Raw genomic sequence first — 97,682 nt, forward strand, 5'->3', positions numbered from 1 at the left:
ATACCAAGCGATAGCGCGGTAGGGTAGGCGTACAAAATTAGGGTGCCGGAGATATTGATCTATAAAGGTTGTCGAGAAAATCTTGACACATACGAAGCCTTTTTTTACATTGAGTTGCTTGCGGATTTGTGATAACATATATTTAGACTGACGGGGTGGTGCAGTATTCTAGTCGGTCGTTCATTTCCGAGGGCGGGCCTAAAAATCCGCTAAAGGGCACATCGATGAAGTTCTTGGTTTCGGCTCGGGGCGCCCAGCCCTGGGTTGATTCCGGGAGTAAAGAATGTAGGGCGATCCACAATGGCATGTGGGCGATGACCCTGCATTCGCGGAGACTCTTTCGCTTTTTGAAAGCGAAAGTGGAAAACCTGTTCACGAGTTATCGTATGGGATAACCACGGACAGCGTAGCCTGCCTTGAGCGGGTCTTGAGGGGATTATGGCTAAAAGATGAAAGCCTATCGGCCAATAGGCTTTGATCCCGGCCGTATGAAATCAAGTCCGCAAAAGAGGCTAGGAAATGGTAGACGACTGTTTGAGGAAAACTCCTAGACTGTTCACTACGACATTTGCTGGGGATTATAGTGCGGACTAAGTGGCGATCTAGTTCAACGCTCGGTGACGACGTTGGCAGAGCTTTAAATGGAAACGGCCCAAACGGCGACGTTCGGGTAGCTTTGCGGGAAAACCTACTGGACCTAAGCCGCAGCGTTTACTCAGCAAATGACCACCTCTTATACATATGGATAAGGGATACGATAATCGAATGAAAGATATCATGAAGTCGCTAAAATGGAGTGTAAGTATTGCCGTTATCACGCTCGTGTTAGCGGCTCTTTTTTCAGTGACGTCCAATACTTTGTTAAGTGGCCTTGGCTGGGCATTAGGGATGCTGATTGTCCTAGCCATTGTGATTTTGGGCGTCATTTTTGATATTATTGGAGTAGCTTCGACAGCGACGGATGAAAAACCTTTTCATGCGATGGCCTCAAAGAAACTAAAAGGGGCAAAACATGCGATGATGATTGCGCGGAATGCTGACCGCGTCTCAAATTTTTGCAACGATGTGATCGGCGATATATCTGGAATCGTCAGTGGAACCGCTTGCGCCGTTGTTGTTTTGGAATTAACAGCAACGCTCGGCAAAGGCGAAGGCACACCGCTTCATACGATCATTTCCGTTGTTTTTACAAGTTTTGTGGCAGCGATTACGGTTGGCGGAAAAGCTATGGGAAAAACCTTCGCTATTAATAATGCCACCAAAATCATTTTTCAAGTCGGTCGTTTATTATATTTTCTTGAGGAAAAACTGCATATAAAGGTGATTTCTGTCAACAAGAAACGGCCGAACCTGAAACGGCAATAAGGTGAGTGATAAATATGGAGTTAACTTCCATTAAGGATCCGGCTTTTTTAAAACAATTGTCGACTGAAGAGTTGACGCTTCTTGCATCTGAAATTCGCCGTTTTTTAATTGAAAAGCTATCGAAGACTGGTGGCCATTTGGCGCCTAATCTTGGCGTAGTCGAATTGACGCTAGTGCTTCATAAACTGTTTGACAGCCCGAAAGACAAATTGATTTGGGATGTAGGTCATCAATCTTATGTCCATAAAATTTTGACTGGGCGGGCTGGGCAATTTGACCAACTTCGTCAGACAGGCGGCTTGTCCGGGTTTCCGAAAAGAAGTGAAAGCGAACATGACGTATGGGAAACCGGTCATAGTTCAACATCGCTTTCTGCAGCAATGGGCATGGCAATTGCCCGCGATTTAAAAGGTGAAGAAGGCGACATCGTGGCCATTATCGGTGATGGGGCGCTGACTGGTGGCATGGCCCTTGAAGCGCTCAACCATATCGGGCATGAGCAAAGAGATATCATCATCATTTTGAATGATAACAAAATGTCGATCGCCCCGAACGTCGGTGCGCTTCACAATATGCTCGGACGTTTGCGAACAGCGGGAAAATACCAACGTGTCAAAGAAGACATCGAATATTTGATGAAAAAAATTCCAGCTTTTGGTGGCCGCATCGCCGCAACGGCAGAGCGGCTCAAAGATGCGTTTAAATATTTACTGATTTCGGGCATTTTCTTTGAAGAACTCGGCATTAAATATCTTGGGCCGGTTGACGGTCATAATATTGACGATTTAACGATGGCGATTGCCAACGCTAAAAAATTAAAGCGGCCCGTCGTTGTCCATGTTTTGACTCAAAAAGGAAAAGGGTATCATCCAGCCGAAGCCGATCAAGTTGGCACATGGCACGGGCCAGGACCATATAAAATCGAATCGGGGGCTTTTATTAAACCGGTGAACGCCCCACCTGCCTACAGTAAAGTTGTCGGCGATACACTAACGAAACTTGCTGAAAAAGATGAACGCATTGTCGTTATTACTCCGGCGATGGTCGTCGGTTCAAAATTGGATGGTTTTCAAAAAGCTTTTCCAGAACGTCTTTTTGATGTCGGCATTGCCGAACAACATGCCGCCACGCTTGCTGCTGGGTTAGCGACACAGGGTATGAAACCGGTGCTCTCGATCTATTCCACATTCCTGCAACGCGCCTATGATCAAGTCATCCACGATATTTGCCGGATGAATCTCAATGTGGTGTTGACGATTGACCGGGCTGGGCTCGTCGGGGGTGATGGTGAAACCCATCACGGCGTGTTTGATATTTCCTTCTTACGTGCGGTGCCAAACATCGTCATTATGATGGGTAAAGATGAAAACGAGCTGCAACATATGGTGTATACGGCGCTTCGTTACAATGATGGGCCGATTGCGGTACGCTTGCCGCGCGGCAATGGCCTTGGCGTGGCGATGGATGAGACGCTTAAAGAAATTCCGATCGGTAAGTGGGAAGTCTTGCGCGAGGGTAGTGATGTGGCGCTATTATCCTTTGGGCCAATGCTGAAAACCGTTAAAGAGGCATCAGACCAACTGAAAAAAGAAGGAATTTCCGCCCACATCATCAATGCCCGTTTTATTAAACCTATGGATGAGTCCATGCTTCTTGACCTTGCTGAACGGCAAATTCCTATTTTAACAGTGGAAGAAGGGGCGCTTACTGGCGGTTTTGGGAGCGGCGTTTTGGAATTTTACCATGGACAAGGCTTAACCGATTTTCCGATCGACTGCATGGGCTTGCCGGATCGTTTCATAGAGCAAGGGAGTGTCAGCGAGTTGCTTTCGGAAGTTCATTTGACCGCAGCGGATATTGCCATCCGAGCGAAAGCGCTCATTCATAAACAACATGTACAGCAAAGGGCTTTTCGGGCATGAAAGAACGCGTGGATGTACTTCTAGTTGAAAGAGGGCTTTTTGAAAGCCGTGAAAAAGCGCGACGGGCCATAATGGCAGGGCTTGTCTACTCCGGAGATGCCCGCATTGATAAGCCGGGCACGAAAGTCGCAGCTGACAGTGATTTGCGTGTGAAAGGAAAAGTCATGCCCTATGTCGGACGCGGTGGCCTTAAATTGGAAAAAGCGCTCAAAGTTTTTCCATTTTCCGTTCAGGATAAAATCATGTTAGATATTGGCGCATCAACCGGCGGTTTTACGGATTGCGCCCTCCAAAACGGCGCGCGACTTGTTTACGCCCTAGATGTCGGCTATAACCAACTGGCCTGGAAATTGCGGCAAGATGAGCGGGTTGTCGTCATGGAGCGGATGAACTTTCGGTATGCGAAACCCGAGGATTTTCAACATGGCTTGCCACAAATAGCAACCATCGACGTCTCTTTTATTTCGTTGAAACTGATCATTCCTGTTTTATACCAAATTTTAGTCCCGAATGGCGAGGCGATCGCGCTTATTAAACCTCAATTTGAAGCCGGTCGTGAGGAAGTTGGTAAGAAAGGCATCGTTCACAATCCGGACACGCATAAAAAAGTTTTAAACGATTTACTTCCGTTTTTTAACCAAGAAGGGTTTGATGTCGTCGGTTTAGATTTTTCCCCGATTACCGGCGGTGACGGAAATATTGAATTTTTAACGATGCTCGCCCGAAAAATTGACGGAAAAGGGGACACACACCTTGCCCCTGATGCCGTTGACCGGGTCATTCGCGAAGCGCACCAGGCGCTTAAAGGCTAAAACAAAGAGGAAGGTTCAACCTTTCCTCTTTTTTCGTTTTTATCACAGTAAAGTCAGAAGACTCCATCCTCAAGCAAAGTGCTTTTCAAAGCCCGTTCTTTCCGGCGGGCTAAATTAAGGTCCGTTGGAACCCTCTACGTAGGAATCTCCCACTTCAAATTTTCGTTAGAAAATTAAGTGGGGGTAGTTCAAATAAAATGGTTGACGCCCGAGCTTTTTCGATAAAAAATGAGAATAAGAACGCTTTTTCGGTTGGTTGACCATTAGGGGTGGAGAACATGTTAATGGAGTTGCGCGTAGAAAACTTTGCCATTATCGATACCTTACATCTTTCTTTTGCTGATGGCTTGACCGTCATTACCGGTGAAACGGGGGCAGGCAAGTCCATCATCATCGATGCCATTCAACTTCTCGTCGGCGGTCGAGCGTCAACGGAGTTTATTCGCCACGGCGCAGAAAAAGCAGAAATCGAAGCGCTGTTTGATATAACCAGCAATGCCAGTTGTATAGAAGTGCTTGCGGATTGCGGCATCGAACCAGAAGAGGGACTCCTCATCTTGCGTCGAGAATTAGGGCGTAATGGTAAAAGCCTTTGTCGGGCAAACGGAAAGTTGGTGACGTTATCAACTTTGCGCGAGGTCGGCAAGTACCTCATCGATATCCATAGCCAGCACGAACATCAAGAGCTCTTGCTTCCGGAAAATCATTTAAAACTCATCGATCGATTTGGCGATGCGCGGTTGACAGAGGCTAAAGAGGCCTATCTTGCTCAGTATCATAAAGCAAAAGCATTAGCTGAAGCATTGCAGCGCTTGACCCGCGATGAGCGGGAGATCGCCGATCGTCTCGATTTATTGACCTATCAACTTGCGGAGATTGAAAAAGCAAATATTCGATGCGGTGAAGAAGATGAATTAAATGAAGAACGAGCGAAACTCGTTAATTTTGAAAAACTGTATGAAGCTGGACTAACCGCATATGAGGCGCTGAACGGTGAAGGCAAAGCTCTGGATTGGCTTAGACAGACGTTGAGTGAATTGGAAGCAGCTGAAACGCTTGATCCGAAATTAGATGACGTCACAATTGCGATTCGTGACAGTTTTTATCTCATTGAAGAACAAAGCCGCCAATTAAGGGATTACGTCGAAAGCCTTGAATTCGACCCCGATCGCCTCGATTTAATTGAAAAACGGTTGGACGAGCTGAATCGCCTAAAACATAAATACGGAAAAACGACAAAAGACATCCTTGATCACTACGAAGCGATGAAAGCGGAATATGAAGAGCTCACCGGACGCGACCAAAAGGCTGAACAGTTAGAAAAGGCTCTTGATGAAGCTTTGGCAAAATTAAACGCCTGCGCTCAGGAACTCACGGCATTGCGCCAGAACATCAGCCGCGGATTAGTGGAGGCGATTAATCGTCAGCTGGCGGACCTTTATATGGAGAAAGCACGCTTTGACATTAGGATTGAGACGTTGGAGCCCAATGGTCTCGATGGGTATACAAAAAACGGGAAAGACCGTGTCGAATTTTTCATTTCGACGAACCCCGGCGAACCGTTTAAACCATTGGCGAAAATTGCCTCTGGCGGGGAAATGAGCCGAATTATGTTAGCGATGAAGTCGCATTTTAAAGCTTATCGTGGGGCAACATCCATCGTTTTTGATGAAGTTGATACAGGAGTCGGCGGTCGCGTGGCGCAAGCCATGGCGGAAAAAATTTACGACTTGGCAGAGGACGGCGGGCAAGTTTTTTGCATTACCCATTTACCGCAAGTGGCGGCAATGGCTGACCACCATTTTTATATTTCTAAAAAGGAAAAAGACAAGCGAACCATCACCGATGTGAAGCCTTTAGATGATCGCGAAAAAATTGAAGAGATCGCCCGGATGTTATCCGGCGTCGAGATGACCGAATTGACGAAAAAACATGCTGAGGAATTGGTTCGTTTGGCCAATGAAATTAAACGCTGAATTCCCTAAGCTATCCACTGTTGGATAGCTTTTTTCCGTCTTTACGGTTATAAATATGTCCCGCTAAGGCAAACTTATAAATGCACTCACAAAAGGTGTGGGTTAGGAGCAAGGAGAGTGAATCATGAAAAAGTCCGAGCTCATAAGACGTACGATTGGTTTTGTTCTCCTTGGCTTCTTATTAAGCCTTGGATTTATTCAACCGGTTCGTAACTATTTTCATCTTCCACAACAAATAACGCTTTTCAAAAACGAGACGAACACCACGCGCTTACCTAATTTTCTGAGTGTCTCATCTTTAGATCCTGCCGTTACGGTTTCCGGAGAAGCCCAAAACGTCAAGATTAAAGGAAATCAGATCGGACAAGCGGACATGGTGATTTCAGCGGGAAATCTCCCCGTGAAAAAGGTGAAGGCCAAAGTGTTGCCCGATATTCGCTTGATACCGGGTGGCGAATCGATCGGGGTAAAATTAAACTCCGTGGGGGTTTTGGTTGTCGGCTATCATCTTGTCCACGCGAAAGATGGCGACCGCTCGCCCGGGGAACAAGCTGGAATTAAGATCGGCGATATCATTACGGCCATAAATGGCCATGTCGTCGAAAATATGTCGGATGTTAAAGAATACGTCAGAAAAGCGGGGGATGAAGGGCATCCCATTCAATTGACAGTCTTGCGTCAAGATCAAAAATTACAAAAGATGTTACAACCTGTCAAAGATCAAAATGAGAACAAATATCGACTCGGTCTTTATATCCGTGACTCGGCTGCAGGCATCGGAACGATGACTTTTTATGACCCAAAAAGTCGTAAATACGGCGCATTGGGTCATGTGATATCGGATGTTGATACGAAACAACCGATTCAAGTGCATCATGGGGAAATCGTACGCTCTTCCGTTACTTCCATCGACAAAGGTGAAGATGGGCGTCCGGGTGAAAAAATCGCCACTTTCCCAACCGACGCCAAAGCGATCGGCAATGTAGCCAAAAACACGCCTTTTGGGATTTTTGGCACATTGAATAAAAACGTCTCAAACGGCCTAATGACAAAACCCATCCCAATTGCTCTTTCTGATGAAGTGAAAGAGGGGCCGGCAAAAATTTTAACCGTTGTAGATGGCAATCACGTGGAAGCCTTCGATATTAAAATTTTGAGTTCAGTGCCACAAAAATATCCGGCGACAAAAGGTTTAGTCATTAAAATTACAGATCCAAAATTACTGAAAAAAACGGGCGGCATTGTTCAGGGGATGAGCGGAAGCCCGATCATTCAAAACGGAAAGTTAATTGGTGCTGTCACCCACGTTTTTGTCAATGATCCGACATCGGGTTACGGCGTGCATATCGAATGGATGTTGAAAGAAGCAGGAATCGACATTTATCAGAATCATCATGAAGGAAAACGAGCGAGCTGATTTATCGGCTCCTCTTTTTCTTTTTTATACATCCTTTTTCGGACTAAATAAGGGATCCGGCTCTCTTTACGATAAGGGTTTGACGTTGCCAACTTTTCTTTAACTAAAAATAATTCTACAAAATCTTTGTTTAATAACCCACTATTTACCATCGAATTGTCAAATCGTGCGGGCTATGTCGAACAGTTACTGCTTTAGACATCATTATTGAAGCGAATTTTGTCGGAATACGCCAAAAATGTTCGAAAAGGCATGAAACGCTGAACCTTCGCATAAAAAGTAAATATAAAAAGGGAATTTAGAATCCTTGTCGAAAAACTATAGTGGAAATTTTGTCAGAGGAGGAATTTGTGACTTGGAGAAAATTAAAGTATGTCTAACGGATGATAATCAAGAATTGGTAAAATTAGTGGAAGAATACATTGGCGAAACGGATGACATCGAAGTCGTCGGTACGGCTTACAACGGCCATGAATGCCTTTCTTTAATAAAAGAAACGTCTCCCGATGTACTGGTACTGGATCTGATCATGCCGCATTTGGACGGCCTTGGTGTTTTAGAACAACTCCGGCAAAGCGATGACTATCCGAATCCAAATGTGATCATGTTGACGGCATTCGGCCAAGAAGATATCACCAAAAAAGCTGTTGAACTCGGCGCATCGTATTTTGTACTTAAACCGTTTGATATGGATAGCCTCATCAACAACATTCGATCTGTGTACGGAAAAAATAAGCCTGTCTTTAAAGCAACGCGCCTGACGCAAAGCATTGTACGTGAAAGCGGAAAGAAACCGAAAAATTTAGATGCGAGCATCACAAGCATTATTCACGAAATCGGCGTTCCTGCTCATATCAAAGGGTATATGTACCTGCGGGAAGCGATTGCCATGGTCTATAATGACATCGAGCTGCTCGGTTCGATTACAAAGGTACTCTATCCAGATATTGCTAAAAAGTATAAAACGACTGCCAGCCGCGTTGAACGGGCCATCCGTCATGCGATCGAGGTGGCCTGGAGCCGGGGGAATATCGATTCCATATCCAATCTATTTGGGTATACGGTGTCGATGTCTAAAGCAAAACCGACGAACTCCGAGTTTATTGCGATGGTCGCCGATAAACTAAGGATTGAAAATAAAGCGGGTTAAATGGTCGGCCGAATCGGTTACCGAGTGCCACACATCATTCACTTTGGTTCAAATAAGAGAGGGAATTTTTACTAATAATTGCTCTTTGACACAACACGATGTGATCAATCATGCATCTTAAAAAACACGACCATTCAGTTAAAAACGGCATTCCTTAAGAGCTCTCCTCTTGGGAATGCCGTTTTTGTCGCTTTTCTAGTTTGATTTTGATTTTTGCGAACGATTTCGGTAATGATAATGGCGTTTGCGATCGCGTGATACTATCCATCCACCGATAAAACCGATACCGAAGACAAAACAGATGACTCCAACCAAAAGCTCTAGCCAGACGGATGAAAAGGGCGCATCCACAATAGCAAAGAGCGCATCGCGAAACAGTTTGACCCCGAGGCTAGCTATGGCCAAGGGAAAGAGAAGTAAAATGAGCGCGAGCAATCGACCGATCATCTTGCACATCCTCACTGCATACTTTGTTATTTTATTCTAGCGAAAGGCCCGGTATCTGTCCATTTGTACCATGAGCAGAAATTGGGTAAAATGGAGTATGAAAAAACTTGCTTATGTCGTCTGTCGAGAGTGGGTGAAACCCATTGCAGTCAGTTCTCATCATTGGAGGCACGCGCGAGAGTGTAGCCGTTATAGAAACATTGTTGTCAACTAAGGCGGCCAAGATTGTTGCCGTCATTGATTCCGACCCGCACGCCCCTGGCATTCGCTTTGCCGAAAGAAAAGGGATCCCGACCGCTTCCAAATGGAAGCCGTTTGCCAAAACCCATGTCGATATCGTTGTGAATGCTCTAGATGACCGGATTTTATCGGATCTGCGGGCGCAGATGCCCGATACGGCCGTCATCATCCCATGCAGTATGGTTCATATCATCACGAATTTAATGGCGGAAAAAGAAAAGTTAATTAACCAACTAAAGGCCCAATCCGCCCAGCAAAGCATGATTTTGACACTCACTCATGACGGGATGGTGGCGATCGACCGAAACGGCATCGTGACGCTTTTTAATCCGAGCGCCGAGAAATTGATGGGGATCAAAGCAAAGGACGTCATCGGCAAAAAGGTAGAAGATGTCATTCCGTCGACGAAATTGCCCAGGGTCATTGAAACGGGAAAACCGGAAATTAACCAGCAACAAGAATTGGAAAACGGTAAGAAAATCGTGACAACCCGGTTGCCGATGTTTGATCACAATGGTCAACTGTGCGGGGCTTTTGCTGTATTTAAAGACATCTCTGACCTTGAAGAATTGGCAAGGGAAATCACCAATTTGCAGAGCATCCAAACGATGTTGAACGCGATTATCCAATCCGCTGAAGAGGCGATATCCGTTGTTGATGAAAATGGCCTCGGCATACTGATTAACCCCGCTTATACCCGCCTGACCGGCTTAACCGAAAAGGATGTGATCGGAAAACCCGCAACGATCGACATTTATGAGGGCGAAAGCATGCACATGCAAGTTTTAAAAACACGAAAACCGGTGAGGGGTGCTCGACTAAAAGTCGGCCAAGCGAAGCGCGATGTGATCGTTAACGTCGCACCGGTGATTGTGGACGGTGAGTTAAAAGGCAGCGTTGGTGTCATTCAAGATATGTCGGAGATCACAGCCCTCACCAATGAATTAAATCGCGCCCGCCAAATTATTCGCACGCTAGAAGCCAAATATTCCTTTGACGATATCATCGGTGAATCGGAGGAAATTCAGCTTGTTAAAGAACAGGCGAAGCTGGCAGCTTCGACACCGATTTCGATACTCCTTCGCGGGGAGTCCGGCACCGGCAAGGAATTGTTTGCCCATGCCATACATAATGCTAGTGGCCGCAAATACAATAAGTTTGTCCGCGTGAATTGTGCGGCTATCTCTGAGTCGCTACTCGAAAGCGAAATGTTCGGGTATGAAGAAGGGGCCTTTTCCGGTGCGAAAAAAGGCGGTAAGCGCGGCTATTTTGAAGAAGCTCAAGGCGGAAGCATATTTTTGGATGAAATCGGCGAATTATCCCCGCACATGCAGGCGAAACTATTACGCGTGCTGCAGGAAAAGGAGATCGTCAGGGTCGGGGGTACAAAACCGATTCCCGTTGACGTCCGGGTGATAACCGCAACGAATGTCAATTTGGAAAAACGGATTGCGGCAGGAACCTTCCGAGAAGACTTGTATTACCGTTTAAATCGTATGCCCATTTTTATACCACCACTGAGACAGCGGAAGGAAGACATCCCTGCATTGGCCCATCATCTCTTGCGGAAAATCAACCACGATTTTGGCCGCAATGTCGGCGAAATCGCACCGGAAGCCATGGCGATGTTAATGGCTTACGACTGGCCAGGGAACGTTCGCGAGCTGGAAAACGTGTTAGGTCGGGCGGTGATTTTTATGGCGATCCAAGAGACGGTCATTCGTGCTGAGCATATCCCACCGCTCGTGACCAAGGAAAATCCTTCGCTTGCTTATGCCGAAGTCGATGAAGAGCGGAGCGAAAATTTGGCCGACATCATGGATGCGTATGAAAAGGAGATTATTGCCAAGACGCTTTCCCGCTATCAGTTTAATAAAACAAAGACGGCAAAGGCATTGGGAATATCCGTGCGAAACTTATATTATAAGATGGCCAAATATCACCTTGAAACAATTGACATGCAAAATACTGCATATACGCAAAAAATTTCAAGGTCTTCATCTCATCATTAAAGCGCTTTCATTTTATAAAACTCTTGGCATGTTTTTTGCATGAATTAAACGTGGCAAAAATAAATACAAACTTTGTGCCATAAGGAGGCTATTTTTGTATGGAAATCATGAAATATATGGAAAAATACGACTACGAACAATTAGTGATTTGCCAAGACAAGGAATCCGGCCTTAAAGCGTTTATTTGCATACATGATACGACCCTTGGACCGGCGCTCGGCGGTCTCCGCATGTGGACGTATGATTCTGAAGAAGCGGCGATTGAAGACGCCTTAAGACTGGCAAGGGGCATGACTTATAAAAATGCGGCTGCTGGGCTTAACCTCGGCGGTGGGAAAACCGTGATTATGGGCGACCCGCGCAAGGATAAGAATGAGGCGATGTTCCGCGCATTAGGCCGCTTCATTCAGGGGCTGAACGGACGCTATATCACCGCTGAAGACGTTGGAACAACGGTGGAGGATATGGACATAATTCATGAAGAAACCGATTATGTCACCGGGATCTCTACCGCCTTCGGTTCGTCAGGAAATCCTTCGCCAGTTACGGCTTATGGTGTTTATAAAGGCATGAAAGCCGCGGCAAAAGTCGCCTTCGGCAGCGATTCATTAGAAGGAAAAACGATCGCCGTTCAAGGGGTTGGCAACGTCGCCTATGCCCTCTGTGAATATCTCCATAAGGAAGGCGCCAACTTGATTTTAACGGATATCAATGAGGCTGCTCTTGATCGCGCGGTGAAAGCCTTTGACGCTAAAGCGGTCGCACCTAATGAAATTTACGGTGTTGAATGCGATATTTTTTCACCCTGTGCGCTCGGTGCGATCATCAATGACGACACCATCCCGCAACTAAAAGCGAAAGTCATCGCCGGAAGTGCCAACAACCAATTGAAAGACGAACGTCATGGTGACATTATCCATGAAAAAGGGATCGTTTATGCACCCGATTATGTCATCAATGCCGGCGGTGTCATCAATGTTGCCGATGAATTGATGGGTTATAACCGCGAACGCGCCATGAAAAAAGTCGAAGGATTATACGATAACTTGATGAAAATTTTTGCGATTTCGGAGAAAGAAGGCATCCCGACTTACAAAGCGGCAGACCACTTGGCCGAACAACGCATTAATGCATTGAAAAACACCCGTAGCACTTTTTTAAAGAATCCGAAAAGCTTAATCAGTAACCGATAAGGCTTAATGATAAGGGCTCGGCTGAGGAGCCTAGGCTTAATTCAGCCCGCCCTTATTTTGTGAGCTGGAAGGAGTGTACGAAATGGCCAAAAGCTATGATCTTGTCATCCTCGGAGGGGGAACCGGCGGCTATGTCGCTGCCATCCGGGCGAGTCAATTAGGTCTTAAAACGGCAATTGTCGAAAAAGACAAATTAGGCGGGACATGCCTGCATCGCGGCTGCATCCCAAGTAAAGCCTTGCTGCGAACGGCCGAAGTTTTCGCCACGGCAAAAGACGGGGCAAAATATGGCGTTCTCGCACAAGACATCACGCTCGATTATAAAAAGGCGCATGAACGAAAAAATGCCATCATCAACCAGTTGCACCGCGGTGTAACCATGTTGATGAAAAAAGGGAAAATCGATGTTTATAACGGCTATGGCCGGATTCTTGGCCCGTCCATTTTTTCACCGTTATCTGGTACCATCTCCGTTGAATACGAAGACGGCAAGGAAAACGATATTTTAATTCCAGATAAGTTATTGATCGCAACCGGCTCCCGTCCAAGGTCTCTCCCAGGTTTAGATGTCGATGGAAAGTTAGTCTTGACATCGGATGATGCGGTTCATTTGGAGTCGCTTCCCGCTTCGATTTTAATTGTCGGCGGCGGGGTGATTGGCGTGGAATGGGCATCGCTCCTCAATGACCTCGGTGTGGATGTCACCGTTATTGAATATGCTGAACGCATTGTCCCAACCGAAGATGAAGCCATTTCCCGTGAATTGCAAAAGCAACTAGAAAAACGCGGGATCCGCTTTGTCACAAAGGCTAAAGTATTACCGGAGACGCTGCAAAAAGGTGCGGGTGTTACCATTCAAGCCGAAGTCAATGGAGAAAACCAAGCATTTAGTGCGGATCAACTGCTTGTCTCGGTCGGGCGTCTCCCGAATACAGAAGATATTGGACTTGCGAACACCAATGTGAAAACCGAAAAAGGGTTTATCCTTGTTAATGACGCTTATCAAACATCCGAATCTCACATATACGCGATAGGCGATTGCATCGGCGGTCTCCAACTCGCTCATGTCGCCTCACACGAAGGGATTAAAGCGGTCGAGCACATCGCTGGAAAGCATACGGGTCCGCTTGATGCCACATTGATCCCGAAATGCATCTATACCCGTCCGGAAATCGCGTCTGTCGGCTTAACCGAAAAAGAAGCGAGAGATCAGGGCTATGACGTCAAAGTCGGGAAATTTTCCTTTAACGCGATTGGCAAAGCCCTTGTGTACGGCGAATCCGACGGTTTTGTGAAAATCGTTGCGGATAAAGCGACGGATGATGTGCTCGGCGTGCATATGATCGGCCCGCATGTCACAGACATGATCTCGGAAGCGGCACTTGCCCGTGTCCTAGATGCGACACCATGGGAAATCGCCGAAACCGTCCACCCGCATCCGACGCTTTCCGAAATTATCGGCGAGGCGGCTTTGGCTGTCGATGGCTTGGCCATTCATTCTTAATTTTTAAAAGGTATACGCAGGGAGGTTTATTTATGGGGAAAAATCGACATGAAGCATTGGGTTTATCCGATGAGACCGTTTTGGAAATGTATGAAACGATGCTTTTGGCACGCCGCCTCGATGAGCGGTTATGGAAGTTGAATCGCGCTGGAAAAATTCCGTTTGTCATCTCTGGACAAGGTCAAGAAGCTGCACAAATCGGCGCCGCCTTTGCATTGGACCGTAGCAAGGACTATGTCGCACCGTATTACAGAGATATGGGAGTGGTTCTCGCCTTTGGCATGACAGCGCGTGAATTAATGTTGTCCGCTTTTGCCAAAGCCGAAGATCCGAACTCTGGCGGCCGGCAAATGCCGAGTCATTTTAGCTCGCGGAAATTACGCATTTTAACCCAGTCCTCTCCAGTGACGACACAAGTTGCCCATGCCGTCGGTGTCGCCCTCGCAGCTCGTATGAAAGGCGAAGACATCGTCGCCTATGCGTCATTCGGTGAAGGGTCGTCCAACCAAGGGGATTTTCATGAATCCGCCAACTTTGCCGGCGTTCATAAGCTCCCCGTTATCTTCATGTGTGAAAACAACCAATATGCGATCTCCGTTCCGCTGAAAAAGCAACTCGCTTGTGAACGGGTCTCCGATCGAGCAGCTGGTTACGGCATGTTCGGTAAAACGGTCGATGGCAATGATCCTCTAGCTGTTTATGAGGTTATGAAAGAAGCGGTTGACCGCGCCCGCCGGGGTGAAGGACCGTCTTTGATTGAAACCGTTTCATACCGGTTGACCCCGCACTCCTCCGATGATGATGACATGACATACCGAACAAAAGAAGAAGTGGAGGAAGCGAAGAAGAAAGACGGTCTGTATGTCTTTCAAAGTTACTTGAAAGATTGCGGCGTATTGACTGAAGAAAAAGAAAAGGCCATCAACGAACGCGTTGATTTTGCCGTGGATGATGCCACCGATTATGCGGAACAAGCGCCTTATGCGGAACCAGAATCGGCGCTCCGCTATGTTTATGAGGAATAGGAGGGGAAAACGATGCCAGTGATTTCATATATTGAAGCTGTGACCCAGGCCATTCGGGAAGAAATGGCCCGTGATGAAAACGTCTTTATCATGGGGGAAGACGTTGGCGTTCGCGGTGGTGTTTTCCGTGCCACTGCTGGCCTGATTGAGCAATTTGGTGAACAACGAGTGATTGATACACCGCTGACCGAATCGGCCATCGCCGGTGTGGCGATCGGCGCCGCGATGTATGGCCTCCGTCCGATTGCGGAAATGCAATTTGCCGACTTTATCTTACCAGCAACGAACCAAATTATTTCAGAAGCCGCCAAAATTCGCTATCGTTCGAATAACGACTGGAGCGTGCCGCTGACGATCCGTGCGCCGTATGGCGGTGGGGTCCATGGCGCCCTCTATCATTCCCAGTCGGTTGAAGCGATTTTTGCCAATGTTCCTGGCTTGAAAATTGTCATGCCTTCTACTCCTTATGATGTAAAAGGGTTGCTCAAGGCCGCTATCCGTTCCAACGACCCGGTATTGTTTTTCGAACATAAACGCGCTTACCGGTTAATTAAAGGCGAGGTGCCGGAAGATGATTACGTCCTGCCGATAGGAAAAGCCGATGTCAAGCGTGAAGGTGAAGACATCACGGTGATAACCTACGGATTGGCTGTGCACTTTGCTCTTCAAGCGGCCGAAAAATTGGCGGAAGAAGGCATTTCGGCACACATTTTGGATCTCAGAACCGTTTACCCTCTGGACCAAGAAGCGATTATTGAGGCTGCAGCCAAAACCGGGAAAGTGTTACTCGTGACCGAAGACAATAAAGAAGGCAGCGTGATGAGTGAAGTCGCCGCCATCATTGCTGAAAATTGTTTATTTGATTTGGATGCGCCGATTAAACGATTGGCAGGTCCCGATATTCCAGCTATGCCGTATGCGCCACCGATGGAAAAATTCTTTATGATTAATCCCGAAAAAGTGGAGAAGGCCATGCGCGAGCTTGCAGAATTTTAAGCGATTGGAGGGTTACGAATGGCCATAGAAAAAATTCTTATGCCCCAACTTGGTGAAAGCGTCACGGAAGGAACAATTGGCCGCTGGCTTGTCTCCGTCGGGGATACGGTAAAAAAATATGATCCCATTGCCGAAGTGACGACGGATAAAGTCAATTCAGAAGTCCCGTCATCGTTTACGGGGAAAATCAAAGAAATCGTCGCCGCTGAAGGCGAGACGCTTGCTGTTGGGGAATTGATGTGTTTAATTGAAACCGAAGACGCTCAAACAGCTCCTGAAACCACGCAAGCTGAGGAAGCTACGACGACCTCAAAGCCCGTACAGACGGATGAAGGCGATCAATCGATGAAAAAGCGCTATTCTCCAGCCGTCCTGCGCCTGGCTCAAGAACATAATATCGATCTGGAACAGGTAACAGGGACAGGTAAAGGCGGAAGGATCACTCGGAAAGATATCCTTGCTCTCCTTGAGTCTGGAAAAATGCCGAAAGCTCAAGCGACGACTTCCGAGGTCACGGCAGAACAAACTACACCTTCCGTCGAAGCGCAGGCGCCAAAAGTTGCACAGCAAGAAGCAGTGAGCCAGCCAGCGATCCAAACCGCCCAAGGTGATGTGGAAATTCCAGTCAGTGGTGTGCGTCGCGCCATTGCCAATAACATGGTTAAAAGCAAACACGAAGCGCCACATGCCTGGACAATGGTGGAAGTGGATGTCACGGATCTCGTGAATTATCGCAATAAAGTCAAAGCCGACTTTAAAAATAAAGAAGGCTTCAGCTTGACCTTCCTGCCATTTTTCATTAAGGCAACGGTAGAAGCGCTCCGCGAATTCCCGAGAATCAACAGCATGTGGGCTGGGGATAAAATTATTGAAAAGAAAGACATTAACATCAGCATTGCGGTTGCCACTGAGGATGCCCTTTATGTTCCCGTCATCAAAAATGCGGATGAATTGAGCATTAAAGGCATCGCCAAAAAAGTTCATGAATTGGCCGGAAAAGTGCGTGCAGGTAAATTGTCTCCTGATGATATGCAAGGCGGGACCTTTACGGTAAACAATACCGGTTCCTTCGGCTCTGTACTATCCCAACCCATTATTAATTACCCGCAAGCAGCGATTTTGTCCGTGGAAGCCATTGTCAAACGGCCGATGATCGTCAATGGGATGATCGCCGCCCGAGATATGGTGAACCTCTGCATGTCCCTTGACCATCGCGTTTTGGATGGCTTGATTGCCGGAAGATTTCTTGCCCGCGTGAAAGAAATTTTGGAGAACATGAACGAAACGAATACATCGATTTATTAAACGTGAAAAATAGCTCCGCGGCTCGGGAATGGCCGATGATGTCGACGGCTCCCGGTGGCGGAGTTTTTTTCGTTCCTCCGCCTTTTCAAATGACTAAAAAGCGAACGCCCGCTGTTCTCATTTTTTGCGAAAGATGTGCGGGTGCGCTAAAATAATAACAAGTTCACTGAAAACGGAGTGGATCGATATGAACATGGATTTCAATCTTTTTATTAACGATGTCGTCAATGCCGCTCGCCGCGAGATTGTCGAAGCGGGTTATAAAGAATTGCGCACACCAGAAGAAGTGGACGAGGCGCTGAGCAAAAAAGGCACCACGCTGGTGATGGTGAATTCCACTTGCGGTTGTGCTGGAGGGGTAGCGCGGCCAGCTGCGGCCTATGCGGCCAATGTCTACAATAAACCCGATCAATTGGTGACCGTTTTTGCCGGTCAAGATAAAGAGGCAACCGCACGCGCCAGGGAATATTTCACGGGGTATCCACCATCTTCCCCTTCGTTTGCTTTATTAAAAGATGGCAAATTGGTCACGATGTTGGAACGGCATGACATCGAGGGCCATGAGCCGCATGAAGTGGCGGCGCGTCTCGAACAATTGCTTGATGAACACTGCGCAAAATAAGCGCGTTTGTTTAGGATCGAAAGAAAAACCGGGAAGGCTGGCTTTCCCGGTTTTGTTATTTTTCAAAGAGATGCAATGCTTGGCTGAACTCGTTAATTTTCTTTAAAATTCTCGGAAAAACGAAACGCATTTTGCCATCATGTTTTATCGCAAAACTTAAATTTCGTCGGAATTCGTATTCAAACACACGCATTAAAAACGCATATTTATACAACGTTTCGGGATCATGGTGAAAGATGATGCCTTGTTTTTTTATTTCTCGAACATAAGCCTTGAGCACATCCCGACGAAGGCGCTCCGCATCCCACGACGGTTCATGATCGATGGGTGATTCAATCAATTTGACGAGGTCCAAAAAGCAAGGTCCGTAAACGGCCGCGCCAAAATCAATAAATTTGATTTCGCATTCGCCATCAAGGTCCCCATGGTAGCCAATATTATTTAAAGTCAAATCCCCGTGGACGAGCGAAGAATATTCATAAAGTGGCGGAAAATCAAAGCCGTTGTGTGCCAATTCGTAAATTTCTGGGGCTATCTCCATAATAATTTGATGTAATTGCGGATAGGCTTTCGCCCGTTCTAAGTTCATGAGGATATCTTTAAAATTTCGTTCTCGCGTTTGGAACTTAAATGTCGGAACCATTTTTTTTATGCGTTTGGAAGCGGGTTTGTCATCAAAGGTTAAGGCATGAAGCCGGGCGAGTACCGGAGCGATTTTTATAAGATGTTCGGGGTGTATGGCTTCTTTTTGTGAGGCGACTTGTAAACACTCCATAAACATGATAGTGCCATCTTCTTTATCCCCTTCACGGACGACGTACATTTCCGGCATGTAACGACGGATGGGCGTGTCTTTCAGCCCTTCATATAAGATGGGCTCGCGCAATTTGATATCTCTGCCGCGGCACGCCTTTACGATCACCTGAAAGGCTTCGGCATTCGTTGGCACATGGATCCGCCAAATGCTGCGATGTGTTGCCTCCTTAATCACCGAAATATCTTTTTCCGCCAATGACCGTGTCATTGTCACCGGAATTTTATTGGCAACATCCCATTCGTTCCAGTAATCAAGAATCTTTTTTTTACTCAATGTCATGTGGACTCATTCCTTTGAAAATCGATGGGTTGACCTTTTTCGTCAAAAAACACCTCTTTCCAATAACGCACCATTGAAAGTCCCCAATGGACTTTCAATTCCTCTTGTTGGATGGGAAGCCCTAAAGCAAGTTTCACCGCTAGGTATGGCAAGTTGACGCCAGCGGCCGTACAATGAACGATCGTTCCTTGAATTCTTGGATTAATTTCTAAGATTTTTGGGATTCCATTGTCATCGCGGCGGATCTGAATCCCGATATTGCCGTTTAATCCCAGAGTTTCAGCGATTTCCACCGCGTAATCAATGACATCATCTTCTTTAACGATTTTACTTCGAACGGAAATCCCACTTTCAACCCGTTGCCGGAGCCGCGGAATGGCGATCAAATGCTTTCCCCGATCCATCAATAAATCAACGCTGTACTCTTCATTTGGCAAGTATTCCATGACGACGGTTTCAGGTATTTTATTTCGTCCTTTAAGAAGGTGATAAAGATCTTTTTCATCCATATAAACACTTGTCGGTTTGGCATGAAAGAGCAGGTCGAAGCGGTCTTTCGTTTGATCCAACACCCGAAATCCGCGGCTGCCATCAGACTCAGTCGGTTTAAAACAGACGGCTCGTTTCGGATAACCGAGGTCGGCCAGTGCGCTTTTCAGCTCTGAAGGTGTACGGGCCACGTGAAAATCGGGAACCCGAAATCCCTTGTCTTTTAAAAAATGAAACAAGCGCCCCTTATTCAATGCATAAGCGAGCGGCTTTTCATCCGAAACGGAGACAGCAGTTCCGATGCGATTAAACGCTTCTCGGTGTTTCGCGAAGGCTGGCAGCTCTTTTGTGACGAGCGGTAAAATGCAATCCACTTGATGGGCGCGCGCAAGATTCAGGAGGGTGTGTATAAAATCCGGGTCGTCCGCTTTCGGCCCTTTAAAAAAAAGATCGACTAAACCGCGTCCGGCGTTGTCAGCATCCATATCCACACCGATAATGGAAAAGTCATGGGCTTTGACAGAGCGGAGCGATTGGATCACACCGGGGGCAGCGGGCGAGCCGCAACCGGTAATAAGTACCGTTAGTTTTGCTTTCAATGGCCTCACCTCCTCTTCAACCGAAAATCTCGCATTGTAATGTTCATCATGAGAGAACGGATCAATACTTTATCCTATTCGCGTTCACTTAAGTTGTCTTTGTGTCTACCCAGGGGGTTCCGCCGTTTTTTTCATTTTCATCGAAAAACCGTTGCCCAAATCATCATCAGCACAAGCCACCTCCTTTATCGCAGCATTTAATAAGATATATAGCACGATATTATGGACAATAAAGGGTGAACAGACCTTGCAATTTCCATTTAGCCAGCAAAGGGTGTTGATTCTCGCGCCGCATGCCGATGATGAAGTGATCGGCTGTGGCGGGGTCATTCAAAAATTTTTAAAGGAAAACAGTGCCGTCAGAGTCGTCATCGCCACCTTTGTCAAAGGACGTTATCATAAATTTTACAAAGAGAAAAACCGGTATGAGGTTTATGACGGGAAACAACGGCTCGAAGAATTAAAGCGTTCCCATGCCATTCTTGGCGTGACGGATTGCCGGCTGTTGTATACGGATGAAGAAACGGTGCGTTATCACAGCCGGTTAGATGCCATTCCAAAAATTGAACTCATCACCAAATTGGAAGCAGAAATCAGCGATTTTCAACCGACTGTGGTTTTTATTCCGTCAAAGACCAAACATCAGGATCATACCGCATTACATGAGGCGGCACTTTCGGCAACCCGTCCCTATTTTTGGAACGGTTCCGTGATTGTCTATGAAACCGATGGAGAATTTTCGTTTTATCCTAATTTTTTTGTGTCTTTAACGGAAGAGGAAATGCGCATTAAGGCCAAGAGTTTAGAAGCCTATCAAACGCAGATCGGTTCAACGCTTCATCCAGTCAATCCGGAAACGTTAATCATAAAAGCTAAGTATCGCGGGCAATACATCTACAGTCCATATGCCGAAGCTTTTGAAATCAAGCGCTTGTGCGGATGAACACATTGAGGGGAGAGTGATTTTGCTATGGATCTTTTAATTAGCTCAGCCACCCATCGTTCGGGGTCGACATTAGTTCAACGGTTGTTTAACGCAAGGAAAAAGACGTTGATATGGGGAGAAAACGGAGGGTGTTTGACGGATTTTTGCCGAATTTATAACCAAGCGCTCCATTATTCGGAGGCTTTTCAAGATGTCAGAGAATCCTATTTTAATAATGGGCAAGACCCCAATCAATGGTTAGCTTGCATGACACCGCCGAAAAAAATTTTAAAAGAAGCTCTTCTTCAAGCCGTCAAAGATTTTCATTATAACCTTTATGTTAAAGCGTACCAAAAAAACTTTGACATGTTCGGCTATAAAGAAGTGCGTTACGGCCGGGAGGAACTCTTGCTTTTCAGAGAATGCTACCCCGATGCGACGGTGTTGTTATTGATTCGTCATCCCGTTGATGTTTGGAAAAGCGTTTCGAAGAGAGCGCGGAAAGAACGATACGGTTCCGTCGAGGCTTTTTGTGAGCTTTGGAAACGAAGAGTCATCGAATATTTGCAACTTCAAGCGGAAGACCCAAAGATGCCTCTCATTCGCTATGAGGATGTGGCTAACCGAGATCAAAAGACTTTAGCACTCATCCGTTCACTCGGTCAATTAACGCATAATGACATGGAAGGGGTCCTGGATGTCGTCATTAGCAGTTCCCGAAAGAAAACGCCGCCGAAAGAGATCGCCAAAATCAATACACTTTGCCAAAACGTGATGGCGGAGGTCGGCTATGAAAAGAAACAATGAGAGAAAAGTGTTTGTCTTTAACGGTTACGGGGATACGGGCGGAGCCTTTTTACTCTACAACGTTGGTCGGATCTGTCATGAAAACTTCGGAAGCCCGGTTTATATTGTCTATGAGAGAAAAACGAAGCGGAAACAGGGGGGACTGCATCCGCGTTTTCATTATAAAATGGCTTTTCCAAGCATCAGCCTTGATGAAATGAAGCAAATCGCTGATGCCGAAGATGTGTTTCTATGCAATCCGGCCCATTCGACGAAGTGGTTCGGGGCGACACTTCCGATGAAAAAAGTGATGTATATGCAAGGCATCAATACGTATCCCGTTTTAGATATCTTTTTTGATCATTACGTTTCGGTGTCGCGCTTTGTCCGTGATCATGTGGAAAACGTCTTTAACGTCCAATCGCAAGTCATATCCCCTTTTATCAATCACGAGGTTTTTCAAAACAAAATCCCTTGGCAAGAACGCTCTAGCGATATACTCATTTTAAATTATAAAGGGTATGCGGCGATCCATTTCGGACAACTATTGAAAAAATTTAAAGCCACCCATCCGTCGGAACTGCCCAAGTTCAAACTTATAGATGAACCTTTGACGCAAAAAGCGCTTGCGGAACGCTACAATCACCACAAATATTTCTTAACGCTCAATCCGATTGAAGGTTTCGGTTTGCCACCGCTTGAGGCGATGGCTTGTGGTTGCGCGGTCATCGGTTTTGATTCGATGGGGGGGCGGGATTACTTTGAATCCGGTCGGAACAGCCTCATTGTCCCATATGGGGATTTCGAAAGCCTTATCGACGTGCTCCGGTTCATCCACCATCACCCGGATATGGGTAAAGACTTGGCGAAACGTGCCGGAACCACCGCTAAGCGCTTTTCTTATAAAAATTTTGAGAGCGAATGGGTGGATTACCTTGAGCGACATGTCTATTCTTCCCAAAAATCTTAATAGGGGGTGTTGCCATGACGGTTGAGCCCTCGCGCGTTTATGTTTTAAACGCTTATGATCGTTACGGCGGCTCATACATGCTTTATGGCATCGGTTGTGTTTTTCATGAGGCGTTCGGCTATCCGGTGATTGTCGTCCAAACACGTCCTGTCCACCGCGGTGGCTTTAGCTATCCATACGCCTTTCCGGTTATATCTTTGAAAGACATGTTAGAAGCCGTTCGTCCGGCTGATTTTTTTATTGCCAGCGGGGCTGATTCTTCCTTAAATCTTGGACGACGATTGAAATGTCACAAAATCATGTATGTTCAAGGCACCACCCCTTATACCGAACCGGATTTCTTCTATGATCAATATGTCGCCTGCTCCACCTTTGTCGCGCATCATCTAAAAGAACGGTTTGGCATTGAGGCAAGAACGATTCATCCTTTTATAAACTTAACTATTTTTAAAAACCGCAGGCCTTGGCGAGAGCGGGAAGACGCCATAGCGGTTAGCTGCTATAAAAAAGACACGGTTCGGGCGTTAAGCGAAATCGTCAAACGGTTAAGAAGAACACGCTTTAAGACGCGTTTCCACATAAAAAAACTGAGGTATCTTCCCCAACCGCGTTTAGCCGGGCAGTTTAATCGTTATAAATATTTTTTAACTTTATCTGAGACAGAAGGGTTTGGCTTGATGCCGCTTGAAGCGATGGCATGCGGCGCTTGCGTCATCGGATATGACGGTTCAGGCGGCAGGGATTATTTTACGGAAGACAATGCCTGTGTCGTCCCAAGCGGTGATGATGAATCCTTAATAGAAAAAATGCACGCCCTCCTTTGCGACCCGAAACGAGCCCAGGCACTTGCAGAAAATGGGTGGAAGACGGCGCAAACCTTCACTTATAAAGCTTTTAAAAACCATTGGAAAGCCTTCCTTGGGTTATCCGCCTGATTCAAGGAGGTTTTCCGCGGATCATTCAATCGGAAAGGTGAGCCACGCATACGATGTGGTTGAGGTGGAATTGCCATATGGAAGTGGAAAATTTGCAGGATGCACACGGAGGCCCGCTGGTTTTACGTCTTTCGGATCCAACCAAGACGGATGAAATGTTGCAAAGGAATGGACCTGTGATCACCTTATCCCGGCGGTCGCTTTCCGATTTGGAATTAATAGCAACAGGCGGATTCAGTCCGCTTACCGGTTTTATGGGGAAAAAAGATTATTTGAATGTACTTTCCCATATGCGGCTTGAAAATGGCACAGTCTGGCCGATCCCGATCACTTTGCCGGTTCAAAAAGCGGAAGCGGATGCCATCAAAACGGGCGATGCGTGCTTTTTGGCTGGTGAGGACGGTGTGATTTACGGGATGATGACGGTTGAAGAAAAATACCAAGCAGATAAGGAACGGGAGGCGCTTTGCGTTTATAAAACAACTGACAAACAGCATCCCGGTGTCAAAGCGTTATTGAATCAAGGGGATTGGTATTTGGCTGGCCCTATTGTTCTTTTGCGGCGCCCGAGCCATCACCCTTTTGAGGATGTATATTTTGATCCCACAGAGACGCGAAAAATGTTCCGGGAACTCGGCTGGAAAACGGTTGTTGGTTTCCAGACGCGAAACCCAGTGCATCGCGCCCATGAATATATCCAGAAGTGCGCCTTGGAACTTGTTGACGGGTTATTGCTACAGCCTTTGGTGGGGGAGACGAAAAGCGATGATATTCCCGCAGATGTCAGGATGGAAAGCTATAAAGTGCTGATTGAAGCGTATTATCCGAAAGACCGGGTGCGGCTTGCCGTTTATCCTGGGGCCATGCGCTATGCGGGGCCAAGGGAAGCGGTTTTACATGCCATCGTTAGAAAGAATTATGGCTGCACGCATTTTATTGTTGGCCGGGACCATGCCGGTGTCGGAGATTACTATGGTACCTATGAAGCGCAAGAATTGGCGGGGCAATACGCGGAGGAAATTGGCATTGAAATTCTAAAATTTGATCACAGCTTTTATTGTCGGAAATGCCAAGGGATGGCTTCCGCAAAAACCTGCCCGCACCGTGATCAAGACCGTTTACTTTTAAGCGGGACAAAAGTTAGAGAAATGCTGCGAAAGGGCATCGCACCACCGCCGGAGTTTACTCGCCCGGAAGTGGCTGACGTTTTACTTCGTTATTTAGGGCGTAAGGAATAAGGATGTGATCCGTTGACACCGACTATGGCTTTTGTCCTTGTTGTCATCGTCTTTATGATGGTGAGTTTAATGATGGAAAAGATGTCGCCAGTCATGACGGTGTTTGTGACCTTGGTGATTCTCCTAATGGCCGGAATGATTACGCCAGAACAAGCGTTAAGCGGTTTTGCCAATGAAGGCATAGCGACCATCTGCCTATTGTTTATCATTTCCGGTGCGATTCGCCAAAGCGGTTTTTTCGAACGGTTTATTTATGCGGTGATGGGTCATAAAAATAGCGGTAGACTCTCCCTTCTTCGGATGATGATTCCTGTCTCAGCCATCTCCGCCATTATTAACAATACGCCGATCGTCGTCGCCCTCATGCCATTTGTGAAAAAATGGTGCTTGGAACACGGCCTTGCACCGTCTAAGTTTCTCATTCCGCTTTCTTATGCGACCATTCTTGGCGGAATGGTGACTTTGATGGGTACTTCAACAAATCTCGTGATCCACGGTCTTTTGTTAGAAAATAAACAAAAAGGGTTTTCGATGTTTGAGCTTTCGATCGTCGGCCTTCCTGCCGTTATTTGTGGTTTGTTTTACTTAGCGTGGTTTGGATTTCGCTTACTTCCTGCACGTCCGCTCAAGCAAGAAGGTAGCGATGTGCCGATTCGCGACTATTTGGCGGAATGCGTTGTGGAGGATCATTCCCCACATATCGGAAAAACGGTTGAAGACGCAGGGTTGAGGCATCTGGAAAGCGTGTTTTTAATCGAAATCATTCGCGGTGCGGAGCGCATTTATCCTGTCAAGCATGCGACAACCCTTTGCGCCGGCGATCGCTTAATTTTTACCGGGGACCTTACAGCCATCGGAGATTTGCAAAAAACGAAAGGGTTAAAGCTCGAGCCCTTTGGCAATGAGTCATTTGAAGTTTGGGCCGAGGAAAAACAACATGTCGTTGAGGCGGTCGTCTCCCACCGTTCGCAATTGGTCGGGCAGGCGGTGAAAGACACGCAGTTTCGCAGCCGCTTTGATGCGGCCATTATTGCGATTCATCGTCATGGGGAACGCATTAAAGGGAAAATCGGTGACATCGTTTTAAAACCCGGAGATACGCTTTTACTTCTTACGGGCCCTGATTTTACGCGGCATCGTGAGTTTACGGACGATTTTTATTTGACCACCGCCCGCCCCAATCCGTTTCTCACTCGGGGAAAGCGGCGAACATTTGCGTGGCTGCTAAGCGTTTTCATTGTTCTGATTATAATGGTCGGGATGCATTGGTTATCGATGTTTCAAGCGATGTGTCTTGAAACAGCTTTATTGTTTCTTACAAAGGCTGTCACAGCAGAAGATGTCAAAAAATATGTACCTGTCGATGTATTGGTGTTAATCGGCTGTTCATTCGGGATCGGCGCAGCGCTTGAACAATCGGGTTTGGCCGAATATGTGGCTTTGGGGCTGGTACACTTTGCCGAGCCTTATGGGTTACTCGCGATCATGGCCATTCTTTATTTTGCGACCAATGTGTTGACCGAATTCATTACCAACAGCGCGGCTGCTGTCATCATGTTTCCGATTAGTCTATCTTGTGCGGCGCATCTGCACATGGCGCCGGACCCCTTCATGGTACTTTTGGCGGTTTCGGCTTCGGCCAGTTTTATGACGCCGATTGGCTACCAAACGAACTTAATCGTTTACGGACCGGGTGGTTACCGTTTTTCCGATTTTATGAAAATCGGTGCGCCGCTGAGCGTCATGATCATGGTTCTTACGGTCTCAATCGTCTATTTTGTTTGGGGGTAATCGTTACTAGGCGTGCAAAGTTTTTTCATAGAAAAACAAGCAGGGAAATGGCTCCGCTGTATCGAGTGTAATGGCTACGGTGAGGCCGCCAGATCCAGCAAAAAGCTTTTATGGAAAGGAAGATGGGGATGGATGCAGAAGGGAAATATGTAATCCGCCATGACGGCTTAGTTACAAAGCATGACCGCGAGACGTTAAACGGGCACAAAGGTATGGTGCTTTGGTTCACTGGGCTGTCCGGTTCCGGAAAATCGACGATTGCCTCCCATGTGGAAAAAGCGCTGTTTGACCTCGGTATGAGAACCTACTTATTAGACGGCGATACCCTTCGGTGCGGATTGAACCGGGATCTCGGTTTTTCCGCCCGGGACCGAAAAGAAAACCTCCGTCGCATTGGGGAGGTGGCAAAATTATTTGTCGATGCGGGGATCATCACGCTCTGTGCTTTCATCTCCCCATATCGAAGCGACCGGGAAAACGTGCGGCGTCTATTTCCTGACGGTACATTCCTAGAAATTTACGTCAAATGCGATCTTGAAGAATGCATGCGCCGGGACCCGAAAGGCCTGTACAAAAAAGCGCGCCAAGGCCTCATCAAAGGCTTTACCGGCCTCGACGCCCCATACGAAGAACCCCTTCACCCCGACCTCATCATCGACACCACCACCACCCCGCTCAACACCGCCGTCTCCTCCGTCCTCACCCTGTTGGGGGTCAGTCCCCCAACAGTTTAAAGCGCGAAAGCAGAAAAAATCAGGGTTCCACGCGTGGTCATAGTACTAAAGTATGGTAAACAATAGGCAAAAAGACCTATAAAATGGGGTCAGTCCCCCAATAGTTTAAAGCGTTAAAGTTGATAGAATAAGGAATTCGGATATGATCTAAGACTAAAGTACTATAAAAATTAGGTCAAAATCCCTATAAAAAGGGGGTCTGACCCCAGATTTCCACCATGATGGAATTTTTGCTATACTTTAAGTAAGGGCAATTTTTGAATATGGAAGACCATTTTGTCGTCAAGTTGCACTTGTTCAACACACTAGTCCATATCTTGATCGAGTGGGAGAAGGGAGGACCGCAGGGTTCTTCATTTTTCCTAATAGGGATGGCATAAATGAATAGGGCTTATAGCTCTGAGTTCCTTTTTAAGACAAATTGAAAACGCTTTATTTGGGGGAGATAATGGATGACGTCGACATCGACTTTTCAGAAAGAATATGAAGCGTGGCTGGAAAAGACAAAACAATTGCTTGAAAAATACCCCGAGCGGAAAGCCGTATTCCAGACGAGTTCGGGGATTGAAATCGAAAGGCTTTACCATCCAGAGGAGCCTTCAAGTGATTATCTAGAAAAATTAGGGTTCCCGGGGGAATTCCCATATACTCGCGGCATTCGCCCAACGATGTATCGGGCTCGCTACTGGACGATGCGTCAATATGCGGGATTTGGTTCCGCCGAGGAAACGAATCAACGCTTTCGCTTTTTATTGGAACAGGGACAAACCGGCCTGTCCGTCGCCTTCGATTTGCCGACGCAAATTGGCTATGATTCCGATGATCCGATGGCACGGGGTGAAGTCGGCAAAGTCGGCGTCGCCATTGACTCCTTAGAGGACATGGAAACCCTTTTTGACGGCATTCCTCTGGATCAGGTCAGCACATCCATGACCATCAATGCACCAGCAGCCATCCTCCTTGCCATGTATATTGCTGTGGCAGAAAAACAAGGCGTACCGAAAAACGTGCTATCGGGCACCATTCAAAATGATATTTTAAAAGAATACATTGCCCGGGGCACTTATATATTCCCGCCGAAGCCGTCCATGCGGCTGATTACGGACATTTTTGCGTATTGTTCTAAAGAAGTGCCGAAATGGAATACGATCAGTATTTCCGGTTACCACATCCGTGAGGCCGGATCCACCGCGGCACAAGAACTTGCTTTTACTCTTGCGAATGGCATCGCTTATGTCGAGGCAGCGCTTGATGCCGGCCTTGCCATCGATCAATTTGCTCCGCGTTTGGCGTTTTTCTTTAATGCACACAATCAATTTTTTGAAGAAATCGCGAAATTCCGGGCAGCGCGACGCCTTTGGGCACATATCATGAAAAATCGATTTGGCGCCAAAAACCCAAAAAGCTGGCAGCTGCGGTTTCATACGCAAACCGGTGGCTCGACACTCACTGCGCAACAACCGGACAATAATGTCGTTCGGGTGACCATTCAAGCGTTAGCCGCCATCCTCGGGGGCACGCAAAGCCTGCACACAAACAGCAAGGACGAAGCACTCGCTTTACCGACAGAGGAATCGGCGCGGCTCGCCTTAAGAACCCAACAAATTATCGCTTACGAAAGCGGGGTTTCCGACACGGTTGACCCGCTCGGCGGTTCATACTATGTCGAAGCTTTAACCGACCAAATCGAAGAAAAAGCAAAGGAATATCTAAAGAAAATTGATGACATGGGCGGGGCTGTTCAGGCTGTAGAACAAGGCTATATGCAGGAGGAAATCCACCGCGCCGCTTACGAAACGCAAAAAGCGATTGAAAAAAATGAAGACATAGTGGTCGGCGTCAATGCCTTTCGCATTGATCACGAGCGCGAGCCTGAGCTGCACCGCGTGGATCCGGCGATTGGTGCCCGGCAGGCGGAAAAGTTAAAACAATTGAGAGCCCGCCGTGACAATGATCGCGTTCAAAAAACGCTTGAAGACTTAAAACGCGCGGCCGCAACTGACGAAAACCTCATGCCGCCGATATTGGAATGCGTCAAAGCTTATGCGACGATCGGTGAAATCTGCGGCGTGTTGCGCAACGTCTTCGGTGAATATACCGGTATATAAAAGGCTTTGACCTCATTTCGCCATCATATGCCGGTATCCTCAGCTCTTTCAGTGTTATGGAAAAGAAAAAAAGCAATGGAAGTAGGGAGACGACATGAAAAAAATACGTGTGCTCGTTGCCAAACCCGGTCTAGACGGGCATGACCGCGGCGCATTGGTGATCGCTCAAGCATTACGCGATTACGGTATGGAAGTTATCTATACGGGGCTGAGGCAGACCCCTGAGCAGATTGTCGCCGCTGCGATACAAGAAGATGTCGATTGCATCGGCTTATCATGCCTTTCTGGCGCTCATAATGAACTGTTCCCCGCTGTTGTCGAACGGTTAAAAGAAAAAGGGGCAGATGACATCATCGTTGTCGGTGGGGGTGTCATTCCGGCTGACGATATCCCATTTTTAGAATCAAAAGGCATTAAAAAAATATTTACACCCGGTACGCCGACATTGGAAACGGCAAAATTTATCGAACGTGCCGTTTATGAACGAGACGGTTACGTGCCAAGCGAGCCCTTTCAGATGAAACAAGTGGCTCATATCGGCATAGCCGTTCGCTCAATTGAGGAAAGCCTGACGTTTTATAAAAAGATTCTTGGTCTTTCCCTTGTTCACACGGAAACCGTTGAATCCCAAAATGTCAAAGTGGCCTTCCTCGATGGCGGAAACCTCTATTTGGAGCTACTAGAACCGCTCAATGAGAAGAGCGCGGTTTTCAAATTCATTGAAAAGCGAGGAGAGGGGTTGCATCATGTTGCTCTAGGTGTCACAGACATCGAAGCGCGAATCCGCCGCTTAAAAGAAGAAGGCATACAGATGATCGATGAGTCAGCAAGACCTGGAGCTGAAGGCGCTCAGGTGGCGTTTTTACATCCGAAATCGGCTCATGGTGTGTTGTATGAACTGTGCGAGAAGGAGGGTTAAGGGGAAAACCCCCAAACTTACCTTCTTTTTACTGAGTAAGAAATGGACAAGCGGATTTGATTTTTTCGGGAGGATGGCATCTTGGATATCTATGATAAAATCAATGAACTGTACGATAAACGAAGGAAAGTAGAACTTGGAGGCGGCGATGAACGGATCGAAAAGCAGCATGCCCGAGGAAAACTGACTGCAAGAGAGCGCATTGACCTGCTCATCGATGAAGGATCTTTTGTGGAAATCAATCCGTTTATTGAGCACCGCGCCCATAATCTCGGATTGAATGGGGATGCGCCTGGTGAAGGTGTCGTTACCGGTTATGCAAAAATTGACGGTCGCCCCGTCTATCTATTTGCCCAAGATTTTACGGTATTCGGCGGAGCGCTCGGTGAAATGCACGGAAAAAAGATTGCTAACGTCATGGATTTAGCCGCCAAAAACGGCGTGCCGTTCATCGGTTTGAATGACTCAGGCGGTGCCCGAATCCAAGAAGGGGTTGTTTCATTGGATGGCTACGGCCATGTTTTTTATCGTAATTCGATCTATTCGGGCGTCATTCCGCAAATTTCCGTGATCATGGGTCCGTGTGCGGGTGGTGCGGTTTATTCCCCAGCCATTACCGATTTTGTCATCATGGTGGAGAAAACGAGTCAAATGTTCATCACTGGCCCGAAAGTCATTGAAACCGTCACCGGTGAAAAAATCAGTGCGGAAAACCTCGGCGGAGCAAACATCCATAACCGCTTGAGCGGCAACGCCCATTTTTCAGCTATAGACGAAGAAGAAGCGCTAAAGATGGTGCGCAAACTTTTAAGTTACCTACCTGCCAACCATCGCGAAAAGCCCCCGGTCTATGAGATAGAATCAGGCGATGACTATCGGGATCGGTTGCCAGACATCGTTCCGTTTGATCCGACCCGCCCGTATGATGTAAAAAAAGTCATCGAAGAAATCGTCGACCCAGGTTCTTTCTTGGAAGTCCATGCTTCCTTCGCGAAAAACGTCGTCGTTGGCTTCGCCCGTCTTAAAGGGCAAACCGTCGGCATTGTTGCCAATCAACCGAAAGTTTTGGCGGGTGGTCTGGATATCGACGCGTCTGATAAGGCTGCGCGGTTTATTCGGTTTTGCGACAGCTTTAACATACCTTTAATTACATTTGAAGATGTGACAGGCTTTTTCCCGGGCGTTAAGCAGGAACACGGCGGCATCATCCGCCATGGGGCAAAAATTTTATATGCCTATTCCGAAGCGACGGTTCCGAAAATGACCGTTATCCTGCGGAAAGCTTACGGCGGAGCGTATGTGGCCATGAACAGTAAGTCGATTGGCGCTGACCTTGTTTTCAGTTGGCCGAACGCCGAAATCGCCGTCATGGGGCCGGAGGGAGCTGCGAATATCATCTTTGCCAAAGACATTCAAGAAAGCGACAACCCTGAAAAAACGCGGGCTGAAAAGATCGCTGAGTATCGCGAAAAATTTGCGAACCCCTATATTGCCGCAGCTTATGGCATGGTGGATGACGTCATTGACCCGCGGGAAACCCGCATCAAGTTATTGCAGGGATTAGAAATGTTGCAAAACAAACGGGAAGAGCGACCCTCAAAGAAACATGGTAATATCCCGTTATAAACATAGAAGGCATCGCAAAGCGCGCGATGCCTTTTTGGTTATCGGAAAATGTTTTTGGAGGCCCCAGCACGAATTCACTTGGAAAGACAAAACACTGAACGTTTCTACGGATCACCGACAAAAGCATAGTTTTGGTGCTGAAAAAGCGGAATAGGTATGGAGTGACGCGCAAAGTAGGGGAAGGTCTGTAAATGAAAAGCGCCACCTTTTGGCTATGGTTGGTGACGCCGTTGAATAAAAACAATATCCAGCGGAATGAAAGTAAGGGCTTGAAATGCATCATAAATAAGAGTATGATAAATAATGATTCACAAATATCGATATCCGCACACTAATAAATACCCATTTTAATTATACAACAAAGTAAATGCGGATGTCAACCTTTTTGGAAACACATTTTTAAACGGGGGAGTGTTTGGATGGATTTACCAGAAAAAGCGTGGCAGAAAGAACAAGAACGCGTCGATGCTGTTGAAAAGGTCATCGCACAAAAACAAGCGGCACTCAGTGAAAAAGTGAGTGAATTGAAGGATAGCGTCGTCCGCTTGCGTAAAACTTTCTGGGAAGATGTCACGGTTAACCTGGAAGAACTCGATGATGTGATTGAAACCGAAGCGAGTATTGCCCAAAGAGCCGCGGTCCTGTCCGAACGGGAACGAAGCCATGGCCACCTGTCTCAACAGTTAAAAACACTGGCCCGTTTGAAAGATTCGCCGTACTTTGGTCGCATTGACTTTATAGAAGAGGGGTCTGAAGAAACTGAACCGATATACATCGGCATCGCCTCTCTGATGGATGAGGCAGAAGAGGACTTTTTAATTTACGATTGGCGCGCCCCGATCGCCAGCATGTACTATGATTATTCACCCGGACCTGCCCGTTACGAGACGTTAGACGGAACGATACGTGGTGAAATGACATTAAAACGCCAATTTATCATAAAAAAAGGAAAGATCACCGGGCTGTTTGACACGGGTGTGACGATTGGTGATCACATGCTTCAGGAAGTGCTCGGTAAAGCCGCGAGTACGCAGATGAAAAGCATCGTAGCAACGATCCAGAAGGAGCAAAACCAAATCATCCGTAATGAACGGGCAGGCGTTCTGGTCGTTCAAGGTGCCGCTGGCAGCGGCAAAACTTCAGCTGCTTTGCAACGGGTCGCTTACCTTTTGTATGCACACCGTGAAACGCTTCAGCCGGAAAACATCGTGCTGTTTTCCCCGAACCCGTTATTTAACAGTTATGTGTCTACTGTTCTTCCAGAGCTAGGCGAAGAAAATATGGAACAGACGACGTATAAAGAATTTGTCAAAAATCAACTGGCGCATGACTTAACCTTCGAAGACGCATTCCAGCAAACGGAAATGTATTTACGACCGGAAGACTATAAAGATTACGACCTGAGAATGCAGGCGATTCAGCTGAAAAGCGATCTCGCCTTTAAAACGTTCATTGATGAATATGTCGACCGTTTAGCCAAACAGGGCCTTATTTTTAAAGATATCGTTTTTCGCGGGGAAATACTATTTTCAAAAGAAATGTTGAGCACATACTTTTATGAGTACAATAGGTCCAAGCCGATTTCCGTTCGCTTGGAGTACCTCACGGAGAAACTTCTTTCAGAACTACCGAAACATATGCAGAAAGAATGGACGAAAGACTGGGTGGATGATGAAATCGAACTACTCGATAAAGAAGACTATCTAAGGGCTTTTCAACAATTGAAAAAAAGGAATCACTATACGGAAGCTTCCTTTAATGATATCGACCGTGAGCGCGAATTTCTCGCCCGGATGGTTGTGAAAAAAGCGTTTCGCCCGATCAAAAAATGGATCAAGGAGCTCGAGTTTGTCGATCTCTTGGCGAATTACAGACAGTTTTATGAAAAAAACGATCACATACCGGAAGCCGTTTGCCGTCTTTCCATTAGCCAAATCGATAAAAAGAAACTATTTTGGGAAGATGTCACGCCGTTTTTATACCTTACGGATCGTTTGAAAGGCCGCCGGATCTATTCAAACATCCGACATCTCATCATCGATGAAGCCCAAGATTATTCCCCGTTTCAACTGGCTTATTTAAGAGAGGTGTTTCCTAAGAGTAAAATGACACTTCTCGGTGACATCAACCAAGGGATTTATGCCCATGTGTTGTCGACCCCATCGGTCTTAACGGGTGAAGTCAAGCTGTCGGAACGGACCGAAACCGTGACATTGCTGAAAAGCTACCGTTCCACACGGCCGATTGTGGAATTTACGAAGGCGCTCATTGAAAAGGGTGACTTAATCCAACCATTTAACAGAGATGGCGCAAAACCAACGATTTTGTTTGTGCGGGATAAAGCCGCTCTTCATAAAAAGATCATCGAAACGATCAAAGAGATGGAAGCGCGAGGACGGGAGACGATTGCGATCATTGGGAAGACGATGGAAGAAAGCCGTCGGATCTATGAGGCATTAAAGGAAGATCTGTCACTCCGGTTAATGGACGAGGAAACGTATACGTTTAAAAAAGGGAAGCTTGTCATCCCAGCCTATCTTGCCAAAGGCATTGAATTTGACGGCGTTCTCCTATATGACGCTTCAAAGCAAGGCTACTTTCGCGAAACGGAACGCCAACTTCTGTATACAGCTTGCACGCGGGCGATGCATGAACTTTATCTGTTTTCACCAGGTGAACTCAGCCCGTTTTTATCAACGATAGACCCTTCATTATATCGGATTGTTAAGGGGTAAAGGAGCTTCCTTCGCGAGATTTGATTGACCTCTATTCATAAGTTGGGGTATGAAATGGTTTGTTTTGAGCGGTCATTCGTCAAAGCCCGACGGTGAACGGCCAAAACTGAGCGGTAAACGACCGTAACAAGGTGATAAAATACCTTTCTTTTTGAACCCCCATTCCATCAGGCGTATAATGGGTTTATATTGTGACATAAGGGGATGGGATTTTTGGTCAATGAAGAGAGATTAATTAATGAGTTTATGGAACTTGTGCAAGTCGATTCCGAAACGGGTGAGGAAGAAGATATTGCAAAGGTTTTAAAGGAAAAGTTTTCAGCATTAGGACTGAAAGTTGAAGAAGATGATGCCAAAGCGCGCACGGGCCATGGGGCCAACAATTTATATTGCACACTCGAGGCGACAGCGGACGCTGACCCCATTTATTTTACTTCCCATATGGATACGGTTGTTCCCGGAAAAGGCATTAAGCCGTCCATAAAAGACGGAAAAATCGTCTCTGATGGAACGACGATCTTAGGTTCTGACGATAAAGCAGGTCTTGCCGCGATGTTTGAGGCCATTCGTATCATAAAGGAAAAAGAGATTCCGCACGGTTCGCTTCAATTTATCATCACTGTCGGTGAGGAGTCCGGGCTTGTCGGAGCAAAAGCGCTTGACCCGAAGAAAATCACCGCCAAATACGGCTATGCCTTGGATAGTGACGGGCCGGTGGGTGACATTATTGTCGCGGCGCCATCGCAAGCGCGGTTAGATGTAACGGTTCATGGGAAAACCGCCCATGCCGGTGTGGCACCTGAGAAAGGGGTATCCGCGATCACCATCGCCGCAAAAGCGATCGCGAAAATGCCGCTCGGCCGCATCGATTCAGAAACAACGGCGAATATTGGCCGTTTTTCCGGCGGCACGAAAACAAACATCGTCTGCGATAGGGTGGAACTCCTCGCCGAAGCCCGCTCATTAGTCAAAGAAAAATTGGACGCCCAGGTTGAAAAAATGAAAAATGCCTTTGAAGAAACGGCCAATGAAATGGGTGGTTCGGCCGATGTGCGGGTAAAAATCATGTACCCGAATTTCAATTTCAGTGAAGAAGAACCGGTCGTGGAGGTAGCCAAACGCGCGGCAAAAGCCATCGGCCGCACGCCACGCGTGCTCAAAAGCGGCGGCGGTTCCGATGCCAACGTCATCAATGGTCTCGGCATCCCGACCGTCAATCTCGCCATAGGGTATGAGGACATCCATACGACGAATGAAAAAATGCCTATTGAAGAATTGGTGAAAACCGTGGAAATGATCCTTGCCATCATTGCAGAAACCGTAAAAAAATAAAGTTATTGAGGCTGGCTCCGGATGATGGTTGAGTCAGCCTCGTTCTCTTCATAGGTGAGTGACAATGGGATGAGCGATGGTTACCATTGTCCTTTGTATAAAATTTTTTAAGGCTAGCATAAGTGCAAAATTAGCTCCGCCAAGCCATTTAGGCGCAGGCGGAGCTAATTTTCTTTACCAATTGGTTAAGATTTTTTCGTGACCTTTCTTAAGTTACGGAACCCTAACCATAACAGCCAAATCAATGGGAAGATCCCAAAAATGAAAATGGTATCCGGGATCATTCTGAGCCACAAGAGAAGGTGAACCAAGCTTTCGTGATAAAAACTCATTTGTCTTGCCGCCCAGAAACCGTCCGTATAAGCTTTGGCAAGTTGGATGAAACCTACGGGCAATAATGTGATGATAATCATGCCGGCTAGACCGATATTCAGCAAAATGCACGAGATTTTCGCCAGTTTATCGAATTTCTTGGCCGTCCATATCTCCGGTTGAACGAGATTTCTCATCGCATAAAGAATGATCGCAATGCTGAACATGCCGTATACACCCATCATCGCTCCGTGACCGTGTGCGGCGGTAAGGTTAGAGCCGTGTTCGAAATACGAGATGAGCGGGGTGTTGATGAGAAATCCTAACACGCCGGCACCTAACAAATTCCAAATAGCTGTGGAAATGAGGAACCAAAATGAACCGGTGTAAGGAAATTCACGGCCGCCGTCTTTCATCATTTTCCGTTGACTGTACGCTTCGAGGATGAGGAGCGTCAGCGGAACGACTTCAATGGCCGAAAAGACAGCACCAAGTCCGATCCATGCTTCTGGTGTTCCTTGCCAATAATAATGGTGTCCGATCCCGATAACGCCACTGCCAAGTAAAATGATAATTTGGAACATCAAGGCGCGTTCCGTTGATTTCTTGGTCACAAGACCCATGGTCACCATGAGGAAACCGATGATAATCACGGCAAAAACTTCAAAGATACCTTCTACCCAGAGGTGAACGATCCACCAACGCCAATAATCCGCGTAGGTGATGTGCGTATCCGGATTGATAAAGAAAGCGGCGAAATAGAAAGCAGGGATCGCGATGGAACTATAAAACAGCATATGGATGAGCCCGCCGGTTTCTTTTTCCTGTTTTTCTTTTTTTAATGCACCGACAATCCCCCGGGTGACAATGAGAAGCCAAACGATCATGCCGATCACTAGGATGATTTGCCAAACTTTTCCTAATTCGATGTATTCCCAGCCATAATGACCGATTAACCACCAGAAATTGCCAAGCAAATCTTTGGCACCGAACCACTCTCCGACGATGCTTCCGCCTACCAAAACCACTAATGCCCAGAAGAGAATATCTACAAGAAGCCCTTGTTTTTTAGGCTCTTTTCCGCTGACTTGTGGGGCGACATAAATGCCCATGGCAAGCCATGCTGTCGCAATCCAAAAGATGGCCAGTTGCAAATGCCAGCCCTTCACGATGTTAAACGGGAAAATCGAGACAAGATTCAATCCGAAAAACGAGTTGCCGTCAGCATAATAATGGGCAAGAAGTCCACCGAGCCCCGATTGAACGAGGAATAGCAAGCTAACGACTAAGAAATATTTAGCTGTTTTTCTTTGGCTTGGTGTCACTTCAAAATTTTCCACTTTTAACGTTGGAAACTTGGTATAGGCTTCCTGCATTTCAAGTTCATAGCGTTTGTAATAGTAGAGAATAATCCCTACGGCTAAAACGAGCAAGGCAACGCTTATGCCACTCCATAAAGCCGAGGCGTAGGTCATTGTATTACCCGCTTCGGCATCATATGGCCAGTTGTTCGTGTAAGAATACGTTTCTCCCGGACGATTGGTGGATGATAGCCAAGCCGACCAGAAGAAGAAATCGGCCATTTGTTTCAGTTGAGGGCCGTTTCCGACATAAGCAATGTCGCCGTCTTTCATCAACGTGTCTTTGATATAGTGATTGGGTAAGCCCGACATTTCTTTGTCACTAGTAAATTCTTCCACATAGTAGTCAACGACTTTCTTATATCCATAGGTTTGTGCATTCGTTAATGTTAAAGTTTTTGTTTGTTCATCATAACGGTTTTTGCGGATCTCGTGAATGACCGTGTCTTTAATGTCGGCTTGCTCGCCATTCGTGAGATCAGCAAAATCTTTATGAAATTTTTTCTTCGCGTAGTACTGATGCATGGCGTTGATATACACATGAAGCGATTCGGCGGTATAATCCGGGCCCAAATAAGAGCCATGGCCGAGGACTGAACCGTAATCCATTAAACCATACTTCTCATAAATGGCTTGCCCACCGATGATTTGATCACGTGTAAATAATGTTTGACCGTCTTCGCTAACGACGCGATCTGGCCTCGGTGCCATGCTTTTAAAAATATAGAAGCCCCCCAAAAGTAAAACGCTAAAAGAAAAGATAATGGTTACGAGCAACACTTTTTTCAGGGTGCTTTTGCGTGGGATATCCGCCATTTCTATGCATCTCCTTTCTCTCTTTTCGCCTTAATCATAGACGGGGGATGGGGGTGTAAAATGTGATACAGATGACAAAAGTTGTGACAGCATTTTGGCGAAATGGTCGTGAGAAAAGATCAAATTTTCCGAGCGTATGGTATTTTCAAGGTTTCTTAGAGGCAGGGCGATATTATAAAATAAGATTAAGTGCTCGTGTGAGGGGGGATCCAGGTGGCCGAATCAAAACCCGCGAGGATTATCTTTCATATCGATATGAATAGTTTTTATGCTTCCGTGGAAATGCGCCACCACCCTGAATGGCGGGGTAAACCGTTAGCGATTGCCGGACGACCCGAAGAACGGCGCGGTATTATTGTGACGGCCAGTTATGAAGCACGAAAAAAAGGGGTCAAAGCGACGATGCCCGTTTGGCAGGCAAAAAGGCTCTGTCCAGAACTTATCGTTCAAACACCCAACTTTGATCTGTACAAAAAGGCCTCGCAGCAACTTTTTCAATTGCTCAGAACTTATACGCCATATGTGGAGAAAGTCTCGATTGATGAAGGCTATATGGATGTGACAACCATCAAAGCGGGTATGCATCCAGTCCGATTGGCGCAAACCATCCAAACCCGGGTGAAAACAGAACTTGAATTGCCTTCAAGCATAGGCATCGCACCGAATAAATTTTTGGCGAAGATGGCCTCCGACATGAAAAAACCGATGGGGATCACCATTCTTAGGAAAAGGGACTTGGCGACGAAGCTTTGGCCGCTTGCCATTCAGGAGATGCATGGCGTTGGGAAAAAGACGGCAGAAAAGCTGAAAGCCTTAAAGATTTATACGATCGGTGATTTGGCTCATTTTGATAAAAAGCGATTGGAGTCGATGCTCGGCGTGTATGGCGGAAAACTGCACGAGCGCGCCAATGGCATTGACGATCGTCCAGTCGACCCTGAAGCGGAAGCCGTGCATAAAAGCATCAGTCAATCTACTACATTACCGGAAGACATCGCATCGGTGAATGAGGCTAAAGATGTGTTTCTCACGCTTAGCCAGCGTTTAAGCAAAAAATTAAAGGATCATAATGTTTGCGCCTATCAGATTGCGATTACGATCCGTTATCACGATTGGCAAACGGTGAATCGCTCGAAGACAATGAAATCGGCAGTTTATCTTTCGCAAGACATTTTTGAGATGGCGATGTTTTTATTTAATGAAAACTGGGATGGGCGACCCGTGCGTTTATTGGGTATTTCGGCTAATGCTTTGGAGGATGCGGCGTTTCGCACCAAACAATTGGATCTTTTTACATATGCGGAAGACGCAAAAGACGAGCCACTCCTTGAAACCATTCAGCAACTAGAAGAAAAGTTCGGGACATCGGTTGTCCAAAAAGGAATGCGAGGATTCGCATCACAGAAAGAACATAAAGGAAGATCTAGCAATGACAAAAGCACATTTTAAAGGTATCATCATGGTTATAATTGGGGCAGCACTGTGGGGGATTTCTGGCACGGTCTCACAAATTCTTTTTCAAGACTATCACATGCCGGTGGGCTGGCTCGTCGATGTCCGTTTGCTCGGCTCCGGCTTCGTCCTGATTATCGCTGGATTAATAGGAAAAGAGCGGCAAAAGATTTGGCAAGTATGGCGAAGCCCAAGGATGATGATGTCGCTTTTTCTCTTTGCCATTTTCGGCATGGTTGGTGTGCAGTACACCTATTTAGCGTCGATTGCTCTCGGCAATGCTGCCGTTGCTACGCTTTTACAGTATTTGGCGCCAGTTCTCATTGCTTTTTACTTTATTATAAAAAAACGCGCTTTTCCCGGATGGGTAGAATGGATAGGGATCATTCTCGCATTTTTAGGCACTTTTTTACTCTTGACGAATGGCTCCTTTCAATACCTTCATATCCCGACAATGGCCGTACTTTGGGGATTGTTGTCCGCTCTTGCGCTCAGCTTTTATACGATTTATCCCGGTTCCATGCTTAAAAAATGGGGAACTTCGGTCGTTGTTGGCTGGGGAATGTTACTTGGCGGTCTTTTTCTCGCTGTCACTAACCATCCGTGGGAATTTGGGGCGACACACTGGAATGCGACAGCTTTCGCTTTTACTAGCTTTGTTATTCTTTTTGGAACTCTTTTAGCCTTTTATCTCTATTTGGCAAGCCAAAGATATATTACCGCAAAAGAATCAAGCATATTAGCCTGTACAGAACCGTTAACGGCCGTTTTAACGGCTGTCCTTTGGCTTGGGGTACCGATGCGGATTTTCCAATGGATCGGTGCCGTTTGTGTCTTAGCGATGATCCTTCTACTGGCTATAAAACCTGAAAAGAAAATGACCGATGGCTATGAGTCGTTGGAACGGCTCGATTCGATTTCATGAAGCCCGCTCCTCACTTTGGGTGAGAGCGGGTTTTTTCGTAAAAAATAGGGAATTTGCAGAAAAATTATGTTATTATGGACAAAAGATAAAATACTGAACAGGGGGTACGGCTTTGAAAGAGGCATTGACGCGCATCCAGCGAAATATTGGTAAAGTATTGGTTGGAAAAGAGCAAGTCGCGGAACTGTTGATGATTGCGCTAGTTGGCGGTGGCCATGTACTTCTTGAGGATGTACCGGGCACCGGTAAAACCATGCTCGCGAAAGCCTTGGCGAAATCGATCGACGGGACATTTAAACGCATTCAATTAACGCCAGATGTTTTACCGAGCGATATTACGGGCATCCAGTTTTATAACCCTAAAACGCAAAATTTTGAAACCAAACTCGGTCCAGTAATGACCAATATTTTACTGACTGATGAAATCAACCGGGCGACACCGCGAACGCAAGCAGCCCTTCTTGAAGTGATGGAAGAGCGACAAGTGACCATCGAAGGTAAGACGCAGGTTATCCAACCACCATTTATGGTTGTGGCGACACAGAACCCCATTGAGCAGCAGGGGACGTTTCCGCTTCCTGAAGCGCAAATGGACCGCTTTTTTATGCAAATACCCGTCGGCTATCCGTCGTTTGAGCAGGAAAAACAAATGATGCACTTGCATCGGGGGAATGACCCCCTTCGCGAACTAAAACCAGTGCTTGAACCCGAGGATATCCTTCAGATGCAGGAGGAAGCCTCTCACATCGCCATGTCAGAAGACGTTGAAAACTATCTGCTCCATATCGTCCATGCGAGTCGCCAACATGAATATGTGGAAAACGGGGTCAGCCCACGCGGTACGCTCGCTTTGATGCGGGCGGCACAAGCCCGGGCGTATCTTCACGATCGGGATTACGTGACGCCGGATGATGTGAAGGTGCTTGTGCCTTACCTTCTTGCCCATCGCTTAGTCTTGACTATGGAAGGGGAAATGCGCACGACGAAACGGCAATGTGTGCTAAATATATTGGAAACTGTTGAAGTGCCTGTGGAAGCGGGAGCGAATGAATGATGCCATGGTCCATCCGTCGTGGTTCTACAACCATTGTCGAGCTGTTTACGATCTTTGGGGCTGTCACGGGTGTCATCAGTCTCCTTTTTACTAATGGCATGTTGTTTTTTGCCTCATGCCTTCTGCTCGTCTTCGGTTTGTATCCCCGCTGGTATTTAAACTATATCTCGAAACATTTTTCTTTTGAAAATGAGAAAGAGAAAGTGTATTTAGCGCGAGGGTCAAGCGGAGAATTACGGCTCAGTTTTGCTAATCATGCGAAACTCCCCGTAGTCTTTGCCACGGTCGAATTGGCGGTCGATGACCATGTTCATATCGGTGGAGTAAAAAAATGGATTGGAAAACAATATCAATTTGAAATTTCTTTAAAAGCAAGTAATAATCAAAGCTTTTCCTTACCCATTGAAGCGCTGACACGTGGGGTTGCCAAAGTGAAAAATTTAAAGGTGAAATTATATGATCCGATGCATCTTTTATCACTGACATTAAGCCAAGATTTTATTCGAAAAGAGGTCGTTATCTACCCAGAGCAAAAGCCGGTAAGAGGTAGTGAGACGCTCAAGCTTCCGATTGAAGGTGATCATCCGCATCCCACATCCCTTTTTCAAGATGTCACAAGCCCCATCGGTACGCGCGAATATTTACCGAGTGATCCGTTAAAACATGTTCACTGGAAGGCGAGTGCCAGGACAGGGCAATTGCAAACCAAGATTTTTGAAAAAACGGTGGGCATGACTTGGACATTCGTGATTTTGCTCAGTAAAGAGTTAACAAAAGCCGCCCGTCTTGAATTGGAAAATCAGTTGTCCTATGTCGCAACGCTTTGTCATGAGGCCTCTCAACGCGGTATTGACACGGAAATCTTTATTAATACGAAGCCGATGGGCCGCTCACTCTTTCATCACTTGGAGGCCGGATGTGACCGTCATCATGTCATCAAAGCGATGGAGTTTCTTGCGCTTATCCAACCTGTTCAGATTAAAACGTTGCCGCTTGAAGCGTTGAGAGAAATGGACCGGACTTTTCGGGAACGCCGCGTCATCCTCATTATTGATCAAGTTAGACAAACCGCCCCCTCCCGTTTTTATCAAAAATGGTTGAGGAATGGACATGCGCTTTATTTTATCGACCCCGAAGGCATGATCATACCGATTTCAGCAGGTGGTGAACGCCTTGCTACGTAAAACGAAAACAATAGAGGTAGCGCTCTCTGCTTTGATGGAAGGTTTAGTAATCTACGCGGCCTGCGTACCGTTTGGCGGAAGCCACCCATGGTTGTTTATAAAGTCGTTCGGATGTCAATTTGTCATGACATGCATCGCGTTTTCTATATTCTTCTTTCGTTTAAAGTGGCGGTATTATTGGCCGTATTTTATCGTGGCACTTGCCGTGGCCGGGTTAGGGATAATGCTTCATCTTCCAATGATTCTATCGTTTTGTTGTGCGATGCTTTTATTTTGGAGGCTCTATTGTGCTCTAACGGGCGAGACAGCGGAAAATCTTTGGATGGTTTATTTAGCCACTTGCGCGGTTATTTTCTTTTATCTTATCCTATTCGGCCTTTTTAACCGGCACTTTCTATATGAATCGGGGTTTTTTCTCGTCTTTTTATGCCAAACAGCGCTTGCGGTTAGCCTTCACTTTATCCGGACCATCAAGGACGGCCATGTTATTAAAAAATTGGCGGGATCTTACGGTTTAACGCTAACAGGTCTTATCGCGGCGGCGGGTTTACTTGCGCTCATTGTTCCAACCCTGTTTAAAGCTTTCACTTACTTAGTCGGCGTGGCAGCTTATGGCCTTTTTAATGCTGTGCAAGCCATCGGACGTTTGATTTTAAGCAAAAGGGGAGATCGTATTAATAAAGCATGGGAGAAGGTACAGCAAGCGAGGAAGGACAATTATGAGGCGCGGCATCAATGGCAGGATACCATCCATCACTGGTCTTTCCCCACTTTTTGGATCGCCTTCTTTCTCGTTGTCATTGTTAGTGCTGTGATTTTCATCTCTTTAAGAAAATATTGGAGCATCGATCAGCGGAAGATCAACGAAGGCACCGTCACACAAGCGCCTCACACAAGTCAATGGCAGCCCCCCGTTGGTGCAGAAAGCCGCAAACGAAGGCGCAAACCTCCGAAAGACCGCGTTCGCTTGGAAATGTATCGGCTCGAGAGAAAGTTAGGTCAAACTGATGAGGGCAGAAACGCCCATGAAACCGTCAGCGAATGGTTAAGTCGACTCCCGTTGGAACAAACGGAAAAAACGTTGATTCGCACCATCTATGAACGCGTCCGCTACGGTAAGAAGGTGGTAAAAGAAGAAGACTTTGCATCTTATAAAAGAGCGGTGCTGTCGCTTGCGGATAGAATCCGAAAAAGTAAAAAATAAGCAAGCCGTAGCTCTGCTAAAGAAACTCAGCTCTACGAAGCCTTTTGGGAGAAGGCAGATTTTAGTTGCCCATATGCTCGCTTGAAAAATCATCGATTTTCTTACTAGAATAAACAAAGGGGTCAAGCGAAGGTACAGCCTATGATGGCTCTTCGCTTAACCCTCTTTCTTTTATTTTTTTCTCTTATTAGGAATGTGAATCCTACATTTTTTTGATGCGGAAGTTGCTGACCATCATGGATGATAGAAGAATAGAAAAGCTGCAGATAGCCAGGCCAGGAATATGGGAAATGGCGAGATAGCTTAAAGTAAGCAAACAACCGGCGACAGTGATGGGTAATCCGTGAAAACTACCGTCAAATTCCGTGATGTTATAGCGGGCGAGTCGGATAGCGCCACACAAAATATAGATTATGGTGACAAAAATGCCAAAAACATTATAGTGGATGAAAAGACTTTGATACAATAATAGGGCAGGAGCGACGCCAAACGAGATCAAGTCGCAAAGTGAATCCAATTCCTTGCCGAAGTCCGAAGTAACATTGAGTTTCCGAGCGATGCCGCCATCAAAGCGGTCTACTAAACAGGCAAGGAAAATCATAAGCAAGCTCATATGGGCATGATGGTTTAGAATAAGAAGAATCGCTAAAATTCCGAGTGTAAGATTGAATAACGTCATCATGTTTGCGCTTTGTGCTCTAACTTGTTTTTTGGTTTGATCCATGCGGTCAGAAAGCAACATAAATCAATCACTCCTAAGCGGACCACTATATATCTATCATACGGGAGGAATATGGGTTGCTCAAGTTATTTTTTAAATTATTAGTAGAATTAACTGGAAATCCTTTATCCTCACGCTGTTTGCGATTCATCGCCGAATCGCGTGGAAGCGCATTTTTAAATCGGTTGTTTGTTAAAACGTTTGCCGTAAAGATGGAAGAAGCCGAAAGCAGCCTTCATGAATATAAGAGTTTACAATCCTTATTCGTCAGGAAATTAAAGCCGGGCATCCGGCCAATTGACCCGCGACCGAACGCGTTGGTCAGTCCGGTGGACGGCATCCTCAGCGCTTACGGGCGTATCACACAAGACAGCACGTTTCTTGTGAAAGGGGATCTGTACCGGCTCAGGGATGTCCTCGGAAAGGAGGATGCAGAGCATCGTTATCAAAACGGGCATTATTTTGTGCTTTATTTATCGCCTGGTCATTATCATCGGATTCACAGCCCGGCAAACGGCGCTATTTTGGAGCAATGGCATCTCGGGCGTACCTCTTATCCCGTCAATCGCCTTGGTATGAAATATGGCGGGCATCCTTTTTCTAAAAATTACCGTTTAATATCCGAAATGGCGACCCCGTATGGGAACATCGCCGTGATTAAAATCGGCGCATTAAACGTGAACTCCATCCATTTGACGCATGCCACCTCTGTTCTAACAAAAGGTGAGGAAATCGGTTATTTTTCTTTCGGCTCCACCGTGATTCTTTTCACCGAGACGGCAGATTTTCGATATGTCCAGACACTGGTGGAGGGAAAGAGCCTGCGATATGGGGAACCACTTGGTTGTTTTACGGCGTTTGTTCCTCTTTCTTGCGGTGGCGGATGTACCAAAAGCCGAGGCTAAACAAAACCATACATGGGACGATGATCCAGAGATGTTGAGCGAAATAATGCATCATCTTTAAACCTTGGAGGCCAAACAGCCGCCCTATGGTAATAAATGTGACGACCCAGATGAGCGCTCCGGTATAAGCGAACACGGTGAAACGTTTAAAGGAATAGTTCAAAATACCAGCGATATAGGCTGTCACATGCCTGACACCGGGGATAAAATATCCCAAGAACAGAATGGGGCCACCGATGTCTTTAAAAGATTGATAAGTGCGGGTGACGGTTTTTTCTTTTATACCGATTTTCGGTCCGATTCGCCGTAAGACCGGTTCTCCGAATGTTGCACCAGCAAGATAACTGATCGTAATGCCGCACGTTGCCCCGGCCAATGCGATGAGAACAGATAAAACGTAGGACATTCGGCCAAGGGAGACATTGTATCCCACATAAGTCAATAAGACTTCATCCGGTACGGGAAGACCGATGATGCCGAAGAGGAGAACGAAAAATAAACCAATATAACCAAAATGCTCGATATAATGATGCCAATGCGCCATGCCAAAACGACCTTCCTTTGTCGCCGGATGTTTATAACCTCTTAAATCATACCAAAATGGTGGGGGGGCGTAAAACTTTTTCTAGCATTCGGAGTAATGATAATTTATTAATAGGCAGGTTACAATCTATGGAATTGATTTTTTTAGGAACGGGTGCCGGCATGCCGTCCAAACCTCGCAATGTCTCAGCGCTCGCTTTGATGATGCCAGAATATAATGGTGACGTTTGGCTTTTTGACTGCGGAGAGGCCACCCAACATCAAATCCTCAGGACAAATATTAAACTGTCCAAATTGACGAAAATATTTATCAGTCATCTCCATGGGGATCACATTTTCGGGCTTCCAGGTTTACTCGCCAGCCGTTCGCAACAAGGAGAGAGCCTTTTACAACTTTACGGCCCAGAGGGGTTAAAGGATTTTGTAGAATGGACGTTAAAACTATCCCATACGCATTTAACGTATCCGCTCGAGGTTGTGGAGGTAAAAAGCGGTCAAGTCGTTTGTGAACAGAATTTGTCGGTCTCAGCGGCTCCTCTCGATCATGTTGTCTGCTCTTTCGGTTTTCGCATTGTCGAAGCGGATAAACCTGGCGCTTTGCTTGTGGATAAAATTCAAACGGAATTGGGGATCGCACCTGGACCGATTTACAAACGGTTTAAAGAAGCACCGTCGGTTGTTTTACCCGATGGCCGGACGGTTAACACGACCGACTATATTGGTCCACCCAAAAAGGGTCGGGTATTAACGGTTATTTCCGATACCCGCCCCACACCGCAAGCGATTGAATTGGCAAAAAACGCCGACGTGCTCGTCCATGAGGCGACCTTTACGCAAGATCGGGAAGAAGGGGCCAATGCCTTCGGACACAGTACAGCTAGGCAAGCCGCGGAAATTGCCAGGAAAGCCGGTGTCGGGAAACTGATTTTGACGCATATTAGCTCACGGTATAGGGAGAAAGAACCCTTATTGGAAGAGGCGACCGCGGTATTTCCCAACACAGTAATTGCGGAGGATTTTTGGTCGTTTTCCTTCTAGTCGCCTTTCGATAAAGCAAAACGGGGTGCTCAAGGCATCCCGTTTTGGTTTTTAGGCATCCCATCCCCGTTTGTACTGAACGGGAGCTTCGATGGTCGTTCTTAACTCTTTGGCTGCGCGGTACGGCCAATAGGGATCTCGGAGCAACTCACGGGCGAGCAAAACGACATCGGCTCTGCCATTTTTCAAGATTTCCTCGGCTTGTACGGCGTTCAGGATTAAGCCGACGGCACCAGTCATGATTCCGGCTTCATTGCGAATTTTATCGGCATAAGGCACTTGGTAGCCGGGGAACGCATCAATTGAAGCAGGAACGACGGCGCCGGAACTGCAATCGATGAGGTCCACCCCTTGGCTTTTCATTTTTTTCGCATAGTAGACATAATCTTCAGGGGTATTTCCGCCTTCTATGTAATCATTGGCAGAGATGCGGACGAAAAGTGGGCCGTCAAATTCCGTCTTCACCGCTTCAATGACCTCTGAAAGAAGCCGGTAGCGCCTGTCGCGATCGCCGCCGTAATCGTCATCCCGCTGATTGGTAAGCGGGGAAAGGAATTGATTGATTAAGTACCCATGGGCGGCGTGGATTTCGACGATATCAAAACCAGCCCATTTCGCGCGCCGGGCCGCTTGCCGAAAAGCGTCGACCACATCATGGATGGCTTCAACCGTCATCGCTTCTGGCGTTTTCATTCCGGGAAAGGCGATGGCGCTTGGGGCGATGATGGCTTCAGGGATATCGGCCTTTCTTCCCGCATGACCGAGTTGAATGCCAATCTTACTGCCATAAGCGTGATTGAGTTCCACTAATTTTTTAAGTCCATCGATATGTTCATCGCTCCAGATGCCGAGGTCATGAACCGAGATCCGCCCTTGTTTGGTGACGGCAGTCGCTTCGACGATGACTAAGCCGACTTGACCGACCGCTCGGCTTGTATAATGCGTGAGGTGAAAATCCGTTACTTTCCCGTCTTCATCGAAGCAGGAGTACATGCACATCGGCGACATGACGATGCGGTTTTTCAACGTGACGTTTTTAATGGTCAGTGGGGTAAAAAGCGCTTTAGCCATGCTGCAGTCACAACCTTTCTTCATGGGTAAATATCTTTGTTTCTCTTTGGATTGTAACATAACGAGCGACTGCATCAGGAAAAAATGCTCAAAGCCTATAATGAAACTTCCCTCTGCGAAGCCTTTTGGGGTATGCTTGCTTAAACAATGATATATTTTCTTACTCAATCAAGCCTTTTGGCGAATGTAGCCCCTTAGTAACCCTTATGCCCGCTCGAATTTCTTACTAGTACAAAAAAGGCGAGAGCCTCTCCGGCGGACTCCGCCTTCCTTTTGTATTTCCTGTTTTACTTCATTTTAATCTTCCTGAGTTTAGCGGCTTGTGCCGGTTCATCTGTGATGACGGCGTCTACCCCCCAGCGAAAAAGTATGGCCATAAAATGCGGACTGTTGACGGTATACGGGCGGATCTTCAAACCATTCTTGTGCAACGTGCGCACTAATTGTTCGGTTGTAATGCGGTAATACGGATGTAAACCGGATGCGCTGATCGAACGGGCGTAGCGGACCGGGTCCGGAATCGGTTTACTGTATAAGGGGGCGGTTTCGGCGTTATGATTTAACCGCTTAATTTTTAATAAGCTGTCATGATTGAATGATGAAAAAATCGTCCGTTCCATCATGCGGTATTTATCGATGAGTTCGAGCATGATTTCTTCCATCCCTTTATAAGGGAACAGGTTGTTTTTGAGTTCAATCACTAAATGAAGCGGTGTCGGTTGGATCCACTCAAGCACTTCCTCAAGTGTCGGTATTTCTGCCTTGCGAAATTTCCAGCCTTTCCAATGTCCTGCGCTCAGTTTTTTTAGCTCTGAAACGCTGTAATCTTTGACAAAACCATAACCGTCAGTCGTCCGATCGACAGTTTCGTCATGAATCACGACAGGAATTTTATCTCGACTTAAATGAATGTCCAGTTCAATGGCATCCGCCCCGTCTTTAAGGGCTTGCTTATAGGCGAACATGGTGTTTTCCGGATATTTGCTACTCGCTCCTCGGTGCGCTATGATTTTTGTTGCCAAAAAACCCACACTCCGTTTCCTTTCTTTATCTCATTTTACATGATACGGCCACTATATCATATGAATCACGGGCGGTGTTGACCATGTTTTCGAAAAGTGCCGATGGATTTTAGGCCATGCTTTAAATTTCGTTACCCATCATATGAAAACATTGGTACAATAATCATAGTCGCTAATATTCGATTTATTTGCATAAATACACGAACAAGACATCGATGGGAGGATCACGGATGAAACCCATTAAGGTTGCCGATGGCGTCTATTGCTTGACCGTTCCGACGCCGTTTGCCATCGGCCCTGTTAACATTTTTATCGTTGTAGACGGAAACCGAGCGATGATGGTGGATGCCGGGCCAAAAACAGAGGAAGCCTGGCAAATGTTAGAGGCAGGGTGGCGAGAACTCGGGTTAAATCCGAATCAATTAGAAGCCGTTGTCTTAACGCATCATCATCCCGACCATACCGGTTTAATCAGCTATTTGAAAAACGATCAACCGATTTACGGACATTGGCGCTTATGGCCATGGTTAACGAGAGACGTGCATTTTGCCGAGCGCTATAGAAATTATTTTCGGTCTCTTTCCGTACGAATGGGCGTGCCTAAAGAATTTCTGAACGATTCGCCAACCATTGACGAATATCTTATATACGGCGGTACAGGGCAACTGCATGCGAAGCTTGACGAAGGAGACCGGATTCCCGGATTTGAGGAGTGGCAGGTCTTTTATACACCTGGTCACGCGCAGAGCCATATCGGTTTACTGCGCGATGATGGTGTTTTTATCGGAGGGGACGTCCTCCTCGAGACGATCTCGTCCAATGCGATCCTTGAGCCGCCATATTGCGACACGGATGCTGTGCCTTATACATTGCTTCAATATCGCGATTCGTTAAAAAAATGCTTAACGCTTCCGATTCGAAAGGTGCTGCCGGGACACGGCAAGGCTTACGATTTTCAAGCATCACTGATCCACCATAAACTGCATGAACAAGAGAAGCGGCGCGACGATATTTTACAATTGATAAAAGAAGGCCCAAAGACAGCGCTTGAAATCGGAATGTCTCTTTTTAAAAATAGATGGCAACGGCAATTGGATTTGGTTTTATCGGAAGTGCAAGGTCACTTAGACTGGTTAAAAGTAGAAGGACTCGTCACCGTCGAAGATGTAAATGGAGCCTGGATTTATGAAATTCATGAGAAAGCAGGTGAAAGCTTGTGAAGTATAATTTGAAGAACCGGACGGTCATTATCACCGGGGCTTCCAGCGGCATCGGCCGTCATATGGTTCGCGAAGTATCGAAACGCGGAGCCAATACCATCATCCTCGCCCGTTCGACGGACAAACTCGCTCGCTTAAAATCGGAAATCGAAATGCAATATGATGTCAACGTCGAGCCTTTTACGCTTGATTTAGGCGACCTGCATGGCGTCAAAGAAACGTTTGAACAGATAAATCTCAATTGGCCGACCATCCATGTCCTTATCAATAACGCGGGCTTTGGCATTTTTGATTATTTTGAGCAGGCTAAACTCGAGGATATGAAGCGGATGTTTGAGGTGAACGTGCTCGGCATGATGGCGCTAACGAGAATGATCCTTCCGAAGATGCTCCAACAGGGGGAAGGGCATATCATTAATATTGCCTCCATAGCCGGAAAACTGGCCACGCCGAAGTCATCCGTTTATTCGTCAACAAAAAGCGCCGTGCTCGGCTTTTCGAATGGCTTGCGAATGGAGCTTGCAGGAAAAGGTGTCAAAGTTACCACCGTTAATCCGGGGCCTGTCAAGACGAACTTTTTTCAGATGGCCGATCCCGAAGGAAACTACCAAGCTAATGTCGCCCGCTGGATGATCGAGCCCGAATATGTCGCCCGCAAAGTGGTCGAGGCGATCGGCAAAAATCGCAGGGAAATCAATCTCCCTTTCTTCATGGGCGCAGGCGCTCGTTTATATCAAGTCTTTCCGACACTTGTTGAAAAAGCTTTAGGACGTTGGATTAATAAAAAGTAAGACAGGTGATGCCTGATGAATAAAATCGCTGTTGTCACTGGGGTCGGCCGGTTAAAAGGCATCGGCGCAGCCATCTGTCAGAAGTTGGCGGAATCCGGATTTGACATCTTTTTTACCTATTGGGGGTTGTATGATGAAAAAATCCATCAAGAGAAAAGCGATCCGGATCAATTAAAAGCCCTTCTTCGGGAGAAAGGCGTTCGTTGCGAAAGTCTGGAATGGGATTTATCCGCTGCTGAAGCCGCCGAACAGCTTTTTGATGCCGTTCAAAACTGCTTCGGTTTCCCAAGCGTACTGGTGAATAATGCCGCCTATTCTACTCAAACTCATTATAAAACCTTGACGGCAGAAGAATTGGACAACCATTATTATGTCAATCTAAGGGCAACGGCTTTGTTAAGCGCCACTTTTGCCCGCCGTTTTTCTGGAAAGAAAGGTGGCAGAATCATTAACCTCACATCGGGTCAATCGCTCGCACCGATGCCGGGAGAATTGGCGTATGCAGTTACGAAAGGCGGTGCCGAAGCACTCACAAAGACGCTTGCCGCTGAGGTCGCAGATAAAGGGATTACCGTTAAAGCCGTAAACCCAGGTCCAACAGATACTGGCTGGATGACGCCGGAGATTCAAAAAGCATTGATCAAACGTTTTCCGCGCGGCCGCATCGGCACACCTGAGGATGCGGCAAGGCTCATCCGGTTTTTGGCGAGTGAAGAAGCGGAATGGATAACCGGACAAGTGATCCATTCGGAAGGCGGTTTTATAAGAGGATAAGAGGAAAAGGAGTGGGCGTCCTGCCTGCTCCTAAGTTTTTTATTTATATGTGTAAGACTTTAGATCAGCCGTATGGTCTGTGTCGAACTAGAAAAAGACCGGGCGTATACCTGGTTTCTTAAATAGGTTCACGAAGGCTTACTTGTTTTTTTTACTAGATAACAATCATAAACCTTCAACACCAATTTGAAGCACCCCATTTTGGCGACGAATGGAAATTTGGATTGAAAATATGGTTAAATAGACATAACATGACCGTTCACTTTGAAACTATTTCAACAAAGCTGTCGTCAACATAGCAGTGAACCGGAGGGAGGCCGGGGGAATGGATAAAGCTCTGATCGGGACGGACGGACATCCGGATCCGGAGCTTCTCATCGAACAGCTTCTCGACGAATACGGAGAAAGTGTCAAGAAGCTAGCGTACACTTACGTAAAAGATTGGGCTTTAGCGGAAGATGTAACGCAGGAAGTTTTTCTTTCTGTCTACCATCATTTGCCTCGTTTCCGGGGAGAGTCTTCCTATAAAACGTGGATTTATAAAATTGCCATTAACAAAAGCAAAGACGCGATCAAAACGCGTTTCTTGCGTCCTAATAAACTTTTAAAAAAGTTAAAAGCATATACCGATGTTTACGATTTATCCGCCGAGGCGCGCGCTATGGATGCTATCGGCGACGTCCGATTGAGCCAAGCCGTCATGCGCTTACCCGTCAAATATCGCGAAGTCATCATATTGTATTATTATGAAGAATTAAAGTTAGAAGAGATTCAGCAACTGACGAAGATTAATCTCTCAACGGTTAAAACCCGGTTGCGGCGGGCAAAGGCGATGCTCCGCGAATTATATGAAGAAGGTGTAACCCATGGATGAGAAGCTTAGGCACCTGAAAGAAAGTATGGATCGCACCATATTGCGAAACGGTGCGCTTCGTGCTGAAGAAAAACAGAATATTCTTTTTGCCATCCGAATGCGGAAAGATAGGCGCAAAAAACGATTCCGCATCGGTTTAGGCGCAGCAGCCGTTTTATGTCTATCTCTAGCCATTAGCTTATTGTGGCCTGCCCTTCATGATCTGAGCAGTCATACGAAGGTGGCTCGCGCTCCTCAAGAAAAATCATTGTCGCCAAAAAATAAAGATCAAGCAGAAGACAAAACGGAACAGATGCGCATTTTGGATGCGAGTGACCCGCCCCAATATAACAGTGGTTTTAAGTATGAAAAAAATGATACGCCTGTAACGCTTTTCACATATATCATTTTCAACCATTATTATTACCGAAAAACAGGTCAAACGGCAGATCCTTCCGAATTGGGACAGGAAATCGGACGCATCAAGCGGACCGGGGTTTGGCAAGAGCTGCGGTCAGGCGATTCCAATAACATGCGACCGGGACCGATTTATGCCATTCACGGAAAAGACCCTGCCGAATATATCGCCGCCAAAGGAACGATCATGGTCGGTAGGAAAATGCGTGAGAGCTATCTCATTTTTAAAAAATACAAACCGATCAATCCGTAAACAGTAATCACCGCCTTAAGGCGGTTTTTTTTATGCTGTTTCGCCAAAAATTTCCACTGGATATTCGAACGGATATTCGCATATAATAAATAATAAAAAGGGAATATGTGTTCGGGTGATGTGGATGATACATGTTGAGAAATTGCCGAGGCACCGCATCTTATGCATTGATATGAAGAGTTTTTTTGCGAGCTGTGCAGCCGTTGAACTCGGGCTCGATCCTTTAACGTGCTATCTTGTCGTTGTCAGCGATACCGAACGAGAAGGCAGTGTGATTCTTGCGGCCTCGCCGAAGATGAAACAAGAATTTGGCATACGGACAGGGAACCGCTTATTCGAAGTGCCTAAAGACCCACGCATTCGCATCGTTAATGCGCGCATGTCTCACTATTTAGACCGCTCGCTAGCCATTACCAGGCTTTTAAATCGCTTTGTTCCCTTCGAATGCATCCATCCTTATAGCATTGACGAAAGTTTTATTCAACTGGACGGCACAGAGCGGCTTTGGGGGCCGGCGAAAGAAGCGGCTGAGCGCATTCGCAGCGAAATTTATAAGCAATTCGGGCTGCCGTCAGCGGTCGGAATCGGTCCCAACATGTTGCTGGCTAAGCTAGCCTTGGACTTGGAAGCCAAGAAGAAAGGTGTAGCGGAATGGGATTATGCGGATGTCCCTGAAAAGCTTTGGCCCGTCACGCCTTTGAGCAAAATGTGGGGCATCGCTTCCCGGCTCGAGCGGACATTAAACCACATGGGGATTCTCTCAGTGGGCCAATTGGCCCAATACGATCGGGAAATCCTTGAAAAGCGGTTCGGAGTGATGGGAACCCAACTTTATTACCACGCTTGGGGCGTCGATTTATCTAAAATCGGAGCGCCAAACATGGAAAGGCAAATCAGTTATGGTAAAGGCCAAGTGTTGCTTCGGGATTACGATGATAAGAAGGACATTCAGCATGTGCTTCTCGAAATGTGTGAGGAGGTGGCCCGGCGCGCGCGCCAAGACCGGAAAGCGGGACGGACGGTGAGCCTTGGCGTTGGTTACAGCAAAACCGATGGCGGTGGATTTTATCGATCGAAAACGATGGCGCGCTCGACAAATGTCACAATGGAGATTTATCGCGCTTGCCTTGATCTTTTTGATACTTTTTATCGGGGGCAAACCGTTCGCAAGCTTTCGGTGACATTGTCAAACGTTACCGATGATACGAATGTCCAACTCGAATGGTTTGACGACGGCTATGAAAAACGGCGGCGTTTGGGCTATGCGATGGACCGGATTCGCGAAAAATATGGGTCAACGTCCTTACTTCGCGCCGTTTCTTATACTAAAGGTGGTACCGCGCGCGAACGGAGCAAGCTGCTCGGCGGGCATAAAGCTTAAGTGTTTTGGTTTTTTCGGGCGAAGGTCTCATAGACCGCCGCCTGTTTTTTATATTGGTTAGAAAGGATAAAAATTTTTTCGGGCCAGCAAAAGGGCAACGAAGGCTCTACCTTGGCCTAAAAAGGCTTGGCAGAGCCAAGTTTCTTTATAGTCGCCAACAAAGCGTTTCGCTTACGTTTCGGCAATTTTTATAATATAATGAAACTAACGAACGGTAGGTAGATGGGGTGGGCAACATGTCAACCGTCACAGACATTAAGAAAGCGGCCTTAAGCCTATTTGCACATAAAGGTTATGAAGGCACGGCGCTTTCGGAAATCGCTTGCGGCGTTGGCATTAAAAAGCCATCCCTCTATGCCCATTTTGGAAGTAAAGACGATTTATTTTTGACGGTTTTTAAAGAAGGACTAAAAGATTACATCGCCTTTATACAAGGGGCACCGATTGCGGCCTCAATGACGGCAGAGGAAAAACTCCGCCGGATTTTATCACGGCATGGCTTATACTATAAACAGCACACTGAGAATGCAGCATTAATCAAACGGGCCGCCTTATTTCCTCCCGGCGAGCTGGCGGAAGCGCTGCGATCGGAATGGCGGTTGACCGAGAAAGTGATGGACCGTGACCTTGTTGCCGTTTTTGAAGAAGGCATGGCAAACGGGGAAATCCGAGCGCTTCCGATGGCTGATTTACTGTTCAGTTATCACTGTTTAATTGACGGCTTTTTCATTCAAATTTTTTACCATAAGGATCAAGACTTCGAAGCTAAAATGGGAAGTGCATGGAAAATTTTTTGGAGTGGCATTTCGGCAAGGGGGAAAGCAAATGGCGTCCATCATTGTTGAGAATAAATGGCTGATTCTTGCCGGGCTTGAAGGACTGGCGTGGGCTTCCACCTTTTTCATGCTTTATGCCCGCTATCGGTTAAATTCAACATTTTGGTTTAAAATAGGCGTAATATTAACGGTGGTAACCGGTGTCATTCCACAAGTGACGCTTGGAGTCATTAATTTTTTGGCGACACGCCGTGTGGACGTGTTTACGGTCATCATTTTGCTGCTTATTATATATGGGGCAACGGTCGGAAAAAAGGATGTCAAGCGGTTGGATCGTTGGGCCAGGGAAAAATACAGCCGTTCATAAGCAGCCAATGGGTTTTTTATAAAGTGGTTTAAAGGATGGTTAATCGGTGAATAAATCTTTGGGAAGAGAAAAACGTTTGCAAAAGCGCATGCGTTTATTAAGACAGAAGCGTTTCGGGATGATGATTGGATTTATCGGAACGGCGGGGCTTTTTGCGTTTGCCTTTTTAATTGGCACACTCGATAACGGTTTTCCGAAAACCCTTTCCGTTGTGCTGACCTCGATTCCGCTAGAAGTGATGATTGGTGCGGCAGCCTCTGTCCCGCTCGGCTTCGATCCGGTTGTCGGGGCGTTAGTGGCATCGTTAGGACATTTAGGGTTGGCGCCTATTATCATTACAGGGTTTAACACCCTCGTGCGCAAATGGCATTGGCTGCGTCGTAAGTTAACCAAAGCCGAAGACATCAGCAAAAAATACGGAAAATTTGGCGTCTGGATTTTGACACCGCTTGCACCTTTCATCGGCGTTTTTATCTGCATTGCGGTCGGCATTTTGCTAAGGTTTCGCCCGGCCTTAATTATGACAAGTATTAGCCTTGGCACTTTGATCGCCGCGTTCGCCGCAACCATGGGCGGTGCGGGAATTAAAAGCCTGTTCCATTTATAGCCTAGAAAAAGGGGGCTGACTCTCTCGGGTCAGCCTCTCATTTGTATTATTCGATTTTTATGATTTGGCGAGTGGGGATGCGGTGTTTGGCTTCATCTGATCCGCGCAGCGTGATCGCTTCTTCCAGTGGATCAAGCTTTATAACGACGCCGCTAGCAACAGCCGGTCTTCCGTCTTTGATAAATGTAACGGATAGAGGGCGGTGTGTGCGCTCAGCTTCTTGTAAAATTTGGTCAAACGTTTCGCCAAGCTGTTCATCTAATTGAGGGATACCTGATTTTGGCTGTTTTTCATTGTCGCGCCATTCCCTTAATGCTTTCACATGCTCAGGCAGCATGAGTGACGCCCATTTGATTGCCCCGCGGTCAAACACCATTTTCGGTCACCTCATAAAATGGGAATATCTGTTCTTATTATATGACTTTAGCCCTAGACTATTCAATGGAAATTTGAAGAAAATATCGTCGTACATAAAAACGACGGAGACGCAAAAAAATAGGGGCGGAGGTGATCACATGCCGCAAAGGCGTGAGGACAAAAAGCAGAACAAGGTGTTGAGCAATAAACGGCAGGAAGAAAAACAGCCGGGATACGGGGATAAAAAGTTGGAAGGCCCGGATCGCCCGTCCACATAAAGAAAAAAGGAGGCACGAGCCTCCTTCTTTTATACTGGTAAGAAAGTCTATCATTTTCAAGCTAGCATAGGGCAACTAAAGTTCTGCCTAAAAGAGCTGGGCAGAGCCAAGTTTTTGTAGTGAAAAAATTGGCCTCATCAGTTGGCTTGTTTTTTCACGATGTGTTGTTAAAGGCATAGGGCTTGGCTTAAGTTCTATCAACCATTTCGGGCTAAAAATTTTTTTGAAATGGCATTTAGCTTGAATTTACTGGAAAAACGGGACTAGATCTAAGGTTATTTTGCCAATATCTGTATCCTAAAAGCCAATTTGAGAAGGACAAAGGCTCGAAATGGTCTTTAGAGAGGTTCTATCTGCCATTTTGGGCCGGAAATTTTTTTGAAATGGCATTTAGCTTGAATTTACTGGAAAAACGAAGCTAGATCTAGGGTTATTTTGCCAATATCTGTATCCTTTTGACCATTTTGAAGTGAGAAATGGGTCATCATGGTCTTTTCATTGGAGCATTCAACCGCTTTGATGCCTCAAATCTAAAAAGACCGGGCGAAGGCCCGGTTTTTCATTCATCACGCAAAATCTACTTAGCCACGCTTGCCAAATAGTTTTGAACATCTTCCGGTGTTTTGGCGTTGGCGCTGTGCAGATGAGCGATTTTTTCACCGCCGTCAAACACGAGCAGGCTCGGAATGCCCATCACCTGATACTTTTCGGCAAGTTCCGGGAATTGATCGCGGTCGATTTCATACCAATCGAATTCAGGATGAGCCTCTATAATCGGGTTAATGAACATATCCAATCGCTTACAATCGGGGCACCAACCGGCTTTGAATGTAATGAGCGCGCGTTTCGGCCCGGAAATAATTTTTTCAAACTCATCATGTGAATGAATCGGCTTCATTGTGACCACCTTTTCTCTTTTTTATTTATCATAGCAGATGGCTCATTTCATAGAAAATGAATTGCCTATAACGTAAGCGGTAAGAGGAAAATCACGTATGGTTCCCGGCCATCCGCAGCCCGTATATTTTGCTGTCCAGTGACCGCGTGATGTGTGGGCGGATGAGATCAACGGCTTCAAGCAGCTTTTCCATGTCGATGCCGGTTTCAATCTCCATCTCATTGAGCATAAACAAAACATCCTCCGTGGCTACGTTACCGCTCGCACCGGGCGCAAACGGGCAACCGCCAAGCCCGCCGGCTGAAGTATCAAACCGGTCAACCCCCGCTTCAAGGCAAGCATATATATTGGCAAGCGCCGTGCCGCGCGTGTTGTGAAAGTGGCCAGTCAGTAATATGTTCTCTGGGAGGCTTTCCTTTAACCGGCTGAACAAGGCATAAACATCTTTCGGATTGGCCATACCGATGGTGTCGGCAACACTCAGTTCGTCAACGCCGAGCTCGGCAAAGCGGCCGCAAAGGTCGACCGCTGCCTCTTTTTCCACCTTTCCTTCATAAGGACAATAAAAGGCCGTGGAAATACAGGCACGGACAAATTTGCCGCGAGCTTTTAAATCACGAATCAAAGGCGCAAGTTCTGCCATGCTTTCTTCCGTCGTCTTGTTAATATTTTTTTTATTAAAAGTGGTGCTCACGCCGACAAAAACAGCGATGTGGTCGCAACCGGCGGCGTAAAAACGCTCCACTCCTTTTTGATTAGGCGCCAAAACGAAATGGCGTTTACCTGGTTCCAAACAAGCTTTTATAATTTCGTCAGCATCCTTCATTTGCGGCACCCATTTGGGGGAAACAAATGAAGTGAGTTCCATCTCGTTTATGTTGGCTTGTTTCAAAGCCTCTATAAATTTGATTTTGATATCGGTGGGAATGATATTTTTTTCATTTTGAAGGCCGTCACGGGGCCCGACTTCAATCAGTGTCACAGTTTTCGGTAATGTCATGCGCTAAGCCTCCCGTCTGTAAATGTAACCCCTTACAATTTTAACTTTAAAAATGGTTTGAAACAATGTTGAAGTTCGAAAAAATCGTGTATGATAAAAGAAAAACGATAGGGAGAATCCGGCATATGACAAACGTTTTCATCCTTGATGGGGCGAGAACCCCATTTGGTACCATGGGCGGAAGCCTCAAAGATATTTCGAGCATTGAACTCGGAAAGGCCGCGTCGGTTGAAGCGGTGCGCCGGGCTGGTGTTGAAGCCGGGGACATTGAACACGTCGTATTCGGCAACGTCATTCATTCCGACCCGAACGCCGCTTACCTGGCACGGCATATCGCGTTGAAGTCGGGTGTTCCAGAGCATGTTCCGGCCTTGACGGTCAACCGCCTTTGCGGTTCGGGGCTCCAAGCCGTGGTTTCGGCAGCGCAAGCGATGCTTCTCGGCGAGGCGCGCACGTCGCTTGTCGGCGGTGCGGAAAATATGTCATTAAGCCCAAGAGCAGACTTTACCTCGCGCTGTAACGGCGGAAAGTTCGGACCGATCCAATTGGAGGACATGCTGCTTAGAACTTTGACGGACGACTATATCGGCTGCGGCATGGGCATGACCGCTGAAAATTTGGCGGAACAATACAACATTTCAAGAGAAGAGCAAGACGCCTTTGCGCTGTTAAGTCATCAGCGGGCCCAACGCGCTCGGGAATGCGGGCGTTTGGCTGAAGAAATTGTCGCCGTTGAAACGAAAAAAGGTAAAGTTGAACGCGATGAACATATTCGTGACAACACATCGATGGAGAAACTGGCTCTGCTCCGCCCATCATTTAAAAAGGACGGGACCGTGACGGCGGGAAACGCCAGCGGCATTAACGACGGAGCGGCTGCCTTAGTGCTTGCCACCGGTGCTTTTATTAAAGAAAGGGCTTTAAAACCGCTGGCGGAAATTGTGACATGGGGAATTGCCGGCGTTGACCCCCGCATCATGGGCATCGGTCCGGTTCCGGCAGCGCGGATGGCCTTGGAGCGAGCCGGTTTAACCATTGATCAAATGGACCTCGTGGAAATCAATGAAGCGTTCAGCGCCCAATACTTGGCGGTCGAAAAAGAACTAAAGTTGGATAGAGAAAAAACAAATGTGAATGGCGGCGCCATTGCATTAGGGCATCCAGTTGGCGCAAGCGGCGCGCGCCTTTTGCTGACGCTCGCTTACGAACTGCGAAACCGCGGGAAGCGCTACGGGTTGGCCAGCCTGTGCATCGGCGGCGGGCAAGGCATTGCCATGATCATTGAAAACAAACAATTGTAATGAAAAAGAAGCTGACTTCGATCGGAAGCTCAGCTTCTTTCCTTTCATTATCTACAGCGCACTTCTGCTTTAGATTATATCGACGTGCATAGAAAAAGAAAAGCGCGGGGTGTCCTGCGCTTCATTTAACGATGCTGCTCGTAGCGGTTGGCATGACTTAAGTTTTTAATGGTTTTGAGTTCCTTTTGAGATAGCGGCGGTGCCTCAATGGCTGCTATATTTGTTTCAAGCTGCGCCATGCGACTTGTCCCCGGAATGGCTGTGGCGACAGCAGGATGGGCGAGACTATACAGAATAGCCGTCTGCGACAAGGTTCGCTCAGGATTCGTTTGTTCCTTCAAGTTGCGGATAAGGATTTCTAGATCCCCTTTGCTATAGTCCAGATAACCTGCCTCCGGAATCTTTGCCAAACCGTGGTCGGATAAAATCCCTTTGGCTACTGGTCCGCGGGCGATGACCGAAATGTTATTTTCATAGAGCAAATCAAGCATCGCTTCTTCCGGTCTCCTGTCAAGAATGCTGTATTGCATCATGACGCTTACAATGGATGAGCGTTTGATATATTCGCGGATGACATTAGGGCGGATCGAGCTGATGCCGTAATAGCGAATGTAGCCTTCCTGCTTCAACTCTTCAAAAGCTTCAATCGTTTCATCGATCGGGTCATCAATGGTGCCACCGTGCAGTTGATATAAATCGATGTAATCAGTACCGAGCCGCTTGAGGCTGTCTTTGCACGCTTTTTTAATATAGGCCTTCGAAGGATCCCAATACCAGCCGGGTTTTCCAGCTTCCCAGTGATTGCCGCCTTTTGTGGCGATAATGACCGCATCGCGTTTTCCTTTTAATGCTTTACCTAAAACGGTTTCGATACGGCCTTGGTCATATAGGTCGGCGGTATCGAAGAAATTGATGCCGCGCTCATATGCCTCATCGATGATGCTTAGAGCCAATTTTTCATCGCGCGGTAAAGACATCGTGCCGAAACCGATTTCACTGACATAAAGATCGGATGATCCAAGCCGGTTTTTGTTCATAAAAATAACCTCCTATCTTTTTCTTCTCATTATTATAGCGGGGGAATGTTCGCGAAGTCGAAAATAAAATAGCCGAATCACACGTGTCTTGTCATTTATCATTACATTAATTATAGTGATGGTAAGGAGAGTGAACGCGATGGGTGAAGCGTTATTAATCATTGATATGAGCAATGATTTTGTCCATGATGAAGGGGGGTTGACCGCTGGAAAACCGGCTCAGGCCATTGTACCCTATATCATTGAAAGAGCTGAGGCGTTTATTGCGGAAGGGAAGGCCGTTGTTGTCTGCATGGATGCTCACGAAGAAAACGATCCGCATTTTGACTTATGGCCGAGGTATAATGTCAAGGGGACGTGGGGACAAGCGTTGTACGGGCCGCTTCAAGAGTGGTATGAAGAACATAAAGACCATCCCAATGTTTTCTATGTTCCAAAACCTGAATATGATGCCTTTTTCGGTACGAATTTAGATAATATTTTAAAAGAAAAACAGGTGGACACCGTCCACTTAACCGGTGTTTGCACAGATATTTGTGATTTTCTAACGGCGTACGGCGCTTATTCCAGAGGGTATAAAACCGTAGCTCACGCAAAGGGCATGGCGACCTTAACCGACCAGCATGACCTTTTCCTCAATCATATGGCAGCCATTTTTAAAACGGAAATTCGCTAATACTAAAAGGAGGCGCGAGACTCCTCCTTATTCATTTATATGGCACGTGAGGCGCTTTTTTTCTTGAAAAAAGCTACGGGTCATGTACGATATAAATAGGATATTGGTTTAACGATCCATTTTTATGCATAAGGGGACGGACAAGCGTGGCGTTTTTCCGCATATTACAAAACTGCATGAGGATGCCCGGAAAAGCTTCGGTTTTCGCATTAAACCGTGTGAGCATGAGGGATACGTTACTTTATATCTTTATTCTCATGCTTCTCTCATCAGTGCCCGATATTATCGACCTTTTGGTTAACGGTCGTTTTTCCAATCAAACTTACGAAAGCGTTTTGTATTTGCAAGTGTTTCTTTTCTATCCGTTATACATCATTTTTATCGGGATCATTGCGATCTCGCTCCTTTCGGCGGCGGCTTACGTGATCAAAACGGTGATGAAGCGGAAATTAACGTATCATCATTTATGGAAATTGACGGCCTTTTCCGCAACCGTTCCTTTATTGTTGAATGCTGTCTTTAAAGGCCTTGGGTATCGAAACATTTGGATCACAGTTTTGCTTGTTGTGCTTTTATTTTTCTATCTCATCAAAATGATTAGGGTTTTCCCTATCATTTCAAATAAAAAGTAAAGATCAGGAGATTTGCCAATGGCTTATGTCATTACCTCACGTTGTGTCGGTGAAAAATGGGAAGCATGCATTGAAGTATGTCCGGTGAACTGCATTCTTGAAGGGGCAAACATGTGCTATATCAATCCCGAGATCTGCATCGATTGCGGGGCATGTCAAGAAGTTTGTCCGTCCGACGCCATTTTTAAGGAAGAAGATGTGCCCGAGGAGGAACGCGATTACATCCGGATTAATCGGGAATATACGAAATAATGGGTATAGAAGCCGCTCGTTTTCGCGGCTTTTTCTGTTTTTAGAGTTGTTTATGATACAATGGATGAAGGTTATAGGAAAGAGGTTATGATGATGACGGACTTCACCGAAAAAACCATACGATCACAATCCATCTTTAAAGGGAAAATCATTGAATTATGCGTGGATGAAGTGGAACTGCCGAACGGGAAATTGGCTACGCGGGAACTCATTAAGCACCCGGGAGCTGTGGCCGTCATTGCCGTGACGGATGAGGGAAAGCTTGTCCTTGTTAAACAATTTCGCAAACCTTTAGAACGGGCTTTGTTTGAAATCCCGGCGGGAAAACTGGACCCTGGAGAGGATCCGAAAGCGTGCGCTCTTCGTGAATTAAAAGAAGAAACGGGGTATACGTGCCGAGACATCGAGCACGTTGTTTCCTTTGGGACTTCGCCTGGGTTCGCTGATGAAGTGCTTCACATCTATTATACGGATACCCTTATTTCCGGAGAGCGCCATTTAGATGAAGACGAATTTTTGGATAATTATGAGGTGACGTTGGAAGAGGCTTTAAAATTAATGAAAACAGAAGCGATCTTTGATGCCAAAACGGTGTTCGCCGTGCAATTTTTACAAATGAAACAAGGTCAATCTTCCAAATAAAGAAAACTTGGCTCTGCCAAGCTTGATGGGTGAAGGCAGAGCCTTAGTTACACTTATACAGGTCTGAACAATGAGAAATTTTCTTACCAGTACGAAGAAGGGTTAATATGTTTTCAACATTTTATGCGGATTTACATATTCACATCGGAAGGACGCTTTCAGGGCGTCCAGTTAAAATCACTGGAGCGAAGACGCTCACCATCGACCGGATTTTAAGAGAAGCAAGCTTACGGAAAGGCATCGACATCGTCGGTGTGATCGATTGTCAGGTGCCAGAGGTCATCGCGCAAATCCGGGACATGGTTTCCCGTGGCGACGTTCAGGAACTTTCGGACGGGGGACTGAAGTTTTACAAAACCGTTCTCATCCCCGGTTGCGAAATCGAAGTGAAAGATGAGTACTGCCAGGGGCCTCTACATGTGCTCGCGTATTTTCCAACCCTTAATAAAATGAGTACTTTCAGCGATTGGCTGGCTCGCCATGTGACCAATATCAGCTTGAGCACACAGCGTTTTTACGGAACTGCGCGTCAACTGCAGAAAAAAGTCAAAGAATTGGGCGGGCTGTTTATCCCGGCCCACGTGTTTACACCTTTTAAAAGCGTCTACGGGGCCGGTGTCAAGCGTTCTATAAACGAGATTTTAGATCCCGATCTTATTGATGCCATTGAACTCGGATTAAGTTCTGATACGGAAATGGCGGACCAAATCCAGGAATTACATGCTTTTACGTTCGTGACGAATTCAGATGCCCATTCCTTGCCGAAAATTGGTCGAGAGTATCAGGCACTTAAACTGGATCATCCGTCATTTATGGAGTTAAAACGCGCCCTTCACCAAGAGGACGGTCGTGATATCCTTGCCAACTACGGATTGAACCCGAGGCTAGGAAAATATCACCGCACACGGTGCGCCGACTGTATGGAACTCATCGAAAATTACGTGAAAGGTGAGCGCTGTCCTTATTGCGGTCACGGAAGAGTGGTAAAAGGCGTGCGCGATCGTTTGGAAGAACTGGCCGATAGCACCGGCCCCCGACCTGGTCGCCCGCCTTACGTGCATCAAGTTCCTCTTGAATTTATTCCGAAAGTCGGTAAAAAAACATTGGAGAAGCTCATACAAGCATTTGGCACGGAGATGAATATCCTTCATAGAGCCTCAGTTGAAGCGTTAACAGAGGTTGTCGGCGCTGAGACGGCGTCCTTGATCGCTTTAGCAAGGGAAGGCAAACTCGCCGTCGAAACGGGCGGTGCCGGCCAATATGGGAAAGTAAAAGCCGAATAATGTATTGGGACCATAGTGATCGATTAACCGCTTGCTTCTAGTCTAGCCGGTAAGTTTCCGGCGCCTTTGTTCTATTAATTTTTCTATTAAAAATGTCATAGATTCGCTCCCTCGTCATAGAATGCTACTAAGAGCAAGACGAGGGGGAAAACCGATGCCTGTCACAGTAAAACAAAAGATTGCCAAACATGTTGAAGATAACTTATCCATTTATATTTTCATCATTGTTTTGTTTTTAATGGGGATCGTCTTTGGTGCGATTATTGTCAACAGCCTGCCACAACAAACCAAAGCGAATTTACTGACGTATTTGCAACGTTTTTTTGGACAAGTCTCTGAAGGGCAATTGGCAGACCGGGGAGCGATGCTGGGTGAGAGTTTTAAAAATTATTTGCAATACCTTGGATTGATCTGGTTGCTTGGTTTATCGATGATTGGTTTACCCATCATTTTTATTCTATTGTTTTTAAAAGGGATCGTTGTTGGCTTTACGGTTGGTTTTCTCGTGAACCGGATGGGTTTACATGGGTTTATCATTGCGATGGCAAGCGTTTTTCCGCAAAATTTACTGATGATCCCTATTTTTATCATTGCCAGTGCCGCGTCTGTTGCCTTTTCGCTGAAAATGATCCGCCAACTTTTAATTCGAACGAGGAAGAACCCGCTTCTCCCGCAATTTTTAAATTATGTGGGGCTCTTCGGCATGATCGTTGCGGCCATTTTTCTTGCCGCCTGTTTTGAAGCGTATGTCTCCCCTATCTTAATGCAGGGCGTTGTCGGCAAACCGTAGCGTATAACAAGAATATGACTATTTTCAACCGTTAACAAATAAAAATTATTATAAGCTATAAATTAGAATAATTTTATTTTGACACATCTTCTCGGTCTGTTTATAATATTTTTAGAAGTATGGCCGGGGAGGCGGAAAAATGGAGAGCCGAATCGATCGGATAAAAAAGCAATTGCACTCCCAAAAATATAAACTGACCCCACAAAGAGAAGCGACGGTCAGGGTTTTATTGGAAAATGAGAAAGACCATTTAAGCGCAGAAGATGTGTATCTACTTGTTAAGGAAAAGGCACCAGAAATCGGATTGGCAACGGTTTACCGAACGCTTGAGCTTCTAACCGAATTGAAGGTTGTCGATAAAATTAATTTCGGCGATGGTGTCTCCCGCTACGACCTCCGCCGCGAGGGAGCCGAACATTTTCACCATCATCTCGTCTGTATCGAATGCGGGGCGGTGGATGAAATTCAAGAAGATCTCCTCGGCGATGTCGAACAAGTGGTTGAGCGGGATTGGCATTTTATCATTAAGGATCATCGCTTGACGTTCCATGGCATTTGCTATCGCTGTCAGAACAAAAAAGAGGAAACAAAAGATTAATAGCTAAACAAGATCAAACAGACCTTTTCCGAGTGATGGAGAAGGTTTTTTAGATGCACAATGAGATGATGGAAAGCCCGCTCCGGTTTCCCATACGGCTTCATGTATAAACCCGCATTCTTTTGGCATATCTTGTACTAAGATGTAGTACGTAGAAGTTGGAAAGCGGGTAATAGCAATGAAGCCATTCATGACATTGATTTTAGACACATTAAAAGTCTTTCTTCTTTTTGTCATTTGCACCATCCTTTTTTATTTTGGGCTCCAGTGGCTCGATCAAAACTATAAAAGTTTTCATAAGTACGAGGAACCAGACGATGGGGCTGTGAAAGTCTTTAATCCGGAAGGAGAGAAGGGGCCCGTTGATGGGGATGGTTTCCAGCGCCTTTTGCAATTTTTAAGAAACGGGGAATAATGAGATGCGTGGGGATGTCAAGGCTTTTATTGAAGCACTGATCACAGAAAAAGATGCAAGCCCTAATACAGCAGCTTCTTATCGCCGGGATTTGGAACAATATGTGGCATACATAACAAACATCCGTGGCGTTTCCGATTGGCAAAGTGTGGATGAAGCGATGATTTATCGGTACCTTTACTTTTTAAAAGATAAGGGACGGGAACGCGCCACCATTGCCAGACAATTATCTAGCCTAAAAGCTTTTCATCGGTATTTATTGCGAGCGGGGCGGACGAGCCATGATCCCACCCATGCGGTTCATTCCCCAAAAACGGAGCGACGTCTCCCCAACATCCTTACACCAGAGGAAGTCGAGCGATTGCTTGACGCACCGAACACAGAGACAGTGATGGGCTTGCGTGACCAGGCGATGCTCGAAGTGCTTTATGCTACCGGATTGCGCGCTTCTGAACTCATCGCCTTAAATGTGGATGATGTTCAGCCTGCCTTTGGGTTTTTAAAATGTATTGGCCATCACGGAAAAGAACGGATCGTTCCTCTCGGTAACCCCGCCGCAGCTGCCGTAAAAAGGTACATGGATGACGGGCGTCCCCATCTTTTAAAGGAGGCGGAGCAAGCGTTATTTTTAAACCGTAACGGGCGACGTTTGTCCCGCCAAGGCTTTTGGAAAATCGTCAAGAAAGTGGCTGAAAAAGCGGGTATTCTAAAACCCCTTACGCCGCAAACGCTTCGGCATTCTTTTGCGGCTCACCTCTTGCAAAACGGTGCTGACATACGGGCGGTTCAGGAAATGCTCGGCCATGCGGATTTATCAACAACACAAATCTATCGGCGCTTATCAGAGATTAAGTTAAAAGATCATTACCTTGCTTATCATCCGAGGGCGAAATAATAACGGAGGCAAAGCCATTTAGCGCACAATACATTGGAACGCGTTTTTTCATCGTATGAGATTCCGGAGGTATTGGGAAACAACGGTTGCTACCCAGTTTGATGATGTTGGCAGACTACATGAATAGCATAGAGCCCCTATCGGTTAACCAGTGTTGGTAACCGTCGGGGCTTTTAATGTTTAGGAAGGCATCTTCCTGTTAATAATGCCATCAAATGGCGAGAAATGTACGGAATCATTGCATAAAGATCGCTTGTTGATGAATATGAGACCCTAAGTTTGATGGACGATGATCATGGGTTGCTAAGACAATGATAGAACCTCACGATATAACCACGGTGTATTCCCCACTATTTTTTTATGCCCATCGCAATTCCTACCATAAAAAACCACCAGTACATGAATTTCCCCATAGAGGTATATTTACGAAAGGTTTGGAAGAAAATAAGGATGAACACGTATTGGAGGGATGGTCATGAAGGCAATTTTAAGCGTCTCACTCAGTATTCTCATCGCTTTATTCTCGCTTCCGATGACAACGGTTCATGCGGAAGAAAAACAAGCGAAATCCCTTGTTGAAGACGTCAAATCCGCTGTGCTTATGGAAAAAGATACCGGAAAGGTGCTCTATTCCATTCATCCAAATAAGGAATTACCGCCAGCTAGTATGACAAAGATTATGACTTTATTGTTGATTTTTCAAGCATTGGACCGTAACGAAATTGCTTTAACGGACAAAGTCAGCGTCAGTGAACATGCTGCCTCAATGGGAGGAACGCAAATTTTCCTTGAGCCCGGAGAAGAAATGACGGTCGAGGATTTAATCAAAGCGATTGCGATTGGTTCGGCCAATGACGCCTCCATGGCCTTGGCAGAATACATAGCTGGTTCCGAAGAGGCTTTTGTTAAAAGAATGAATGACGAGGCGAAAAAACTTGGATTAAAACATACCCATTTTAGCAATCCGACAGGTCTTCCCACAGAAAACCATTATTCATCGGCCCATGACATGGCTGTGATGGCAAAAGCTTTGCTCCGTTATCCTGATGTTTTAAAGTACACTTCCTTATATGAAGATTATTTAAGGGAAAATACCGACAATAAATTTTGGCTCGTTAACACCAATAAAATGCTGAAAACGTATCCGGGTGTAGATGGTTTGAAAACCGGATATACCCAGGAGGCGAAATACTGTTTAACGGCGACAGCAAAGAAAAATGACATGCGCGTGATTGCGGTCGTCATGGGGGCGCCATCTGCCAAAGAGCGCAACAAACAGGTCGCAAAATTGTTGAATTATGCCTTTGCAAATTATAAAACGAAAAAATTAGTCAACCAAGGCCAAGCCGTTGCGATCGTTCCCGTCAATAAAAGCGAAAAAGGCCGCGTCCCGGCTGTCACGGAAGATAACGCGGTGTTATTGCTAAGGAAAGGGGAAAATGCGAAAGACTATCATACCAAGATCGAAATAAAGAAAAATTTAGCCGCACCGATGGAAGCCGGAACCGTTGTCGGTTACTATATCGTGAAAAAAGGCCAGCAAACGGTGTCTAAAACGCCACTTATTGTGACCAGAGATATTAAAAAAGCGACATGGTGGCAATTGTTTAAAAGGCAAATCGGAAAAATGACAAATGGGTCGTGGTAAGTCGAATTACCACTAGTTTTGTCATGGAGAAGGAATTAGAAAAATTAATCGCGAAACTCATGATACAAGAGTTACACACGGACTCTAACGGTAACTAAAGGGAGGAGAAACGAAGTGAGTCTCAGCGTGGATCTAGAAATTAAGCAGGAAGTGTTGTGCATTCGGTTGGAAGGTGAACTCGACCACCATACCGCGGATATTTTGCGGGAACGGGTGACAGAGGCCTTAAACCAACATCTGATCCGCCATATTCTTCTGAATTTGGAACGCTTGGAGTTTATGGATAGCTCCGGATTGGGTGTCATTCTCGGACGCTATAAAGAAATTGCAGCGATGGGCGGTGAAATGGTCGTTTGCTCCATTTCCGCACCTGTAAAAAGGTTGTTTGAAATGTCCGGGATGTTTAAAATCATCCGCTTTGAAGAAGATGAGGCCTACGCACTTTATACTTTGGGGGTGGCCTAAATGCGAAATGAAATGACCTTGCAATTTACGGCAGTCAGTGAAAACGAATCGTTTGCCCGCGTGACTGTTGCCGCTTTTGTGGCGCAACTCGATCCAACAATGGACGAGTTGACGGAGATTAAAACCGTTGTTTCTGAAGCGGTCACCAATTCGATCATTCACGGTTACGAAAACAAGGGGTGCGGCCTTGTCACCATTAAAGCGGAGATTGAGGATGATACCGTTCATTTAACGGTTCACGACGATGGGGTCGGCATTGAAAACGTTGAAGAAGCCCGTCAACCGCTTTATACGTCTAAACCGGAATTGGAAAGGTCAGGAATGGGCTTTACAATTATGGAGAATTTTATGGATCATGTGGCCATCGAAACGGCCCCCGGATGCGGCACGACGGTCTACTTAACCAAACATCTCACCAAAAACAAAGCATCAATATGCAATTGACCGCGGGGTTTATTTTACGAATCGATAAGGGATTCGGGTTGACCGATTAAAGGAGAGACAATGCCTATGGATGTCAACGTCAAAAATAATGCGAAAGAGCCCCTTTTGGATGATGAAGAAGTCAAAGCGCTCATCGCCCGCAGTCAAAAAGGCGATAAAGAAGCAAGAGACCTCATCGTCCAAAAAAACATGCGGCTTGTTTGGTCGGTCGTTCAACGGTTTTTAAATCGCGGTTATGAAGCTGATGACTTGTTTCAAATCGGATGTATTGGATTACTGAAGTCCGTCGATAAATTTGATCTTTCGTATGACGTCAAGTTTTCCACCTATGCGGTCCCCATGATTATTGGGGAAATTCAGCGTTTTATCCGCGATGACGGCACGGTCAAAGTGAGCCGTTCTTTAAAAGAAATGGGTAATAAAGTCCGAAAGAAAAAAGATGAATTGTCCAAAAGCTTAGGCCGCAATCCGACCATCGGGGAATTGGCGCAGTCTCTCGATCTGACGCCTGAGGATGTCATCATGTCGCAAGAAGCGATACGCGCCCCCTCATCAATACATGAAACGGTTTATGAAAACGATGGTGACCCCATCACGTTGCTCGATCAAATCCATGATAAGGATGAAAACAACTGGTTTGATAAAATCGCGCTTCGCCAAGCGGTCGAACACCTTCAAGACCGCGAGCGCCTAATCGTCTACTTAAGATATTTTAAGGATCAAACACAGTCAGAGGTGGCTGAGCGCCTCGGCATCAGCCAAGTGCAAGTATCGCGATTAGAAAAGAAAATTTTATCAGAAATACGTGGACAGATGGTTGAATAACCGTCTGCTTTTTTTATTTGAAAAGAAATAAGAGAATGTTTCCCTATTGAACAATCCATACTATGGAAAGAAGGAGTGAAAGCCATGGCCAACACCATCTATATCCGTTTGCGCCATAAATTTAAAGCCGCTTTAAACGATTGTATTAAAATCGGAAAAATGGCAAACGTCATCGCTCCTCGTGATATGAAAAACGTCATTTGTGATCTTGACGTGTACAAAATCCGACCCGAAGATAATAAATTCGTTGTCATTGATGCCATGGATGTCATCCAAGCGATACATGAGAGATATCCCGATTGCGATATTCAGACGGTTGGCCCGCAGCAAACCATCATTGAAGTGGAAAGTGAGAAAAAGGGCCCGCGAACAGTCTTGTTTTTACTCGTATGGGTCTTATTGTTTATCGGTGCAGGCTTAACCATCATGAATTTCCACGAAGATGTCGCAATGTCGAGTGTCCATCAAAAAATCTATTTTTTAATCACGGGAAGAGAAAATGCGAAGCCGCTGATCTTGCAAATCCCATATTCTCTGGGGGTCGGAATCGGTATGATTCTTTTTTTTAATCACATTTTTAAAAAGCGTTTTAATGAAGAACCCAGCCCTTTGGAAGTCGAGATGTTCAATTATCAACAGGATTTAGATCAATACATTATCCTGCAGGAAAATAAAAAAGCGGAGGCCAAACGCCATGGTGATGGATGATGTGTTGCTTATCATCGTTGGCTTCTCCGGAGGGCTAGCCGTCGGGTGTGGCTTTGTCGCTTTCCTCACTGTTTTGGGCATCATACCAAGGCTTACCCAATTGACTAAAACTTACGATGCCATCAGAAAATATGAATGGAGTGTCATCCTCGGGGTACTTGCATCGACTTGGTTCGGCTTGCGGTATTCGTCATTCAGTCTGCCCGGTTTTCTACTCATCCCTATTGGCTTAGCCGCGGGCATGTTTGTCGGGATGCTGGCCGCCGCTTTGACAGAAGTCCTAAATGTCTTTCCCATTTTGGCCAAAAGGCTTGGCATCAACGAAAAAATCCTCTTGCTCATGATGGCTCTCGTTTTAGGTAAAGTATTGGGTTCATTTTTTCATTGGACATACTTTATTGATCAATAAGGAGGAACACCATGACCCGTTTAAATGATGTAAAAAACTACAAAAAAAACATCAAATCGTACCACCCTAAAATTAACTATTTCGTGAACGGTCTTAAAGCCTTTGTGATTGGCGGCCTCATTTGTGACCTTGGGGAAGCGGTCCAGAAATTTTATGTTACCTTTTTTGATTTCAATGAAAAAACAGCAGGGGATCCAACGGTGGCAACGATGATTCTCATCGCTTCCCTCTTAACAGGATTCGGTGTTTACGACAAAATCGGCCAATTTGCCGGTGCCGGTTCTCTAATTCCCGTCACGGGCTTTGCCAATTCCATAACGAGTGCAGCCCTGGAACATAAAAGCGAAGGCATCGTTCTCGGCATCGCGACCAATCTTTTTAAATTGGCCGGTTCCGTCATTGTCTTTGGTGTCGTCTCAGCCGCGATTTTCGGATTGATCCGGCTCACCGTGAACAATTTATTAGGTTAGGGGGATAAGCGATGCGTTTGGGAAAACAAACATGGCGCTTTGAGCATGACCTTTACATCCAATCCACGGGGACGTGTGCCGGCCCATTAGAAGGGAAAGGGCCTCTCGGCGATTTTTTTGATAAAAAGTATAATGAACTGCATTGTGGTGAAAAAAATTGGGAAGCCGCCGAACGCAAACTCATGCGAGAAGCTGTGGACATCTGCTTGAAGAATGTCAATAAAAAACCGGAAGACATTGATTTTTTTATGGCGGGTGACCTTTTAAATCAAACCGTGACCTCCAATTTTATTGCGAGAGAAACAAAAATTCCTTACCTCGGAATGTTTGGCGCCTGTTCGACATCCATGCAAACGTTGGCCCTTGCTGCGCAATTCGTGGACACCGGTTATGCCGATTCTGTCCTTGTTGCGGTTAGCAGCCACAATGCAACAGCAGAGCGGCAATTCCGCTATCCAACGGAATACGGCGGCAGCAAGCCGAATACATCTACATTTACGGCAACAGGAGCAGCGAGTGCCTTGGTTAGCCAAACGCCTTCATCCGTAAAAATTAAAGAAGCGACGATTGGCAGAGTCATCGATTGGGGAATTGCCGATGCCAATGATATGGGCTCGGCGATGGCACCGGCTGCGGCCGATACGATCGAAAGGCATCTCAAGGATACGGGGCGAAAGCCTACCGATTACGACATGATCGTCACCGGTGATTTATCCAGTGTGGGCAGTCCGATCGTCCGCCAACTTCTGTGGGAACGCGGCATTGACATCAGCGAAATGCATCATGACTGCGGTTTAATGCTTTATAGTCCCGAGCAAAATGTGATGGCTGGCGGTAGCGGGACAGCGTGTTCGGCGATGGTCACCTATGGTTACATTGTCAATCTTTTGAAACAAAAAAAGATCCAACGCGTTTTCATTTGCGCGACGGGGGCTTTGTTCAATCCGACTGTCAACCAACAAAAAGAAACGATACCCTGTGTCGCTCACGGTGTCGTTTTGGAATCTGCAGGGGGCGAATAAAATGGATTTTCTTTGGGCATTTCTCGTCGGCGGTTTGATTTGCTTGATCGGGCAAATTTTACTTGACGTTTTCAAGCTAACGCCGGCGCATATCGTTTGTTCATTTGTCGTCATTGGGGCGCTTTTGGACGCATTCGGAATTTATGATAATCTGATTGAATTTGCAGGAGCTGGCGCTACGGTTCCCATCACGAGTTTTGGCCACTCGCTTTTACATGGGGCGATGGAGGAAGCCAAACAGCATGGGTATATTGGTCTAGCTATGGGCATATTTAAATTAACTTCCTCAGGTATCACATCCGCCATCTTGTTCGGCTTTCTTGTCGCGTTAATCTTTAAGCCGAAAGGGTGATTCCATGAGACGCATTATTGCTGTGACAGATGGGGATCAAATGGCCAAAAAAGTGGTGGAACTCGCGGCTAAAGAACTCGGCTTGCGCTGTATTTCTCGGTCAGCGGGAAATCCTACTCAGCTTTCAGGACCGGAATTGGTTGAATTGATCTTGCAAACCCCATATGACCCTGTGCTTGTCATGTTTGATGATGGTGGTTTTAACGGCATAGGAAAAGGCGAAGAAGCGTTGGCGTATGTCGTCAAACACCCGGAAATTCAGACACTAGGCGTCATTGCCGTTGCTTCCAACAGCTGTTTTCACGAATGGACGCGTATAGATGTTAGCATTGACCAAAACGGGGAGTTGACCCCTTATGGCGTCGATAAATACGGCGTGCCGGACCTTGAGATCGGACGCCTGACCGGCGATACCGTTTATGTCTTGGATCGGCTACATATTCCCATCGTCGTCGGGGTCGGAGACATCGGAAAAATTACGGGAGTGGATGAACCGGAGAAAGGCGCCCCGATCACCATAAAAGCCATTGAATACATCTTGGAAAGGAGTGGTTACCATCGAAGCGGCAATGAAGAACAAAAAACCGATCAGCAAACGTTTGAAAGAAAATAAAGCGTATATGGAAGAACGCATCGGTATCGGTGAGAGCTTTGATGTCGGGGTGCGAGAGTTGACGATCTTAAGCGAACCGATTGAAGTATATTATTGTAATTCCTTGGTCGATTCGCTTCTGGTTACAGAAATTTTGCGGGAACTTATGCGGCTTGTTCACGAGCATAAAAAGGTGGATCGGGCAAAAGATGTCATTAAAAATCACCTCGCTCATGAACAAGTGATTGAAATCAAGACGTTGGATGAAGCGGTTGACAACATGTTGAGCGGCCTGATTGTCATTTTAATTGAAGGCGAAAGTGATGGGTTGGTCATCGATGTTCGTCATTATCCGGGCCGTCAACCGCAAGAACCCGATGTGGAACGCGTCGTGCGCGGCGCCCGTGACGGGTTTACCGAAAACATCATAGAAAATGTCGGTTTGATCCGCCGGAGAATTCGCGATGAGCGGTTTCGGACACAAATTTTACGCGTCGGGGAACGTTCTAAAACCGATGTGTGTATTTGTTATTTAAAAGATGTAGCCAATCCAGGACTCTTGAAAACGTTGAAGAAAGAACTGGAATCCATCGAAATTGACGGCATACCTATGGCGGATAAATCGGTTGAAGAATTCCTGGTCAAACAAGGCTTTAACCCGTATCCGTTAGTCCGTTATACTGAACGTCCGGATGTAGCAGCGGCTCACATCTTGGAAGGTCATATATTGTTGGTCACGGATACTTCGCCGAGCATCATTATTTTTCCGACAACGCTCTTCCATCATGTGCAACATGCCGAGGAATACCGTCAAACCCCGGTAGTTGGCGCCTTTTTGCGATGGGCGCGTTTTTTTGCTATCCTGATGTCGTTGTTTTTGCTCCCGCTTTGGCTCATCATCGTCAACAATCACGAGATTGCTCCGGATTGGCTAAAGTTTCTCGGGCCGAACAATCATAAGTACCACATTCCGATCACCTTGCAAGTGCTTATTGGAGAAATCGGTGTGGAAATCATCCGCATGGCCGCCATTCACACGCCATCCTCTTTATCAACCGCATTAGGATTAATTGCGGCGGTTATGATCGGCCAAATTGGCGTCCAGGTCGGCATCTTTACACCGGAAGTCATTTTGTACACATCCTTGGCGGCAATTGGCGGATTCGCGACGCCAAGTTATGAACTGAGCGAAGCCAACCGCATCGTGCGCATTTCACTCATTCTTCTTTCACTCTTTTTCGGCATTCCCGGTTTCGTCATCGGCTCGACCCTTTTTATCATTTTTTTGGCTCGGGTAAAAAACCTCAATACCCCGTACCTCTGGCCATTTATTCCCTTTGATCCGATGGCTATGGTTGCGATTTGCATCCGGACATCGATGCCGCTTTCCAGCACCCGGCCGAGCATCGTAAAACCATTGGATCAGAAAAAAATGCCGCGTAAAAAAAGATGGCGCTCCGAATAAAGTCATTGCAAAGAAAACCATATGCCTAAATGGCTGGTTTTCTTTTTTTATACTTGTATGCTTGTAAATTTTTCAGATTTACCTGCACTCATTCGGTCCCTTAAGCGGCGTTTTCTTTATCCATTATCTGCAGTGATTAAGAATTGAAAAATGTATAAAAGAAGGGCGGCCGTAAACCTGTTAAAATGATAAAATGTATAAAGTGGTTTATTCCAAGCTCTGGGTCTGGTATACTTTATAAAAATATACTTTGGCGCATTAAAGTGTTAACGTTTTAAATAAAAATTCTAGGCTGATCCTGTTGGGATTTATCCGTGAGGCTTCGGAGAAGAATCGGACGAATTTTATGTTGAAGGGGATTATGACATGAATAGAGAGAGAATCTATTCACAAGAGGGCCATCTCATGCTCGGTAATGTTGATAGCGTTCAACTCGCCAAGACCTACGGAACGCCTTTATACGTCTTTGATACGGAAATCATTCGCGAAAAAGCCGCTGCTTTTAAAGAAGCCTTTTCTCGCTACCCTGTAAACTATCAGATTGCCTATGCGAGCAAAGCGTTTTCCACAGTAGCGATGGTTCAGCTCGTTGATGAACTCGGGCTTGCCCTTGATGTCGTCTCTGGTGGGGAACTTTATACGGCGCTTTCCGCGGACTACCCAGCTGAGCGCATCCATTTTCACGGGAACAATAAATCGGAAGAGGAACTGCGCTATGCCGTCAAAGCTGGTATTGGTGCCGTCATCGTTGATAACTTTTACGAATTAGACATGCTCTCTAACATTGCCCGTGAGGAAAATAAAATCGTGAAGGTCATGTTGCGCATAACGCCAGGTGTGGAGGCGGACACTCATGCCTATATCTCAACAGGTCAAGAAGATTCTAAATTTGGTTTTTATTTAACGAAAGGAGATGCCGAAGAGGCGTTTCGGCGGACGATTCGCGACCCGCAACTGCTTTTAATAGGGCTCCATTTTCATATCGGCTCTCAACTTTTTACAGCAAAAACCCATGAACAGGCGATACAAGCTTTATATGAATATGTCGACCAATGGTATAAGACTTATCAATTCCTACCGGGAATAATCAACGTCGGCGGTGGTTTTGGCATTCGTTATACCGAGAGCGATCTGCCAGAAACTCCGCAAACGTTCATCGGGGCCATTGTGGAGTGCATCCTAAGGGAATGTGAACAGCGAAATTTAAAGGTTCCAGAAATTTGGATTGAGCCGGGACGGGCGCTTGTGGGAGAAGCGGGGACGACGCTATATACCGTCGGCTCGATGAAATCGACGCGTGAAGGCCGCACGTATATCGCCGTTGACGGGGGAATGACCGATAACCTCCGTCCAGCGTTGTATCAATCTAAATATGAAGCCGCCATTGCCAACCGTTTTCCTTCTGAATCCGAAAAAGCGGTCACGGTTGCCGGAAAATGCTGTGAAAGTGGCGATATATTGATTGATTCCATCGAATTGTCGGCTGTCAAGCCGGGGGATCTTCTCGCTGTTTTTTGCACAGGGGCTTACGGATATGCGATGGCAAATAATTATAACCGACTTCCGCGTCCTGCGGTTGTCTTTGTTGAAGCTGGGGAAGCGCAGCTCGTCGTTAAACGGGAATCGTACGAGGATTTGATTCGTCACGATCTGCCTTTAAAAAAACGCTCGCAAATCCGCTGAGCGTGCAGTGCACAAAAATGTTTAAATGGGTTATAATAGAGAAGATCAAACGCCTTTGTCTTTCATATGCTTAAAAGATCAAGATCATTTGACCGACAGGTATAATTCCGAACCATAAGAGAGAGACTTTTTGGTAAGTTTATAAAACATAGAGGGGTTTCATTATGCTGTTTCGCTACAAGAAAACTTATGAAAAAATCGCGATGGGTTTGTTATCGTTCGTACCATCGGAAAAAGACTTAAAAAAGTTGCAGCAAACCATTAAACAATATGAAGAAGACGATGACTGGCAGCTTTTCCTATGGAAAGAAGAAGATATCATCGGGATCATCGGTGTTCACATTGAAGGTGAAACGGCAGAATTGCATCACATCAGTGTTAATCCATCGTACCGGAATCAGGGCGTCGGGCGCCGGATGGTACAAGCGTTAAAAGACATGCTTGGAGAGAAATATACGATCGTTCCGACGAAGCAATCCAAAGAGTTTTTGGAAAAGTGTCTGTCTGAAAAAAAAGCCGACATTTCCGGCCAATAGTGATCGACGAAAAGAGATCTGTTGTGAACGTTATCTGAACCATATACATCACATGTTTTTTCAATATATTTGTCCATGTCATAACCGTGCCTGCCCGCATAAGGTATCGTAGATTGTTTTTTGGCGGGAGGCGCAATACGTGTCAAGGGAATATTTTCACGATATCTGTGAGAAGGCAATGGGTGAAGCCGTTGAACTGGAAACATCCGACGGCGCCGTTTTGCAAGGCATAATTGTTGAGCTCGATCACAATTACGTCTATGTCAATCCATTAAAGGATTTAATTAAGGAATGGTCCGTTCATGCCTCATTAAATCCGGATGCCGAGGATGTCTTTGTTATCCCGCTGGCATCCATTCTTTCCTTATCTTTTATATCCGTCTATTGGTAACGTGCTCAAAACCGATTTGAGCGCATTTTTTTTGCACGAGGAAAGCCCGTTGTCGGCGAAATTACTCGTATGATATAATGCTCATACATTCACATTGAACGGTATTTTTGAATTTGAACGGGTGCTGTTTGAGCGACAGGTGGGGACACAGTGGAATATAAAGTGAAGATCGATGCATTCGAGGGGCCGCTTGACCTTTTGTTGCATTTAATTAAGAAGATGGAAATTGATATCTATGATATTCAGGTCGCAGAGATTACCGAACAATATTTGAACTTTATCCATGAAATGAAAGAATTACAGCTTGATATCGCCAGTGAATATCTGGTGATGGCGGCGACTCTGATCGAAATGAAAAGCCGCATGCTTTTACCTAAACCAGAACCCCTCATGCCTGATGGTGATGAGGTAGAGTGGGAGGAAGACATCGACCCGCGCGAGGCCTTGATTCAGAGGTTGATTGAATACAAGCAGTACAAACAAGTTGCCGAATGGTTGAAGGAAAAAGAGGAACGCCAACAGCTGTTTTATACAAAACCCCCAAGTGACCTGTCGGGCTATGAAAAACCGCGGGAAATACAACTCACCGGTGTGAGTTTATATGATATGCTTGCGGCCTTTCGGCATTTATTGCAGAAAAAACAATGGGACAAGCCCCTACATACAAAAATCCAAAGACAAGAAATTCCGATTGGGGAGCGCATGAACGATATTTTAAAGCAACTCAAGGGTAAACGAGAGCCGATTCCTTTTGATGATTTATTTCTTTATCCGAATCGAACACACATCGTCGTTACCTTTCTTGCTTTGCTCGAGTTGATGAAAAAACGCGCTGTGACTTGTGTGCAACATCGAAACTTTGAACAAATTCTGGTTTATTCCGCCGATGAAAGGTTCGGTGAAGTATGAAAAACGAACAAGCCATTGTTGAGGCATTGCTTTATGTCAGCGGTGAAGACGGCGTCACGCTTGAACAATTAACGGAAGTTCTCAATATGCCGGAAGAGCATGTGTTAGGGGTTATCGAAAACTTGAAAAAGGCGTTACAGAATGAAGCGCGCGGCCTGATGATTACAGAAGTCGCCGGACGGTACCAATTGGTGACGAAAAAAGAGATGGCAACATATATTGAAAGGTTGATCAAAGCTCCGCGCCCAGCGACATTGTCACAGGCAGCATTGGAAACATTAGCCGTGATTGCCTACAAACAGCCGGTGTCCCGTGCTGAAATTGAAGAGGTGCGCGGCGTAAAATCGGAGAAGGCCCTGTCAACCTTGATGTCAAAAGGCTTAATAAAAGAGGTTGGACGGGCAGAAGGAACGGGACGGGCTATATTATATGGTGTAACGGAAGCGTTTTTAACGCATTTCGGTCTTAAATCGCTCAATGAACTGCCCGAATTCTCTGACCGCCTAGATGAATCGTCTATGGAAGAGACCGATTTGTTTTATGAGAAATTTCAACAGACCGTTTTGGAATTGTAAATAGCGAGGGTGACTCAAGAGAAGGGAGTCAGCCTCCTTTTTTATACAGGTGAGAAAGTCTATCTATTTTCAATCAAGAAAAAGGACAAAAAAGGTTCATTTTATACATAAGCATTGCAGAGCCAAATTTCATTAGGTTACAAGCAAGGTGTATAAGTTGATATCAGCCTTGAAACGTCTCGATCGAGCTATTCGAGCGCTATTCCGAAAGCTTTCATAAATCGGTTGTCCATGCATACACTTGTACCAAATGCTACAGGGGAGTGGGACGGAACCTTGAAAATCCGAAAGGCAACCTACATAGCGATGGCACTCGTTTTTTTTCTTTTTTTCTCATTTGTCACCCACGGACAAGTCGTAAAAGCGGAAAACGATGCCCAGCCAATCAGCGTTTCAGCTCAGGCTGCCATTTTAATGGACCAGACATCTGGGCGCGTCTTATATGAAAAAAATATGCATAAACGCATGCGCATTGCGAGCATCACAAAAGTAATGACCGCCATTCTCGCCATTGAATCCGGGAAAATGAAGGAAAAGGTCACCGTCAGCAACAACGCTTATGGCACGGAAGGTTCGTCGATTTACTTAAAAAAGGGCGAAAAAATTACGTTGCGACACTTAGTTTATGGCTTGCTGCTGCGCTCCGGCAATGATGCCGCCGTGGCGATTGCAGAAAAAGTCGCCGGAAGCGTTGACGGTTTTGTGTATTTGATGAATCAAAAAGCGCGGGAAATTGGCATGCTAGATACCCATTTTGCCAACCCCCACGGTTTGGATGATCAAGAAGATCATTATTCCACCGCGTATGATATGGCCATATTAACACGTTATGCGATGCAAAACCCGGAGTTCAGAAAAATTTTCGGAACGAAGTACCATAAAGCCCCCAATCCGGGTGAACCGTGGGACAGGAGTTGGAAAAATAAAAATAAATTGTTGTTTCGCTACAAATATGCAACAGGAGGGAAAACCGGGTATACGAAAAGAGCAGGCCGTACGTTAATTTCAACTGCCTCCAAAGGCGATATGGATCTCATTGCGGTCACGTTAAATGACGGAGATGACTGGCGGGATCACCAAAACCTATTTAATTGGGCATTTGATAACTATCACATGATGTCTATTGTAAAGAAGGGAAAGGTGACAGGGATCAAAAACCCTTATTATAAAGGAAATCTTTACGCTCATCGGGATTTACGCCTACCGGTAACAGAACGTGAAAAAGCGGAGCTTACGACCGAAGTTACCCTTTTTAAACCGTCGAAAGGGAAACGATGGAAAAAGCCACCTGAGACCGCTGGCTATTTGGAGGTATTCATCGATGGGGAAAAGGTATCGTCACTTCCGCTTTTCTACGAACGGCCGGTAAAAGAGCAAAAAAGCTTTTGGCTGAGTTTTGTGCACGTCTTAACGATGATACTGGGGACTGGGCGCTATGGTTAATTATATATGGGTATTGATGTTTATCATCGGTTTCGTCTATGCGGCTCTGACTGGGAAGATGGAAGCCGTCAATCAGGCGATCTTTAAATCAGCTGAAGAAGGCGTCACGCTTTGCCTTGGCCTTGTGTTCATTTTAATTTTTTGGCTTGGCATGATGAAAATTGCCGAAGAGGCTGGGCTTTTACGCGTTCTATCGCGCTGGTTTAAGCCACTGCTTAAAAGATTATTTCCCGATGTCCCGGAAAATCATCCGGCGATGGGTTATATTTTATCCAACACAGTCGCGAATGTTTTTGGTTTAGGGAATGCGGCGACACCGCTAGGCATTAAAGCGATGGAGCAGCTGAAAAAATTGAATGGGAACCGTCCCGTGGCTAGCCGCTCCATGATCACGCTCCTCGCTTTAAACACATCGGGTTTTACGCTGATTCCTACGACGGTGATCGCCATTCGCATGAAATATGGAGCCGCTTCCCCCACAGATATTGTCGGTGTGACGATTTTATCCACGGCTTGTACGACGATAGCCGCTCTTATTATCGATCGCCTCTTTTATTATCGGCGGAAACGTAAAGGTGGCTAAGTTTTTAGAAGAATTTTTTTGCGCCTATAGGTTTTATAACCGTATGGAACTGAGGTGAGACGGTTGACGTGGCTTCAAACTTTATCCGTTTGGATGATACCGGCTGTCATCGCCATTGTTTTTGTAGCCGGAACGTTAAAGCGGGTACCGACATATGAAGCGTTTGTTGAAGGGGGAAAAGAAGGCTTTCAAATGGCTGTATCCATCATGCCGTACCTTGTCGGCATGCTTGTTTCCATCGGGGTTTTCCGAGCATCCGGAGCCATGGATGCTTTGGTTAATTTGATCAAGCCGTTTTTTTCCGCAATAGGGATTCCTGCTGAAGTCGTGCCACTGGCATTAATCCGGCCGCTTTCCGGCAATGGGGCGCTTGGTATGATGAGCAATATTCTTGCGACCTATGGACCGGATTCCTTTATTGGTCGCCTGGCTAGCACGCTTCAAGGGACGACGGATACGACGTTTTACATCATTACGGTTTATTTCGGAGCGGTTGGCATAAAAAAAATCGGCGATTCTTTAAAAATCGGGCTGCTTGCTGATCTCGTGGGCTTTATTTGTTGCATCGTGATTGTCACGCTGGTCTTCGGCTGATTCGAGCGCTTGCCTATTCAATGGCAGGCGTTTTTTCTTTTTTCGGCCATTGAGAGGTTGTCCTCAACTTGTGAAATGGCTTCAGGTGGGGTATCATGTGGAAGGGGTGAAATCATGGAGCGTTTACAAAAAGTGATTGCACAAGCTGGCATCGCATCTCGCCGAAAAGCAGAAGAAATGATTCGAGACGGCCGCGTGAAGGTAAATGGCCAAGTCGTGACACAACTTGGGACAAAGGTTTCGGCAAAAGACCGTATCGAAGTCGATGGCATTCCCGTGGAACGGGAACAACCGGTATATTTTCTCCTTTATAAGCCGACCGGTGTCATCAGCAGCGTCAAAGATGATAAAGGCAGAAAAGTCGTTACGGATTTTTTCCCTGAAGTGGATGCCCGTCTCTTTCCTGTAGGGCGGCTGGATTATGATACGTCTGGCTGCATCATCATGACAAATGACGGGGAGTTTGCCAACTTGCTCATGCACCCTCGTTATAAGATTGAAAAGGAATATGAGGCCAAAATCAATGGCATTCCCGATAAAAAGACGCTAAAACAATTAGCGAGAGGCGTCCGGCTCGACGACGGTTGGACCGCACCCGCTAAAGTGAAACTCATTTCCGCCGATCGGAAAAGGAATACCGCGATCGTCCGCCTTGTGATCCATGAAGGAAGGAACCGGCAAGTTCGCCGCATGTTTGAAGCTATTGGTTTTAAGGTGTTGCGTCTAAAGCGTGAGCGCTTCGGTTTCTTGGATCTAAAAGGACTGGCTAAGGGTGAATATCGGGAATTAAAGCCACATGAAGTCAAACGATTACGCGAATTAGCTGTCACACAACCGTCACAAATCTGAAATTAATGACGGCTTTTTTCGCGTTATAGTAAAATTGATTACATAGATGCGGAGCATGGAATGGCCGAAAAACATGCTAATTTCTGAAATAGCGCGCTTTGACATATAAAAGAGGTGGAATCATGGGGCAAAAAGTCGTATGTGAATGCGGTCACAGCAATCCAGAAGGAACCATCCTCTGCGAAGCTTGCGGAAACCCACTGCGTGAAGAGATGACCAAACCGATTTTGACGATGCGCTATGAAGGCGGGGCATTGCGTTCGCAAACTTATAAACGAACGATTGTGGATAAAATTTGGAATTATTTTTCATCGGTCAAAGTCGGTGTGGCGCTCATCATTTTAATCCTTATTGCCATGGCCATTGGGACGATCTTGCCACAGGATAATGCCATCCCTTCGGATGACCCCGCCACATACTACCCCGAGCATTATGGCCGATTCGGTAAACTTTACGTTATGCTTGGGTTCGATCATCTTTATCGTTCATGGTGGTGGATTATTCTTCTTGGATTACTCGGTTTGTCGTTGATTGTGGCAAGCATTGACCGTTTTATCCCGCTTTATCGCGGCTTAAAACACCAAAGGGTGACGCGCCATGAGCGGTATCTAAAGCGGCAGCGCTTATTTGGCATCACCCAAACGGAAAATCCGGATGACATCATTGAAAAAGCAAAAAAAGTCTTGAAGGACAAGCATTACAAAATCCGTGAAGAAAACGGCAACGTGTTTGCGGAAAAAGGTCGGTTTTCACGGTGGGGGGCTTATGTCAACCATTTTGGCATTATCATAGTCCTAATTGGCGGGATTTTGCGGTTCGTTCCCGGTATGTACCTAAACGAAGGCTTTTGGATTCCAGAAGGTGAGCAACTCGCCATTCCCGGAACACAAGGACAATATTATTTAACGAACCATAAATTTATTCTAGAAACCTATGATAAAAATAATAAGAAGTATAAAGAAGCGCTGGAACGGGTTGGCGGCAATGTGGCCAAAAACTTCCAATCCAATGTGACGTTGTACAAGGTGACAGGGGATGCCGTCATCGGTGAAAAACCGCAACTCAAAAAAGTGAAGGACTTTAACATTCGCGTCAACCATCCGCTTGTCTTTGATCATTACCGCCTCTATCAATCTGACTTTCAAAGCGAACTTTATAAAATGCATTTTAGTTTGGTGAATAAAAAAAGCGGGAAAAGTTTGGGAGACTTTACCGTCAATTTAGATCAGCCGAAAGAAACCTATACCCTTGGGCATGGTTACAAAGTTATTTTGGAACAATATTTACCTGACTTTTATTTTAATAAAAAAGGCGAGCCCGACACGAAAACGAATTTACCGAACAATCCCGCATTTGTGTTTAAAATGATATCTCCTGAGCATCCGGATGGTGAAGTGAGCTTTGTCGCGATTCGAACAAACATTGAACCGCTCGGGACAAACGATTATAAAATTGCATTCAAGAGTTTGGATACGCGCTATGTATCCGGTATATCGGTGCGGAAAGACTTGACCATCCCTATTGTATTCATTGGTGCGATCATCTTTTTAATCGGCTTGATTCAAGGGATGTATTGGAACCATCGCCGCATTTGGATCCAGCGAAAAAATGGGGAGCTTTGGGTAGCCGCTCTCGCCAATAAACATTGGAATAGCATCAAAAAAGATTTAAAGGAATTAGCGGAAAAAACAGGACTCAATGAACCCATCGATCAATTAGAACAAAAGGTTTTTGAAAAGGAAAGGGGGATCCCGACATGAACGCACTAGAATTAAGCCGTAACTTCCTACTTGCGGCGTTTTTTCTGTATGTGGCTGGAGCGATCGTATTTACGATAAGCGTCACTGGGAAAAAAAGCGGCAAAGCGACTGGGGGGCGGCTCGGACGGGTCGGTTTTGTCATCACTCTGATCGGCTTTCTCGCACAAGTTGCCTACTTTTTCAGCCGGTGGCAAGCGGACGGGCATATTCCGGTCAGCAATCTTTTTGAATTTACGACGTTTTTTAGCATGATGTTAATCCTGGGCTTTATGATTATTTTTCTCATTTATAAAAATAATAGTATTGGGATTGTCACCTTGCCCATTGCTGTTATTATCATCGCTTATGCGAGCGTCTTCCCGACTGAAGTCGAGCCGCTCATACCTGCTTTAAAAAGTAATTGGTTAAAGATTCATGTCACAACTGTAGCGTGTGGCGAAGGGATTCTATCGCTTAGCTTTATGGCGGGACTCGTATATCTCATCCGTGCTGTCGATCAAACCAAAAGATCGGCGAAAACTTTTTGGCTTGAGGCCGTTATGTTCGTTATGATCTGTACGATCGGCTTTGCAGCGATCGGCGGCGTGTTCAAAGCCCAAAACTATGAAGTGAATTTTAATTGGGTGAATGAAAAAGGGCAAAATGCCGTTTTAACTTACCATTTACCGGCGATTGTTGGTCCGCATGACGGTCAAAAAGTGAACGGACAAGAAGCGACCTTTGGTCCATTTTTTAAAGCGCCTTCATGGATGAACGGTAAGGACGCTCCGGAAAAGCTCAATACCGTCATCTGGTCCGTTTTAGCTGGCCTCGTCATTTACGCGCTGTTACGGCTTGTTTTATTGGGACGGCGCATCAGTTGGGCGTTGAATAAAATCATGCGCGGCGTCAGCTTGCCGCTCATGGATGAAATCAGCTATCGTGCCGTTGCCATCGGTTTTCCGGTATTTACGTTAGGCGGGCTCGTTTTCGCTGCCATTTGGGCACAGGAAGCATGGGGGCGTTTCTGGGGTTGGGACCCTAAAGAAGTTTGGGCGCTCATCACGTTTTTCTTTTATGCCGCCTATCTTCATTTCCGTCTTTCACGCGGTTGGGAAGGCGAAAAAGCCGCATGGCTATCCGTCATCGGCTTTGTGATCATTATGTTTAATCTCATTTTTGTCAATCTTGTTATTGCCGGCCTGCACTCTTACGCTTAAGTAAGTTAAGCATGTGACAGATGGTTAACTGGGCAAAACAACTTTTTGTACTGGTAAGAAAATCAATCAGCTTTCATGCTAGAATAATGAACCAAGGCTCAGCCTTCGCCCAAAAGGCTTGGCTGAGCCGAGTTTTCTTTATACAATGAGAATAAATGTTAGTCCTTTAAGGAGGATGAATATGCAACAAACAAATGCCACCATCCTTGTTGTTGATGATGAAGAACGCATTCGCCGCTTGCTGCGGATGTATTTGGAAAGAGAAAACTACACGATTGAAGAAGCCGCAAACGGTGAAGACGCCCTTGAAATGGCGCTTTCCCATGATTATGATTTAATTATTTTGGATTTAATGCTCCCGGGTATAGATGGGATTGAAGTCTGTACGAAATTACGGGAGACAAAAGCCACGCCGGTGATTATGCTGACTGCAAAAGGTGAAGAAGCGAACCGCGTGCAAGGCTTTGAGGTGGGAACGGACGATTATATCGTTAAGCCCTTCAGCCCTCGAGAAGTTGTGTTGAGGGTAAAAGCTTTGCTACGGCGAGCCTCATCCACAAAGTTTCTTGAAACTGAAACGTCAGCGAAAAACGTCATTGTCTATCCGCATTTAACGATCGACCACGATGCCCACCGCGTCACTGTGGATGACCAAGAAGTCAGTCTCACGCCGAAAGAATATGAGCTGCTTTATTTCTTGGCGAACTCCCCCGACAAAGTCTTTACTAGAGAAGATCTGTTGCGCGAAGTATGGAATTATGAGTTTTTTGGCGACTTGCGCACGGTCGATACGCATGTCAAGCGGCTCAGGGAAAAGTTAAATCGCGTTTCCGACCGGGCAGCCCATATGATTGTGACGGTTTGGGGGGTCGGATACAAATTCGAGGTGGTTAACGATTGAGGATTTGGCGCAGCGTCGTTGGAAAGGTATGGGGGACGATCTTAATTCTCGTCTCGGTCGTCCTTTTATTTCTGACGATGCTTTTGCTTCAGTTTTTTGAAAATTACCACCGAACACAAGTAGAAGAACAGATGGATCTCATCGCTGAAAAAGTGGCGCAAATCATTTCGGAAGACCCGCATTCTCTGAAGGCGCAAGCCGTAGCTTCGCAAATCGTCGACGTCTATAAAGCGAAAGCCGTCATCATTAGCGATAATGAACCCAACTGGATCTCGCCCAGCAGTCAGCATTTGCCAAAAATTAGCCCGAATCGTTTGCAAAACGACCCTGTGCTATCCAAAGTGCTCACAAAAGGGGAAAAAGTACGGGTTAGTGATTTTATTGTGGGTCATTCATCGGAACACTTCGTCATCGTTGGTGACCCCATCCGTTACAGCGATGGCAACACCGGCGCCGTTTATGTCTACCAATCGTTAGAAGCGATCAAAAAGACGACGGCCGGCGCCAAAAAAATCATTTATATGAGCGCTGGCATAGCGATTATTTTAACAACCATTTTCGCCTTTTTCATGTCCACGCGCATTACCGCACCGCTTCGTTCCATGCGTGAAGCAGCGCAGCAACTCGCTAAAGGAAAATTTAATACGAAAGTGCCGATTTTAACCAATGATGAGATCGGTGAACTCGGCATTGCCTTTAATCAAATGGCGCGGCAACTAAAGACGAATTTGACGGCTCTAAAGCAAGAAAAAGAGCAATTGGCTGGAATTTTAAGCAGCATGGCTGACGGCGTCATGACCTTTGATAAACGCGGGCAATTGTTAATCACAAATCCTCCGGCTGAGCGATTTTTAATGAGTTGGCACTATGATCAAGGCGAAGCCACTGAAGCGAAAAATCCGATATTTTTGAAAAAAGTGCCTTTACCGATTCGTGAATTGTTTGCCAAAGTGGTAAATGGTGAGAAAAAGCAAGTCACAGAGTTGACGGTTCAAGGTCGGACATGGGTCATTGTCATCACTCCGCTTTATGACGACCAATCCGTGATTCGCGGTGCGGTAGCTGTTCTGCGCGATATGACGGAAGAACGGCATCTCGACGAGCTCAGAAAAGGGTTCATCGCAAATGTCTCCCATGAACTGCGCACGCCCATTGCGTTACTCCAAGGTTATAGCGAAGCCATTGTTGACGATGTCGCCGGCACGGAAGAGGACAAGAAAGAGATTGCCAAAATCATTTATGATGAGTCGCTCCGCATGGGGCGGTTAGTCAATGAACTGCTCGATTTAGCCCGATTAGAAACCGGCCATTTCCAACTCAATAAAACCAATGTCGAAATCGGTGATTTTTTTAAACGTGTCGTTGGGAAATTCTTGGGCCCGGCACGCGAGGAAGGGGTCACCTTAAAGCTTGAAGGCCCGAAAAACGGCAGTGATGTCGTTTGGATGGACCCTGACCGGATTGAGCAAGTATTGACAAATCTCATTGACAACGCCCTTCGGCATACGGAAGCAGGCGGAGCCGTGACGGTACATGTCAATGATACAAAAGAAAGGCTTGAAGTCAGTGTCGCCGACACTGGAAGCGGCATTGCCAAAGAAGATTTGCCCTTTGTCTTTGAACGCTTCTATAAAGGAGATAAGGCGCGCACGCGCGGCAAAGCTGGGACGGGGCTGGGACTGGCCATAGCCAAAAATATCGTGGAAGCGCACCAAGGTGAAATCATGGTGCAAAGCATCGTCGGGCAAGGTACGACGTTTTCCTTTTATATTCCTAGAAATAACAAAAGTCAAAAGCAGTCGTAAAACGGCTGCTTTTTATACTGGTAGAAAAGAATTAATATTTTTCAACTCAGCATAAGCGCTACTATGGCTCCGCCTTCTCCTAAAAGGATTGGCGGAGTCAAAATTTTTTTCACTGAAAAGAAAATCTACCATTTTTCAGGATAGTAAAAGGGCACGAACTTTTTCATTAAGTGTGTGGTCAACCTATTCCAATAGTTTTTTCTGAGAGTTGGCGGATTGGACCGTTTGCGCTAATTTAATTGTTAGGAAATTATTTACATTATTGTTGGAAAGGGTCAAATTAAAAGGTCAAAGGACTCATATGCCTGTAGAATAAGTGAATATTTGTAGGTCAAAAGAACGGTTTTATTTAAAGTTCATTTTTTAGAAGGAAAGAGAGTTATAAAGATGGAATCTTCATAAATGTTTTATAGTTTTGTCCGCGGACGGAGGACGAGAAAGGAGGTAATGAAAAAAACCGTCATCAATTAAACAGATCTTCGGGGGAGGAAACGGTTGGTGAATTGGAAAAAAACCATTAGTGCATCGATCCTTACAGCCGGTTTAGTACTGGGGGCGCTAGGGCCACATGTCTCAGCGAAAACACCGGCGTCGGACACCTCCGACCATCTCACTTTAACGAGTGAAACTTTTGGTCATGGTCAGGGCGGTCCGTTTGATATCGGTTTGGTCAATGATGAGAAATTGATGGATGCGTTGACCCGGAGCGGTGTCATCGAAGAAAACGCGTCTTATGAAACGAAGCAAAAAGCATTACAAGAGTATTTATTAAAAAGGGCGCAAAATGCCGCAGAAAGAACCAAGAGTGAAAAATCACCGTTCAGCATAGCGTTTAAACCTCACACGACAAAAAATGACGGTCAAACCAAAAGTAAAGGGAAAGACATTTTTTCAAGCAACGGAGCCTTGAAAGGCCATAAATTTGGCTGGAAAAATAAACTTGACCCGATTCAAAGAGAACCGTGGAATGGTGAGACAAGAGAGGATAAAGTGCTTGTTCTATTAATTGATTTTCCCGATTATCCACATTCGGATTTACCGTCAAGGGATGGGAACGATCTGAATATTACACTTAAACTTCCAAGCTATGAAAAGGAACACTATCAAAATATGCTATTCGGGGAAAACGGTTACGAAGGACCGAGCGGTGAAAAACTCATCTCTTTTAAACAATTTTATGAACAACAATCCGGTGGTAGCTACACGGTTGACGGAACGGTAGCAGGTTGGTATACAGCCAAACACCCCGCGGCCTATTACGGTGGTAATGATGGCGGGGATGGGAACGATCATAATCCGCGTGCGTTGATCTATGAGGCGTTGCAAGATGCGGCACAAGACCCAAATGTCAATCTGAATGATTACGACATTGAGGATCCCAATGATTGGGATGGCGATGGCAATACCCGTGAACCAGACGGTGTTATTGACCATTTAATGGTTATTCACTCAGGAATCGGTGAAGAAGCTGGAGGCGGATCGCTCGGTGGCGACGCCATTTGGTCCCATAGTTGGAATCTTGGCGGTCTTGTTCCGATTCCAGGGAGTCATTCCGATACGACGAAAGAACGGTTTGGGGTTGATGCATTGTTAGGTTATGCTTATACGGTTCAGCCGGAAGACGGAGCGGCGGGTGTTTTCTCGCATGAATACGGCCATAACCTCGGCTTGCCTGATGAATATGATACCCTTTATACCGCTGACAGCGTTGGCGCCGCAACAGAATATTGGACCATTATGGCGGCAGGCAGCTGGGCTGGCAAGATTCCAGGCACGGAACCAACAGGATTTGGCGCATACGATAAGGCCTTTTTACAATCCGAGATGCCTGGGTCGAACTGGCTGCATGGCACTGAAGTGAATTTCAGCGATCTCGATAAAGATGGCGTCTATGTCACATTGGATGAAGCGAGTGTAAAAGGAACGAACACCGATGCCGTCCGCATCAACTTACCGGATAAAGAAACCCCAATCAATACACCAGCCAGCGGACAATTTGAATATTGGGGCGGAAATGGCGATGAAATTGACCATAAAATGATGACAACCGTTGATTTAACGGGAGCAACAAGCGCTTCATTAGATTATGATGTCTGGTATAACACGGAAGAAAATTGGGATTTCGGCATGGTGCAAGTGTCTGATGACGGAGGAAAGACATGGACATCCTTGTCCACTGCACACACGACTTCGGATATCGACGCCAATGGATACCCTGCGATTAAAGAGAATCTTCCCGGTTATACCGGCTCCAGTAATGGCTGGATTCACGAGACGATTGATTTAAGTCAATATGCCGGTAAAACCATACAGCTTCAATTCCGCTATATGACCGATTGGGCAACGCACTTGGATGGTATATTCTTTGATAACATTAAGGTGACTAAAAACGGTACCACTGTATTAAATGATGATGCCGAAGGGGACTCCGCTTTCACACTTGATGGATTCTCCCAATCCAACGGCAAAAAATACACCGAACAATATTACTTACTTGAATGGCGGAATTACGCCGATGCCGATGAGGCGCTCGCCCATATTCGCCGTGGCGCATCACTAATGACCTATGATCCCGGTCTTGTTATCTGGTATGTGGACAATAGTTACAATGACAACTGGGTCGGTTATCATCCGGGCGATGGTTTCCTTGGTGTCGTTGACGCGCACCAAACCCCAGCGTACTGGAACGTCGGCGGCCAATCCATTCTTGCTTCAACGAGATACCAAATCCAAGATGCGGCATTCTCGCTTGATAAAACAGATGCTATGTTCCTAGATTACCGGCCGCTCGGATATGATCAAACATTAAGCATGAAGAAACAAAATCCGGTCCCGCTTTTCGATGATTCACTGGATTACAGCAATGCGCCGCAAATTTATGCCGGACGCAATGTTCCGAAACTCGGATTAAAAATTCAGGTAGTCGCTGAAAGTCATGATAAATCGGTAGGTGCCATTCATATTTATAAATAAGGTTGATGCATAAGGGGTCTCGCTCCCACCATGATCATATATAACGTGGTTCATTATTTTAGAACCATCTATATATGGTTTGGGGAGTCAGGCCCCAAACTTTTGGATCAAACTCTTTTGGTCGCTATCCACCCTCAGACCTTGTGTTTGAGATTTTCTTCCTGTCGAAATTTGATAGAATAAAAGGGAGACCGTCATTTAAAAGAGGGATAACGTTGGATTTTAAAAGTTTTTATCTTCTATCGATCCTTAACCGTTTTCACGGGGAGCGGTCTTGGAGCGCTGTCTATCATTTGCTCAAAGGTAAGCGAACTTCGCAAACGATCCAAGATGGCTTTTTGTTTCGCGTCCACTATTATTTCGGAACGATGACCGCGCTGAGCCGTGACGAGCTTTTAAGCGCGATCAAATGGTTCGAAGCTAAAGAACTTATAAAAACCATCAATGCCGAACATTATATTTTAACGCCAAAAGGATGCAACGAACTGGAAGTGATCAGCCAGCAATATGTTATCCCGACCGGTTTAAACGGCTGGTTTTACGGCCGGCAAGGCAAGTTGTTTTGGTCACGGCTATCCCTCCTCGTTCAGGCCTTATCTCATCTTAGCAGGAATGTCCGGAAATATTATCCGGTGATAAAGGATGAAACAGCGCTTCACTGGGTCAAGCGGTTTTTGCTCTCCGGATCATTACGGAAAAATGAACTCGTAGATGCTGTGCGCAGCGAGCTAGAAAGTGTTTGTCAATTGCTTTCCGATCTTGAAGCGGATGTGCTACTTCAACGGTTGTCGGGTTACCAATGCTATGGATTAACCCTTAGCCAAATGAGTGAACGAGCCGGCCGCTCGCAGGAAGAGGTCCACCTGCTTTTACAATCCGGCTTGCATCGAATGGTCGGTATTGTCTTGGAGCGCGATGATTTTTCGATCTTAAAGCAATTACTTGAAGGAACAGAAACAATTGGTTTAACGGCTTCCGCCCATAAGACATTGACCTTGCTAAAAAATGGTCTGTCAATTGAAGAGATCGCTTTCCGCCGCCGCTTAAAGCCATCCACCATACAGGATCATATTGTTGAGGCCGCCTTTTCCAACCCTTATTTTTCTATTGCTCCTTTTGTGACCCCTGATGAGCACCAAGCTATTGCCCAGGCATTAGCACAAGCAAAAACGCGAAAATTATCGGCCATCAAAACGCTTTGCCCCGACCACATCGATTATTTTCAGATCCGGCTCGTGTTGGCGAGGGAGGGTGAGCAATGAATGTAGAAAAGGAATTGCAAAAACGCTTTGGGTTTCCGGCTTTTCGCCCGGGTCAGCGTGAAGTCATTGAGGATGTTCTAAGCGGCCGAGATGTGTTTGCGATGCTGCCAACAGGAAGCGGAAAGTCCATTTGCTATCTTCTTAGCGGTTACTTGCTCGGCGGTTTAGTCGTCATCGTCACGCCGCTTATATCCCTCATGCAGGATCAAGTCCAGCGATTAAGAATGAATGGGGAAAAAGGAGCTGCCGCCCTTAACAGCTTTCTAACGGAGGAGGAGAGGGAGCGGGTCATCCGCGGGTTAGGGAGCTTTCGCTTTCTTTACCTTTCACCGGAAATGCTCCGCTCAAGCCGTCTTCAGACCGCGTTAAAAAACATCGGTGTCAGCCTGTTTGTCGTCGATGAAGCTCATTGCATTTCACAATGGGGATACGAGTTTCGTCCGGAATATTTGAAGCTTGCCGAAGCGCGCCGGAACATTGGCCAGCCACCTTGTCTCGCTCTGACAGCAACTGCTGATGACCAGGTGCGAAAGGATATCATCACCCATTTGGAATTAACGGATTGCCGCCTTCATCTTTATAGTGTCGATCGGCCAAATATTGCCTTATGTGTGGAACATTGGCTCGAACCAAAGGAGAAAGAAAGACGGCTCATTGAATTAGTGAAGCAACTTGAAGGCCCCGGTATCGTCTATTTTTCAAGCCGGAAGATGACCGAACAGATGGCCGAGCGCCTCAAACTCGATGGGATACTTCAAGTAGGTTTTTACCACGGCGACATGAGTACGGAAGACCGTATGCTCATTCAAAATCAGTTTCTCGGTGATCAATTGGATGTGGTTTGCGCGACGAATGCTTTCGGTATGGGCATAGATAAACCAAATATTCGCTTTGTCATCCATTATCATTATCCAACACATATCAATGCTTACATGCAGGAAATTGGCCGTGCTGGAAGGGATGGGGAGCCCAGCCTTGCCATCTGTTTGGTGGGTGCGGGTGATGATCGCATTGCCCAAACGCTTATCGATCGCGAACTACCGGATGAGTCTGTGGTAAAGGCTGTCATTTCCAGGTTAGCGGGGGGCAATGACCCCTACGACATTCAGAAGCTGGCTATGGATAACGGTGCCTCTGAGACGAGCGCCCAGTTTTTATGCGAAAAACTGAGCGGCATGGATAACCAGTCAGATGCCGCGACCTTATTCGAACGTGTGATGCAAGATGTTCATGCAAGAAGATCCGTAAAAACGGCCGAATTAGCCAAAGTCAGACAGTGGCTCGCCACAAACCGCTGTCGTCGGAAAACCGTTTTACAATTTTATGGGCAACAACCAGTAGATCGAAATGGCCCCTGCTGTGATCGCTGCGGGTTTCAACTAAAGGCTTATTATAAGAAGATAGGGGACACCCGACGTCTGAATCAAGGCATCGAGCCGTGGCAAAGCCGTCTTGAAAGGTTATTACCTAGGAGGTAAAGCAGGTTGATAAAAAGACAACCGATTGATCCGAGACAGCTTACGGATCGGGATGTGTTCGTGAGCTTTTATGGCTCTCAATTGTTTTTGCTAATTGTCGCGATCGCGGGTAGTTTGTTTTTCGTCCCGCAAATGCGATCCTTGTTTTCATTTTCTTTTTTTGATGTAGTCATTCTTGGCGCTGGAAGTGGAGTGGTCATTGCTCTTCTAGAAGTTGCCCTCGAGCGGCTTGTTCCGGAAACTTGGTTAGATGACGGAGGCATCAATCGCCGCGTTTTCCAAGCCTTTTCCTATAAGCATATGGTGCTAGCCCTAATCCTTGTTGCTTTCATCGAAGAAATGTTATTTCGCGGCGTGATCCAAACGTGTTGGGGACTCGTCATGGCGAGCTTCATTTTCGCCTTTGTCCATATTCGTTATCTGAAAAAACCGCTGATGTTTTTGATGGCACTCTTACTTGGTTTTTATCTCGGTTGGCTTTACAAATATACGGGAAGTCTCCTTCCTTCGATCACGACGCATTTTATAATTGATGTCCTCCTCGGTTTTGTGCTAAAAAAACAACGGCGAGTAAGATAGAATGAGAGTTGGAAAGGGGGAACAAGGATGAATGAATCGTCTTCCTTACCACCACGGCGAAAAAAGCATGGCGGGAAAAAACGGGAGGGAGCGGTCTTCAATGAAGACACGGGAAAAAGCGACCTTCCTTCACCACGAGAAATTCAACAATTAAATAGCCGTTTGGCTCGAAGAAAAGCGTTACAGGCGTTCGCCTTGAATCCGCAAGGGTACAAAGAGCAAAAGAAGCAAGCTTCCGTTCCGGTAAATCGTCAAAAAGAAAAACCACGCAAGCGGTGGAGTGCGGGGCTGATTGCGGCAAATGTCATTTTGAGTTTGTTTTTACTTTTCATCGGTCTTTTCTTTATATATATCATTTATTATTATCAGTAAAAGTCAAAGTTTTTGAATGCGGCCCGTCCTAAGTGTCACGCCTTATGCATATGGTTGTATCAGGGGGGCTCGTTATGGCCAAAAATGATTTTGATTTAAATGCTTTATCACCAACGACACGCGCCGTGATGGTCCGGCTTAAAGACTGGAAAAAGCGAAGGGAACAATGGAAAACGCTGAAATTTATCTTTGATCTCCTCGCCTTAATATTCATGTTAGGCATCCTTTGGTTCATCAGCCATCGGTTAAATGGAGCGGAAAATCTCAACCAATTTTATGCGGTGCTTTTTTCTCGTCCCGTTGTCAATGCCATGATTTTTCTCATTCCGACGCTCATTGTCTGGAAATTCGTTAATATGAAATACAATGAATATGACGAGGATTACGAAACATTGCGTAAGGAAATCATCGACCGAGCGGATGAATTATGGTTTCACTTTCCCGAGGATTGGCAACATCGGCAGGAGGCCTTGGAATTTATGGATAAAACGCATGGGGTCAATCTATTTTATAAGAAAAAATAAACTCAAAGAAAATGTGGGGCTCTCCATTCTTAGCAAAAGACAGAATCTTAATAGCCCATATAAAAGAGGCTCCGACAAGCCTTTCGAGCGATGTGAGCCTTAGTTGCACTTTTTCAGCCTAGAAATATGTTTATCCAATCCTACATATAAAAAAACGGGGCCGGGACATAACTAGCCCAAAATAACGTAAAAAAGGTTCCGATTATCGCTTTTTGATGGTCGGAACCTTTTTCAGGTGTTATTTTCCCTTATATTTAGGTGGATTAACTTTTCATGGCGGTGATCTTTCTCAAGTTCACCGCCATGAATGCAAATCCCAATTCATTTATCACCTTTTCTTTGCCTCTCACTGACAAACGAGTGAAACGCAAATTAGCCTTCAGAAATCCAAAAACTGGTTCCACATCAATTTTACGTTTGCCGTAGATTTCACCAGTTTCTTTTTCCGAAAGCTTCTGCCTAATGAATTCTTTATGTTCTTCCCATTTTTGGTTAT

94 protein-coding genes are annotated in these 97,682 nt (G+C 46.1%); 81 read left to right on the plus strand and 13 right to left on the minus strand.

Translation table 11 applies throughout. The annotated features are described in order from the left end of the window. Positions 1–765: 765 nt before the first annotated feature. From H532_RS0103600 to spo0A, 6 genes are all read left to right on the plus strand, one after another. Entirely contained in the window at positions 766–1,365 is a 600-nt protein-coding gene (locus H532_RS0103600; protein WP_027724355.1) for a hypothetical protein, read from the plus strand. Positions 1,366–1,379: 14 nt separating this feature from the next. Then, on the plus strand, positions 1,380–3,287 hold the full coding sequence (gene dxs, locus H532_RS0103605; protein ID WP_027724356.1) for a 1-deoxy-D-xylulose-5-phosphate synthase: 1,908 nt from the start codon (positions 1,380–1,382) through the stop codon (positions 3,285–3,287). Beyond that, positions 3,284–4,099: a TlyA family RNA methyltransferase gene (locus H532_RS0103610; RefSeq protein ID WP_027724357.1), complete on the plus strand. Its 816-nt coding sequence runs from the start codon at positions 3,284–3,286 to the stop codon at positions 4,097–4,099. The genes dxs and H532_RS0103610 overlap by 4 nt, the downstream gene beginning before the upstream one ends. A gap of 278 nt (positions 4,100–4,377) precedes the next feature. Further along, positions 4,378–6,075, plus strand: a complete 1,698-nt coding sequence (gene recN, locus H532_RS0103615) for a DNA repair protein RecN (protein ID WP_027724358.1) — start codon at positions 4,378–4,380, stop codon at positions 6,073–6,075. A 124-nt stretch (positions 6,076–6,199) separates the two neighbouring features. After that, positions 6,200–7,492, plus strand: coding sequence for a SpoIVB peptidase (gene spoIVB, locus H532_RS0103620; RefSeq protein ID WP_027724359.1), 1,293 nt, complete (start codon positions 6,200–6,202; stop codon positions 7,490–7,492). 355 nt (positions 7,493–7,847) lie between these two features. Continuing rightward, on the plus strand, positions 7,848–8,642 hold the full coding sequence (gene spo0A, locus H532_RS0103625; protein ID WP_027724360.1) for a sporulation transcription factor Spo0A: 795 nt from the start codon (positions 7,848–7,850) through the stop codon (positions 8,640–8,642). Between the two features lie 195 nt (positions 8,643–8,837). Here the strand turns inward: spo0A and H532_RS0103630 are convergent, their stop codons facing one another. Continuing rightward, positions 8,838–9,089, minus strand: a complete 252-nt coding sequence (locus tag H532_RS0103630) for a DUF2627 family protein (protein ID WP_051263116.1) — start codon at positions 9,087–9,089, stop codon at positions 8,838–8,840. A gap of 143 nt (positions 9,090–9,232) precedes the next feature. On the opposite strand from H532_RS0103630, the gene H532_RS17735 reads away from it, so the two are divergent. From H532_RS17735 to H532_RS0103665, 7 genes are all read left to right on the plus strand, one after another. Then, positions 9,233–11,341, plus strand: a complete 2,109-nt coding sequence (locus H532_RS17735; RefSeq protein ID WP_051263117.1) for a sigma-54 interaction domain-containing protein — start codon at positions 9,233–9,235, stop codon at positions 11,339–11,341. A 98-nt stretch (positions 11,342–11,439) separates the two neighbouring features. After that, on the plus strand, positions 11,440–12,534 hold the full coding sequence (locus tag H532_RS0103640; RefSeq protein WP_027724362.1) for a Leu/Phe/Val dehydrogenase: 1,095 nt from the start codon (positions 11,440–11,442) through the stop codon (positions 12,532–12,534). Positions 12,535–12,616: 82 nt separating this feature from the next. Next, positions 12,617–14,038, plus strand: coding sequence for a dihydrolipoyl dehydrogenase (gene lpdA / locus H532_RS0103645; protein ID WP_027724363.1), 1,422 nt, complete (start codon positions 12,617–12,619; stop codon positions 14,036–14,038). A gap of 32 nt (positions 14,039–14,070) precedes the next feature. Continuing rightward, positions 14,071–15,063, plus strand: a complete 993-nt coding sequence (locus H532_RS0103650; RefSeq protein WP_027724364.1) for a thiamine pyrophosphate-dependent dehydrogenase E1 component subunit alpha — start codon at positions 14,071–14,073, stop codon at positions 15,061–15,063. A 12-nt stretch (positions 15,064–15,075) separates the two neighbouring features. Continuing rightward, positions 15,076–16,059 carry an alpha-ketoacid dehydrogenase subunit beta gene (locus H532_RS0103655; protein WP_027724365.1) on the plus strand — a complete coding sequence of 328 codons (984 nt, stop codon included), beginning with the start codon at positions 15,076–15,078 and terminating at the stop codon, positions 16,057–16,059. Positions 16,060–16,077: 18 nt separating this feature from the next. Next, positions 16,078–17,364, plus strand: coding sequence for a dihydrolipoamide acetyltransferase family protein (locus H532_RS0103660; RefSeq protein WP_027724366.1), 1,287 nt, complete (start codon positions 16,078–16,080; stop codon positions 17,362–17,364). Positions 17,365–17,551: 187 nt separating this feature from the next. Then, a complete protein-coding gene (locus H532_RS0103665; protein WP_027724367.1) occupies positions 17,552–17,986 on the plus strand; it encodes a BrxA/BrxB family bacilliredoxin in 435 nt (144 codons plus the stop codon). Between the two features lie 55 nt (positions 17,987–18,041). Here H532_RS0103665 and H532_RS0103670 read toward each other — a convergent pair whose 3' ends face one another. Together H532_RS0103670 and H532_RS0103675 are read right to left on the minus strand one after the other, a co-directional pair. Next, positions 18,042–19,082, minus strand: coding sequence for a phosphotransferase (locus tag H532_RS0103670; RefSeq protein WP_027724368.1), 1,041 nt, complete (start codon positions 19,080–19,082; stop codon positions 18,042–18,044). Continuing rightward, positions 19,079–20,170: an ATP-grasp domain-containing protein gene (locus H532_RS0103675; RefSeq protein ID WP_027724369.1), complete on the minus strand. Its 1,092-nt coding sequence runs from the start codon at positions 20,168–20,170 to the stop codon at positions 19,079–19,081. The genes H532_RS0103670 and H532_RS0103675 overlap by 4 nt, the downstream gene beginning before the upstream one ends. 247 nt (positions 20,171–20,417) lie before the next feature. Here H532_RS0103675 and H532_RS0103680 point away from each other — a divergent pair, with 247 nt between their 5' ends. The 12 genes from H532_RS0103680 to H532_RS0103735 all read left to right on the plus strand — a co-directional run bounded on the left by H532_RS0103680 (position 20,418) and on the right by H532_RS0103735 (position 36,269). Continuing rightward, positions 20,418–21,113 carry a PIG-L deacetylase family protein gene (locus H532_RS0103680; protein ID WP_027724370.1) on the plus strand — a complete coding sequence of 232 codons (696 nt, stop codon included), beginning with the start codon at positions 20,418–20,420 and terminating at the stop codon, positions 21,111–21,113. A gap of 27 nt (positions 21,114–21,140) precedes the next feature. Continuing rightward, on the plus strand, positions 21,141–21,902 hold the full coding sequence (locus H532_RS0103685; RefSeq protein WP_027724371.1) for a sulfotransferase: 762 nt from the start codon (positions 21,141–21,143) through the stop codon (positions 21,900–21,902). Further along, positions 21,886–22,851, plus strand: a complete 966-nt coding sequence (locus H532_RS19420) for a glycosyltransferase (protein WP_051263118.1) — start codon at positions 21,886–21,888, stop codon at positions 22,849–22,851. The genes H532_RS0103685 and H532_RS19420 overlap by 17 nt, the downstream gene beginning before the upstream one ends. Before the next feature lie 14 nt (positions 22,852–22,865). Continuing rightward, positions 22,866–23,786, plus strand: a complete 921-nt coding sequence (locus H532_RS19425) for a glycosyltransferase family 4 protein (RefSeq protein WP_051263119.1) — start codon at positions 22,866–22,868, stop codon at positions 23,784–23,786. A gap of 77 nt (positions 23,787–23,863) precedes the next feature. Then, positions 23,864–25,024 carry a sulfate adenylyltransferase gene (gene sat, locus H532_RS0103700; RefSeq protein WP_027724373.1) on the plus strand — a complete coding sequence of 387 codons (1,161 nt, stop codon included), beginning with the start codon at positions 23,864–23,866 and terminating at the stop codon, positions 25,022–25,024. A gap of 12 nt (positions 25,025–25,036) precedes the next feature. Beyond that, complete coding sequence (locus tag H532_RS0103705; RefSeq protein ID WP_027724374.1) at positions 25,037–26,815, plus strand: SLC13 family permease; 1,779 nt, start codon at positions 25,037–25,039, stop codon at positions 26,813–26,815. 128 nt (positions 26,816–26,943) lie between these two features. Then, positions 26,944–27,549, plus strand: coding sequence for an adenylyl-sulfate kinase (gene cysC / locus H532_RS0103710; RefSeq protein WP_027724375.1), 606 nt, complete (start codon positions 26,944–26,946; stop codon positions 27,547–27,549). A 452-nt stretch (positions 27,550–28,001) separates the two neighbouring features. Continuing rightward, complete coding sequence (locus H532_RS0103715) at positions 28,002–29,657, plus strand: acyl-CoA mutase large subunit family protein (protein WP_027724376.1); 1,656 nt, start codon at positions 28,002–28,004, stop codon at positions 29,655–29,657. A 94-nt stretch (positions 29,658–29,751) separates the two neighbouring features. After that, positions 29,752–30,576, plus strand: coding sequence for a methylmalonyl-CoA epimerase (gene mce, locus H532_RS0103720; protein ID WP_027724377.1), 825 nt, complete (start codon positions 29,752–29,754; stop codon positions 30,574–30,576). A 78-nt stretch (positions 30,577–30,654) separates the two neighbouring features. Then, positions 30,655–32,202 carry an acyl-CoA carboxylase subunit beta gene (locus tag H532_RS0103725; RefSeq protein WP_027724378.1) on the plus strand — a complete coding sequence of 516 codons (1,548 nt, stop codon included), beginning with the start codon at positions 30,655–30,657 and terminating at the stop codon, positions 32,200–32,202. A gap of 419 nt (positions 32,203–32,621) precedes the next feature. Then, positions 32,622–34,937, plus strand: a complete 2,316-nt coding sequence (helD, locus tag H532_RS0103730) for an RNA polymerase recycling motor HelD (protein ID WP_027724379.1) — start codon at positions 32,622–32,624, stop codon at positions 34,935–34,937. A gap of 213 nt (positions 34,938–35,150) precedes the next feature. Then, positions 35,151–36,269: a M20/M25/M40 family metallo-hydrolase gene (locus tag H532_RS0103735; RefSeq protein ID WP_027724380.1), complete on the plus strand. Its 1,119-nt coding sequence runs from the start codon at positions 35,151–35,153 to the stop codon at positions 36,267–36,269. 185 nt (positions 36,270–36,454) lie between these two features. Here H532_RS0103735 and H532_RS0103740 read toward each other — a convergent pair whose 3' ends face one another. Further along, positions 36,455–38,758, minus strand: a complete 2,304-nt coding sequence (locus H532_RS0103740; RefSeq protein WP_051263120.1) for a nitric-oxide reductase large subunit — start codon at positions 38,756–38,758, stop codon at positions 36,455–36,457. A gap of 213 nt (positions 38,759–38,971) precedes the next feature. Between H532_RS0103740 and H532_RS17745 the strand changes: the two genes are divergently transcribed. The 5 genes from H532_RS17745 to H532_RS0103765 all read left to right on the plus strand — a co-directional run bounded on the left by H532_RS17745 (position 38,972) and on the right by H532_RS0103765 (position 44,577). After that, positions 38,972–40,207, plus strand: a complete 1,236-nt coding sequence (locus tag H532_RS17745) for a DNA polymerase IV (protein ID WP_245566399.1) — start codon at positions 38,972–38,974, stop codon at positions 40,205–40,207. Further along, complete coding sequence (locus H532_RS17750; RefSeq protein WP_038111459.1) at positions 40,188–41,135, plus strand: DMT family transporter; 948 nt, start codon at positions 40,188–40,190, stop codon at positions 41,133–41,135. Before H532_RS17745 ends, H532_RS17750 begins: the two co-directional genes overlap by 20 nt. A 112-nt stretch (positions 41,136–41,247) precedes the next feature. Then, positions 41,248–42,189 carry an AAA family ATPase gene (locus H532_RS0103755; RefSeq protein WP_027724382.1) on the plus strand — a complete coding sequence of 314 codons (942 nt, stop codon included), beginning with the start codon at positions 41,248–41,250 and terminating at the stop codon, positions 42,187–42,189. Beyond that, on the plus strand, positions 42,186–43,373 hold the full coding sequence (locus H532_RS0103760) for a DUF58 domain-containing protein (protein ID WP_027724383.1): 1,188 nt from the start codon (positions 42,186–42,188) through the stop codon (positions 43,371–43,373). Before H532_RS0103755 ends, H532_RS0103760 begins: the two co-directional genes overlap by 4 nt. Beyond that, a complete protein-coding gene (locus H532_RS0103765; RefSeq protein ID WP_027724384.1) occupies positions 43,363–44,577 on the plus strand; it encodes a hypothetical protein in 1,215 nt (404 codons plus the stop codon). Before H532_RS0103760 ends, H532_RS0103765 begins: the two co-directional genes overlap by 11 nt. 202 nt (positions 44,578–44,779) lie before the next feature. Here the strand turns inward: H532_RS0103765 and pssA are convergent, their stop codons facing one another. Next, entirely contained in the window at positions 44,780–45,319 is a 540-nt protein-coding gene (gene pssA / locus H532_RS0103770) for a CDP-diacylglycerol--serine O-phosphatidyltransferase (protein ID WP_027724385.1), read from the minus strand. Between the two features lie 56 nt (positions 45,320–45,375). Between pssA and H532_RS17755 the strand changes: the two genes are divergently transcribed. Further along, the gene (locus tag H532_RS17755; RefSeq protein WP_051263121.1) at positions 45,376–46,203 is read left to right on the plus strand and encodes a phosphatidylserine decarboxylase; all 828 of its coding nucleotides are present in this window, start codon (positions 45,376–45,378) and stop codon (positions 46,201–46,203) included. Here H532_RS17755 and H532_RS0103780 read toward each other — a convergent pair. After that, complete coding sequence (locus H532_RS0103780) at positions 46,148–46,747, minus strand: DedA family protein (protein WP_027724386.1); 600 nt, start codon at positions 46,745–46,747, stop codon at positions 46,148–46,150. The two genes, H532_RS17755 and H532_RS0103780, sit on opposite strands and share 56 nt — an antisense overlap. A gap of 128 nt (positions 46,748–46,875) precedes the next feature. On the opposite strand from H532_RS0103780, the gene rnz reads away from it, so the two are divergent. Then, entirely contained in the window at positions 46,876–47,784 is a 909-nt protein-coding gene (gene rnz, locus H532_RS0103785; RefSeq protein WP_027724387.1) for a ribonuclease Z, read from the plus strand. A gap of 51 nt (positions 47,785–47,835) precedes the next feature. Here the strand turns inward: rnz and namA are convergent, their stop codons facing one another. Both namA and H532_RS0103795 read right to left on the minus strand, forming a co-directional pair. After that, positions 47,836–48,855 carry an NADPH dehydrogenase NamA gene (gene namA / locus H532_RS0103790; protein ID WP_027724388.1) on the minus strand — a complete coding sequence of 340 codons (1,020 nt, stop codon included), beginning with the start codon at positions 48,853–48,855 and terminating at the stop codon, positions 47,836–47,838. 287 nt (positions 48,856–49,142) lie between these two features. After that, a complete protein-coding gene (locus H532_RS0103795) occupies positions 49,143–49,877 on the minus strand; it encodes a glycerophosphodiester phosphodiesterase (protein WP_038111477.1) in 735 nt (244 codons plus the stop codon). A gap of 230 nt (positions 49,878–50,107) precedes the next feature. Between H532_RS0103795 and H532_RS0103800 the strand changes: the two genes are divergently transcribed. The 9 genes from H532_RS0103800 (at position 50,108) to H532_RS17760 (ending at position 57,316) form a co-directional block, all read left to right on the plus strand. Then, on the plus strand, positions 50,108–51,097 hold the full coding sequence (locus H532_RS0103800) for an MBL fold metallo-hydrolase (protein ID WP_027724390.1): 990 nt from the start codon (positions 50,108–50,110) through the stop codon (positions 51,095–51,097). Then, positions 51,094–51,888 (plus strand): SDR family NAD(P)-dependent oxidoreductase, encoded by a 795-nt coding sequence (locus H532_RS0103805; protein ID WP_027724391.1) that lies wholly within the window; start codon positions 51,094–51,096, stop codon positions 51,886–51,888. Before H532_RS0103800 ends, H532_RS0103805 begins: the two co-directional genes overlap by 4 nt. Positions 51,889–51,903: 15 nt before the next feature. After that, a complete protein-coding gene (locus H532_RS0103810; RefSeq protein WP_155994960.1) occupies positions 51,904–52,662 on the plus strand; it encodes an SDR family oxidoreductase in 759 nt (252 codons plus the stop codon). A 325-nt stretch (positions 52,663–52,987) separates the two neighbouring features. Beyond that, positions 52,988–53,536 (plus strand): sigma-70 family RNA polymerase sigma factor, encoded by a 549-nt coding sequence (locus tag H532_RS0103815; RefSeq protein WP_027724393.1) that lies wholly within the window; start codon positions 52,988–52,990, stop codon positions 53,534–53,536. Continuing rightward, positions 53,529–54,185 (plus strand): hypothetical protein, encoded by a 657-nt coding sequence (locus tag H532_RS0103820; RefSeq protein WP_027724394.1) that lies wholly within the window; start codon positions 53,529–53,531, stop codon positions 54,183–54,185. The genes H532_RS0103815 and H532_RS0103820 overlap by 8 nt, the downstream gene beginning before the upstream one ends. Positions 54,186–54,309: 124 nt before the next feature. After that, positions 54,310–55,566 carry a Y-family DNA polymerase gene (locus H532_RS0103825; RefSeq protein WP_027724395.1) on the plus strand — a complete coding sequence of 419 codons (1,257 nt, stop codon included), beginning with the start codon at positions 54,310–54,312 and terminating at the stop codon, positions 55,564–55,566. Positions 55,567–55,802: 236 nt separating this feature from the next. Continuing rightward, positions 55,803–56,411: a TetR/AcrR family transcriptional regulator gene (locus tag H532_RS0103835; RefSeq protein ID WP_038111461.1), complete on the plus strand. Its 609-nt coding sequence runs from the start codon at positions 55,803–55,805 to the stop codon at positions 56,409–56,411. Then, entirely contained in the window at positions 56,392–56,709 is a 318-nt protein-coding gene (locus H532_RS0103840; RefSeq protein ID WP_027724397.1) for a hypothetical protein, read from the plus strand. Before H532_RS0103835 ends, H532_RS0103840 begins: the two co-directional genes overlap by 20 nt. Positions 56,710–56,755: 46 nt before the next feature. Beyond that, complete coding sequence (locus H532_RS17760) at positions 56,756–57,316, plus strand: small multi-drug export protein (protein WP_051263122.1); 561 nt, start codon at positions 56,756–56,758, stop codon at positions 57,314–57,316. Positions 57,317–57,362: 46 nt separating this feature from the next. Here the strand turns inward: H532_RS17760 and H532_RS19430 are convergent, their stop codons facing one another. The 3 genes from H532_RS19430 to H532_RS0103865 form a co-directional block, all read right to left on the minus strand. Next, positions 57,363–57,692, minus strand: coding sequence for a YolD-like family protein (locus tag H532_RS19430; RefSeq protein ID WP_051263123.1), 330 nt, complete (start codon positions 57,690–57,692; stop codon positions 57,363–57,365). 836 nt (positions 57,693–58,528) lie between these two features. Then, positions 58,529–58,849, minus strand: a complete 321-nt coding sequence (locus H532_RS0103860; protein ID WP_027724398.1) for a thioredoxin family protein — start codon at positions 58,847–58,849, stop codon at positions 58,529–58,531. Positions 58,850–58,940: 91 nt separating this feature from the next. After that, positions 58,941–59,849 carry a hydroxymethylglutaryl-CoA lyase gene (locus tag H532_RS0103865; RefSeq protein ID WP_027724399.1) on the minus strand — a complete coding sequence of 303 codons (909 nt, stop codon included), beginning with the start codon at positions 59,847–59,849 and terminating at the stop codon, positions 58,941–58,943. A 125-nt stretch (positions 59,850–59,974) separates the two neighbouring features. Between H532_RS0103865 and H532_RS0103870 the strand changes: the two genes are divergently transcribed. Further along, positions 59,975–61,150 (plus strand): acetyl-CoA C-acetyltransferase, encoded by a 1,176-nt coding sequence (locus tag H532_RS0103870; RefSeq protein ID WP_027724400.1) that lies wholly within the window; start codon positions 59,975–59,977, stop codon positions 61,148–61,150. 125 nt (positions 61,151–61,275) lie between these two features. Here the strand turns inward: H532_RS0103870 and H532_RS0103875 are convergent, their stop codons facing one another. After that, positions 61,276–62,187 carry an aldo/keto reductase gene (locus H532_RS0103875; protein ID WP_027724401.1) on the minus strand — a complete coding sequence of 304 codons (912 nt, stop codon included), beginning with the start codon at positions 62,185–62,187 and terminating at the stop codon, positions 61,276–61,278. A gap of 139 nt (positions 62,188–62,326) precedes the next feature. On the opposite strand from H532_RS0103875, the gene H532_RS0103880 reads away from it, so the two are divergent. The 39 genes from H532_RS0103880 to H532_RS0104070 all read left to right on the plus strand — a co-directional run bounded on the left by H532_RS0103880 (position 62,327) and on the right by H532_RS0104070 (position 97,186). Then, complete coding sequence (locus H532_RS0103880) at positions 62,327–62,863, plus strand: cysteine hydrolase family protein (RefSeq protein WP_027724402.1); 537 nt, start codon at positions 62,327–62,329, stop codon at positions 62,861–62,863. A 146-nt stretch (positions 62,864–63,009) separates the two neighbouring features. Continuing rightward, on the plus strand, positions 63,010–63,495 hold the full coding sequence (locus tag H532_RS0103885; RefSeq protein WP_027724403.1) for a DUF1189 family protein: 486 nt from the start codon (positions 63,010–63,012) through the stop codon (positions 63,493–63,495). Positions 63,496–63,513: 18 nt separating this feature from the next. Then, positions 63,514–63,747, plus strand: a complete 234-nt coding sequence (locus tag H532_RS0103890) for a ferredoxin family protein (protein WP_027724404.1) — start codon at positions 63,514–63,516, stop codon at positions 63,745–63,747. A gap of 93 nt (positions 63,748–63,840) precedes the next feature. Next, positions 63,841–64,389 carry an NUDIX domain-containing protein gene (locus tag H532_RS0103895; RefSeq protein WP_027724405.1) on the plus strand — a complete coding sequence of 183 codons (549 nt, stop codon included), beginning with the start codon at positions 63,841–63,843 and terminating at the stop codon, positions 64,387–64,389. Positions 64,390–64,496: 107 nt separating this feature from the next. After that, the gene (locus tag H532_RS0103900; protein WP_027724406.1) at positions 64,497–65,672 is read left to right on the plus strand and encodes an endonuclease Q family protein; all 1,176 of its coding nucleotides are present in this window, start codon (positions 64,497–64,499) and stop codon (positions 65,670–65,672) included. 154 nt (positions 65,673–65,826) lie between these two features. After that, a complete protein-coding gene (gene spoIIM / locus H532_RS0103905; protein ID WP_027724407.1) occupies positions 65,827–66,462 on the plus strand; it encodes a stage II sporulation protein M in 636 nt (211 codons plus the stop codon). A gap of 139 nt (positions 66,463–66,601) precedes the next feature. Then, positions 66,602–67,060: a ferric iron uptake transcriptional regulator gene (gene fur, locus H532_RS0103910; RefSeq protein ID WP_027724408.1), complete on the plus strand. Its 459-nt coding sequence runs from the start codon at positions 66,602–66,604 to the stop codon at positions 67,058–67,060. 178 nt (positions 67,061–67,238) lie between these two features. Further along, complete coding sequence (locus H532_RS0103915; RefSeq protein WP_027724409.1) at positions 67,239–67,475, plus strand: DUF4227 family protein; 237 nt, start codon at positions 67,239–67,241, stop codon at positions 67,473–67,475. Positions 67,476–67,479: 4 nt separating this feature from the next. Beyond that, positions 67,480–68,370, plus strand: coding sequence for a site-specific tyrosine recombinase XerD (xerD, locus tag H532_RS0103920; RefSeq protein WP_027724410.1), 891 nt, complete (start codon positions 67,480–67,482; stop codon positions 68,368–68,370). Between the two features lie 475 nt (positions 68,371–68,845). After that, positions 68,846–70,018 (plus strand): D-alanyl-D-alanine carboxypeptidase family protein, encoded by a 1,173-nt coding sequence (locus H532_RS0103925; protein ID WP_027724411.1) that lies wholly within the window; start codon positions 68,846–68,848, stop codon positions 70,016–70,018. Positions 70,019–70,132: 114 nt separating this feature from the next. Continuing rightward, positions 70,133–70,483: an anti-sigma F factor antagonist gene (spoIIAA, locus tag H532_RS0103930; RefSeq protein WP_027724412.1), complete on the plus strand. Its 351-nt coding sequence runs from the start codon at positions 70,133–70,135 to the stop codon at positions 70,481–70,483. Then, positions 70,484–70,927, plus strand: a complete 444-nt coding sequence (spoIIAB, locus tag H532_RS0103935) for an anti-sigma F factor (RefSeq protein ID WP_027724413.1) — start codon at positions 70,484–70,486, stop codon at positions 70,925–70,927. Positions 70,928–70,993: 66 nt separating this feature from the next. Next, entirely contained in the window at positions 70,994–71,752 is a 759-nt protein-coding gene (gene sigF / locus H532_RS0103940) for an RNA polymerase sporulation sigma factor SigF (RefSeq protein ID WP_027724414.1), read from the plus strand. Positions 71,753–71,836: 84 nt separating this feature from the next. After that, positions 71,837–72,460, plus strand: coding sequence for a stage V sporulation protein AA (locus tag H532_RS0103945; protein ID WP_027724415.1), 624 nt, complete (start codon positions 71,837–71,839; stop codon positions 72,458–72,460). Next, positions 72,447–72,869 carry a stage V sporulation protein AB gene (locus H532_RS0103950; protein ID WP_027724416.1) on the plus strand — a complete coding sequence of 141 codons (423 nt, stop codon included), beginning with the start codon at positions 72,447–72,449 and terminating at the stop codon, positions 72,867–72,869. Before H532_RS0103945 ends, H532_RS0103950 begins: the two co-directional genes overlap by 14 nt. 11 nt (positions 72,870–72,880) lie before the next feature. Next, the gene (spoVAC, locus tag H532_RS0103955; protein WP_027724417.1) at positions 72,881–73,339 is read left to right on the plus strand and encodes a stage V sporulation protein AC; all 459 of its coding nucleotides are present in this window, start codon (positions 72,881–72,883) and stop codon (positions 73,337–73,339) included. Positions 73,340–73,350: 11 nt separating this feature from the next. After that, a complete protein-coding gene (gene spoVAD, locus H532_RS0103960; RefSeq protein ID WP_027724418.1) occupies positions 73,351–74,361 on the plus strand; it encodes a stage V sporulation protein AD in 1,011 nt (336 codons plus the stop codon). A gap of 1 nt (position 74,362) precedes the next feature. Continuing rightward, the gene (gene spoVAE / locus H532_RS0103965) at positions 74,363–74,713 is read left to right on the plus strand and encodes a stage V sporulation protein AE (RefSeq protein ID WP_027724419.1); all 351 of its coding nucleotides are present in this window, start codon (positions 74,363–74,365) and stop codon (positions 74,711–74,713) included. 4 nt (positions 74,714–74,717) lie between these two features. After that, the gene (gene spoVAEA, locus H532_RS0103970) at positions 74,718–75,326 is read left to right on the plus strand and encodes a stage V sporulation protein SpoVABEA (protein ID WP_027724420.1); all 609 of its coding nucleotides are present in this window, start codon (positions 74,718–74,720) and stop codon (positions 75,324–75,326) included. Further along, positions 75,283–76,770, plus strand: coding sequence for a spore germination protein (locus H532_RS0103975; protein ID WP_027724421.1), 1,488 nt, complete (start codon positions 75,283–75,285; stop codon positions 76,768–76,770). Before spoVAEA ends, H532_RS0103975 begins: the two co-directional genes overlap by 44 nt. Positions 76,771–77,136: 366 nt before the next feature. Beyond that, the gene (gene lysA, locus H532_RS0103980) at positions 77,137–78,453 is read left to right on the plus strand and encodes a diaminopimelate decarboxylase (RefSeq protein WP_027724422.1); all 1,317 of its coding nucleotides are present in this window, start codon (positions 77,137–77,139) and stop codon (positions 78,451–78,453) included. A gap of 164 nt (positions 78,454–78,617) precedes the next feature. Next, positions 78,618–78,989: a GNAT family N-acetyltransferase gene (locus H532_RS0103985; RefSeq protein ID WP_027724423.1), complete on the plus strand. Its 372-nt coding sequence runs from the start codon at positions 78,618–78,620 to the stop codon at positions 78,987–78,989. A gap of 139 nt (positions 78,990–79,128) precedes the next feature. Then, entirely contained in the window at positions 79,129–79,380 is a 252-nt protein-coding gene (locus H532_RS17770; RefSeq protein ID WP_038111464.1) for a hypothetical protein, read from the plus strand. A gap of 150 nt (positions 79,381–79,530) precedes the next feature. Further along, a complete protein-coding gene (locus tag H532_RS0103995; protein ID WP_027724424.1) occupies positions 79,531–80,289 on the plus strand; it encodes a segregation/condensation protein A in 759 nt (252 codons plus the stop codon). Beyond that, the gene (scpB, locus tag H532_RS0104000; RefSeq protein ID WP_027724425.1) at positions 80,286–80,864 is read left to right on the plus strand and encodes an SMC-Scp complex subunit ScpB; all 579 of its coding nucleotides are present in this window, start codon (positions 80,286–80,288) and stop codon (positions 80,862–80,864) included. The genes H532_RS0103995 and scpB overlap by 4 nt, the downstream gene beginning before the upstream one ends. Before the next feature lie 306 nt (positions 80,865–81,170). Continuing rightward, positions 81,171–82,307, plus strand: coding sequence for a D-alanyl-D-alanine carboxypeptidase family protein (locus tag H532_RS0104005; protein WP_081412306.1), 1,137 nt, complete (start codon positions 81,171–81,173; stop codon positions 82,305–82,307). After that, on the plus strand, positions 82,300–82,890 hold the full coding sequence (locus H532_RS0104010) for a nucleoside recognition domain-containing protein (RefSeq protein WP_027724427.1): 591 nt from the start codon (positions 82,300–82,302) through the stop codon (positions 82,888–82,890). The genes H532_RS0104005 and H532_RS0104010 overlap by 8 nt, the downstream gene beginning before the upstream one ends. Positions 82,891–82,953: 63 nt before the next feature. Further along, positions 82,954–83,484: a spore maturation protein gene (locus tag H532_RS0104015; RefSeq protein WP_027724428.1), complete on the plus strand. Its 531-nt coding sequence runs from the start codon at positions 82,954–82,956 to the stop codon at positions 83,482–83,484. Positions 83,485–83,598: 114 nt separating this feature from the next. Next, positions 83,599–84,333 (plus strand): pseudouridine synthase, encoded by a 735-nt coding sequence (locus tag H532_RS0104020; RefSeq protein ID WP_027724429.1) that lies wholly within the window; start codon positions 83,599–83,601, stop codon positions 84,331–84,333. Positions 84,334–84,455: 122 nt separating this feature from the next. Beyond that, positions 84,456–86,093 carry a cytochrome c biogenesis ResB family protein gene (locus H532_RS0104025; protein WP_027724430.1) on the plus strand — a complete coding sequence of 546 codons (1,638 nt, stop codon included), beginning with the start codon at positions 84,456–84,458 and terminating at the stop codon, positions 86,091–86,093. Beyond that, complete coding sequence (ccsB, locus tag H532_RS0104030; protein WP_027724431.1) at positions 86,090–87,292, plus strand: c-type cytochrome biogenesis protein CcsB; 1,203 nt, start codon at positions 86,090–86,092, stop codon at positions 87,290–87,292. Before H532_RS0104025 ends, ccsB begins: the two co-directional genes overlap by 4 nt. A gap of 181 nt (positions 87,293–87,473) precedes the next feature. Next, the gene (locus tag H532_RS0104035; RefSeq protein ID WP_027724432.1) at positions 87,474–88,193 is read left to right on the plus strand and encodes a response regulator transcription factor; all 720 of its coding nucleotides are present in this window, start codon (positions 87,474–87,476) and stop codon (positions 88,191–88,193) included. Further along, positions 88,190–89,998 (plus strand): ATP-binding protein, encoded by a 1,809-nt coding sequence (locus H532_RS0104040; RefSeq protein ID WP_027724433.1) that lies wholly within the window; start codon positions 88,190–88,192, stop codon positions 89,996–89,998. Before H532_RS0104035 ends, H532_RS0104040 begins: the two co-directional genes overlap by 4 nt. A 498-nt stretch (positions 89,999–90,496) precedes the next feature. Then, positions 90,497–92,971: an immune inhibitor A domain-containing protein gene (locus H532_RS0104045; RefSeq protein WP_245566400.1), complete on the plus strand. Its 2,475-nt coding sequence runs from the start codon at positions 90,497–90,499 to the stop codon at positions 92,969–92,971. A 215-nt stretch (positions 92,972–93,186) separates the two neighbouring features. After that, on the plus strand, positions 93,187–94,233 hold the full coding sequence (locus H532_RS0104050; RefSeq protein WP_051263125.1) for a YpbB family protein: 1,047 nt from the start codon (positions 93,187–93,189) through the stop codon (positions 94,231–94,233). After that, the gene (locus H532_RS0104055) at positions 94,230–95,711 is read left to right on the plus strand and encodes a RecQ family ATP-dependent DNA helicase (RefSeq protein ID WP_027724436.1); all 1,482 of its coding nucleotides are present in this window, start codon (positions 94,230–94,232) and stop codon (positions 95,709–95,711) included. Before H532_RS0104050 ends, H532_RS0104055 begins: the two co-directional genes overlap by 4 nt. Before the next feature lie 6 nt (positions 95,712–95,717). After that, the gene (locus tag H532_RS0104060) at positions 95,718–96,290 is read left to right on the plus strand and encodes a CPBP family intramembrane glutamic endopeptidase (RefSeq protein ID WP_081412302.1); all 573 of its coding nucleotides are present in this window, start codon (positions 95,718–95,720) and stop codon (positions 96,288–96,290) included. 27 nt (positions 96,291–96,317) lie between these two features. After that, positions 96,318–96,662 (plus strand): hypothetical protein, encoded by a 345-nt coding sequence (locus H532_RS0104065; RefSeq protein WP_027724438.1) that lies wholly within the window; start codon positions 96,318–96,320, stop codon positions 96,660–96,662. Positions 96,663–96,736: 74 nt separating this feature from the next. Continuing rightward, a complete protein-coding gene (locus H532_RS0104070) occupies positions 96,737–97,186 on the plus strand; it encodes a DUF2663 family protein (RefSeq protein WP_027724439.1) in 450 nt (149 codons plus the stop codon). A 263-nt stretch (positions 97,187–97,449) separates the two neighbouring features. Here the strand turns inward: H532_RS0104070 and H532_RS17775 are convergent. After that, the coding region (locus H532_RS17775) for a transposase (RefSeq protein ID WP_038111465.1) at positions 97,450–97,682 on the minus strand (233 nt) is incomplete at its 5' end.

Origin of the sequence: Tuberibacillus calidus DSM 17572 (assembly GCF_000430685.1) — a bacterium.
GTDB lineage: Bacteria > Bacillota > Bacilli > Bacillales > Sporolactobacillaceae > Tuberibacillus > Tuberibacillus calidus.

Bases quoted from the DNA above. Each gene is read 5' to 3' on its own strand.
- H532_RS0103600 (WP_027724355.1), top strand. From the start codon at position 766: ATGAAAGATATCATGAAGTCGCTAAAATGGAGTGTAAGTATTGCCGTT.
- dxs (WP_027724356.1), top strand. From the start codon at position 1,380: ATGGAGTTAACTTCCATTAAGGATCCGGCTTTTTTAAAACAATTGTCG.
- H532_RS0103610 (WP_027724357.1), top strand. From the start codon at position 3,284: ATGAAAGAACGCGTGGATGTACTTCTAGTTGAAAGAGGGCTTTTTGAA.
- recN (WP_027724358.1), top strand. From the start codon at position 4,378: ATGTTAATGGAGTTGCGCGTAGAAAACTTTGCCATTATCGATACCTTA.
- spoIVB (WP_027724359.1), top strand. From the start codon at position 6,200: ATGAAAAAGTCCGAGCTCATAAGACGTACGATTGGTTTTGTTCTCCTT.
- H532_RS0103630 (WP_051263116.1), bottom strand. From the start codon at position 9,089: ATGATCGGTCGATTGCTCGCGCTCATTTTACTTCTCTTTCCCTTGGCC.
- H532_RS0103640 (WP_027724362.1), top strand. From the start codon at position 11,440: ATGGAAATCATGAAATATATGGAAAAATACGACTACGAACAATTAGTG.
- lpdA (WP_027724363.1), top strand. From the start codon at position 12,617: ATGGCCAAAAGCTATGATCTTGTCATCCTCGGAGGGGGAACCGGCGGC.
- H532_RS0103650 (WP_027724364.1), top strand. From the start codon at position 14,071: ATGGGGAAAAATCGACATGAAGCATTGGGTTTATCCGATGAGACCGTT.
- H532_RS0103655 (WP_027724365.1), top strand. From the start codon at position 15,076: ATGCCAGTGATTTCATATATTGAAGCTGTGACCCAGGCCATTCGGGAA.
- H532_RS0103660 (WP_027724366.1), top strand. From the start codon at position 16,078: ATGGCCATAGAAAAAATTCTTATGCCCCAACTTGGTGAAAGCGTCACG.
- H532_RS0103665 (WP_027724367.1), top strand. From the start codon at position 17,552: ATGAACATGGATTTCAATCTTTTTATTAACGATGTCGTCAATGCCGCT.
- H532_RS0103670 (WP_027724368.1), bottom strand. From the start codon at position 19,082: ATGACATTGAGTAAAAAAAAGATTCTTGATTACTGGAACGAATGGGAT.
- H532_RS0103685 (WP_027724371.1), top strand. From the start codon at position 21,141: ATGGATCTTTTAATTAGCTCAGCCACCCATCGTTCGGGGTCGACATTA.
- H532_RS19420 (WP_051263118.1), top strand. From the start codon at position 21,886: ATGAAAAGAAACAATGAGAGAAAAGTGTTTGTCTTTAACGGTTACGGG.
- H532_RS19425 (WP_051263119.1), top strand. From the start codon at position 22,866: ATGACGGTTGAGCCCTCGCGCGTTTATGTTTTAAACGCTTATGATCGT.
- sat (WP_027724373.1), top strand. From the start codon at position 23,864: ATGGAAGTGGAAAATTTGCAGGATGCACACGGAGGCCCGCTGGTTTTA.
- cysC (WP_027724375.1), top strand. From the start codon at position 26,944: ATGGATGCAGAAGGGAAATATGTAATCCGCCATGACGGCTTAGTTACA.
- H532_RS0103715 (WP_027724376.1), top strand. From the start codon at position 28,002: ATGACGTCGACATCGACTTTTCAGAAAGAATATGAAGCGTGGCTGGAA.
- mce (WP_027724377.1), top strand. From the start codon at position 29,752: ATGAAAAAAATACGTGTGCTCGTTGCCAAACCCGGTCTAGACGGGCAT.
- helD (WP_027724379.1), top strand. From the start codon at position 32,622: ATGGATTTACCAGAAAAAGCGTGGCAGAAAGAACAAGAACGCGTCGAT.
- H532_RS0103740 (WP_051263120.1), bottom strand. From the start codon at position 38,758: ATGGCGGATATCCCACGCAAAAGCACCCTGAAAAAAGTGTTGCTCGTA.
- H532_RS17750 (WP_038111459.1), top strand. From the start codon at position 40,188: ATGACAAAAGCACATTTTAAAGGTATCATCATGGTTATAATTGGGGCA.
- H532_RS0103760 (WP_027724383.1), top strand. From the start codon at position 42,186: ATGATGCCATGGTCCATCCGTCGTGGTTCTACAACCATTGTCGAGCTG.
- pssA (WP_027724385.1), bottom strand. From the start codon at position 45,319: ATGTTGCTTTCTGACCGCATGGATCAAACCAAAAAACAAGTTAGAGCA.
- H532_RS0103780 (WP_027724386.1), bottom strand. From the start codon at position 46,747: ATGGCGCATTGGCATCATTATATCGAGCATTTTGGTTATATTGGTTTA.
- rnz (WP_027724387.1), top strand. From the start codon at position 46,876: ATGGAATTGATTTTTTTAGGAACGGGTGCCGGCATGCCGTCCAAACCT.
- namA (WP_027724388.1), bottom strand. From the start codon at position 48,855: ATGGCTAAAGCGCTTTTTACCCCACTGACCATTAAAAACGTCACGTTG.
- H532_RS0103800 (WP_027724390.1), top strand. From the start codon at position 50,108: ATGAAACCCATTAAGGTTGCCGATGGCGTCTATTGCTTGACCGTTCCG.
- H532_RS0103810 (WP_155994960.1), top strand. From the start codon at position 51,904: ATGAATAAAATCGCTGTTGTCACTGGGGTCGGCCGGTTAAAAGGCATC.
- H532_RS0103815 (WP_027724393.1), top strand. From the start codon at position 52,988: ATGGATAAAGCTCTGATCGGGACGGACGGACATCCGGATCCGGAGCTT.
- H532_RS0103820 (WP_027724394.1), top strand. From the start codon at position 53,529: ATGGATGAGAAGCTTAGGCACCTGAAAGAAAGTATGGATCGCACCATA.
- H532_RS0103825 (WP_027724395.1), top strand. From the start codon at position 54,310: ATGATACATGTTGAGAAATTGCCGAGGCACCGCATCTTATGCATTGAT.
- H532_RS0103835 (WP_038111461.1), top strand. From the start codon at position 55,803: ATGTCAACCGTCACAGACATTAAGAAAGCGGCCTTAAGCCTATTTGCA.
- H532_RS0103840 (WP_027724397.1), top strand. From the start codon at position 56,392: ATGGCGTCCATCATTGTTGAGAATAAATGGCTGATTCTTGCCGGGCTT.
- H532_RS19430 (WP_051263123.1), bottom strand. From the start codon at position 57,692: ATGGTGTTTGACCGCGGGGCAATCAAATGGGCGTCACTCATGCTGCCT.
- H532_RS0103860 (WP_027724398.1), bottom strand. From the start codon at position 58,849: ATGAAGCCGATTCATTCACATGATGAGTTTGAAAAAATTATTTCCGGG.
- H532_RS0103865 (WP_027724399.1), bottom strand. From the start codon at position 59,849: ATGACATTACCGAAAACTGTGACACTGATTGAAGTCGGGCCCCGTGAC.
- H532_RS0103870 (WP_027724400.1), top strand. From the start codon at position 59,975: ATGACAAACGTTTTCATCCTTGATGGGGCGAGAACCCCATTTGGTACC.
- H532_RS0103875 (WP_027724401.1), bottom strand. From the start codon at position 62,187: ATGAACAAAAACCGGCTTGGATCATCCGATCTTTATGTCAGTGAAATC.
- H532_RS0103880 (WP_027724402.1), top strand. From the start codon at position 62,327: ATGGGTGAAGCGTTATTAATCATTGATATGAGCAATGATTTTGTCCAT.
- H532_RS0103890 (WP_027724404.1), top strand. From the start codon at position 63,514: ATGGCTTATGTCATTACCTCACGTTGTGTCGGTGAAAAATGGGAAGCA.
- H532_RS0103895 (WP_027724405.1), top strand. From the start codon at position 63,841: ATGACGGACTTCACCGAAAAAACCATACGATCACAATCCATCTTTAAA.
- H532_RS0103900 (WP_027724406.1), top strand. From the start codon at position 64,497: ATGTTTTCAACATTTTATGCGGATTTACATATTCACATCGGAAGGACG.
- spoIIM (WP_027724407.1), top strand. From the start codon at position 65,827: ATGCCTGTCACAGTAAAACAAAAGATTGCCAAACATGTTGAAGATAAC.
- fur (WP_027724408.1), top strand. From the start codon at position 66,602: ATGGAGAGCCGAATCGATCGGATAAAAAAGCAATTGCACTCCCAAAAA.
- H532_RS0103915 (WP_027724409.1), top strand. From the start codon at position 67,239: ATGAAGCCATTCATGACATTGATTTTAGACACATTAAAAGTCTTTCTT.
- xerD (WP_027724410.1), top strand. From the start codon at position 67,480: ATGCGTGGGGATGTCAAGGCTTTTATTGAAGCACTGATCACAGAAAAA.
- H532_RS0103925 (WP_027724411.1), top strand. From the start codon at position 68,846: ATGAAGGCAATTTTAAGCGTCTCACTCAGTATTCTCATCGCTTTATTC.
- spoIIAB (WP_027724413.1), top strand. From the start codon at position 70,484: ATGCGAAATGAAATGACCTTGCAATTTACGGCAGTCAGTGAAAACGAA.
- sigF (WP_027724414.1), top strand. From the start codon at position 70,994: ATGGATGTCAACGTCAAAAATAATGCGAAAGAGCCCCTTTTGGATGAT.
- H532_RS0103945 (WP_027724415.1), top strand. From the start codon at position 71,837: ATGGCCAACACCATCTATATCCGTTTGCGCCATAAATTTAAAGCCGCT.
- H532_RS0103950 (WP_027724416.1), top strand. From the start codon at position 72,447: ATGGTGATGGATGATGTGTTGCTTATCATCGTTGGCTTCTCCGGAGGG.
- spoVAC (WP_027724417.1), top strand. From the start codon at position 72,881: ATGACCCGTTTAAATGATGTAAAAAACTACAAAAAAAACATCAAATCG.
- spoVAD (WP_027724418.1), top strand. From the start codon at position 73,351: ATGCGTTTGGGAAAACAAACATGGCGCTTTGAGCATGACCTTTACATC.
- spoVAE (WP_027724419.1), top strand. From the start codon at position 74,363: ATGGATTTTCTTTGGGCATTTCTCGTCGGCGGTTTGATTTGCTTGATC.
- spoVAEA (WP_027724420.1), top strand. From the start codon at position 74,718: ATGAGACGCATTATTGCTGTGACAGATGGGGATCAAATGGCCAAAAAA.
- H532_RS0103975 (WP_027724421.1), top strand. From the start codon at position 75,283: ATGAAGAACAAAAAACCGATCAGCAAACGTTTGAAAGAAAATAAAGCG.
- lysA (WP_027724422.1), top strand. From the start codon at position 77,137: ATGAATAGAGAGAGAATCTATTCACAAGAGGGCCATCTCATGCTCGGT.
- H532_RS0103985 (WP_027724423.1), top strand. From the start codon at position 78,618: ATGCTGTTTCGCTACAAGAAAACTTATGAAAAAATCGCGATGGGTTTG.
- scpB (WP_027724425.1), top strand. From the start codon at position 80,286: ATGAAAAACGAACAAGCCATTGTTGAGGCATTGCTTTATGTCAGCGGT.
- H532_RS0104005 (WP_081412306.1), top strand. From the start codon at position 81,171: ATGGCACTCGTTTTTTTTCTTTTTTTCTCATTTGTCACCCACGGACAA.
- H532_RS0104010 (WP_027724427.1), top strand. From the start codon at position 82,300: ATGGTTAATTATATATGGGTATTGATGTTTATCATCGGTTTCGTCTAT.
- H532_RS0104020 (WP_027724429.1), top strand. From the start codon at position 83,599: ATGGAGCGTTTACAAAAAGTGATTGCACAAGCTGGCATCGCATCTCGC.
- H532_RS0104025 (WP_027724430.1), top strand. From the start codon at position 84,456: ATGGGGCAAAAAGTCGTATGTGAATGCGGTCACAGCAATCCAGAAGGA.
- ccsB (WP_027724431.1), top strand. From the start codon at position 86,090: ATGAACGCACTAGAATTAAGCCGTAACTTCCTACTTGCGGCGTTTTTT.
- H532_RS0104035 (WP_027724432.1), top strand. From the start codon at position 87,474: ATGCAACAAACAAATGCCACCATCCTTGTTGTTGATGATGAAGAACGC.
- H532_RS0104055 (WP_027724436.1), top strand. From the start codon at position 94,230: ATGAATGTAGAAAAGGAATTGCAAAAACGCTTTGGGTTTCCGGCTTTT.
- H532_RS0104065 (WP_027724438.1), top strand. From the start codon at position 96,318: ATGAATGAATCGTCTTCCTTACCACCACGGCGAAAAAAGCATGGCGGG.
- H532_RS0104070 (WP_027724439.1), top strand. From the start codon at position 96,737: ATGGCCAAAAATGATTTTGATTTAAATGCTTTATCACCAACGACACGC.